The 115,343-nt window shown below is 39.0% G+C and carries 68 protein-coding genes, 1 tRNA gene, 6 pseudogenes and 2 riboswitches (1 of these 77 cut by a window edge); of the genes and pseudogenes, 45 read left to right on the top strand and 30 right to left on the bottom strand.

Translation table 11 applies throughout. From position 1 onward, the window contains the following. Nucleotides 1-237: 237 nt before the first annotated feature. The 5 genes from D1093_RS08815 (at nucleotide 238) to D1093_RS08790 (ending at nucleotide 4,583) form a co-directional block, all read left to right on the top strand. Entirely contained in the window at nucleotides 238-528 is a 291-nt protein-coding gene (locus D1093_RS08815; protein WP_120102088.1) for an EexN family lipoprotein, read from the top strand. Nucleotides 529-714: 186 nt separating this feature from the next. After that, a complete protein-coding gene (locus D1093_RS08810) occupies nucleotides 715-927 on the top strand; it encodes an EexN family lipoprotein (protein WP_120102086.1) in 213 nt (70 codons plus the stop codon). Between the two features lie 32 nt (nucleotides 928-959). Continuing rightward, nucleotides 960-1,178 (top strand): EexN family lipoprotein, encoded by a 219-nt coding sequence (locus tag D1093_RS08805; RefSeq protein ID WP_120102084.1) that lies wholly within the window; start codon nucleotides 960-962, stop codon nucleotides 1,176-1,178. 1,126 nt (nucleotides 1,179-2,304) lie between these two features. Then, nucleotides 2,305-2,487, top strand: a complete 183-nt coding sequence (locus D1093_RS08800; protein WP_120102082.1) for a hypothetical protein — start codon at nucleotides 2,305-2,307, stop codon at nucleotides 2,485-2,487. A 1,691-nt stretch (nucleotides 2,488-4,178) separates the two neighbouring features. Next, nucleotides 4,179-4,583, top strand: coding sequence for a flagellar protein FlgN (locus D1093_RS08790; RefSeq protein WP_120102080.1), 405 nt, complete (start codon nucleotides 4,179-4,181; stop codon nucleotides 4,581-4,583). Nucleotides 4,584-6,647: 2,064 nt separating this feature from the next. Here the strand turns inward: D1093_RS08790 and D1093_RS08785 are convergent. The 7 genes and pseudogenes from D1093_RS08785 to D1093_RS08760 form a co-directional block, all read right to left on the bottom strand. Then, nucleotides 6,648-7,008 (bottom strand): annotated as a pseudogene (locus tag D1093_RS08785) (helix-turn-helix domain-containing protein). An 808-nt stretch (nucleotides 7,009-7,816) separates the two neighbouring features. Next, on the bottom strand, nucleotides 7,817-7,960 hold the full coding sequence (locus D1093_RS09955; RefSeq protein ID WP_167309094.1) for a hypothetical protein: 144 nt from the start codon (nucleotides 7,958-7,960) through the stop codon (nucleotides 7,817-7,819). A gap of 542 nt (nucleotides 7,961-8,502) precedes the next feature. Next, nucleotides 8,503-11,535, bottom strand: a complete 3,033-nt coding sequence (locus D1093_RS08780; RefSeq protein WP_120102076.1) for an autotransporter outer membrane beta-barrel domain-containing protein — start codon at nucleotides 11,533-11,535, stop codon at nucleotides 8,503-8,505. Nucleotides 11,536-11,665: 130 nt separating this feature from the next. Beyond that, a complete protein-coding gene (locus D1093_RS08775) occupies nucleotides 11,666-13,324 on the bottom strand; it encodes an autotransporter outer membrane beta-barrel domain-containing protein (RefSeq protein WP_120102074.1) in 1,659 nt (552 codons plus the stop codon). Nucleotides 13,325-13,473: 149 nt separating this feature from the next. Next, complete coding sequence (locus D1093_RS08770) at nucleotides 13,474-15,897, bottom strand: autotransporter outer membrane beta-barrel domain-containing protein (RefSeq protein WP_120102072.1); 2,424 nt, start codon at nucleotides 15,895-15,897, stop codon at nucleotides 13,474-13,476. A 672-nt stretch (nucleotides 15,898-16,569) separates the two neighbouring features. Then, on the bottom strand, nucleotides 16,570-19,047 hold the full coding sequence (locus tag D1093_RS08765; RefSeq protein ID WP_150222313.1) for an autotransporter outer membrane beta-barrel domain-containing protein: 2,478 nt from the start codon (nucleotides 19,045-19,047) through the stop codon (nucleotides 16,570-16,572). A gap of 2,184 nt (nucleotides 19,048-21,231) precedes the next feature. Further along, on the bottom strand, nucleotides 21,232-26,064 hold the full coding sequence (locus D1093_RS08760; RefSeq protein WP_244613992.1) for an autotransporter outer membrane beta-barrel domain-containing protein: 4,833 nt from the start codon (nucleotides 26,062-26,064) through the stop codon (nucleotides 21,232-21,234). A 698-nt stretch (nucleotides 26,065-26,762) separates the two neighbouring features. On the opposite strand from D1093_RS08760, the gene D1093_RS08755 reads away from it, so the two are divergent. Continuing rightward, nucleotides 26,763-27,893, top strand: coding sequence for a metallophosphoesterase (locus tag D1093_RS08755; RefSeq protein WP_120102066.1), 1,131 nt, complete (start codon nucleotides 26,763-26,765; stop codon nucleotides 27,891-27,893). 834 nt (nucleotides 27,894-28,727) lie between these two features. Continuing rightward, nucleotides 28,728-28,892 carry a hypothetical protein gene (locus D1093_RS09950; protein WP_167309093.1) on the top strand — a complete coding sequence of 55 codons (165 nt, stop codon included), beginning with the start codon at nucleotides 28,728-28,730 and terminating at the stop codon, nucleotides 28,890-28,892. A gap of 78 nt (nucleotides 28,893-28,970) precedes the next feature. On the opposite strand, the gene D1093_RS08750 is transcribed toward D1093_RS09950, so the two are convergent. After that, nucleotides 28,971-29,498, bottom strand: a complete 528-nt coding sequence (locus tag D1093_RS08750) for a helix-turn-helix domain-containing protein (RefSeq protein ID WP_120102064.1) — start codon at nucleotides 29,496-29,498, stop codon at nucleotides 28,971-28,973. Nucleotides 29,499-29,644: 146 nt separating this feature from the next. On the opposite strand from D1093_RS08750, the gene D1093_RS08745 reads away from it, so the two are divergent. The 17 genes and pseudogenes from D1093_RS08745 to D1093_RS10340 all read left to right on the top strand — a co-directional run bounded on the left by D1093_RS08745 (nucleotide 29,645) and on the right by D1093_RS10340 (nucleotide 42,805). Continuing rightward, the gene (locus tag D1093_RS08745; RefSeq protein ID WP_120102409.1) at nucleotides 29,645-29,950 is read left to right on the top strand and encodes a helix-turn-helix domain-containing protein; all 306 of its coding nucleotides are present in this window, start codon (nucleotides 29,645-29,647) and stop codon (nucleotides 29,948-29,950) included. A gap of 76 nt (nucleotides 29,951-30,026) precedes the next feature. Further along, on the top strand, nucleotides 30,027-30,164 hold the full coding sequence (locus tag D1093_RS09945; RefSeq protein WP_007346581.1) for a hypothetical protein: 138 nt from the start codon (nucleotides 30,027-30,029) through the stop codon (nucleotides 30,162-30,164). Next, nucleotides 30,148-30,546, top strand: coding sequence for a hypothetical protein (locus tag D1093_RS08740; protein ID WP_120102063.1), 399 nt, complete (start codon nucleotides 30,148-30,150; stop codon nucleotides 30,544-30,546). Before D1093_RS09945 ends, D1093_RS08740 begins: the two co-directional genes overlap by 17 nt. Next, the gene (locus D1093_RS08735) at nucleotides 30,546-31,505 is read left to right on the top strand and encodes a ParB/RepB/Spo0J family partition protein (protein WP_120102061.1); all 960 of its coding nucleotides are present in this window, start codon (nucleotides 30,546-30,548) and stop codon (nucleotides 31,503-31,505) included. The genes D1093_RS08740 and D1093_RS08735 overlap by 1 nt, the downstream gene beginning before the upstream one ends. Further along, entirely contained in the window at nucleotides 31,502-31,960 is a 459-nt protein-coding gene (locus tag D1093_RS08730; RefSeq protein WP_120102059.1) for a hypothetical protein, read from the top strand. Before D1093_RS08735 ends, D1093_RS08730 begins: the two co-directional genes overlap by 4 nt. Then, entirely contained in the window at nucleotides 31,957-33,939 is a 1,983-nt protein-coding gene (locus D1093_RS08725; RefSeq protein WP_120102057.1) for a transposase domain-containing protein, read from the top strand. The genes D1093_RS08730 and D1093_RS08725 overlap by 4 nt, the downstream gene beginning before the upstream one ends. Before the next feature lie 358 nt (nucleotides 33,940-34,297). Next, the gene (locus D1093_RS08720; RefSeq protein ID WP_244613991.1) at nucleotides 34,298-34,489 is read left to right on the top strand and encodes a hypothetical protein; all 192 of its coding nucleotides are present in this window, start codon (nucleotides 34,298-34,300) and stop codon (nucleotides 34,487-34,489) included. Between the two features lie 40 nt (nucleotides 34,490-34,529). After that, nucleotides 34,530-35,891, top strand: a complete 1,362-nt coding sequence (locus D1093_RS08715) for a Bgr_08870 family protein (protein WP_120102407.1) — start codon at nucleotides 34,530-34,532, stop codon at nucleotides 35,889-35,891. 172 nt (nucleotides 35,892-36,063) lie between these two features. Further along, nucleotides 36,064-37,353 (top strand): phage tail sheath C-terminal domain-containing protein, encoded by a 1,290-nt coding sequence (locus D1093_RS08710; RefSeq protein WP_150222361.1) that lies wholly within the window; start codon nucleotides 36,064-36,066, stop codon nucleotides 37,351-37,353. Next, entirely contained in the window at nucleotides 37,350-37,868 is a 519-nt protein-coding gene (locus D1093_RS08705) for a phage major tail tube protein (RefSeq protein WP_120102055.1), read from the top strand. Before D1093_RS08710 ends, D1093_RS08705 begins: the two co-directional genes overlap by 4 nt. 9 nt (nucleotides 37,869-37,877) lie before the next feature. Continuing rightward, on the top strand, nucleotides 37,878-38,291 hold the full coding sequence (locus D1093_RS08700) for a hypothetical protein (RefSeq protein WP_120102053.1): 414 nt from the start codon (nucleotides 37,878-37,880) through the stop codon (nucleotides 38,289-38,291). Nucleotides 38,292-38,422: 131 nt separating this feature from the next. After that, nucleotides 38,423-40,757, top strand: a pseudogene (locus tag D1093_RS08695) (phage tail tape measure protein). Beyond that, nucleotides 40,741-40,920, top strand: coding sequence for a hypothetical protein (locus D1093_RS08690; protein ID WP_150222287.1), 180 nt, complete (start codon nucleotides 40,741-40,743; stop codon nucleotides 40,918-40,920). Before D1093_RS08695 ends, D1093_RS08690 begins: the two are co-directional and overlap by 17 nt. 11 nt (nucleotides 40,921-40,931) lie before the next feature. Beyond that, a complete protein-coding gene (locus D1093_RS08685) occupies nucleotides 40,932-41,378 on the top strand; it encodes a phage tail protein (protein WP_120102364.1) in 447 nt (148 codons plus the stop codon). Beyond that, nucleotides 41,375-41,629, top strand: a complete 255-nt coding sequence (locus D1093_RS08680; RefSeq protein WP_120101381.1) for a tail protein X — start codon at nucleotides 41,375-41,377, stop codon at nucleotides 41,627-41,629. Before D1093_RS08685 ends, D1093_RS08680 begins: the two co-directional genes overlap by 4 nt. Beyond that, nucleotides 41,620-42,630 (top strand): phage late control D family protein, encoded by a 1,011-nt coding sequence (locus tag D1093_RS08675; protein WP_150222289.1) that lies wholly within the window; start codon nucleotides 41,620-41,622, stop codon nucleotides 42,628-42,630. Before D1093_RS08680 ends, D1093_RS08675 begins: the two co-directional genes overlap by 10 nt. A gap of 28 nt (nucleotides 42,631-42,658) precedes the next feature. Next, nucleotides 42,659-42,805, top strand: a complete 147-nt coding sequence (locus D1093_RS10340; protein WP_244613969.1) for a hypothetical protein — start codon at nucleotides 42,659-42,661, stop codon at nucleotides 42,803-42,805. Between the two features lie 652 nt (nucleotides 42,806-43,457). Here the strand turns inward: D1093_RS10340 and D1093_RS08665 are convergent. The 5 genes from D1093_RS08665 to D1093_RS08645 all read right to left on the bottom strand — a co-directional run bounded on the left by D1093_RS08665 (nucleotide 43,458) and on the right by D1093_RS08645 (nucleotide 47,323). Then, nucleotides 43,458-43,531, bottom strand: a tRNA-Gln gene (locus tag D1093_RS08665). Between the two features lie 87 nt (nucleotides 43,532-43,618). Continuing rightward, nucleotides 43,619-44,377: an iron ABC transporter ATP-binding protein gene (locus tag D1093_RS08660; protein WP_120102049.1), complete on the bottom strand. Its 759-nt coding sequence runs from the start codon at nucleotides 44,375-44,377 to the stop codon at nucleotides 43,619-43,621. Continuing rightward, complete coding sequence (locus D1093_RS08655) at nucleotides 44,374-45,324, bottom strand: iron chelate uptake ABC transporter family permease subunit (protein ID WP_120102048.1); 951 nt, start codon at nucleotides 45,322-45,324, stop codon at nucleotides 44,374-44,376. Before D1093_RS08655 ends, D1093_RS08660 begins: the two co-directional genes overlap by 4 nt. After that, nucleotides 45,317-46,273 (bottom strand): ABC transporter permease, encoded by a 957-nt coding sequence (locus D1093_RS08650; protein ID WP_120102046.1) that lies wholly within the window; start codon nucleotides 46,271-46,273, stop codon nucleotides 45,317-45,319. The genes D1093_RS08655 and D1093_RS08650 overlap by 8 nt, the downstream gene beginning before the upstream one ends. Before the next feature lie 99 nt (nucleotides 46,274-46,372). Then, nucleotides 46,373-47,323: a siderophore ABC transporter substrate-binding protein gene (locus D1093_RS08645; protein ID WP_120102044.1), complete on the bottom strand. Its 951-nt coding sequence runs from the start codon at nucleotides 47,321-47,323 to the stop codon at nucleotides 46,373-46,375. Between the two features lie 199 nt (nucleotides 47,324-47,522). Here D1093_RS08645 and D1093_RS08640 point away from each other — a divergent pair, with 199 nt between their 5' ends. The 8 genes from D1093_RS08640 (at nucleotide 47,523) to D1093_RS08610 (ending at nucleotide 77,395) form a co-directional block, all read left to right on the top strand. Further along, on the top strand, nucleotides 47,523-53,324 hold the full coding sequence (locus tag D1093_RS08640; RefSeq protein WP_150222311.1) for an autotransporter outer membrane beta-barrel domain-containing protein: 5,802 nt from the start codon (nucleotides 47,523-47,525) through the stop codon (nucleotides 53,322-53,324). 666 nt (nucleotides 53,325-53,990) lie between these two features. Then, nucleotides 53,991-57,242, top strand: a complete 3,252-nt coding sequence (locus D1093_RS08635; RefSeq protein ID WP_120102039.1) for an autotransporter family protein — start codon at nucleotides 53,991-53,993, stop codon at nucleotides 57,240-57,242. 809 nt (nucleotides 57,243-58,051) lie between these two features. Next, nucleotides 58,052-60,868, top strand: coding sequence for an autotransporter outer membrane beta-barrel domain-containing protein (locus D1093_RS08630; protein ID WP_120102404.1), 2,817 nt, complete (start codon nucleotides 58,052-58,054; stop codon nucleotides 60,866-60,868). 917 nt (nucleotides 60,869-61,785) lie between these two features. Beyond that, the gene (locus D1093_RS08625) at nucleotides 61,786-65,421 is read left to right on the top strand and encodes an autotransporter outer membrane beta-barrel domain-containing protein (RefSeq protein ID WP_244613988.1); all 3,636 of its coding nucleotides are present in this window, start codon (nucleotides 61,786-61,788) and stop codon (nucleotides 65,419-65,421) included. Between the two features lie 455 nt (nucleotides 65,422-65,876). Beyond that, nucleotides 65,877-66,038, top strand: coding sequence for a hypothetical protein (locus tag D1093_RS09940; protein WP_167309092.1), 162 nt, complete (start codon nucleotides 65,877-65,879; stop codon nucleotides 66,036-66,038). Between the two features lie 331 nt (nucleotides 66,039-66,369). Further along, nucleotides 66,370-69,720: an autotransporter outer membrane beta-barrel domain-containing protein gene (locus D1093_RS08620; protein ID WP_150222309.1), complete on the top strand. Its 3,351-nt coding sequence runs from the start codon at nucleotides 66,370-66,372 to the stop codon at nucleotides 69,718-69,720. A 167-nt stretch (nucleotides 69,721-69,887) separates the two neighbouring features. Beyond that, nucleotides 69,888-73,919 carry an autotransporter outer membrane beta-barrel domain-containing protein gene (locus D1093_RS08615; RefSeq protein ID WP_120102033.1) on the top strand — a complete coding sequence of 1,344 codons (4,032 nt, stop codon included), beginning with the start codon at nucleotides 69,888-69,890 and terminating at the stop codon, nucleotides 73,917-73,919. A gap of 167 nt (nucleotides 73,920-74,086) precedes the next feature. Beyond that, nucleotides 74,087-77,395, top strand: a complete 3,309-nt coding sequence (locus tag D1093_RS08610; RefSeq protein WP_120102031.1) for an autotransporter outer membrane beta-barrel domain-containing protein — start codon at nucleotides 74,087-74,089, stop codon at nucleotides 77,393-77,395. A 1,338-nt stretch (nucleotides 77,396-78,733) separates the two neighbouring features. Here D1093_RS08610 and D1093_RS08605 read toward each other — a convergent pair. The 3 genes from D1093_RS08605 to D1093_RS08595 are packed head-to-tail and all read right to left on the bottom strand — an operon-like array spanning nucleotide 78,734 to nucleotide 81,514. Continuing rightward, nucleotides 78,734-79,705 (bottom strand): WD40 repeat domain-containing protein, encoded by a 972-nt coding sequence (locus tag D1093_RS08605; protein ID WP_120102029.1) that lies wholly within the window; start codon nucleotides 79,703-79,705, stop codon nucleotides 78,734-78,736. A gap of 11 nt (nucleotides 79,706-79,716) precedes the next feature. Beyond that, entirely contained in the window at nucleotides 79,717-80,748 is a 1,032-nt protein-coding gene (locus D1093_RS08600; RefSeq protein ID WP_120102027.1) for a CobW family GTP-binding protein, read from the bottom strand. A 22-nt stretch (nucleotides 80,749-80,770) separates the two neighbouring features. Further along, nucleotides 80,771-81,514, bottom strand: coding sequence for a creatininase family protein (locus D1093_RS08595; RefSeq protein WP_120102025.1), 744 nt, complete (start codon nucleotides 81,512-81,514; stop codon nucleotides 80,771-80,773). A 716-nt stretch (nucleotides 81,515-82,230) separates the two neighbouring features. On the opposite strand from D1093_RS08595, the gene D1093_RS09935 reads away from it, so the two are divergent. Beyond that, complete coding sequence (locus tag D1093_RS09935) at nucleotides 82,231-82,395, top strand: hypothetical protein (RefSeq protein WP_167309091.1); 165 nt, start codon at nucleotides 82,231-82,233, stop codon at nucleotides 82,393-82,395. A gap of 1,895 nt (nucleotides 82,396-84,290) precedes the next feature. After that, nucleotides 84,291-84,647 carry a hypothetical protein gene (locus D1093_RS08585; RefSeq protein WP_120102021.1) on the top strand — a complete coding sequence of 119 codons (357 nt, stop codon included), beginning with the start codon at nucleotides 84,291-84,293 and terminating at the stop codon, nucleotides 84,645-84,647. Between the two features lie 1,028 nt (nucleotides 84,648-85,675). Here D1093_RS08585 and D1093_RS10610 read toward each other — a convergent pair. Next, nucleotides 85,676-85,863, bottom strand: a pseudogene (locus tag D1093_RS10610) (integrase); the annotation flags it as partial. Between the two features lie 222 nt (nucleotides 85,864-86,085). After that, the gene (locus tag D1093_RS08580; protein WP_120102019.1) at nucleotides 86,086-87,414 is read right to left on the bottom strand and encodes an NAD(P)H-dependent oxidoreductase; all 1,329 of its coding nucleotides are present in this window, start codon (nucleotides 87,412-87,414) and stop codon (nucleotides 86,086-86,088) included. A 167-nt stretch (nucleotides 87,415-87,581) separates the two neighbouring features. Here D1093_RS08580 and D1093_RS08575 point away from each other — a divergent pair, with 167 nt between their 5' ends. Next, on the top strand, nucleotides 87,582-88,061 hold the full coding sequence (locus tag D1093_RS08575) for a MaoC family dehydratase (protein ID WP_120102017.1): 480 nt from the start codon (nucleotides 87,582-87,584) through the stop codon (nucleotides 88,059-88,061). 996 nt (nucleotides 88,062-89,057) lie between these two features. Here the strand turns inward: D1093_RS08575 and D1093_RS10605 are convergent. From D1093_RS10605 to D1093_RS08555, 4 genes and pseudogenes are all read right to left on the bottom strand, one after another. Then, nucleotides 89,058-89,333 (bottom strand): annotated as a pseudogene (locus tag D1093_RS10605) (integrase arm-type DNA-binding domain-containing protein); the annotation flags it as partial. Nucleotides 89,334-89,799: 466 nt separating this feature from the next. Further along, nucleotides 89,800-90,459, bottom strand: coding sequence for a methionine ABC transporter permease (locus D1093_RS08565; protein ID WP_120102015.1), 660 nt, complete (start codon nucleotides 90,457-90,459; stop codon nucleotides 89,800-89,802). Next, a complete protein-coding gene (locus tag D1093_RS08560; protein ID WP_120102013.1) occupies nucleotides 90,452-91,486 on the bottom strand; it encodes a methionine ABC transporter ATP-binding protein in 1,035 nt (344 codons plus the stop codon). Before D1093_RS08560 ends, D1093_RS08565 begins: the two co-directional genes overlap by 8 nt. Nucleotides 91,487-91,513: 27 nt before the next feature. Further along, nucleotides 91,514-92,332: a MetQ/NlpA family ABC transporter substrate-binding protein gene (locus D1093_RS08555; protein ID WP_120102011.1), complete on the bottom strand. Its 819-nt coding sequence runs from the start codon at nucleotides 92,330-92,332 to the stop codon at nucleotides 91,514-91,516. Between the two features lie 460 nt (nucleotides 92,333-92,792). On the opposite strand from D1093_RS08555, the gene D1093_RS08550 reads away from it, so the two are divergent. After that, nucleotides 92,793-93,455 (top strand): SH3 domain-containing protein, encoded by a 663-nt coding sequence (locus D1093_RS08550; RefSeq protein WP_120102009.1) that lies wholly within the window; start codon nucleotides 92,793-92,795, stop codon nucleotides 93,453-93,455. A gap of 549 nt (nucleotides 93,456-94,004) precedes the next feature. On the opposite strand, the gene D1093_RS08545 is transcribed toward D1093_RS08550, so the two are convergent. From D1093_RS08545 to D1093_RS08530, 4 genes are all read right to left on the bottom strand, one after another. Beyond that, nucleotides 94,005-95,036, bottom strand: coding sequence for an aspartate-semialdehyde dehydrogenase (locus tag D1093_RS08545; RefSeq protein WP_120102007.1), 1,032 nt, complete (start codon nucleotides 95,034-95,036; stop codon nucleotides 94,005-94,007). A 496-nt stretch (nucleotides 95,037-95,532) separates the two neighbouring features. Then, complete coding sequence (locus tag D1093_RS08540) at nucleotides 95,533-95,913, bottom strand: helix-turn-helix domain-containing protein (RefSeq protein WP_120102402.1); 381 nt, start codon at nucleotides 95,911-95,913, stop codon at nucleotides 95,533-95,535. Nucleotides 95,914-96,881: 968 nt separating this feature from the next. After that, nucleotides 96,882-97,082, bottom strand: coding sequence for a Trm112 family protein (locus D1093_RS08535; RefSeq protein WP_120102001.1), 201 nt, complete (start codon nucleotides 97,080-97,082; stop codon nucleotides 96,882-96,884). Nucleotides 97,083-97,095: 13 nt separating this feature from the next. Continuing rightward, nucleotides 97,096-97,761 (bottom strand): LON peptidase substrate-binding domain-containing protein, encoded by a 666-nt coding sequence (locus D1093_RS08530; protein ID WP_120101999.1) that lies wholly within the window; start codon nucleotides 97,759-97,761, stop codon nucleotides 97,096-97,098. A gap of 425 nt (nucleotides 97,762-98,186) precedes the next feature. Next, nucleotides 98,187-98,284: riboswitch (glycine riboswitch) on the top strand. A gap of 1 nt (nucleotide 98,285) precedes the next feature. Next, a riboswitch (glycine riboswitch) is annotated at nucleotides 98,286-98,377 on the top strand. Between the two features lie 44 nt (nucleotides 98,378-98,421). On the opposite strand from D1093_RS08530, the gene gcvT reads away from it, so the two are divergent. The 4 genes from gcvT (at nucleotide 98,422) to D1093_RS08505 (ending at nucleotide 103,933) form a co-directional block, all read left to right on the top strand. Continuing rightward, on the top strand, nucleotides 98,422-99,534 hold the full coding sequence (gene gcvT / locus D1093_RS08525; RefSeq protein ID WP_120101997.1) for a glycine cleavage system aminomethyltransferase GcvT: 1,113 nt from the start codon (nucleotides 98,422-98,424) through the stop codon (nucleotides 99,532-99,534). A gap of 6 nt (nucleotides 99,535-99,540) precedes the next feature. Then, the gene (gcvH, locus tag D1093_RS08520; protein WP_120101995.1) at nucleotides 99,541-99,909 is read left to right on the top strand and encodes a glycine cleavage system protein GcvH; all 369 of its coding nucleotides are present in this window, start codon (nucleotides 99,541-99,543) and stop codon (nucleotides 99,907-99,909) included. A gap of 5 nt (nucleotides 99,910-99,914) precedes the next feature. After that, complete coding sequence (gcvP, locus tag D1093_RS08515) at nucleotides 99,915-102,710, top strand: aminomethyl-transferring glycine dehydrogenase (RefSeq protein ID WP_120102401.1); 2,796 nt, start codon at nucleotides 99,915-99,917, stop codon at nucleotides 102,708-102,710. A 1,022-nt stretch (nucleotides 102,711-103,732) separates the two neighbouring features. Then, entirely contained in the window at nucleotides 103,733-103,933 is a 201-nt protein-coding gene (locus D1093_RS08505) for a hypothetical protein (RefSeq protein ID WP_120101993.1), read from the top strand. A gap of 458 nt (nucleotides 103,934-104,391) precedes the next feature. Here the strand turns inward: D1093_RS08505 and alr are convergent, their stop codons facing one another. After that, nucleotides 104,392-105,507, bottom strand: coding sequence for an alanine racemase (gene alr, locus D1093_RS08500; protein WP_120101989.1), 1,116 nt, complete (start codon nucleotides 105,505-105,507; stop codon nucleotides 104,392-104,394). Nucleotides 105,508-106,133: 626 nt separating this feature from the next. Here alr and D1093_RS08495 point away from each other — a divergent pair. Next, nucleotides 106,134-106,964 (top strand): ferredoxin--NADP reductase, encoded by an 831-nt coding sequence (locus D1093_RS08495; protein ID WP_120101986.1) that lies wholly within the window; start codon nucleotides 106,134-106,136, stop codon nucleotides 106,962-106,964. Nucleotides 106,965-106,969: 5 nt separating this feature from the next. Continuing rightward, nucleotides 106,970-107,389 (top strand): annotated as a pseudogene (locus D1093_RS08490) (ferredoxin reductase domain-containing protein); the annotation flags it as partial. Here the strand turns inward: D1093_RS08490 and eda are convergent. Then, on the bottom strand, nucleotides 107,359-108,024 hold the full coding sequence (gene eda, locus D1093_RS08485) for a bifunctional 4-hydroxy-2-oxoglutarate aldolase/2-dehydro-3-deoxy-phosphogluconate aldolase (RefSeq protein WP_120101982.1): 666 nt from the start codon (nucleotides 108,022-108,024) through the stop codon (nucleotides 107,359-107,361). The pseudogene D1093_RS08490 and the gene eda sit on opposite strands and share 31 nt — an antisense overlap. A 112-nt stretch (nucleotides 108,025-108,136) precedes the next feature. On the opposite strand from eda, the gene trhO reads away from it, so the two are divergent. From trhO to D1093_RS08470, 3 genes are all read left to right on the top strand, one after another. Beyond that, on the top strand, nucleotides 108,137-109,054 hold the full coding sequence (gene trhO, locus D1093_RS08480) for an oxygen-dependent tRNA uridine(34) hydroxylase TrhO (RefSeq protein ID WP_120102399.1): 918 nt from the start codon (nucleotides 108,137-108,139) through the stop codon (nucleotides 109,052-109,054). A 1,605-nt stretch (nucleotides 109,055-110,659) separates the two neighbouring features. After that, complete coding sequence (locus D1093_RS08475) at nucleotides 110,660-111,793, top strand: type III PLP-dependent enzyme (protein WP_120101976.1); 1,134 nt, start codon at nucleotides 110,660-110,662, stop codon at nucleotides 111,791-111,793. 77 nt (nucleotides 111,794-111,870) lie between these two features. Further along, nucleotides 111,871-112,455, top strand: a complete 585-nt coding sequence (locus D1093_RS08470) for a GNAT family N-acetyltransferase (protein WP_120101974.1) — start codon at nucleotides 111,871-111,873, stop codon at nucleotides 112,453-112,455. A gap of 789 nt (nucleotides 112,456-113,244) precedes the next feature. Here D1093_RS08470 and D1093_RS08465 read toward each other — a convergent pair. Together D1093_RS08465 and D1093_RS08460 are read right to left on the bottom strand one after the other, a co-directional pair. After that, nucleotides 113,245-114,817, bottom strand: a pseudogene (locus D1093_RS08465) (DHA2 family efflux MFS transporter permease subunit). A gap of 24 nt (nucleotides 114,818-114,841) precedes the next feature. Next, a protein-coding gene (locus tag D1093_RS08460; protein ID WP_120101972.1) for an HlyD family secretion protein crosses the window boundary here: on the bottom strand, nucleotides 114,842-115,343 show its 3' end. It continues 593 nt past the right edge of the window; only the last 502 of its 1,095 coding nucleotides appear in the window; its start codon lies beyond the right edge, outside the window; the stop codon is at nucleotides 114,842-114,844.

Genomic DNA, 115,343 nt, shown 5'->3' with positions numbered 1-115,343 from the left:
AATTGTTGCTGAAGTCTAAACAGTTCAAATCTAAAGAGCCACTGCGTAGATAACATTCCAAATGCAAGCCCAATAAAACAACTCTCATGATTCAACATATTGGCGTTGAAGTTGTTCGTATTTGTCAAAGGAAAGGTATACGTAAGAGTACGATACAGGATTTTGTGAATCCAACAATGTCGTTCTCAAAGTATAAAACAAGTTCTTAAAGTATAAAATAAAGAGAGGGGTAAATTCATGAACAAGATCATTCTAACAGCACTGTTGCTTTGCACAGGGATTATCGCTGTTGGTTGTGAAAAAAACTACAGTGTTGAGGAATTTAAAAAAGATGAAAAATTACGCAAAGAGTGGAAAGAGAAATGCAATAAGTTAGAGCCACCTGCTTTTATGAAATCCCAAAATTGTGTAAATTTTGCACAAGCCGGTATGGAACTTTTTCAAGAGCATTATAGAGATCTTGCAAAGAAACTTCGTGAAAATAGCCAAAGTGGGAATGAAACTGAAAAACAGCAGGACAATAATTAAATCATAAACCACTATCGTTAGGAGGATGCTTTTTTCGTATTCTATTGATTTAAGGATTGTAAAGAAAATCGCGTACAGAAGTTGGATTTAAAATTTTTGAAAATGCACAATGGATCAAATGTGCAATTTTCACGGGGCATTCAATTGTGTCCAAATTTTATCATCTAAAAGAAGGGGAATTTATTGATGAATAAAGTCATTATCACAGCATTGCTGCTTTGTACTGGACTTGCTATTGCTGGTTGCGAAAAAACCTATAGTGTAAAAGAATTTAAAACAAATGAAAAATTATACGAGGAATGGGCAAAGAAATGTGAGAAGGATGATTCACCGTTCAAATCTTCTCAAAATTGTAAAAACCTTCGACAAGCATATGTAGAACTTTTTTTGAGACCCTAAATTTATCCGTTAAAAAGAAGGGGAATTTATTGATGAATAAAGTCATTATCACAGCATTGCTGCTTTGTACTGGAGTTGTTGTGGCTGGTTGCGAAAAGACTTATAGCGTAGAAGATTTTAAGAAAGATGAAAAATTGATGCAAGAATGGGGAATGAAATGTGAAAAAATGGAGGAATCTGTCAGAGAGAAATCTAAAAATTGTCGAAACGTTAAACAAGCATATATGGAATTTCTTTTTGGCTTTCATTAAAAAATAAAATTCAGTAAATTATTATTTCAATAAGGGATTGGACCGTTATTGATTTTATTCCGTTTTTTGGATTTTTGCCTCTAACTTTTGGGGCGCTTTTGACTTCAAGAGCTAATCTTTTACGGTTTGTACTCTTTGTGGAACAGATGACATATTGTCATCTGTTCAGCTAAAAAGTGCTTTTAATTGTGGTACCTGTTGCACCGGAATGAGACGCTGCGTGTTGCGGCTCATTTTTTCAAATTATACGCTAATTTTTTAATGCCTTGGTTGCATGCATGATGAAATATGAGATTCAATCTATGTTGGGGTGTTTAATACACATAAATATTTTATCACACGAAGAATGGCTTTAAGCTTTTACGGTTAATTTTGAAAAATTGGGTGGGAAATATCTGTTTGGAATTTATTTTTTCTGTTTTTAAGAAGGGGAAAAATCATTCTGAAGGGATTTATTATCGTTTTATAGTCAAATATTTTCTTAAACTATTTTTAAAAAAACGCTTTTTATTTGGAGAATATTATCACATCAATTAGAGTGTGAGCCAGTGTTGCCAGGATGGCTTTGCCGGATGCCGTAAGAGGGTGACCGCCTCCCTGTCTTTTTGTTTTTTTTCAAGTGTGTACGCCTTTTTCTTGGTGTTTGTTATTATAATTTTGCCGTAGTATTATCGTTTTGAGTGGTGGTGGAGCCCATGTAAAATTTTATACATGTGTTCTTTTTTATTCTTGAGTGTTTGGTAAATATTATTTGCACAATGCTTTGATTGTATAAAGAGTGTTTATTGTTTTCATGTTGAATGAGAGCCCTGGATACTCGTAGAATTCTCTCATTTCAAATCTGTTCTCGGTTGAGCAACACAACCCGATGTTTTTTGCACGTCAAAAATGAATGTGTTCTCTTGCGAATAAAAAACGATTGAGAAATGCAGACAAATGTCTCTTATAAATTTGTCTCAAGAGCCAAGGGGTATCGTACCATGAGGGGCTTTGAGTGTATGATGGTGTGGCTTACTTTCTCATAGAGGTCAAGATGGTGGTGCTTTTTAATCGTAAGCTTCAATATTATCCTTTAGGGGCGTGATATGCCTTGAGGGAGGAAATTAAGTGAAATCGGCTCGGTAAGATGCTTGATAAGAAGATAAATTGTTTACAGCTTGGATCTGATCGAAAACTCTGTCCTTTAGGCGCGGATGACGTTGGGATTCAAGGGAGCGTGAAAAGACAAAAACTAATGGTTGAAAATGCAGATAAAAAGGAGAGGTTAACACCAAAAGAGTTGCAAGCGATGTTTGAAACTGGGAGGTGATTGATCTAGAGAGCTAAGATTTTACTTTGATCTTGTGGAAAATCAAGATGCTTATTTGCACAGATTACGAAAAGCTAAGAGATTATGCTTAATATACCTCTATGATGAGCGCTAAAAACACAACAAAAGCATTGAGGGTAATGATCAAGGTTGAATAAAGCATCGCGGCTTTTACGAGATCAGCCATAAGAACCTCTTTCTGTTCTTTTGGAAGTGATTTTATGAGTAACAATATGTTACAGCCTGTAATATATGCGGATACAACATATTCGGCAAGCTTAAAATCTTTTCTTTATTTAAAGGGGTGATGGTAAAAAGAGAGATGTCGTCGAAATTGTGCCTTTATTATAAACGATGTTTTTAGGCTAGGGTGCCTGTAAAGCTGCGATATTAAGAGTGGATTGTATGCTGTCCGTGAAATAATCGACAGGAAGATGAGAAAAAAAATTTTGCAAAGAGTCATGGGGGGAGAGCTAAGCGTTCTTCATTGATAGTATTTTTATTTATAAGAATAATCTCGTGTTCTTCAACGTGAATGAGAGTCTTGAATATTGAAAGATTCTGTCATTTTAAATCTTTTTATATTTAATCAACCAAAGCCATGTTTCTTGAACATTACAAGCAAAGAGAGCCGTATGCCGTGAAACTGTACAAGAAAGGCATACTTCTTATGAAAGCGTCTTCAAGTGCTAAGGGAGCGAATATTGGGGGCTGAGTGTGTGGTGGTGGCGGTTTGCTCTTTTATAAAGCATACAGAGGTGGCGCCTCAACGGATTGGAGATTTATCATTATACCATTCATGGGTGCCAGTGCGACATGGATTTGTGCAAAATAGGCTTGGGAGGTGACTTAAGAAATTGTTTCTTTCAAACAAGCGCGTTGAATATGCGATTGAAGGCGTGTCGAACGGATGGGTTAAGAAACACTTGAAAAGGTTAAAAAAATTTTATATAGTCGCTCTTTGCAAAGAAAAGCGAAATGATAATTGAAAAAGGGAGATGGATGGCTATTTAGCTATTTTAAGATGTCTTTTTTAAGAGTGCTATATGGCTTGATCTGTTCAAAAGGGCATTTCTCTTTGTGTGTTGTGCAGAATACTGCATGTATGCAGAAAGAGGCGGGGGTGGGTGTGTGTCTTTTTGAATGGAAGCAAACTAATCTTGTAAGGTGCTAATGGGCACCAGAGAGTATGCAGGTTTAGGTGCAGGAAAAGCCGTAAAGTTATGGAGGGTAAAATGCTGCTATCGGTGAAATGCTGAAGTTCTTAATGGGCTTAAGTCTCTATATGCTGCGGATTTTTGCTGGCAGGTGTTTTTTATTGCCAAGGTTATTGTCAGAGCATTGTCGTTTCCTGTTGAAGGCTTGGTGGTGATGAAATAGGCAAAGATAATAGGCAAAGCGAAATAGACAGAGAACATTTGGAAGTTTCGATAGTGCCTACGCAGAGGTTTAAGTTTATAGCGTTTTGGTGAATGCGTATAGTAGCAAGAATGATTTTGGAGCAAAGCAAGAAAATATTTCAGAGAATACGTTAAGAGTTAAGGTGGTATACGCTTTTAAGGATTGTTGTGCTGTTGTCTGAGCAATGTTCGCATCACGAGCGTGGTTGAGTATATCAGCATGGAAGAGAAACTGTTTAATCTCCCTCATTTGAAAGCAAGATTGAACAATTGGTTGAAGGGGAAATAAAAATGTCTGTAGTGCAATATGGTGATGATAGTTTTGCAGCAAAAGCAAAAGTTCTTGACAATAATCTTATTGATCGTGATTGGGCGATGACAAAATTTGTCGCTGCTGTTAAAGGGTTAACCCAAGTGGTTGATTATGAAAGCAATATGCTAGAAAGCAGTGGTATTCCAGATTACGAAGAAATAAATTTATGTAAAATACGTGGTTTGCGTGATCTTAATAAATCGATGAGCGATGTGAGACGTTACATGAATCAAGATATTGAGCATGAAGTTGAAAGTTTGCTGTCTGATTTACAAAAAAAATTACAGCGTAATAGTGAACTACTTCAAACACATTTAAATGCAGTCAATGATCTTTCGCAAGCTATGCAACTTTCTGGATTTGCAAAGGAATTAGAAGAATAATCTAAACTTCATTCATATCGGCTGTTCTACGCGATTATAATGATGAGGTAGGGCAGTGATTTGAATAAAAAGCGTGTTTGTTGAGTTTCCATGTTTTAAGCGCGTGTGGGTATTGAAATTATCATTTTGCTGTTCTGTAAAACAGAGTCTCCAGTTTCTTTTAAGGTGATGTGATGCGCACACCTGTGGGGTGGCGAGCCAAGTGAAGCGGTTTTAAGAGAAGGTGGATTGCTTATAGCAGATTGTTTATAGAACATTGTTTACAGAGTGGGTTGGTAGGCACTTCATTCTTTCGTTTGGGAAGGGAGGCAAGAGAATATTAAGACCACCCCGTGATGCTTTATGCAACAGTCTCTTTTAAAGTGTTGTGATGTAAAAAGTATGGTGATGTAAAGTTTTCCTCATTAAGTACTTTTTAGAGTCTTGAGTGAATATTGCTTGTAAATTTTATGAAGCTCTGCTGTTTGAAGTGTGGTGATGTGACGCGCACACCTGTGTGGCGGTGAGCCAAGTTGAAGCGGCTTTAAGAGAATACAGATTGTTTATAGCAAATTGTTTATAGAATATTGTTTACAGAGTGGGTTGGTAGGCACTTCATTTTTTCGTTTGGGGAAGGGGACAAGAGGAATATTAAAACCGTCCCGTGTGCCTTATGCAACAGTCTCCTTTAAAGTGTTGTGATGTAAAGTTTTCCTCATTAAGTACTTTTTAGAGTCTTTGAGTGAATATTGCTTGTAAATTTTATGAAGCTCTGCTGTTTGAAGTGTGGTGATGTGACCCGCACACCTGTGTGGCGGTGAGCCAAGTGAAGCGGCTTTAAGAGAATACAGATTGTTTATAGCGAATTGTTTATAGAATATTGTTTACAGAGTGGGTTGGTAGGCACTTCATTTTTTCGTTTAGGGAAGGGGATAAGAGGAATATTAAGACCGCCCCCTGATGCTTTATGCAATCGTTTCCTTTAAAGTATGGTGATATGAAGCGGTTAGTCACTGCAAGCTCTATGTTTGAGATAAAGAGGCGGTTTAGTATTTTCTCTTCTGTTGTCGTTTTTGTATGCCAGATTGCAGTACACGTCTCTCTGTTGGGATTCGTATTTGAAAAGGAGAGGGAGCTTCATTGGGGGAGAATTATAAAGCTGTAAAGATGATATTTTTACCATCATCTTTTTGCTTTACAGCTTTTAAAGGGATTTAAAGCACTGTCTTTTAAAGAGTGAAGATCATACATTTTTTCATGTTTTTATATTTATTTGCGTTTTTAATGGGATCACGCTTCTCATGCAAAACAGAACGCTTCCAAAAGAATAAATTTATTGTTTCCAATGTACGCGCTTATTGTAAAGAAATATTTCTCAAGGCTTGCACATCCATTTTGTAAGAGGGCCTATTTTGTGATGTCGGTCTGTGACGAGATGGTATCCATGAAGGTATAAAGCTTTCATGGAAATAATATAAAATCTACAGAACACTCTCATCCCTATAAAGAAGCAAGTTGGCATTGCCATATTTTTCAGCAACGTCACTTTGCCATTTTCCAATGTTGCGACAGATTTTGACACTTGAGATTCTTGGAGTATTTTTCATCTTGTTTTATTTATATACCACCTTTGCTTGTGATGGGAAAACAAGTGATTTTGATTGATTTATCCATAGGAGAAGGGCGGTGATGAGAGAACCCTTACACTATTTGGTCTTAAAGTTGGAAAAGATGATTTATGACGATAAATCAATGTGTTATTTTAATAGAATGATGGGTAGAAGATGGATTGATAGGACTGATCAACAGTGAGACCCCATCTTGATGAGAAATTGGATTGATGACAGATCTGAGGAGGAAGTGAAGGACAAACAAGAGTGCTCTCGCCATGGTGCGTTTTAAGATATTTTCAGAAGTATTTATGAAGCGGTATGAAGGCTTATGAAAAGAAAATATCGTGTTTCATATCGTGGAAGTCAATTAAGCGGAACTTGCTAAATTAAGAAGCCAAGTTGTTTTATAAATTGCAGGGCTTTGTTCTTATAATAGAAAGCAGATTAGAGGATAAAGGTCATTTAAAACGTTTTAATTTTGATCAGAAATTAATTTTAAAATGGCTTTTTGTTTGACAGAGGTCAGAACTCTAAAACTTTTTAAAGGCAAAAATTCCTCTTTGCTTGATGCAATTTCTTCATGAGGGTATGGGGTGTTTTCTTTTGTGATAATATCCGCATAAAAAAAAGGAAACCGGAACTTTTAGGATATCGGAAATTTCCTTTAAACGTCCTGCGCTTACACGATTTAAGCCTTTTTCATACTTTTGAATTTGTTGAAAACTTACTCCTAAAGCATCTCCTAATGTTTTTTGAGACATTCCCAACATTTTTCGCTTCAAGCGAATTTTTTTGCCGACAAAAAGATCAATATTAAGGTTCTGAGTTTGCATTTGCCCCCGCCTAGTGCGAGCGCCCTCGCATTGGTATTCCGGGAGTTAAAAGCACTGAACTCAAATCAGCATTTTGCTTTTAGTGCGTCGAGCACTTGGACAGTGCAAAATCTCCCGGAATTCCGGGATATCCGCAAAGCGGGATAAATTCATGTTTGAGTCTTCAGGCTTTTAATCCCTATTGGTCGTCACGTATACGACCAAAACACCTTTTAATTGATAAAGTAATTTTAGGGAATTTACAATAAAAAATAGCTTTTTTAACCAAAGGCGGTGTTTTCTCATGTAATTAAAGAAGGCATCGCTCTTTTGTTCCTATGATCTTTCCATATCCGGAGGATAATATTTTACAAGCGGATAGCTTATTTTGTGCATTGAATAGTGTTCAGAAAATGATGCAGGGCATTTTTCTTTGCCAATGAGCTTTTTGCCAATGAATAATGTCGTTATGGAGACCCTTCGGTTTGTGTTTTTACACCGCCGGTTGCGAGCGCCTCCTTATGCGTATTCCGGGAGTCTAAAAGTACTGAGCTTAATCAGCATTTTGCTTTTAGTGCGTCGAGCACTTGGACAGTGCAAAATCTCTCGGAATTCCGGGATACCCGCAAAGCGGGATAAATTCATGTTTGAGTCTTCAGGCTTTTAATCCCTATTGATCGTTGCGTATGTGACCAAAACACCTTTTAATGTGTAAAGTAATTTTAGGAGCTTGGCAATACAAATAGTTTTTCTAGCATGAAGAGATTTCTTGAATAAGAGACTGTTTGCCGTTCAATTTTTTTAAGATGCGTTCACTCAACTCATGTTCTCAGACTTGCTTTTCACAAAGGAAAAATTTGGCTGTTAAGTTTAAAGCATCTCCTACGGTGCTATTCTTAATCAATAACCAAAATGACTTGTTTTGTCCTTTTGCTGCGGTTGAGATATCATAACGATAGGGTAGAGCTTTCATGAGCGGATACGCTTCATACAAAATAACATACCCAAAATAGAATAGATTTGTTATTGCCCGTTCATATGCTTGTTTTAAAGAGATTTTTTTCAATACGCATACTTATTTCATAATAGTGCTTATGAAGAGGTCTAGGGTGCTTTTTGAAGTGTATAAAGCCTCTCATGAGTGGTACAAAAGCTGCTATTTTTGTGCATAGCAAAAGAGTAAGCGGGTCGTATGATTCACTTTGCTAATTTCCTGTGTTGCTTTTTGTTGTGGTTCATAAAGAGGTATGCTTTTTTTTGTACCGTTTTACTGCATCGAAGTTCTCTCGGCTTATGATGCACAAGCAAAGCGTTTTGATTGCTTAAAAATGAGCAGTTTGGACATGAGAGAATGCTAAGCTTTTTAGTTTTTTGTTTGATTGGTAAAAAATATTATAAATCAATATGTTTTTTGATAAAATAACGGCTTTTGAGAATTTTTAAAAATAGACGTTTAAATAAAAAGCAGCACACTGTGCTGCTTTTTATTTTATTGAAGTTAAAAGTGCTTTTGCTTTAAAAATGATACCGTATTCCACCAGAAACATTGATCCCCGATACACCGGTTTTTTGCAGTTTTTGCCGATAGCTAATGTCGGCATTTAGCACGATCTTTTGAGAAAGATAGGCATTCACACCCATGCCTCCCTCAATTGAAGAACCCGTAGGATCAAGATCAAAGGTATCCGCAATTTTTATTGTTTTTCCATCACCAAAAGTTCTGATCACATTCATTTTACCATAGAAGGAAACAGCTTTGTTTTCTTCAACAGCTGTTATCGTTTTTGTTAAACGTCCACCAAAACGGATCAACCATTGACGCGGATTGCCCATGTCTACTTTTAAGCCATTGGCATCTGAGAAAATATCAAACATGAGATTTTGATAAATCAATTGCGCTTGTGGTTCAAAGACTAGCCCTTTTATGCTGGTTGCTAATTTCTGACCAATGGTTGCAGAGAGATTAAGGATTTCAGTTCCATCCAATTTTGCAGCATTCCCAACAAGAGCTGTGGTAACATTTCCTTTTAACCTTCCGTAAGAAAGAAGTGTATTGAGATATAAACCATTGCTATGCTCGATGGTGCTATAAGCGGCGAGAGACCATTTATCAAGAGTTGTCTTTTCAGAATCTTGCATCTCTTTTGGTGTAAAGGCAAGTTTTCCGTATGCTCCTAAAAGACCAAAATGTGCGCTTATATCTTTGCTGTCTGAGGTGGCTAATATAATCCCCAATTGCAAAGCTTTATAGTTCACATCAGCATCATAACCATAGCGCAGGGGGCCACGGTTGGAGGATAAGGTGACTTTCTCGCCATAGGAGGAGAAAAAGAGATTATGCTGCTTATGATCTGCTGCATCAAAGACTGCTGTTCGCATCGCATCTAACAACCTGTTTTGGTTGTTTACATCAGCAAATCCAGAAGAAAATAAAGTATTAGGTAGGGTTAAATAGTTTGCTACCTGTGGTAAAAGTGCTCGGACTTTTTTATCCTTATCAATGTAGGCATTTTGTAAACGGAAATCCCAGAAATTACTACTCTTGCCCAAAAGACTTTGACTTTCATGAGATGTTCCAGGTTTATAGCCTTTGAGCACATATTTATAAGGTTGTCCACCGATTGTCATATAGTTACCGGCGAGCGTAAAGGAATTTTCGTTTGCTTGTCCGGAAACTTGAATGATTGAAACCCCATGTGTCCCTAAAGGAAGAGGAGCCATCTGCTCTCCCCAAACAACAGAACTATCGGTTATCGTTTTATCTGTTTCTTGGAGATTGATGTGAACAATGGTATTCCCTGATACATCACCATTAATCACGATGCGATCGGTTTGTTGTTCCGTGACAGGAGAATGTTTGTTCCATTGCGTGTTGACATAAATCTCTGCAACACCTGTTGCACTATAAACTGCTGCTGTATGCGCTATTCCATCTTCTTTGCGAAGTTGAGGACCTATAAATAAAGTTTGGTAATGTCCTTCCATAGGCTTGTCAAACATAATGACACTGTCGGTAAGGCGCAATACAGAAAGATTAGAGAATGATTTTTCATCAAGACCAAACTGTCTATAGTCATACGAAATAGTATCGTCCTCTGAGATACGATCATTATTTGCAGTGTTCTTATTGGGCTTTAAGAGCCATTTCGTCCCTTCTTTTAGATCAAAACTTGTTTTATTATTCTCAGAAGTTCTGACGCGACCTTCTAAAGAAGAGTGGTCCGCAACCAGAGTAAAGGTGTTTGTGGATCCGCTTTCGTTTTTTATATTTTTTGATAAAACATCGGCATGAATTTCTGAGTTTTTAAGGCTGATAACACCGTTTGTGTTTGTTCCATAAAGGCTGATACCTGTACCATTTTCAACGAAAAGCTTTGTATTCTCTAGATTGACTTTACCGGTAATATCTTGTTCTTGAATGGTGTTGGCATTTCGTTCTGCATTGCGTGGATGTCGCCTTTGAGGAGCACGATAGAGATTATTGCGGAAAATAATACCATTCGCTTCAGATTTCCCTGTGACATGGATGCTTGAATCTGTAAGATTGATTATCCCTTCTATGTTAACCAAAGCAGCTGTTTCTGCTGTTACCGTAATATCTGTGGCCTCAATTTCTCCACCATTTGATACACTGAGTGCAATAAAACCAGCATCAACACTTCCCCCATTCATTTCGATTTTTGAATTTTTCCCCTCTGCATCTAAAGCACTCCATTTGTCTTGAATCTTTTTGTTATGCAAAGTTATAGTTTTACCGTTTTGAATCTCAACTCCAGCACTTATATTTTCGATTTGTGCAAGCTTTTCAAACTGTTTTATGGGGGATATTGGTTGCACCGGTGCTGGTTTTAAAGATTCTGATGTTTCCTGTGATGTTAGTTTTCCAGCTGCTGGTCTGACAGATATTGCTGAGAGCTCTGATGCATTAGACGTTAGTGATTGCTCTACTGTTGGTCTTGTAAGTATCGGTCCTGTAGATTCAGAGTTTGCAGATGTTGACTGTAAATTTGGTGAAGATTGTGTTGCTTCTGATTGTGAAGAGATAGCAGAATTCGAAGGTGTTTTTTCACTAGAAGAGCTGGAAACACCTGAACGTCTTCTGGATTTGGCTACGTCTGTTGTTGAATCTGTTCCTGTTGTTGAAGCCATTTCTGTTGGTGAAGATTGTGTAATAGGCGTGTTTTGTGTGGTTGTAGTATGAGATTGTACATCTTCTATCTCTTCTCGAGTGTGTTTGGGATTTTGACTCGGGGAAGAAGTTGTATTTCCAGTCGTTAATCTTGAGGAACTAGGTGCTGTAGAGGGACTGGAGACATTAGCTTCTGAAGATGAATGAGGGGGGTGAGATGGATAACGTTTTCCCATTCCATCGCATGGATCTTTATATGGGTCAAAAACTCCAGATGTATTTGTGGGACACTCAGCATGAACAGGGCGTGAAGAAGAATCTATTGTTGGTGGCGTCACGCTACGAAGAGCATAAGACAAGTTAGTGGAAGAATAAAACAGAAGTCCAGAAACGGTGTATAGTAAGAAGCTTTTTTTCATATAGATGTATTCCTAAATATTTCCCCCTCTCATAAAATATAAAATTCTGACCTCATTATGTCTCTTTTGTAAGAGACAAAACGAAAAATAATGAGAGTACTTTATATTTCAAGATGGAATACAAGTATTTTTAAAAGTGATAGCGCATACCAGCAGAAATATTTATTCCAGAGATGCCAACTTTTTTGAATTTATGTTGATAACTCAGGTCACTATGAAGCTCGATATTTGGCGATAAGTGCGCGTGAATACCAAAACCACCTTCAACTAAAGATCCCATCGCAGCGAGCTGAAAATTTTTACTAAAAGTTTTGATCATGTTTAGTTTGCCATAGAAGGAAAGGGCATGGCCTTTATTTTGTGTCAAACGCCCGCCAATACGCAGCAACCATTGATCAGGTTTGCTTATGTTTATTTTAGAGTTATCGTCATCTGAAGAAGAGCTGTCAGTTGAGGAAGAGATGCTATCTGAGGGAGAACCAAGTATGAGACGCTGATAAACAAGTTGTGCTTGCGGTTCTAAGATGACACCTTCAAAACTGGTTAATAGCTTTTGACCAACAGTTGCAGCAGCCCCTAATATTTTACTATTATTCATTTTTGGGGTATCTTTGATGAAATCTTTGCTCATATTTTCCTTTAAAATTCCATAAGAGAGAAAGCCACTTGCATAGATGCCACTGTCATGCTGAATGTTTCCATATGCGGTGAGTGACCATTTATCAAACATATTCTTATGAGAGCTTTCTGTATTTTTAGGAGCAAAAGACAATTTCCCATAGGTGCCGAAAAAACCAAAATTGGTGCTGATATTCTGGTGCTCTAACGCTACTAATATTGCCCCTGCTTGTAATGCAGCATAGCGAATATCGGCATGAACGCTCTCCTGTTTTGTTTGAACATCTTCTTGTTTTTCTTGATTTTCATCTCGTTCTGCTTGAACTTCAACTTGTTCTATTTGAACACTATCTTGTTTTGTTTGAGCGCTATCTTGTTCTGTTTGAATGCGGGAGAAAAACGTATTCTTATTGCCATAAGTCGATAAGAAAATGCTTTTCTCTGGATAATTTTTGGGTTCAAACATTGTTATTTGCATATTGTCTAACAAGATATTTTGATTGTTGGCATCAGAAATCCCAACAGCAAACATCGCGATAGGCATGATTAAAGAGTTTTCTATTTGTGGTGTCAGTGTTTTGCTGTCTACTGCTTCATCGAGAAAAGAAGAAGCTTCTGATGCTTTACCATCTGTAAGTTTATACGTGCTCTCGGCATTAGCGGTGGGGATGCTATCAATCTTTGTGGGCAATTTCACATGAGTTTCTGTGGACGTGTTAAGAGCCGTTTTCAATGTTGAGGAAGCAGTGTTCGTCTTGGGCTCCATATCAGATTGCGCATTTTTGTTTATTTCAGGTTGTGTAATTTCATAACCTGTTCTTAAGGATGAATTGTCCTTGTGTTGTGAAACAACATTAGCGGATGGTAATAGATTACTACTACGTTTTTGTCTTGTGCTGGAATCAATAACAGGGTGTTTATCCTCTTTATGAGTAAGAGAGGATCCTTTTCTCTCTACGTTGGTTATTCCATTGGTGTTTGAAGTATTTTGGTGGCGTATGTTAAGAGAGGATGCATTGGTATAGCGATATTGTTGAGGTAATTTGATAATTTCTTCAAGAGCATGGCGTGTTTCAGGGGTTAGGCCAGAGGCGGTACTGATCGATGTGAAGGTAAAAGAAGAAAAAAACAAAGCACAAGCGGCTGTACATAACAAAAGATTCTTATGCATAGAGATGTTCCTTAAGATATTTTCATTTGTTTTGATAAAAAATGAACCACTCTTTGACGCATCACAATTTTTTTGGGGAATGTGTCAAAATAAGCAGCACTGCTTACACTTCAGCGCTGCTTATGTGTCAAAAGTGAAAGCTAAGATTTCTAAAAGCGATAATGCACCCCACCGGAAAAATTCATTCCAGAGATCCCAGCTTTTTGGAGTTTATGTTGATAATTAACATCAGCATGAAGGGCAATATTTTTGGAAAGTTGCGCATTAATGCCAAGTCCTCCTTCAAGGGAAGAGCCCATAGAATCAAGATGGAAGGGTTTAACAATATCGATCGTCTTTTTCTCTCCAACAGCTTTGATGACGTTTAATTTACCGTAAAAAGAAAGAACACGATCGTTTTCAATAGGAAGTACCGTTTTTGTTAAACGCCCTCCAATACGCACCAACCATTGATGAGGAGTCTGGATATTAACTTGGAAGCCATCGATATCCGAAAGCGTGCCAAATGCAACATGTTGATAAATAAGCTGTGCCTGCGGTTCAAAGGCCAATCCTTCAACACCGGTTGCTAGTTTTTGCCCAACGGTTGCCGATATATTTAATGTATCCGTATTTTTTAACTCTGTGGTGTTGCCGATAAGAGCTGTTGTAATATATCCGTTTAAAATGCCGTATGAGAAAAGTGCATTAACATAAAAACCATTATCATGGTGGAGATTCCCATAGGCTGTCAAGGACCATTTATCCAGTGTGCTTTTATCAGAACCGTCCATATCCTTTGGCGTAAAAGAAAGCTTTCCATAGGTGCCTAAAAGACCGAAATTTGCGGTTAAGTTTTGATTTTCTAGCGTTGCTAATGTCATGCCTGCTTGTAAAGCAGCATAACGAACATCCGCACCATAACCATATTCCAATGGACTACGATGGGAAGATAACGTCACCTTGTTGCCATAAGTTGATAAGAAAATCCCTTTCTTTTTATGAGCTTCTAATCCAAAAACTGTTGAGTGCATATTATCTAACAGTGTATTTTGATTGCTTACATCAGAAAGTCCAGAAGAGAATAGAGCGTGAGACATGACCAAATAGCTTGCCATTTGGGGAACAAGAGCTTCGATTTTTCCTTCTTCATCGAGAGTTGCACTTTGCAAGCGGAAATCCCAGAAATTCTCATTTTCTTCCAAGGGAGCTTGCCTGTTGTTTTCTTTTCCAGGGGATGATGCATTGGTATTTTGCACATCTTTCTGTTGTGATTCTTGTGATATTCCGCTTAAATGACTTTGTGCCCTATCGGCTTTTCCACGGCTGGATGTTGGTCCATAGCCATTGAGTATATATTTATAAGGTAAGCCCCCCAATGTGGTGTAGCCATGGGAAAGTTTGAAGGAATTCTCATTGGCTTGTCCAGAAACTTGAATGAGTGAGAGCCCACGCACATTCAAAGGAATAGATTTTTTTTCTTCTGATTCCTCATTAGAGGATACACGCTTTGAAAGATTGTTAAAGTAGATCGTTGTTATACCTGAGACGTCACCATGAACGAGAACACGGTCAGTTTTTTGTTGTTCTTTTTTAAGACCATCACTCCATTCTGTATTAAAGTAAATCCTTGCGTTGCCTGTTGCATTGTAAACTGCTGTTGCATTGGAGCTTCTGTTTTGTTCTTCTTTTTGTGGGTATTTTCCTACATGCAAGGTTTGATAATGACCGTGTACTAGTTCATGTGGTGCATCAAATAGGATAGAGCTATTGTTAAGGTTTAGGACTGAAACAACGGATTGTGCTCGTTGCTTAAGATCAAGAAGCTTGTAATCAAATATACTAAAACTATTTTCCAATTCAAATAGACTAATTTTTAAATGCCACTTGCTGTTATTGTTTAGGGTGAAGACCGTTGTATTTTGAGGAAGCGTTTTAGCTCTTCCTTCCATAATTGAATTGTCAGCGTCTAATGTAAAAGTAGTTGGTCCAATTGTGGTGAACGGTGAGCCTTCGTTTTTTAATAACATATCAGAACGAATTTCTGAGTTTTTAAGGGATACCGCATTAGCAACAGCTTTGGAATAATAAGGGCCGAAAATACCTACACCATTTTCTACAAGAAGTTTGGTATTATTAAGAATGGCTTTGTTTACAACTTCTTGTCCTTCTTTTATTGTAGAGCTTAGAATATAACCAAAATTGATACCGTAGACTTTGCTGTGGCCTACAATATTTAAGGCTGAATCTTCAACATGGATTATGCCGTTTGTGAGAGACAAGCCACGCTCGTTTGCTCTCCCCACAATTCCTTTAGCATTAATTCGACCACCTGATGTTGCGGAAAGCAAAGTAAATCCTGAGTGCATTATTGAATTTTCAATGGTAACCTGACCTTCCTTAGCAACTACAGCATCATACTTCCCACGAACAAAAACGTTATTAAGGTTTTTCTCTTCTCCATTAACTACTTGGACTGTAGAAACCTCAGGAGGTTGTATATTTGCATAAGTTGGAGCAAAATAAGAAAAAATGAAAGTTCCAGCAATTGTACATAACAAAAAATTTTTTTTATAAATATATTTCTTACACATAGATATGCCTTTAGTATTTGGTATGCTTTGATGCTTACTTCATTCCCCTGATGGCGCAAGTACCCGATCGTCTTTTATATCATTATGTATTTATTGTAAATAACAAAACGAAATATTGTGTTTTGTTATTTATCTTTTAAAAAATTGGTCTTGGAAGAGATTCTGAAATAGAAAATGCAATCCAGCGATGATGAATTTCAAAAAATCTAGCTTGATAAGTATTTTTGTTTTAAGCGCTAACAATCAAAACATTTTGCAAGGATGCTTATTGCTTAAGAGCTGTTATCATAAAAACTCTACAAAGTTTTTGGAGAAGATTTGTCATGCGTTTGCAGAAAGCTTAGTTGGTTTTCTTGCATATAGAATTATTCACGATGAATTTTTTGATGTAAAAAAGCCAAAATATTTTGTATTTTTTATTGATATACAACAATTTTTATTGAATCCATGCGATTTTTATACCTCAAAAAGGCTGCTCTTTTGAAAACTCAACAATCGTTAAGAGATAAAGGGTTTTGTGGCATTTGGTTTGGATGAAATTAATCCTTTCAAGAAGGGAGGATAGAAAGGACCATTATTGATGGCTTTTGCCGAAAGATTGCAAAAAAAAGCAGTACATTCGTACTGCTTTTTGTTAAAATAAATAGACTATAAGTTGTTTTTTTCTTTTTCTTAAAACTGATAACGTATTCCGCCTGAAAAGCTTGTTCCAGATATACCCGTTTTTTGAAGTTTCTGTTGATAATGAACATCAGCATGAAGGGCGATATTTTGTGATAATTGTGCATTCACACCAAGCCCACCTTCAAGGGAAGCTCCCATAGCATCAAGATGGAACGATTCACCAATCTGTATGGTGGCATTATTAGAAAAAGCTTTAACAATATTCAATTTACCATAGAAAGAAAGAATACTGCTGTTTTCAGTCGGAACTGTTGTTTGCATTAAGCGTCCACCAATACGCACCAACCATTGATGAGGATTGCCCATATTCACATCAAAACCATCAACATCTGAGAACGTGTCAATCATAAGACGTTGATAAATAACTTGTGCTTGTGGTTCAAAGACCAATCCTTTCGTGCTGGTTTCGAACTTTTGTCCAATGGTTGCCGATGCACTGAATGTATCAGCGCTTGTCAATTCTGCAGTCTTTCCTATGAGAGCTGTGGTGATATTCCCCTTGAGCATTCCATAGGAGAAGAGTGCATGGACATATGTCCCATTATTATGACGCAGGCCACTATATGCAGTCAGTGACCATTTATCGAGTGTACTCTTGTCAGCACCTTCCATACCTTTTGGAGTGAAAGCTAATTTCCCATATGTCCCTAAAAGACCAAAATTGGTGGTCATGTTTTGATCTTCTAGAGCTGCTAATGTAATGCCTGCTTGTAAAGCAGCATAGTGAATATCGGCACCATAGCCATATTGTAATGGCGTACGGTGAGAGGATAATGTCACCTTATTGCCATAAGCCGAGAAAAGGATTCCTTTGTTTTTATGATTTTTTGTCTCAAAGCTTGTTTCTTGCATCGTGTTCAGTAAAGTGTTTTGATTGTTTACATCAGCCAATCCAGCTGAGAATAGAGCGGTAGGCATGACTAAATAGCTTGCCACTTGAGGAACAAGAGCTCTGATCCTTCCTTCATCATCGAGCGTTGCACTTTGCAAGCGGAAATCCCAGAAATTCTGATTTTCTCTCAAATGGCTTTGTATGCTTTCTGCTTGCTCAGAACTTGATGTTGATTCACTTTTTATATTATTCTCAATTCCTAAAACCATTCCTCCTAATACAACGGGGGTTGTATCGGTTTTTGAATCCTTTTCTTTTGATTGTTGAGATACTTCTCCTAAATGGCTTTGCGCACGCTCTGCTTTCCCAAGACTCGATGTTGGTCCATAGGCATTTAAGACATATTTATAAGGCAAAGCACCCATTGTGACGTAGCCATTTGCTAGTTTGAAGGAATTTTTATCTGCTTTTCCAGATACTTGAATGAGTGACAGACCACGCATATTCGCGGGAATAGAAGCGTCTGCTTCTGATGGCTCACCTTTTGAAAGACCATTGAAATTAATTGTTGTGGTACCTGATACATCTCCGTGGACAAGAAGGCGATCTGTTTTTTGTTGTCCTTTTTCTAAGCCATCACTCCATTCTGTATTAAAATAAATCCTTGCATTGCCTGTTGCATTGTAAACGGTTTCTCTAGTGGAGTCCCTGTTTGCTTGTGAATTAGGAACCTCAATGGTTCGTCCTACGCTCAAGGTTTGATATTGACCTTTTGCCAGCACATGAGGTGCATTAAATACAATAGAGCTATTACGAAGATTCAGTACTGAGACAGTAGATAGCGCTCGTTGCTTAATGTCATAGAGTTCATAACTAAGTGGACCAGAATCACGATTTATGTCGTATCGACTTACATTTAAATACCATTTGCTATTATTGTTTAAATTAAAAACAGTTGTATTTACTTCTAAGGTTCTTGCTCTTCCTTCCATAATTGAATTATCGGCAGTCAATACAAAACTAACAGGATGAGGATCTAAATCTGTTTTCTTTTTTACACTATTTTTTAATAACACATCAGAACGAATCTCTGAATTTCTAAGTTGAACTTCGGCAACAGACTTCGAAGATGATGGTCCCCAAATACCAACACCATCTCTCACAAGGAGTTTTGTATTGGTAAGAATGGCCTTATTTACAACTTCTTCACCCTCTTTCAGAAAAGCATCTAAAATAGTATGAAAAATAATACCAGATTGTCTTTTGGTTTCTATGACTGAATCCTCAATATTAATGACACCGTTTGAAATTGATAGACCAGTATGTAATGCATTGACTTTCATGCCTTTAGCATTAACACGTCCACCTTTTGATACAGCAAATGCAAATGAACCTGAATGTATCGTCGAGTTCGTAATTGTAGCAATTGCTTTTTCAGAGGCGTACACTGCGCTCAATCCATTGCGAATGAAAACATTATTAAGAGTCTTTTCCTCTCCTTTCTCAAGTTTAAACTCATTAATAATTTCAGGAGGTTGTGTATTTGCACAAGTCGGAGCAAAATGAGAAAAAATGAAAGTTCCAGCAATTGTACATAACAAAAGATTCTTCTTATAAATAGATTTCTTACACATAGATATGCCTTTAGTCTTGATATGTCTTTGATGCTTACTTCATTCCCCTGATGGCGCAAGTACTTTTGTGATATTTATATCATTATGTTTTTTATGTAAAGATCAAAACGAAATATTATGTGATGCTCTATAATTTGAATTTTTGCTTCAGAAAAACTTTTTTCATGATCATAAAATACAATGAAACAATGGATCCCCCAAATCTAGCTTGATAAGCTTATACTAAAACCAGGATGAAGCTATTTTAAAACACACTATTTAAAAATTGGCACTTCAATATAATCGCTATAAAAGATCTATAGCGTTGAAATGGATTTTTTTGTATTCAGAAAAAATCTCTGTCAATTTTCTCTGTTCTAGGAGAAGATCTGCTATAAGAAGAAGAGATGAGGGGTTCAAAGAGATCTTTTTTAAGGCCCTCAAGCTCATTTTCTGAAGGCTGTACAGTGCTTATGAATGATATGATGATAAAATTTTTGTGAACTCCATCATCTTTATGCTTGTGAAGGAGAAAGCCGACTTCTTTACGCTTGATAAAACAGCAAGTCCATCACACACTTTGCCAGCTTTCAATGTCGTGACAGCTTTTGGCACTTGAGATGGTTCATAAAAAGGTTGTTTTTATGGTTTCTTCACATGGTTTACCTGCTTGTAAGGTGCAAGAGACGGGGGGGGTGATTGAGGAAACATGGGGCAGAGGTGAAATGACAGAATCTCGTATGATATTTGGGATGCTCATTTAACAGGAAAAATAGTCAGAAATCTTTATAAGTTATTGAATTTATTTATATTTATAATAATTATGTTATTCAGTCATTCGATTATGCTGTTTGTTCTTTCAATTTTTACAGCCGTAGAAGCATTTTTCGGGACAGCAATTTTTATATTTATTCTCTCGTTATTGTTAAATATTTGTTGATGATTTTTGTATCACCTTTTGCGTGAAGTATTTCATAAGTTCCGTTGGATATATTTTTGCACTAAAAATTTCCAGGGATTTATTTTCTGCATGATAGGTGGAAAATCGTAAAGTTTTTACAGCTGCTGTGCACGATAGAATATTTTCTAACTACAAAAAAATAATAAGCATTAATTTTATTTATATAAGAATAGTATAATTTTATTATAGATTAAATATATATAAAAATTACTTAAATATATTTCAATTTTATAAGTTTTAATGGTCTTGCGAATTAATTAAATACTATAAAAATAGCGTTTTTATTAAAAAATAGAATAAATAGGTTCTGCGTTCACAGGATTATCTTAAGATTGATAGCAGCATTTTGCTCTTAAAAATTCATTTCCATTATGCTGCTTTTAATATTTTCTCATCGTTTTATTTTCTTTCAGGGAGATGAAATTGGTATGAGAGGATGAACTTTCTCAATTTGGTTACCTAAAATGGTATAAGGAAGTGTCAATGAAGCTTTATAGATGGTGTAATAAGCGCGTTAATTGAAAGAATAGAGGGGTATCAATAGGTCAAGGGTGCAAAGAAAGGAGCTTTTTATTATTATCTTTTTAGATATCGTTATCTGTCTATTGTCTAAAAATGCACTTTTCTTAACTTTATGGATAAATTCACGAATGGACATGCTGCGGAACTCGTGTGAAGAGGAGGAAAAGCCTATTTTAAGTGGAAAAGGGTAATTCATAAAGAGCTTCATGTTGAAGGCTTTGAAATGAATGATGTTTGGGTTTCTAAAAGTACACTTTTATGAGAAAGGGTGCTTTTATTAAAATGTCTTGTATTAAAAGGTCTCGGTTTTCATTATTTTGGGCTGTTGACACATTCTCGATAAAAATACCTGACATTTTTTGTTGAAAAAAGGGAAGGGGATTTTATGAAGCAAGCGAGATTATATCGATAACATTTGGGCTGAGCATAGTTATCTCTAGGTGTTTTTTCTGAGCGTTTTTTTTCACTTGAAGATGAAGCGCTTTGTGACATTTTGTTTGAGAGAAATGAACGCATTTAATCTGATAGACTTCAAAGGATAATATCCACCTTGTAAATCAATAAATCTTGATGGAGATGATGTTAAGGGGATAAATAACAAAGCCCATTCAAGTGAGCTTTTAATGAAAGAGTATTAAGAATAAAAAAGGCAGTATATTGTACTGCCTTTTTTGTTTGATGAAGTGTATAGAATAAAATACACTTGTTGTTAAAGTTTTGCTTCAAAACTGATAGCGTATTCCGCCTGAAAAACTTGCTCCAGAGATCCCCGTTTTTTGCAGCTTTTGTTGATAACTCACATCACCATGAAGGGAGAGGTTCGTGGACAATTGTGCATTAATACCAAGCCCACCTTCAAGTGCAGATCCCATAGCATCAAGTTTATAATCCTTATCAATATGGAGTGCCTGATCATCCCCAAAGGTTTTGATCAAGTTGACTTTTCCATAGAAAGACATAGGGCGGTTGTTTTCAGCGGTAATGCTTTTGGTCAAACGTCCACCAACACGGATCATCCATTGATGAGGATTGTTCATGTCAATGGTAAAGTGATCAGCATCTAAAATGGTATCAAACGTCAAATGTTGATAAGCAAGTTGTGCCTGTGGTTCGAATGTTACACCCTGAATTCCTGTTGCAAATTGTTTGCCAACAGTTGTGGAGATCGTCAACATTTTAGCATTTTTTAATTTTGCGGTTGTTCCAATGAGGGCATTGGTGATGTCTCCCTTTAGGATGCCATAGGATAACAGCGTATCAAGATAAAAGCCATTGTCATGCTGTATGGTTCCATAGGCTGTGAGGGACCATTTATCAACGGTGTTTTTTCCAGCATCTTGCATATCTTTTGGCGTAAAGGAAAGCTGTCCATAGGTCCCTATAAGACCGAAACGTGTTGTGGTATTATGTCCTTCCAGTGTTGCGAAGTTCACTCCTCCTTGTAGAGCGGCATAGCGAAGATCAGCACCGCTATAACCATATTGGCGTGGTGCACTTTCAGAGGAGAAAGTTCCTGTGCTTCCATAGGTGTGTAAGAAAAAGCCATTCTGTTTTTCTTGTCCTTTATCTACGACCGATGTTCTGATATTTGCCAACAATGCGTTTTGTTCAGCCATATCAGTCAATCCGCTATAGAAGAGAGCATTTGGCATGACCAAATAGCTTGCCATTTGTGCTACAGGTGCTTCTGCTTTTGAATCAGGAAGAAGTTCTTTATGTAAACGGAAATCCCAGAAATTCTCATTCTTTTCATCAAAGAGATTTTGTTCAATATTCGCTTGGCCATAGCTTGATTCTGGTCCGTAACCTGTTAGCGTATATTTATAAGGTGAACCACCTCTTGTGATATAACCATGGGCTAATTTGAAAGAATTTTCATCAGCCTTTCCGGAAACTTGGATCAGTGAAAGTCCGCCTATGTTAGAAGGATCGGAAGCATTTATGACGCTCTCTTTATCTCCTAAATCGCTTTGAATGTAAACTGTTGTGGAGCCTGAAACATCGCCGTGAATGAGAAGATGATCGGTTTCTTGCTCTGTGATTGGTGTGCCATCAGTCCATTTTGTATTGAAATAAATTTTTGCATCACCTGTTGCATTATAGACGGCTTTAGTCTCTGGTTTTCCCAAACCTATATGCAATGTGTGGTAATGACCTTCTATTGGTTCTGCAAAAACAAGAGAGCTGTCATTAAGACCCAGAACAGAAATGTCAGAACGTGATCTTTGAGCGATATCAAGGAGTTTTCCATCAGCATCTTTTTCTTGTGTGCTGGTTTTCAAGATCCATTTTGCTTGATTTTTCAGATCAAAACTGATTGTTCTGTCGTTTGTAATGTTTGCCTTTCCTTCTAAAATAGAATGATCTGCATTTAAGGTAAAGGTACCGGTAGATATCTCCTTCATGTTTTCATCATTCCAGAAATTTGTATCGATCCAAGAATTTTTGTCCCAAAAAAGTCCATTGTCTAATAACACATCCGCATGGATTTCTGAGTTGTTAAGATTAACTTTTCCGATTGATGGAGCAATATTATTGTCAATGCTTTTTTCAACAAATGCTCCAACGAGAATTCCAGTGCCATTGTCAACGTGAATATTGCTATTGGTCAGATTGATTTCGTTGTCTCCATATATTTGTAGATCATCTTCATCTGTATTGGTTTTCGATAAAGCCACTAGTTGCATACCTACGCTTTCTGCTTTTACATCAGTATTTGCTAGGTCAATCTTTCCCCTATCTGCTGCGAATAGTGCAATTTTTTTGACGTCTATTTCATTTTTAGTGCCATTCTTCATGATAATTGAGGCATCACCAGCTGCAGCAAGACCAACATCAAAATTTTTAATGGTTGTTTTACCATTTAATTCAATTTTGCTCTCAAGCTCGTAAGAGCCTACAGCAATGGTTACTTTTTCGCTCTCACCACCGCTCATTACTAGATCACCACTAGTGATCTTGCTTCCACCGTCTGCATAAAGACCTTCATCAACATTTTGAATGATTGTTTTGCCTGTTAAGTTAATTTCACTGCCAGCGCCTTCTGTCGTTAGACCAGAGCGTTCTGTGTCGGGATCTGTGATAGCTTTTCCTCCGGTGATATTTAAATTTTCACCGGTAATTTTACCACCATCAACTGCTCTAAGACCGTCTAAAGTATTGTTGATTGTTGTATTGCCATGCAATTGAATTGTGCTCTCACCAAGCGCAAGTGCGCCGGTCCCTATGCCATTTGTTGTGAGCGTAACATCTGTGGCATCGATCTGTCCTTCGTTTTCTGTCAATAATGCTGCACTGCCTCTTTTTGCAGTTGCGCTTCCTCCTATCATTATAATTTTTGAATCTGAACCGTCTGCATAGATACTAGGTCCATAAGATGATGTTACCGTAGCGTTGTTTAAAGAAATAGAACTTCCTTGTATCGCATATATTCCATTACCTTTGCTTTCAAATGATCCTCCTGAGATTGTTATTGTCGAGTGGTCATCTGCAATTATGGCAGTTTCTGCTTTTGTCACGGTGACATTTGTTAAAGCAACTGTACTATCATTTGCTACTATTCCATATTGTAATAGCGCATCATCTTCATCTTTAACGCTTGATATGGTTACATTTTCTAGTTTGTTTTCTTCTCTCTTACTATTCTCGAAAGTAGCTCCATTATAGAAAGCTTTAATGGATCCCCCCGTCATGCTGATCGCACCACCTTCTTTTGCAAGGAGACTGGTGTTTTCAGATGATGTAATTTGGGCATCGTCGGTTAAAATAATCGTACCATTATTGAGCGCAACTATTGTTGCATTTTTTGCTTCAAATGATCCTCCAGAGATTGTTATTTTGGATTCATTATCGGCAACTACGGCGCTTTTTGCTTGTGTCACAGTTACATTTTTTAAAGCGACTGTACTTTTATCTGCAGATACTCCTATGTTCAGGAGTGCACCGTCTTTATTACTTAATATTGTTACATTTTCTAGTTTGTTTTCTTCTCTCTTACTATTCTCGAAGCCAGCACCAAACTCTGAAGCTTTAATGGATCCCCCCGTCATGCTGATCGCACCACCTTCTTTTGCAAGGAGACTGGTGTTTTCAGATGATGTAATTTGGGCATCGTCGGTTAAAATAATCGTACCATTATTGAGCGCAACTATTGTTGCATTTTTTGCTTCAAATGATCCTCCAGAGATTGTTATTTTGGATTCATTATCGGCAACTACGGCGCTTTTTGCTTGTGTCACAGTTACATTTTTTAAAGCGACTGTACTTTCATTTGCATATACTCCTGAAGTTAGTAGTGCATCATCTTTATTGCTTGATGCATCTTTTTTACTACTTGAGATGGTCACATTTTCCAGTTTGTTTTTTTCGCCTTTACTGCCTATAAAGCCAGCACCAATATTTGCAGCTTTAATGGTTCCTCCGGTCATTTGAATTGCCCCACCGTTTTCTGCAGAAAGTCCTATGAGGGAATTCTCAATTGTTGTTTTTCCGTTTAACTCAATTAAGCTGTTAGAGCCTTTGGAACTTACAGCTAATCCTTTATCATCTGTTACTGATAAAGTAACGTCTGTGGCTGTAATATGCCCACCTTTGAATACAAACAATGCTACTCCTTCTGAGGTTATCGTTCCACCAGCCACACTGATTGCGCCATGATTCTGTGCAAAAAGCCCGATTTTACTATCACTGATATTTGTATTGCCATGCAATTCAATTACGCTGCCTACACCATCAGAAAATGCACCGTATCCATCCCCCTTTGCTTTGAGGGCAACATCTGTGCCCTTAATATGCCCACCGTTTGCAGTAGACAATGCGCTATCTTTGCCTGTGATTTCTCCTCCAGTTATTGTGACTATGGAGTTTAAACCGTTTGCATAGAGTCCAGTGTTCTCAGAGGTAATTTGAACGTTGGTGTCTAAAGTAATGGTACTGCCATTATGAGCGCCTATACTTATTCCTTTCGTCTCAAATGATCCTCCAGAGATCGTTATTGTAGAGTTATTATTTGCAACTACGGCACTGGTTGCTTGTGTCACTTTTGCATTTTCTAAAGTGACGGTACTGTTTTCGGTTCTTATTCCAGCGAGTAGAGGTGTATCGTCTTTACCACTTGATATCGTTATATTTTCCAGTTTGTTTTCGGTGCTGTTAGTGTTTAAGAAGTGAACGCCAGTGTCAGAAACCGTAATAGTGCCCCCAGTCATTTGAAGTATCGCGTCATCTTTTACTTCAAGACCCAAACGGATATCAGAATCCGTTCCTTTAACGGTCGTTTTATCTCCCGTTAATTTAATTGCACTGCCTTTACCTTCAGTGCTTATAACGTAAACGTTTGTGTTTGAGCTTGAGTTTGTGTCTTTATTTCCAGTTACCTTCAAATCAGTTCCGATGATTTGACCGCCTTTTAGAGCATGAAGAGTCTCATAAGTGGCATCTTTGACCTCTTTTTTCTCTCCAGAAACTTTAAGAGATTCAGCTTGTACATTGAATTGAATATTAAACAGCACAATAGCTGCTGTCACCATAGATGACAGAAGGGATTTTTTATACACGAATACTCTCCTTTTAAAGCCCCCAATATCACTCCCCGCACTCTTCAAAAGAAGAATAGAAATAGATATTGCTTTTCGTTAATTATTCATAGCTTTGATAATTTATTTTGCTTTTTCTGTCAAAATGAATCTTTAGCTTATCAAAATTATATTTTATTTTATATTAAATATATTATGTGTTTATAATTTAACAATCGTTATACATTATGATAATATTGGCGGTAATATTTATACTCTTTTAAAACATTGCTCGAGGATTGTGATTTCGCATGCCTTTTTATTGTGCATTGCTTCTTGAATTATTTGTGAAAAGTTTCTTGTTGAGTGTGTTTGGTTTTAATGGAAAAGCACTTATACAATGCCACTCGTTTCTTATGCGGTTCTTTATGGGGACATTTGATACCATATCAATACTTCGAAGTTTTTGATAGAACTAGTAAGGGCAGGGGGTATCAAAAGCGTTGTGTTCAGGCATAGCAAGAAAAATATATTACATGCAATCAATCATCAATAAATGAAGGGCCTAAAACTGAAGGCTTGGCGTGAATGCTGCTGTTCGTTTCATTGAAATTATCCATGTAATGAGAAATCATTATTTTGCGCTTTTGACATATTCTTGACAAAAAAACAAAAGACTACCTTTAAAAAATTTATTGATAATATAATAAATTACATAATGTTTTTATGGCGGTATATGTATGAGATATAAAGTTGAATATATAGCAATCACCATGATTGCTTTCGCTCTTGTTGGTTGTTTAAATATTAGTTCTGAAAAAACAAAAAGAGATGAAAAGCTTCATCATGCGTTAATGGATTGGTCCATGAAGGAAAAGTCTCTTACCAAAAATTATACTGCCATTATCATGGCGGATCCTCAACCTTGGCGCTTGAATTCCGGTGATGCCAATGGACTGTCTAACAGGGAGCCATGGTTTAAAATAAACGAGCAGGTTGCCAATGTCATAAAAGCACACAAAGCTGCTTTTCATATTGTGAATGGTGATTTGACGGAGTTTGGTCAACAAAAAAACTATGACGATTATAAAAATCTCTATAAAAATCTCGGCTCTCCTGTCTATGAGGGATTAGGCAACCATGATTATGCCAATAATGTTGGAAACTGTACCATACCTGAAGTCTTCAATTTTTATAAGGATGCTTGTGCTATAAGTGCAGTTTTAAGAATGGTGGCGGAAATCAAAAAATATCAAAATCAATTATCTCATTTCAATGCAGATGTTGTTGAAAGTTTGCTTCCTGTTGCGCGTGGAAATATTCATAAAATCAAAGGGAGCTTAAGTTATTCTTGGGATTATGGAGATGTTCATTATGTGCAGCTTCATAATTATCCAAGTTATACGGTGCATCTAAAGGGACAGTCTGTGGAAGTGCAAATCAATAAATCTTTAGATTGGCTTAAACAAGATTTAGCTGCTGCTGATGCTAGAGGTAAAGTGACAATTATTAATTTTCACGATGCTCGTGCTGCTTCTGTGGATGGCGAATCCTTTTTTATTCGTAAACAAAATGCTAAAGATTTGTCGGTGTTTAAATCCATTATTACTTCTCATAATGTTAAAGCAATATTCGTTGGACATACGCATTATCAGTCCTATTGCCGTGCAAAAAATGATAAGGTTTTTGGCAATATTCCTGTCTATACAGCTGGTGCACTTTTTAATGGAGATTATTATCTTATAGATGTGAAGGGAAAAAACATCCACGTTAAGGCCTATAATGGAGAAGTAGGAAAACCCCTTTTAATTAAAGATCTCGGCATCATCGGAAAAGATACAGAATTTTCCGCAAGTTGCAGCAAGTTATAAGAAGATGTTTTTCTGACTTTACGATATAAAGAGCAAAGTGTGCTCGAGGCGTAAATTTGAAAAGTCAATAGTGCAAGATTGTGTAGCAGTGTATTAAAAAAATCAATTTATTGTTATTTCTTCTTTTGTTTCATGAATTAATATATAGAGGCTGAGATGCTTGGGGAGCCTTTTTATATTGGTTATGTTCATGGTTTACATTAACGGAATTTTGTACGGCATGTGTTGAGCGTTTGCTGCTTGCCTTGGAGAGAGTATAAAATGGCATTTTAAAAAGTCTTTAAAATACGCATTTCAGAAAAGCTTTATATGATGAAAAAGTTTTATTTTCTCCGTAAATAGATCTTTGGAATAAGCTTTAATGCTTCTTTTTTGTCATTATGTAGGTGTTGTGAAAAAATAAGCAGTTGGCTTGAGAAAATATAGAAAACATATAATGCATATGCTAAGGCTTTACAAATAAAAACAACTTTTAATTGAAAAATGGCAGAAATAACATTTTTTATGATGTGATGTGTTGATTATAAAAAATACACCGTAAAATCGCCTAAAAAGTTTCAAAATCTTCATGAGTTGTAAAAAATAAATAAGAGAGATTGAAATTTTCAAACTCCTTTGTAGTTTGACACTAGGTTTTGGATTAAGTGGGAAGAGGTGGGATTAGTTAGGAATAGGTGATAATTTGTTGTTTTTATGCATAAAATTTAGCATTAAATGCGCGTTTTGTCAAAATAGATTTTGACACCTAAAATGATCAAAAAATGCGAAAAATGGTAAAAAGCGCGTTTTCATTGTAAAAATGAGAAAAGCCTTTGAAAGGTCTTTGAAAATCCTTTGAAAATTTTTAAAAAATCTGTGAAAGCCCAGAAAACCGCCTTTGAAGACCCTTTGAAAAAAATCAATCCAAAAGTTCAATCGACTCCAAAATCAACCAAAAATGACCAAAAAAACAAAAAAGATATGCGCCATATGGCGCGTTTCTATTTTTATGGGATATAATTATTAAAAAAACAATGCATTATTATAATTTTTTAATGTAAAGAGAAACGCGCCTGTATTTTTCATTTTAGAGGAGCATTAAGCCGAATTTTGTGTAGCTTTGGAGTGTTCTTTTTCAGCTTCGATTTGGCGCTTTAAATGCAATTTTAGAAGAGGCAAGGTAAGCTCTATTTCTTCCATATCATTAATGTTTTGAACAAGCTCTTGCAGTTTTTTATAAAGTTCCGCCGCGAGTTCCGCTATATCTTCGGGGGGGAGTTTTATTTTTGCATCGCGATAGGTTGTATAAGCTATGCGACCAAGTTTTTTCATCAGTCCAGCAGGAATGGTAGGCGGAGAGATATTGAAAGACCGAGCCATCATCATGTCTATAAACATTGCATCTTCACCGGTCAAAAGCCAATTCAGGTTCACTCCAAATTTTTCTTTATATGCTGATAAAACCGTTGCATCTGGAGTTCTATCACCGCGTTCGTAATTTCCAAGCCCTTGAATACTGATACCAATTTTAAGAGAAAATATATCACGAGATAAGCCCACAAGCTTTCTAACTTCTGTGAGTCGTTTTGCTAATGCAGTTTTGGGCTCATTTTTTTGTCGTTTCATATCACAAATGTTTACAAATGGGGTTAACTAATATCCCATTTGTAGATATACCTTTAATTACCGCCCGATATAGAGGGCGTTTATTGTACATTTAACCCCACAAAAAACGGATGTTGCAGCATCCGTTTGAAGCAGGAGCGAAAGTTATGACAACCACACAAACATGCATTCAAGTATGGGATCGCCATAGTATTTTAGCTGAGCTACGCCGCCGGAATATGACCTTGGCGGAGCTCGCGAAAGCGTATCAACTCTCCTCATCCAGCGTTCAACACATCTGGACACGGTCTAACGAGAAAGCAGAACGTGCTATTGCCGATTTTATCGGCTTGCCCGTCGAGCAGGTTTTCTCCGACCGCTACCCTAAAAGTCGTCGTCGCATTTTTAAAGCAGCACGACATGCCAACACGGATTCGCGTACACAGTCCGCATTGCGCGGTAATGCTGCTTGAACTTCGTTACACGGCTTTGCGTGTGTCATACGCATTTGCCATGAGTTTAATTACCATAAGATGAAAAGGTTTATCAATGTCTAAAGATCAATACGAAATAGGCAAGATAAATTGCATAGCGTTGCATCATGGAGCAGCCGATTGGATGGGTTGTTTTTTAAGATTAGCTGGTCAAGTTTTCTTTATCGGGGGTGGTTATGGTTGCTGCTTATAATTTATGGACGCCCGAGGCAAAAAGAGAAATTTTTAATCCGTATTCGGAAGCTGAACGGCTACAAATGATGCTTTCCTGTTCTTTAAAAGCCGTGAGTGGTAGCTTTCGGCATGTACCGATCCGATATATTATTGACCCTCCGCATGGCTTATTTGATGCGATATTAGCACGACAAATTGCCATTCATATTTTGCATTATCAGTTTGAGGTACCGCGGCGGCGTATTGTTGCCATGCAAGTACGGCAGCAGACTGCTATCTTTCTTGCTTTGCAAGTGATTAATCGGCGTTTGGAAGAACCAGTTTTTGCGAAAGCCTATCGAAGATGGGCTGGGCGTGCGATGGATTTGTTCTTACGAGAAATGGAAAAGGCGGGGGCGTGATGGCACAGTTTCAAGAGGTTGCTTTAGATTTGATTGTTGTACCGGAGCGTATACGCCCTGTAGATGATGAGCATGCCAAGGCACTTGCACAATCAATGGCGCGGGAGGGATTGATGAATCCGATTACTGTGCGCCATACCCCCAATGCTAAGGAAGGCAATTACACGCTGATTGCTGGTGCGCACCGGTTACGGGCTGCGGAGCTTTTAGGCTATAGCGAAATCGATGCGGTTGTGGTGCAGGCAGATAAAGAAAATGCTGCGCTTTTAGAAGTGGCAGAAAACTTGTTTCGCAATGAATTGTCAGTGATTGACCGCGCTTTGTTTGTGCAGACTTACCGCGAATTGTGGGAAAAGAAGTATGGGGAGATTAAGGTTGGTGGCGACAGAAAATCAAAGGGTAAACTTTACCCTTTGATCGGTGGTGAGCAATTCGGTCAAGTTGACCGAATTGCTCAAACGAACGAAGATGCCTCTTCAAATGACAATAAAATCGGGTGTGAAGGGGATAAAGTGGCAAAGGGTCAAGTTGACCCTTTGCCAAATGATGGTGACTTAAATGGCAAAATGCAAAGTTTGCACTTTGCCACACATGTTGCCGATAGGATTGGTTTATCGAAGGAGTCGGTGAAACTCCTCAACCGTATTGCTCAGCATCTACAGCCGGAGTTGCGGGCGGTTTTACGTGGCACGGCATTGGCAGATAATCAAGCGCAGTTGTTAAAGCTTGCCAAGATGGAGCCGGTTTCGCAACGGCGGGTGGCGATTGCTTTGCAACAGGTTGAGGGGGATTTGCGGCGGGCTGTTGATTTGGTCAATGGGGTTAATACGCCGCCGCAAGTTAATGAACAAGAACGGATTTTTGCCCAATTGTTAGGGGGGTGGCAAAGGGCAGATGCGCAGACACGGGCGCGGTTTTATGATTATTTGAACAAGCAATCGGGGGAGGAGCAGGCATGAAGACGCGTGGTTCCCATCAACTTGATTTTTTTCAACGTCCGGTTTTCCCTTGTCGCGAACCTGTTGCACAGATTGATTTGGGGCGGTTTCGCTCTCGTATTAAGCGGGCGATGGCGCGGGCTTTGCGTGAATGCCGCTATGAGCGCAGTGAAGTTGCAGAGCGTATGGCGCATTATTTAGGCATTGGGTGTTTGAGTAAGGCAAGCTTGGATGCTTATGTAGCGGAAAGTAAGCAGGTGGATATTTCCCTGCCGCGCTTTAAAGCTTTTGTGCGGGCGACGGGCGCCTTTTGGCTTTGGGATGAGGTGGTGAGTGAAGATGGTTTGCTGTTGTTGCAAGGGGATGAAGCGCGTTTGGCAGAAATTGCAAGATTGCAGCAGGAACAGCGTGAGATTGCGGCGCGGTTGAAAGCCATGCGTGCAACGCCAGTGCGCATTAAAAGGGGGCAGCCATGAAGGAATGGTTTTGTATTGCTGAATTAGCCAAGGCGGCTTTGCCAGGGTTGCCATCTACCTATAAAAGCCTTGAAAACCACGGACGGGCACATTGGAGAAAAAATTCTGCACTCTCACGGAAGGTGGAAAGCAAGACCAAGCCGGTTTGGGAGTATCATATCTCTTTATTGCCGGAAGGGGCGCGGGCAGCGTTGTTGTTGCGGGCGGGTGGTGTTGACGTTTTGCAAAAGGCAGAGCTGACGAGACAAAAAGAAGTGCTTTGGGCGCGTTATGAAGGGCTTTCAAAGGTGCATAAAAGGCGCTGTGAAGAGCGTTTGAAGGCGCTTTGTTCTATGGAGGATTTACTTCATGCCGGTATGGGGGTGCATGATGCGGCAAGTTTGTGCGCGGTTCAGTTTGGGGTGAGCCGGATGTCGCTTTTTAATTGGCGCCAGATGGTGGAAGGGTATGAGCGCCCTGATTGGTTGGCGGCTTTAGCGCCTTGTTATGGTGAGGAGACTGTTTCGCAATGGGCTGAGTGTCATGAGGAGGCATGGGAGGTTTTGTGTTCGGATTATTTGCGTTCGTCCCGTCCTGCTTTTTCGGCTTGTTATCGGCGCATGGTTTTGGTGGCGCGGGAGAAAGGTTGGACGCCTATTCCCTCAGAGCGGGCGTTACGGCGTCGTTTTAAGGCGCAAGTTTCCAAAGCGGTTGTAGCGTTAGCGCGTGAGGGAGAGGAGAAAGCCAAGAAGCTTTATCCGTCACAACGGCGTGATCGCTCGAGTTTGCATGCAATGCAAGCGGTGAATATGGACGGGCATAAGTTGGATGTTTTTGTGAGTGTTCCTTGGTCAGAAAAGCCTGTACGGCTTTATTTGATTGCCATTCAAGATCTTTATTCAGGCAAGATTTTATCATGGCGCCTATCGGATGCGGAGACTTGGGAAATCGTGCGTTTGGTGATTGGGGATATGGTGGAGGCTTATGGAATACCGGAGCGTATGACCTTGGATAATGGGCGTGCTTTTACCAGCAAGTGGATTTCTGGGGGTGTGCAAAACCGCTTTCGTTTTAAGATTAAGGCGGATGAACCGCAGGGTCTTTTGACCAGTTTGGGCATTCAATTGCAATGGACGACCCCTTATAGCGGGCAGTCGAAACCGATTGAGCGGGCATGGCGTGATTTGGCAGAGGCGATTTCGAAGCATCCTTTTTGTGCGGGAGCTTATACGGGTAATAAACCGGATGCCAAGCCTGAAGATTATGGCAAGCGCGCGATAGGATTTGAAGCGTTTAAAGCCCATGTTGGGGCGCAGATTGTGGCGCATAATGCACAAGCAGGGCGCAAGGCGCTGACATGTGCGGGGCGCAGTTTTGATGAGACTTTTGCAGAAAGTTTGACAGCAGAGGGGACGATTATCCGGCAAGCAACAGCGGCGCAAAGGGCTTTATGGCTTTTGACCTCAGAAGCATTGCGTACACAAAAGGGGACGGGGGAGATTCATTTTTATGGCAATCGTTATTGGGCGCGGGCATTGAATGAGTATGCGGGGAAGAAGGTGATTGTACGCTTTGATCCGGATTATTTGCACCAAGATTTGCGGGTTTATGATTTGAATAATCGGTTGCTTTGCATGGCAGAATGTCTTGCGGATGTGGGCTTTTATGACCAGCAGGCAGCGCGTTTGAATGGGCGTTTGCGTAAAGAATATGTGAGAGCTGTTAAAGCAGAAAAACAGTTGGCAGCAAAGCTTGCGCCTGATCACTTGGCTGATGTTTATGGGCGCCTTGAGAAAAAGGATGATGGTTTAAAATCCAAGCTTGTTGTCAAGCCAAAGGTAAGCCGCTTGATGCCAAACCATGGGGGGAACTTAGCTGTGAAAGTGCAGGATGATGAGGCTTTGGATGCGCAAGAATTTAGTCAACATTTGCACAAAGCTTTAAGACGGCTTTCCGCCTCTGATGAGGGGCGTGAAGTGATCAAGTTTCCTAAACGATAGGATAAGGCAAGGGGGGGATTTGCAAGAATTCTCACAAGGAAAGGGGGGAAGGAAGGAAAGAGGGGACAAGAAAGCCGATTTTGTATGGCGTACGGCTTGAAGTGTTCATTAAAGAAAGGGGGGAGGAGAAGTCTTAATCCATTTCAATATTTTAAATCAATATAATTAAGTTTTTAGGTTCTTTTGCCTTGATTTGAGCGCGGAGCCTTGAAGTTAGCAAATTCCCCGATGTGTGAGAAAGAGAGGGGGATTTGTCAGGTTAGCCGTTTTAGTATCGCGTACGGCTTTAGAGTAACAAAAATGGGTAGGTGGGAGCCTACCCATTCGATATCTAAATCAATACGAAAGGGGAATATACATGAAGTACGCGATAAATGCAACCGTTGATAAAAATCCTTGGGAGCGACCAAAAAAACAGCCCGATGGGACAGCACAAAACCGCAATAGTGATGATATTGCTTTATGGGATGCGCTTGTGGATTCAGTGATCGCTCTGGCACAGACGAATGACTGGACTAAAGCGGAAGTGGCGCGGCGCATTCCATGGTGAGTGATTTTGGTGCTGGCATATTGTAATGGGAGAACAAAAAATGAGCAAAACTAAAAAACTCGACATGGAATTGCCTCAAGAGGGGCGTTTTATCAGTTCTGAATTCCCAATCTTGCGCGAAAACCTCAATAAACTTGATCAAGCGCTTGTGGCTGTTGAGGAAAAAATAGACGAAAAGGCGCCCTTACAACACACGCATATCATAAGCGAAATCACAGATCTAGAAAGTGCTCTTCATGGCAAGATGGCAGCGGATAAAACCTTCACTTTTGCTGATTTAAGCGATATCGAGGGGGCAAAAGATGCCGCCAACAATTATGTGCTCTACAAATCAAGCAACAATAATTTTACTTTTGGTAGTGCTGTCTCACTGTTAGGTGCGCACAAACATAAAACAGAAGATATCGTGGGGCTTGATGACTTTAGAGCCAAGATCAATCAAGATCTGACCAGCTATGGGCGCCTCACAAGCCCAAATGAATGGAAAAATTACAATAAGTTTACCAGCAAAGTCACCATGAGTGGTGGCTTAGAACTGTTGGGAAACGCATCATTGAACCTCACCCATAATGGTGAAGTGGTCACTAACTTAAGTACGAGCGGAAGCTCGCTTAAAGGACCTTTGAGAATCGATGGTGATGTTGTTTATACGAAGGCGCAAGTTGATGCCGCCATCTTGGCAGGGATAAAGAGTCTTAAAAAAGATTTGATCGATAAAATCACCAATTGGACTGCCCTTGCTGATGCTGAATTGCTCTATACACAAGATGGCAAAATTGAATGGCCCGATTGGGTCACGGATAAAACCAAAGTTGAGATCCAAGCATGGGGGGGCGGCGGTAGTGGTGGTGGAGCTTTTGTTTCAAGATTAGGAGGAGGTGGTGGCGGTGGCGGTTGTTCCGTATGGTATGGCTATAAAGCCAGTTTAAAAGGGCATGAGAATATCACCATTGGTAAAGGAGGAGCTTCTGTTGCAAAGAATTTTGTAAGCGGTAATTCTGGAGAAACAACAGTTGTTGGCAAAAATTTTATGACGGCTACAGGAGGAAAGGGTGGTGGTGGTGCTTATTATTACAATTCATCTAATTACTCTTCAGGCTCTGGTGGTGCTGGAGGAATGGGAGGAAATTTTGGTTTAGCAACAGACGAACATCCAGGACTTGCCAAAGGCGGCAATGGTTGTGCTGGAACGGATGGAATTACTGGCAAGATAAGTGGTAATGGCGGTGATGCTGGAGGCGATACATCAAGGGGAGGGGGTGGAGGAACGGGACAAGGTTCCTATAGTTCAGGAAAAGCAGGGCGTGGTTTTGGTGGTGGCGGTGCGGGCTCTCATGGAACTGATTCTCCAAGTGGTGCTGGAGCTGATGGTGCTGTCCTTATAAGGTTATGGAAAGAATAAATACAAAACCAAAGAGAGCGCAAGTCAAATGGATAGCTGTTCTATAAGCAGGCTTATATGTTTTTAAAGTCTCTTTCAAAGCCCTTTTAAAGGGCTTTTTTTGACTGACACTGTCAGGCTTATGGAGCATGGTGATGCTTGTTATAGTCTCTTCATTGATTTGGAGAGCAAAATGGCAACAGAATTTAATCATGGTATTCGCCTCATTGAGGATGGTCAAGCTTCTCGCCCTTTAGAGATGTTTAGCCAAACCGCCATTGGGGCGGTTGTGACAGCCCCTGATGCGGATGCACAGACCTATCCCCTTAACGAGCCCGTGTTGGTCTTTACCCATGAGACAGAGAAAATCCAAAAGCTTGGGACAAGAGGAACGGCCCTTGATGTTATCAATGCCGTTCGTGCGCAAGGAATTGAGGCACAAGTGATCCTTGTGCGGGTGGAGGAAAAGTCTACCATTGCTGAGACACAAACAGAAATGGTGGGGTCAAGTGTTTCTTTAACCGGTGTTCATGCGCTAAAACATGCTAGAGGGCATTTAGGTGTGGAACCTGGAATTCTCTTAGCGCCAGCTTATAGTGCAGGGCGCCTTGATAATGCTAAAAATCCACTAGCAGATGCTCTAGAACAGGTTGCCGAAAAGCTACAAGCCATTGCCGTGTTCGATACGGGGGGCAAAAATACGGAAGAAAGCCTTGCCTTTCGCGCGGATTTCTCCTCACGCTTTTGTTATCTGATTGACCCCTTTGTGCGGGTAGCAAATAGTGAGGGGGGCTTTAGTATTAAACCAGCAAGCCCCTTTGTGGCGGCGATGTTTATCAAACGTGACAAACAAAAGGGGGGTGTTTTTTGGTCTCCCTCTAACCAAGATGTGCATGGTATTTTAGGCACAGCACGCCCCATTAGCTATTTTGATGGGGAAATTGATCATGAGGCTAATCGTCTCAATCAAGCCGATATTGCCACCTTTATTCCCGCCCGCCTTAGCCAAAATGCCCAAGGTCAATTGGCTGCCAATGGGCGCATTTTATGGGGCAATCACACCACCTCGAGTGATCCACTCTGGCGTTTTGTCAATGTGGTACGCACCCGCGCAGCCTTGGAAAAAACCATCATTAACAATTTACGCCCTTGGGCGAATGACGAGAATCTGACCGGTCAACATGTCATTGCTATTACCCGCAGCCTTACACAGTTTCTTGATGATATGATTGCGCGCGGTGCGCTTTTAGGGGGGCGGGTTTGGTTTGACCGTGATTTGAATTCAAACAGCAATTTGCAATTGGGAAAATTGCGGGTGGAATTTGATGCAGAAGAAGTGCCCCCTCTCGAAGATTTAAGCTTCGGCAGCCGGCGCAATGGTGCTTACTTTAATCGGCTGGCGCAAGATATCCAAAATAAAATGACCTATGCTTTTGGCGATACGCTTGAGGGTTATCGCAAGGCAGCAAGGAGTGATGTATGACTTTAAGAATTGTTCGCGGTTTTACCCTGATTGTTGATGATGATGTCAATCTTCATCTTGATCTTGAAACACTCAAACTTCCCACGTTGGAAGAAATCACCGAAACCTATCAACCAGGGGGCTCTGATATGCAAATTGATGTGAGTGGTCTTGGTGTGAAAGCTTTGAGCTTGCAAATGAAAATCCGCAGCCACACGCCAGAAATCATCGGTATCTTTGGCGGTCCTCCTGGTCTTCGTCATAAATTTACCGGCAAAAAACATGTGGTGTCTGAAGAAGATGGACGCGAGCATGAACATTCCATTGATGTCACGGGGCGTTTGGTCAAAGTCGATAGCGAAAGCTTAACAGCTGGAAAAGCCACAGGCTATGATTGCGAGATCAAGAATGTTTGGGACTATACAGAATTTTGGGATGGTTCTGTTTTACATCGTTTCTCATTTAAACGGGGCGGCTGGCTTGTGCGCAATGGACAAGATATCGGCTCTCGCCGTCGCTCTATTCTCAATTTATAGGAATTGATCATGACAAGTTTACAAACAAGTGTTGAGGTGGAATTACAGGTTCCCCTTGTTTATCAAGACAAGGAGGGCAAAGAATCAATACGGCAGAAATTGATCTTTTATCGCCCAAATTTCAAGCAAGCACGCCAATTAGCTGTGTTGATTGGACCACAGCTGGCAAAGTTACTTTTGCCCGCTGTAGAAGAAGATAAAATACCTTTGAGCAATGATATTCTCATTGCCAAGCTTTGTGAGGCTTTATTTACCCATGAAGCCATGGAAGGAATAGCCGTGCTTTTAGCCGATATGTCTCATGAATCTGTTGAATTGATTAATCATCTTGATGTTATCGATATTATGGCAGTGTTTAAGGCTTTTTTTGCTTTTTTTCCCACACGCCAATCCTCTCTGCCAGACAATTTGGAGCAGAACTAGCCCTTTATTATCACTGGGCGCCTTCAGAGATTAACCAGATGGATTGGCTGGAAGTGATTGCTTATCGAGAAGAACTCGCGCGCCTTAAACAACAAGAATATGAAAGCCAAATGTTAGGATAAGATGCAATCATGGATGTTTCTCTTGTTGTGCGTTTTGTCAATCATCTGCAAGAGGGGATCGCCTCTGCCAAGCGAGACTTAAGAGCCTTTAGTTTAGATGTTGCGCATTTCCAAAGCCAGACACGAAAGCATTTTAAAGGGTGGTTTGACCCTGAGTACTTGAAGGAATCTACAGCCAATGCAGAAAATGCTTTTCACCATGCGCGTGGGCGCATGGTGGGGGCGATTGCTCAAACCGCAACCTTGATTGCCCCTCTTTATAAAGCCATGCAATTTGATCAATCAATGAAGGGCTTGGAAAAGGTTCTCGATGCCCCCCTTGATCGTTTAAAAGAATTGCGCCGTTTTGCTTTGGAAACCTCTACAAAAATCCCTTTGGCTGCCCGTGAAGTCTTAGAATTGATGACCAGTGCCAGCCAAGCAGGCATTGGTGAACAAGATCTCGAGGCTTTTAGTATTTATGCTGCCAAGGCAGCGGTCGCCTTTGATATGACGGGGGATCAAATTGGGGAACGCTTTGCCAAATTGCGCAATGTCTTTAAGCTTAATCAAGCAGGTATTGAAGATCTAGGGGATGCCATCAACCATCTCTCTAACCACATGGCAGCCAAGGCAAGTGAAGTCTCTGATTTTACCAATCGTGCCACCGGTGCGGCAACCATGTTTAAACTGACAGCCCGCGAAACAGCAGCCTTTGGGACGGCGATGATTTCTGCTGGTATTGTCCCAGAGAGTGCAGCACGTGGTTTTAATGCTATGAGTGCGCGTATTCAAGCAGGGGGTAAACATATTGAAGATGCTTTTACCAATATTGGTCTCTCTCGCCAAAAATTTATGGAAGATTTGGAGAAAGATGCCACCGGTACCTTGGTGCGTTTTTTTGATGTGTTGGGCAAATCCGAACAGGGAATGCGTTCTCTGATTGCTATTGCGGGGCGCGATTTTACCGGTGATTTTGCCAAATTGGTGGGCAACCCCCAATTGTTAGGGCAAGCTTTAGATTATGTGAAAGATCCAAAAGTCTTTAAAGGTTCTGTAGAGCAAGAGGCTGACAAACAAGCAACCGGTGCCATGCGGCAATTTGAATTGTTGCAAAACCGTATTGTGGCTTTAGGGGTTACCATTGGTGAGGTTTTGTTGCCCCATGTGAACAGTTTAATGGAAACTGTTGGTGGTTTTTTAAACGTTCTGATGGCATGGGCTAATGAACACCCTGTTTTGACCGGTGTGATCATCAAAACCATTGCCGCCCTGATGGCTTTTAACATCGCTTTACGGGTTGTACGTTTTACCATGGCGGGAACCCGCCTTGGGATCCTGCAATTGATTGCCTCTTTTATCAAGCTTGGATCTATTAGCCGCATGCTGAAGGCAAGTTGGCGCGGGCTCTTGGCTTCAGGGCGCTCACTGGGCTTGCTCACCGCAGGGTTTGGGGCACGTTTCCTCAAACTTTTGCGCCCCATGACCTTGTTGGTGGGTGCTTTGCGGGGGATTGCCGTCTCAGGGGCGGCTTTTGCGAGGAGCTTTGGTTTGATAGGAACCGTGATCGAAGTGGTTGGGGCAAGCCTGTCCTCTGTTGTGGGGGGGCTTTTTACTCCGGTAGGGGCTGTGATTGCTGCTGTTGTGGCTATCATATTGGCTGCTGGTTTTGCTTTGTGGAAATATTGGGACCCGTGTTTCTTCTTTTATAAAGGGCTTTGCACGGGGGATAACACGGGCTTTTGGCCAAGCCTTTGAAGCCGTCATGCGTTTTTTTGGGGCTGATACCAGCACCATCACCCGTTGGAAGAATATCATTGCTGCTGCTTTTGATTTCTCTCAAAATTGGCAAAAGTTTAAACAAGGTCTTGCCTCTGTTGCTCAAATTTGTGAAAGCTTGTGGGAGGGGATTAAACAAAGCCTTTCCAATTTTTGGCAATGGTTGAAGCGTTTTTTTTCTCAAGAAAAGCTCACGGATAGTGCCAAGGCTGGTATGGAACAAGCCGGGGAAGATTTAGCGAATTGGATTGTTAATGGTTTTATGTCGTCCATCTCACAATTGACAGATTTTTGTAAATCTTTACCTCACCGCATAAAGGGGTGGATTGGGTCGATTGATGTAAGAGATTATTTGCCAAGTTTTTTAGGAGGCAAAACGCCTCAGCCCCTTGTACAATTTGCGGTGGCTGGTCGTGCCAATGTGCCTCTCACAGAAGCAAAAGACAAAGAACGCGTCCCCATCACGCACCATCAAAATGTCACGGTGCATGTCAATGGCGCGCGTGATCCCATTGCCACTGGTCGTGCGGTTAGTCACGCCATTCAACGCGCACGCGCCAATGCGCTGCATGGAGGGACCGAATAATGGCAGGAAGGCAATGAGGGGAGGGACACACAAACTTATGCATCGCACTCAAAATGTCACGGTGCATGTCAATGGCGCTCGTGATCCTGTTGCTAATGGTCGAACGGTTACTCACACCATTCAACGGGCACGCGCTAATGCATTGCATGAGGGAATAGAATAATGGGAGGGAGCATGCAAGATCCTTTGATGATGTTAGGTCCACATCAATTTTATGTGGACTGGCTTAATTTCCAATCTTTTGAAGAGGAATTCTCTGCCTCATGGGTTTGCTTAGAGCGTTTTGGCAAGTCGCCTAGTTTGCAATTTACTGGCTATGGCAATGATCCCAAAACCATTCATGGCGTTTGGTTTCCAGAAGAATTTGGTGATCGTGTAGCCATTGATGCCATCACCACAACGATCAAGAGAGCAAAGCCGGTCCAGATGCTTCGTTGGATCAATGATACCACCTATAGTGTCCTTCTCCATGGACCCGTGGTGATCACCAGTATCACGAAAGACCACGACTTTATCAGTCGCTCCGGTCAATCCCAGCGTATCCGCTATTCCATCAGTCTCTTACCCTTTTTTAATGGCGGAAAACCGCAAGGACAATATCAGGTGGGGCAAACTTTATGAAGATACCAGAAAAGCGTGTTGTTGTAGAGCTGGAGGATATGAGTCTCGATCTCCTCTGCTTTCAACATGCCATGGCTGTGTTAGGGGACCGTTCTCAAGTTGGATTATTAAATGGCTATTGTGAAGCCACATTGGAAGCCAATCCAGAGATTGCCAAATATGGTCCAATTTTACCGCGAGGCTTAACGGTCATTCTGCCTGAATTTATCCCCCAAGAAAAGAACCGCGTGGTGAAACGGTTATGGGATTAATGCGCACACACCCTTTTATTGTGGTTAAGGTGGGAGAAAAACCTGTTCATGAAGTTTTTTACCAACGTCTTTTAACGGCAACCATCACAGACAATGCGGGTAATGAAGCCGATACATTCGAGGCGGAATTTGATGATAGCGGCAATGATTTAGAGATTCCCTCCAGTAACAGTGCGCTCCATGTCACCTTTGGCTATCAGGACAGCATTCGTGCCTTTATGGGGCGTTTTGTTGTGGAGACGGTGATCAGTTGTGGGGGCAGTGATGGAGAGATTTTGCGCCTTTGTGGCAAAAGTGCCTCGATGTGTGCGGAGATCAAAGAACAGGCGAGTGAACATTTTGACCACAAAACCATTGCTGAGATTGTTGAGACCCTTGCCAAACGCCATGGTTATCAAGCAAAGGTCAGTCCACAATTGACCAAACAAACCTTGCCTTATGTGGTGCGCACCGATCAATCGGCGATTGATTTTTTAACTAGGCTTGCGGATCGCATGCGGGCGCGTTTTTTAATCAAAGACCATAAGTTTTTATTTTTAAGCGGGGACAATCTCCCCCTCCAGACCATTCATCAACATGAGTGTTCCCATTGGGAATTCACCCTAGAGCCGCGTACGCAATACGGCATCATTGAAGCTTCTTATTTTGATCGCGCAAAAGGGCAACAATGCCAAGTCAAGCATCAAACAGGGTTTACTGGCCCCATTCGCCGTCTGCGCAGTTGTTATCCAAGTCAAGAAGAAGCACAAGCGGCGGCTGCTTCCGAGTCGGATCGCTTATGCCGTGCTGTAGGCAGTGGCTCCTTAACTCTTGCGGGATACCCTGAAATCATGGCGGGTCAACCGCTTCTCCTGCAAGGGTTTCGAGGCGAAATCAATGGTCCATGGAAGGCTGCTACCGTGACCCATCGCTATGAAAAGCAAAGCGGCTACATCACAGAAATAACCTTTGAGGCACCAGATAAGGGAAACAAAACAGGAGAAAAGAAAACCTCTGAGTGACAGAAAATCAAAGGGTAATGTTTACCCTGTGATCGGTGATGATGAACATTTAGAGCAATTGGTGCAATTTGCACCAATTGCTAAAAGGAGCAATAGTGCAAACATTGCACAATTGCATGATGAAGAAAAATTGGGTCAAGTTGATCCTATTTTTGAAATATTCAGATCACAATGAAATTTTATGTGAAGGAAATGGAAGATCAAAAGTGCAACCTGCTCCTTTGATCGGTTGTAATGCTTTCTGAGATCAACGTGCAATGTTTGCACTTTGGGTGGGAGAGAGCAATGGGGACAACTTGTCCCTATTCCTTAAAGGTACAATAGGATCAAGTTGATCCAATTGCATGAGTTCAGCAATAGGGTAATGTTTACCCAATTCCTCAAACAAGTAATGGTGCAAAAATTGCGCAATTGCATATCGAAGTGTAATTCGATCAAGTTGACCGAATTCCTCAAAGCTTCTTTTGTTTTAATAATGCCTTAGAAAACTGAAAAGCTATCACTCACTTTATGTTAAAAGAAGAGATACCTTTTTATGCATGCTGCTTCTCAAATAATGCGATTCCTGTAATACGATTCTGGCAAAAGAACTGATCATTAAAAATCATAATTTTTAGGAGAAGAAAAAGAAATTCATTAAAGAGGCTCTAAATGACCTTTGAAAGGTCTTTGAAGACCCTTTGAAAACACCTTAAAAACCCTTAAAAGAAAATAAATTGGTACAAAACCTGGTGGCAAAATATACAAAACCTACTGGCAAGCTACAAAAACCTAGTGGCAAAATATACAAAACCTGCTGGCAAGCTACAAGCTACATACAGCTACATTGGCTGGGGAACTTGGATTCGAACCAAGATTGACGGAGTCAGAGTCCGCTGTTCTACCATTAAACTATTCCCCAATAAGCCAATATTGCCACTTTTATCAGATTTTAGAGTGCAAGCAAGGACAAAAGAAAAACTTTCCGATTATTGATGATGAGAAGAATTTATCGATAATAAAGAGCAATAGGGATGTCGTTGATTGTTTTTATTTGAATATCGACATCATAAATGTCTTTAAGAATTTCTGGCTGCATAATTTCTTTGGGGGTTCCCAGATAGGCTGCTTTCCCATTTTTCAATGTAACAATCATATCTGAATAAGATGAGGCAAAATTAATATCATGCATAACAATAAGAATGGTTTTTTTCAGTTCATCAGCTGTGCGGCGTAGCTGCTTCATCATAGAAACGGCATGTTTCATGTCCAGATTGTTTAATGGTTCATCTAAGAGAAGATAATCGGTATCTTGACAGATGACCATGGCAATAAAAGCGCGTTGGCGCTGCCCTCCAGAAAGCTCATCTAAAAAACGGTCTTTTAAATCTTGTAAGCCCAGATAGCGTAGTGCACTGTCAATAAATTGTTTATCTTCATGTGTATACCAGCCTTTCGAATAAGGATAGCGTCCGAAACTCACTAAATCATATACAGTTAACCGGAAGGATAAAGAATTATCTTGACGTAAAATTGAGAGCTTTTGAGCCAAAATATCATGGGGTACTTTATCAATATTAAAGCCATCGATATGAATTGTTCCTTGGTGGTGTGGTAAAAGACGTCTTATTAGCATTAAAAGAGTTGATTTTCCCGAACCATTGGGCCCAATAAGAGAAATAATCCCCCCTTTGGGCAGATGAAGGCATAAATTATCGATAATCAATCGTGCTCCGTAAGCCTTGGAAAGATGATCGATCTCAATCATTTTACTTTTCCCTTCATCAGTAACATTAAGAAAACAAACCCTCCACAAAACTCAATGATAAAACTTAAACGTCCTGCCATGTGAAAAATTTGCTCTAAAATAAATTGTCCTCCCACCAAACAAATAATCGCTAATAATATTGCAATTGGCACAACAACACCGTGTTTTGCTTGAGGAGAGAGTTCATAGGAAAGGTTGGCAACTAACAGTCCAAAAAAGGTGACGGGGCCTACTAAAGCAGTGGAAATAGAGACGAGAATAGAAACAAAAATAAGAATAGCTGTCGCACTTTTGTGGTAATTAACGCCAAGATTAAGAGCATTTTCACGTCCCAAAGCCAAAATATCAAGAAAATGACGTGAACGCCATCCAATCAGACTCATAACGAAAATAATGATTGTGGCAAAGCTTATGAGCGACGTATTAAATTTATTAAAATTTGCAAACATAATATCGGTTAAACTCATCATTTGGTCTGGATTGAGTTGCAATTGCATAAACATCCGTAAACTGAAAAAAAAGCCACCTAAAACAACACCCATTAAAAGCGTCAAGTGAAGTCCTTTTAAGCTTCCTGAAAAGAGCCAGCGAAAAAGACTTATTGAAAAAAGAATGAGAATGAGCGCTTCGAGAATAAGCTGTCCTTGTTCATTCAAAAAAGGCAAAGAAAGAGAGCCTAAAAAATATATCAGAACAGTCTTTATTAAAATATAGAGCTGATCAAATCCCATAATTGAAGGGGTCAGAAGGCGGTTATTCGTGATTGTTTGAAATAAAACCGTAGAAACGCTTATTGCATAGGCAACAAGAAATAGAGAGGAAAGCTTTGTAAGACGAAATGTCCATGTATAAACATTGATATTCCACGTCATGTAAAGACTCATGACAGTACATGCCATGATGATAAGCGTTGTTAGTATACATATTGTTTTTTTTCTTTTATCCAAGACGCTTTCTCCAACGTAAAAGCAGTATCATAAAAATAAAACTACCGATTACCCCCATTATAGTGCTGATGGGAACTTCAAAAGAAGGATGAATGATTCGTCCTAAAAGATCACAAATCAAAACCAATCCTGCGCCGCTAATGGCTACCCAAGGAGCGGTATAGCGCATATTATCTCCCATGAAACTTGAAACAATATTTGGAATAATCAATCCAACAAAAGGAATACGGCCGACGGTACAGACAACAACAGCAGTGATTGAAGCGACAATAAAAAGACCAAAAAACATAACAATACGATAATTCAATCCAAGGTTATTGGTTAAATCTTCTCCTAAGCTTGCAACCGTAAAGCGATCAGCCGTACAATAGGCCAGAATACAAAGGGGGAGAGATAGCCATAAAAGTTCATATTTTCCCTCAATAATCATGGAAAAACTACCAAATAAGTAAGCTTGAAGGGAAGGAAGGAGCATTTCATAATCTGCAATGGCATTGGTTAAAGAGCCAATAATATAGCTCAGCATAATCCCTGTAAGGGGGATAATAAGAGAAGATTTTAGATGAATACGGCGTAATAAAAACATAAAAAGTAAAGTGCCTGTCATGGCAAAAAGTGTCGCAACGACCATTTTTCCTAAAACAGGAATATCGGGCAAAAAAATCATAATAAAAAGAATGCCAAGGGAAGCCGATTCGACGGTCCCAGCGGTTGATGGCTCGACAAAGCGATTACGTGTCAACAGTTGCATAATCATGCCTGAAAGTGCAAGCGCTGCGCCTACTAAAAGAATCGAAATGGTACGAGGAAGACGCGTTTGCCAAAAAATAAACCATGCATAGGGATCAGCTGCGAAGAGGCTAGACGGTGTGACATCAGAATAACCAACAAAAACGCTGAAGATGGATAAGAAAATTAGAAGTGTTATGGTTATCCAATAATTCTTCACGTCATTTTCTCACAAAACTCAACAAAAAACAAAGGTTGTTTCATAAACAACCTCTGCTTTTAAATTTTATTCATAGAGCAATCAAGCTCTTTCGTGCGCTTATTTGCTCTTTGTAAAGGCTTCATTAATCTGCTGCGCAGTTTCAAAGAGTCCTGTTAGACCCCCACTTGCACGATACCAGCTCCAAGAGTCCAAATAAATAATTTGGTTTTTTTTGCTTGCTGTTGTGCGGTGCACAAGCTCATTGTTGAGCAGTTGTGCTGCAGATTGTCCTTCTCGTCCAATAGCTGCATCGCGATCAATCACCAACAACCAATCAGGATTTGTTTCAAGAATAAACTCAGGAGAAATAAGTTGTCCATGTTTTTGTACGGTGAGTTTATCGGTTGCAGGGGCGATTCCAAAAGCGGAATGGAAAATATCAAAACGTGATTTTGGTCCTAAAGCACTGATTTTTCCACCAGAGGTCATTAGGATGAGCCCAGTGCCTTTTCCTTGTGTATTTTTATGGACTTCAGCTAAAGTTTCATTGAGTTTTGCAATTTCCTTTTCTGCTTCCTGTTCTTTACCAAAAATTTTTCCAAGGATAGACACATTTCGTTTAATATCTTCAAGAGAATTGTCGTTTCCTACTGTGAGATCAATTGTTGGAGCGATTTTGGATAAATCATTATATTTTGCTTGGGTTCTGGAGGAAATAATAATCAAATCGGGTTGAAGAGTAGCAATTTTTTCATAATCCGGTTCAAAAAGAGTACCAATTTTTTCATATTTTGCATCATCAAATTGTTGCAGATAGGAAGGTTTTTTACCTTCAGGAACGCCGACAACCGCTTTGATACCAAGACGCTTCATATTATCAAGCGCGGCAAGATCAAATACAATAACCTTTTGTGGAGAAGCGGGAACAGAAGTCGTGCCTGAAACGTGATCAATTGTTATATTTGTTTTGGGATTCGTATTTGCAATACTCGTATGAGTCCATAAAACTGTTGCAAAGCTGATTGCAACCAGTAAAACAGAAGTCACCCATTTCATATATTTTATCATCGTGATTTTATCCTTTTATCTGATGTTACAAGGGGTTGTGCATTTAAAAACCTTAATTTGGGTATTTTTATGCACAAAATGAAGTGTTAATAAATAACACTATGTTGTAAAGTTGACTAACATATGTTACAAATCGTTCACTTACCTCATTTTCACTTAATTCTAGTGTTTTTGCAACATTATTTAGAAAGTTTGACATATGATCAATGTATTTAAAAAGCGTACACGTTTGTACGCACTGACGACAAGTGCTCTCTTCTTTTTACAAGGTGTAGATACTTCTGTGGCGGTGAGTGGTGTTAGGGGCGCTATTGAGCCTTCTCTAACTCCAGTGGGATCCCTTCAATCTGGTTGTGATCCTAGTTATGGTAGAAGTGCTAATGCAGGAAATTCTGGCGCACAAGATTCCTCTATTGAACGTTCCCCTATTCATTGTGATAATAAAACATTTACGGTGAAAGGAGGTCAGATTACTGTAACAGAATTTGGTGATAATGGTGTGTATGCAACAGGGAGTAAAGCGCATGTTAAAATCCATAATGCATCTATACAGGGTGTAGAAGGTGAACAGGAGGATGATGAGGAGGAGGAAGAAGGCGCTGGAAGTGCTGTATATGCAGTAAATGGTGCGAGTGTTGAGTTGGTTGACTCTAGTATTCACACTTTTGAAACTGGGCTTGAGGCAACAGAGGGGGCAGTGGTTAATATGAAAAGTGGAGACATTGTTGAATCTAATATAGGTGTTTTGGCTAGTAATAACTCATCTGTTTTTTTGGGTAATACGGGTGTTGATGTAAATGCAACAGCTCTATACGGTATGGTTGGGGCTGGGATAACAATGAAATCTGGAACGCTTACTTTCCCAAGAGGCAATACAGGGATTTGGTCCGAGAGTACAGCATCTGTTAAGCTAAATGGGGTTGGGGTCAAAATTAAAGAGGCAGGAATAGCTGAAGACGAAGAAGAGTATGTTACTGTTGTTTTTACGTCACATGATGGTTTTGTTGCTTTTGATAATGGAAGGCTTAATGTTTCTGATGTTATCGCCTTTTGGATTGGTGATGATCCTGATGCAGAAGTTCCTGACAATTTAGGTAATGGTCGAAAGATTTCTAATGAATATCTTCTTCAAAATGTTTTGAATGTCCCTACCGAGAGTAGTGGGTATGACTTTTACACCATTGAAGAGATTGCTGAAGCACGGAATGCACGTAGTGAAATTTATGGAGCTCATGATGCTCATGGTGAAGTTACAGATAAATTTACAGTCACTGCGAGGAATATTATAGGTTATGAGAAGTTGGGTCCTTTTAGGATAAGTGCCGGTATTAAATCTTCAACTATTGAAGTTAAAGGTAGTAATGGGGTTGGAATAAATTTTGAAAAAAGTGCTGATGAGAGAGCTGCTGTTCAAAACAATGATGATAAGCATGGGGGACATGTGGTTGTTTTGAATAATGCTTCTTTCAAAGTTCCAGAGGGTGTGGCTATTAATGATCGTGATTTGAAAGGTTCTGTTTTTTTAACAGGGAAGTCAGAACTTTCTGGTGATCTGTTGTTAAAAGCTACATCTTCTGCTCACCTTTCGGTTTTTGCACATGACTCGGTAATTATAGGTGACGTTTCCATTAAGGATAATGCTAGTGCAAAGTTCTTTTTGTCTGATCAATCCGAGTGGCGTTTAACAAAAAGTGAAAGAAGAGAAAAAAAGAATGGTTGTGTAGATTTATGTATTGCATCTCTGAATCTTAAAAATAGTACTCTTAAGTTCATCTCTCCGGAAAATAATAATGTAAATTATCGGACTCTTCGTATTGGGGATGGGAGAGGTGTAGTTTACAATGCCGATAACGCTTGGATTCACTTTAATGTGCGTCTGGGGGAAAAATACGGTAGCGGGGTGCAGGTATCTGATAGACTTTTAATTCATGGTGATGTTTCTGGAAGGACTATATTGCATGTCAACGCCATTTCAGAAAATGTTGTTTCTGGAGGAGTTAGAGATGGAGGCGCGCCCTCCAGCGTTTCACTCATTCAGGTTCATGGAAAGGCACAAGAGGATTCTTTTCAGTTAAATGGTGAATATGTTACGTTAAATGGTTACCCTTACCAATATACTCTTCATGTTTATGGTCCGTTTGAGTCTCCGACGGTAAAACATTTTGATGATCAATTAAAGGGAGGAAAGAAAGAGTTTTGGGATTTCCGTTTAGAAAATGCAGAGTTTGTTGCGTCTTATCTTTATGGTTATCCGTATAGGTCTACTGTTACGTATAGTTTACCTCCTCAACGTGAAGAAACTCGTGTGGTCGCGGTCAATGATGGTGAGGATGATGCTGCGTTTAATTCTGCCATTGAGGTTGTAGCTGAGGAGTCTGAGGAATCTGAAAGTGTAAATGCTGCTTTACCCGTTGGACGTATTTTGCTGGCTACGCCCGAGCCTTCTGTTGGGACTTTGTCTTCTGTTAAATCTACCGTTGGGTCTAGTAATTCTGTGTCGAAGTCGGTACTACTTTCCATATTGGGGTTGGGAGGGGCGAATCCAGGAAAAGTTAAATTGCATACATTCAGTGATCCTAATATAGGGAGAATGTATACTGCAGGAGGTAGCTGGTCTGGAGTTCTGATTTCAAAAGAACATATAAAAAGAAATCTTAAAAAATTGGGTTTACTGGAAGAGTCAGATAATTTAGAAGAGAAGCTTAGACAATTTGGTGTAGCTGTTGCTGTGGATGGTAGTCTATCTATAATAGATTCTTCCAAAGAAGCGGATCGTGTTTTGTCTTCTAGTACTCCCGCTTCATCTGAAGAGGGTGCGTCCGTAGTAGTTAATCCACCTATTTCACTTGGAGAATCTCAAACATCTAGGGCTGCAGAGTCTTCTTCTGTATCATCTGAGTCTCATATTTCTTCTACAGATGTAGATTCTGATAGTTCTCCTATAACTATTATTCCAGTCCGCAATTCTATTGCAAAGACATCTAGTGTGTATGGTGTGGACACTATAAATCCCTTGACTGTTACATCTTTTGTTCCTGTATCTAGAGAGCCTGCACCTATAAATTCATTTGCATCTACCGTACATTCTAATGCTTCTTCAGAGCTTCCTGCTTCTTCTATAGATAGTGCTATTACCACAAAGCCTGATATTTCTAGGAAATCTAGTGAATACATCGTTGGGCATGTTGAGGTAGGGGCACCTGTTACAAGTACTACTGTAAAAAAGACAGATTATTTCCAGTGTAATCATACGGAGCAAAATGGTGTGGAGAGATCGCAAGTTATTTATTTGTGTAGTGATGGTAAAACACACACAATGAAAAACCTTACACTAAAGGCAAGTGGTAAAACTCAGCATCCTATGCATGTAAAAAGTGAAAATACGATTGTCAAGCTAGAGGGGGCTACCATTAGTGGTGCGTATTCTTCAAATAATCAAAATAATATTGATCTTACTCAATTGCAGGCTGTGAGTGCTGTGCTTGCGGAAGAGGGGGCAGAGGTTGTTTTGGAACAAAAAACAACAGTGCAATCTTCTCTGATTGGGCTTGAAGCACAAAGAGGTGGAAAGGTTAAAATGAATGATGGAACGGTCAATGTTTATTATGTAGGTGCTTTGGCGGGTTCAGGGTCATCTGTTGATTTAAGTGATACAAAAATTAATGTTACGGGAAATTTTGCTGTAGCTGGTCTAGCTAGCAATGGTGGTAGGATAACTATGAGCTCTGGAAATATTGCTCTTACAGGGGGGGTGGCAGTTAGGTCGGAGTCGGGAGCGAATATTACATTAAATAAAGTGGAGATTATTGCGAAAAAACAAAACAAGGAATCAGACATTACAGAGAAGTTTGGGCGTGCGGCTTTCCTGTTGAGTAATAATGGTTCTGTTGATTTTTCTGGGGGGAAGGTTTCTGCTGATGCTAATGTTCTGTGGATTAGAGGAGCTAATGGCGACCTTGAAACGGGCTCTTCTAGGCAAAGAAGATCTTCTGACGTTCGTCCTTCGATGAATCGCGCTAATATCGAATCTTCTACTGTTAGAGTGGAAGGTGATAGATCCTATGGTATATATTTCGATGGTACGGCACAAAGATTAGAAAATGGACAGAATCAGATTGCAAATGGGAATTCTGTCAGGAAAGCGAGGAGTGTTGAGCAGAGCGCTGTATCCAAGCAGGAGAGAGCACCTATAGGTATAACTGGGACAGTTTCGTTGAAAAAAACTGATTTTGAAGTTGCCAAGGGTATAGCGATCTATGGTAATAATTCTGGTGGCCATGTTTCATTAGAAAATAAAACAACTCTCGCTGGTGACTTGTTATTGAAGGCAGAGAATGATTCTCATATATTGGTTTCAGTTAATAATTCTATTGTTACAGGTGGTGTTCGTGTTGATAAAAGTTCTTATGCAAAATTAGACTTGGCCAATGGTTCAGAGTGGATTCTCAAAAGAAGTGTGCAGAAGGATTTGGGTGCATCAGTTTTAGGATGTGTGGATTCATGCGTTTCTTCTGTAAGACTTATTAATAGTGCTATTAATTTTGCATCTTCGGAATCTGCAGGGAAATATCAGACTCTCCATATTGGAAATGGAAATGGCACAGTTTATGAGGCGCAGGGGGATGCTGTAATTCATCTCAATGCACGTTTAAATCCTCATGATTCGAGTGGTCAACAAGTAACGGATCGACTTATCATTCATGGCGATGTTTCTGGAAAAACAAAAATACATGTACGAGGAGATGCGGGCAATGGTGGAAATGGTCAAGCGAATGCCAAGATTGCTCACAGTGTTTCGGTTATTCAGGTCTATGGTCAAGCGAAGAAAGATTCTTTCCAGCTCGATGGCAATTATGTTGCATTGATCAACTCACCTTACAAATACACTCTTCGTGCTTATGGTCCAGAAGTGACTTCGAAACAGGGGCATGTTCAGCAGAAATTTGTTAAGGATGGTGGAGAGTTTTGGAACTTCCGTTTAGAAAATCAGTATGTTAAGTCTGCTGGATCTGTTGCTCTTCCTCAACAATTTATAAGATCTGTTGTTCCACAAGTGCCAACGTATCTCGTGTTGCCTAATAGCGTATTCCATGCCGGTTTGATGGATATTAACAATCAAAGCAAACAGTTGGAGACTTTGCGGATGACTTCTACGGGAATGGTAGAGGTTCGTGAGAATCCTGCTTTGTATTTACGCGGCTATGGTGGAAGTTACCGTTATGCTTCAGATTTATCTGCGCTTGAATATGGTTATGGCGGTGATCTTGACTATCGTGGTGTAGAGGCTGGTGTGCTACTACAAACTATTGAAAATACTGATAGTGCTCTATCCTTTGGGGTTATGGGAACGTATGGAAATCTTTCTCTGCAGCCTTTGAATGTTGAGCAAAGTCAGAAGAGTGCATTTGATAAGTGGACGGCTACAGTTTATGGTAGCATGCAGCATAATATCGGCTTCTATGTCGATGGTCTTTTATCCTATGGTCTATTCAATGGTGATGTTCTGACGACGGCACGCGGTAAGACAACAACATTAAAAGGTAATCCTTTGAGTGTTTCTTTATCCGGTGGTCAGACGATTGCGACAGGATATAAGGGCTTTGTCTTTGATCCGCAGGTTCAAGTTGTCTATCAACATCTCCAGTTTAATAAGGCCCGCGATATCGACAATTTTGATATTGAAATGGGTAACCTTGATCAATGGGTGGCACGTGTTGGTGGACGCTTAACCAAGATTCCTACAGGCTCTGAAGGTGTGGATGCTGTTGCTTTCTATGGGAAGCTTTATCTTGCGCATGGTTTTGGAGAAAAACAGACTGTGCATTTCAGTGATTCTTTCAAGTTAGGGGCGTTTGGCTCTGCTCTCGAGGCGGGATTAGGATTTAATGCCAAATTGTTGCCTCAGTTCTCTCTGCATGCTGATATTCTCTATCAACATAAACTTAATAAGGCAGGTTTTTCTGGAGCAAGTTTCTCCGGAGGCGTGCGTTATCAGTTCTAATATAAGGTACAGGGTGTACTTTTTTAAAAAGGCAGGACAGTGTCCTGCCTTTTTTCTTTATAACAACTTGTGTTGTTCTTTCGTTTCCTTGATATGAATAGAAAAGACACGTTTATTGCGTGCACGAGCGCGTTTTTCTATGCTAAAGCAAATTTTCTTAAAGTTTTTGCTGCTGATAATGGGATAGAGTGACTCACTGGTATAGGCTTTTAAAGCGTGCTGGAGTCCAGGGTGTGTTATGTTATCTTTTTTGATACCGTATTGATATTAACTAATATCATATTTGATGTTTTCTAAAGCTCGTTTTTGAGCAGTTGTTTTCACCGATTTAAATCATTTTTTTCATTCATCTCTTTGTGGATTAATTTGTAAAGTTCACAAGGTCTGATTGTTTTTTTAATTAATTACACGCACTGGTTTTATTTTTTCTTTACACGGAATACAGAATGCATTATACACTTATAAATTGTGCTCTGTTGTTATTCTCTTATAGATGGTTTTACGCGTAGAGCTTTTGCCAAATTTATAGGGATGATTCATTGCACGGTTCAAATGAGCATGAGGCATGTCTTTTGTTACACCTTTTGTATTTTGAGGTGGTGCAGTTGGATGTTTTGTGAGTGCTTTTATTTTTAATGAGAGGGGAAGGAAAGTTTCGAGGGAACTATGATTAAAGTGTTTAGAAATCATGTATGTTTATGTGTTTGTACAACAGCTATCCTTTCTTTGCTCCAAAATGGAATATTGATTGCTGCGAGTGCTGAGAATAGTAACTATAACAACACCATCCCAATTGTCTCTATTCCTTCAGATGTGGATTATATTCTCACTAACGTTGAAGGGTATCCTATTGGAACACCTCCTACGAGTGGTATTGAGGGGTATCTTATCAATACTCTTCCTAATAGTAGTGTTATTAGTGGGAATTCAGTCGATGGTAATCATCTTAGTGGTAACAACCTGAATAAGCCTCTTAGGGGAGAGAGTGGGCAGAATAATCGCTATATTCCTAATATGATTGATGTTGGCGATAACGATGAGGGTATTCGTGGGGGGAGTAACTATCGTGAGTTGAGTGGAGAGGTTGGAGAGAACGGACGACAGGAAAATGTCGATAATTCTGTTAAAGATAGGGATTTTGATGAAAGAGGTATGAATCTTGGGTTTTATTACTATAGTGGATTGTATTATGTATGCGATAATTGTGGGGAAGCTAGAATTGATCATAAATCTTATAAGATTACGAATGAAAATGCTTCCAATTATCCTGCTGATCCGACGGCTATAACGGTAAAGCAGAGAGGGACTAGAGTTGAGGGAGAAAACGTGACGGTTAAAAGTGACGTTCTTGGTCGGTCTTTTTTGCGTGGTGTGGCTGTGTCAGATGATGGAAAGATTGTTTTGAAAAAACCTGTGCTTCAAAATACAAAGTTAGCTCTTTTTGCTAACGATGGTCTCATTGAGGTCAAGCAGGGGACTATAGAGGAGAGTGATAAGGCTGTTGAAGCTATAGGACATTCATTGGTTATTTTAGAGGATACAAACATTAACACAAGCGGTGGGCCAACAAGCCTTTTAAGTTATAGTGGGGCAGAGATCGGGGTGGAAGGTGGAAAGATTAACTTTGAGAACAGTCACGGTATTTCTGCAATATTAGGGGGGAAGGTCTTTCTTGATGGGGTTAGTGTTACTGGAAAGGGGAAAAAAGGCGAAAACCATGCAGTTTTTTTAATGGATGAAGGGGGAGAGGTTGAGTTTAAAGGCGGAACTGTTGATGTTGAGGATGCGCATGGTATATTGTTAAAAAATTCGCTCAAGCCCTTATATTCTGGACCAGAGCGATCTGAAGAAGAATCTGAAACCGAAGATGAAGCAGAAGATTTATCGAATAACTTTTATGTGACGGAGGCTAATTTAAAATCTTCTACTTTTACCGTAAAGGGTAAAGGATCTTATGGTATCTATTTTCAGGGAGAAAAACCATGGAGCGAAGGTGGGGATAAAAGGGAAGAGATTTCATTAGGGGAAGAAAAAGCGCCCCTACGATTAGAAGTTGTTAATTTGGATACAACAAAGTTTTCTGTTGTAGATGATGCGGCGATTTATGGTGAAAATGGTATTTCTGGTGCGGTGAGTTTGATGAAAAGCACTCTTCGTTCAGAGAATTTTTTATTAAAAGCTGAGAAAGGGGCCTCTATAACGGTTTTAGCTGATGGCTCTACACTTGAAGGTCGCACACATGTTGATAAAAACTCTAATGCCGAACTTTATTTGGGAGACTCTATGTGGATTCTATCACAAAAGTTGCCAAGAGATCAACAGGGGGATGCAAATAGCTCTTCTATTTCACTCGTCAGTCTTATGGGTGAGAGCTCTATTAGCTTTAAGAGACATGAAACTTCTTCTGTTGATAATTATCAAACCCTTCGTATTGGAAAGGGAAAGGGTGAAGTTTATAAAGCACGGGACAATGCCTCTATTGCTGTGAATACCTATCTGAATAAGGGGGGAAATCTTGATCAGCAAAAGACGGATCGTATTTTAATTCATGGCGATGTTTCGGGAAAAACAATGCTCCGTGTGCATGCTGTTGCAGGAAGTCCAGGAGGATATACAGGAAGGGGAGGGAATGAGGAAGGTATTTCAATCATTCAGGTTTCTGGAGAAGCAGAGCACGATTCTTTTCAGTTGGAAGGTGGTTATGTCGCGTTAGACGAATTACCTTATCAATATAAGCTTTATGGCTATGGTCCAGGGTCTCTTTTAGGAAAAGCAAGTGCAAATCAAAGATTAGTTGAAGGGAGCGGAGAGTTTTGGGATTTCCGTCTTGAAAGTCAATCGATCGATTCTGATGTTAAACCTCAACCAGATCCTCATCCGACACCTCCTCCTGGTCCAACGCCTCCTCCAGGACCGGCTCCAGAGCCTCATCCTCGTCCGAAGCCGGGCGTTAAGGCTGTTGTTCCGCAGGTTCCAACTTATTTGCTTTTGCCTAATGCCTTACGTCATCTTGGTTTGATGAATGTTAGCAATCAAAATCAGCGGTTAGAAGCTTTGCGAATTGCTTCTGGCGGCTTATTAGAAAGTCGCGAAAATCCTTTCTTTTTTGTGCGCGGTTATGGCGGTAATCATCGTTATACTTCAAATCTTTCTGCGCTTGAATATGGTTATAATGGTGAGCTTGGTTATAATGCCATAGAGGCAGGTATTTTGCTAAAAGCAATTGAAAATATGTATGGAACCACTTCTTTTGGAATTATCGGGTCTTACGAGAAATTTTCTTTGCAACCTTTAAATGTTGAACAGAGTCAAAAAAGCACATTTGATAAATGGTCAGTTGCAGCATATGGCGGTATGCAGCATGATACAGGTTTTTACGTTGATGGCCTCCTGTCTTATGGTTTGTTTAAGGGGGATGTTCTCACAACAGCACGAGGCAAAACGGCAACATTAAAGGGAAATCCTTTAAGTGCTTCATTGATGGCTGGTAAAACATTTATGGTGGGAGAGGACGGTTTTGTTTTTGATCCACAAGTTCAGGTTGTTTATCAATATCTTCAATTTAATAAAGTGCGTGATGTGGACGGCTTTGATATTGATTTAGGAAAGCTTCATCAATGGGTAGGGCGTGTTGGAGGGCGTTTAACAAAGATGCTGGTTGCCGCTGATGAGTCTCAAGTTATTTCTTTTTATGGCAAGCTTCATCTTGCTCATGGTTTTGAAGGAAAACAATTTGTGCACTTTAAAGATGCTTTTCAGCTAGGTGCTTTTGGTTCTTCATTAGAAACTGGATTAGGTTTTAATGCTCAATTATCTCAAAACTTTGCGCTTCATGGTGATTTGGTTTATCAGCACAAGCTCATGAAAGCTGGTTTTTCTGGAACTAGTTTCTCTGGTGGATTGCGTTATCGTTTCTAGTGTTGTTGCTGTTTTTGTTTAATCTTTGAAAAAACCACAAGTTATGCTTGTGGTTTTTTTGTTATCTATTTATTGTGTTATTATAGTCTTTTTACGAAAGTGTGATTTTGCATCTCTTTAATATGCTTTTTGGTTGGATTTCTTTTATTTTTCTGGAAAAATTGAATGAATTTGTACGTTATCGTTTCAAAATGCGTATTTCAGAGTGATTATTATATTGTTTATAATATGCTGATTGCTAAAGATATCTTTCAATTAAAAATGCTAAAAATATTTTCAATGCTCTTGAATGTTGTAAAATTGAATTAAAAGGAAACGGTAAGAATAGGAATTAATTTTATTTTTTATATATTCCTATTCTTTATTAGGCTTTCTTGCCTTGAAGATTCCTTAGAAATAGATATATATGCTCCCCCTTATTTCCCAATTTGGATATATGTTTTTTTCTGCTTACAGATGCTTATCGTTTCAATAATCGTAAAGATGTTGACTATATCTCTTTGGTTTTGATTAGGCAGCATTTAAAAGGAAGCATTTTAATGCATGTAAACCGATTAAAGCTGTTTTTAAACAATAACTTTAGAGATGATTTTTCTTTTTTTTTCGGCTCAATCTTTATAATTTTTTTTGTAAAAATGATAGATTTAGATTGTATTTTTTAGTCATTTTCTAATTCCATATTTACATAAAACACAAAAAATACTAATAAACTTAATATGTAAAGCCAAAACGTATTAAATTTTCTCTTGGTTGAGTTTTTTTTGATACGTTGTGTGCTTATCTTTGGGGGGCAGGATTATGGTGGAATTATGGTCAATCTATTTAAAAATCGTTTCTCCTTATATACTTTTACAACAGCACTTCTTTTTTTTGTACAAAATGTTGACGCTAAGGTTCAAGCTAGTGCTGCTATTAATACAGGAGTGCAAACTCATTCTGATGTTAATGGTAAAATACGAAATAATTCGAACCAATTTTCATGTAATAGTTCTGAAGCATTTTATCGGTGTCGTGATGGTAAAAAACACAACATTGAAAAGAAAAATTATCAAAAAACTGATAAAAGTACGGATGAAATTATTGCTATACAAGCGTCTGGGCACGGAACGTTGCTCTCAGGGGAGGATATAACTGTTAAGGATGCTTCAAGTACCGTTAATTCAAAAGAAAGTTTTTGGAAGTATGGGGTTGTAGCGAGTGAATATGGAGGAGTGACTATAGAAAGAGGAGAGATTAACTTTACAAATGGTATCGGAGTTGAAGTAAGAAACTCGGGAAAGGTCACTTTAAAGAGTTTTTCCATTACCGAAAAAGGTGGTCAGGTGGTGAGTATAGATGACCATAGTGAAAACTCAGCTTTTAATGTGTCTGGTTCTGGGATTATCTATCTTAAAGAAGGTAAAGTTAATTTAGCCAATACTCATGGTTTTTCAATGCATGGAAATGGTATTCGTGAGGATGCTATGATTATAACTATCGCAGATTCTACGGTTTTAGTAGAGGGTAATGCGTCTTATGGCTTGCGTTTTTTGGAGAAACGCGGGGACAGAAAGGGGAAAATAAACGATCAGAAGGATTCCTATGATGAGTATATTTTTGCGGGTGAGAAAGAGATGTTTGGAGGTTTCCCAAAAACAAACTTACCTGTATCTGTACCAGGGGTTGTCGACTTCATAAAAACCTCTTTTACAGTTCCAAATAGTGCAGCTATTTATAGCAAAGAATCTGGCGCACTTATTAGACTCTTAGAAAAATCCGAAATTTCTGGAGATTTATTGTTGAAGGCTGAAGGGGGGGCTTTTGTGAAAGTTTCAGTTGATGCTGCTACCCTTGTAGGGGGGACACGTGTTGATGTAGATTCTTCTGTTGATTTTCGGTTAACAAATGGTTCAAAATGGACTTTATTACGACCCAAAAATGAAAGTTTGTTAGGTTCTGACTCTATAGGTGTTTCATCGATTTCATTGATACATCTTATTGATAGTTCTATTATTTTTGAAAAACCAAAAACTAACATAGTTGATGGCTATCAAACGCTTCGTGTTGGGAGAGGAAAAGGTGAGGTTTATAAGGCGCAGGGTAATGCGCGTCTTTATTTCAATACTTATTTAAATAAGGGGGGAGCTCTTACCAATCAAAAAACGGATCGGCTTTTAATTCATGGTGATGTTGAGGGAAAAACGATCGTACATGTGCAAAGTGTTTCAGGAAGTCCAGGGGGAGGTACTGGGTTTGAAGGAAGCAACAAGGGGATTTCCATCATTCAGGTGTCTGGAAGAGCAGAAGAGGATTCTTTTAAGTTAGATAGTGATTATATTACGTTGGATGGTTTACCTTATCAGTATAGGCTTCGCGCTTATGGTCCGAGGAGTAATTTAAAGAAGGCAAATCCTTCTCAAAGACTAGTTGAAGGAGGGGGAGAATTTTGGGATTTTCGTCTCGAGAATGGATATATTGATTCTGATAATCCATTTAGTGTCGCTCAGGGGGCTGAGCTTAGAGTGGATTCTTACCGTAAAATTAGCTTAAATCGTGCGCATCGTCCTAGCCAGGAAGGTAAAGCTGATACTACATATAGTGTAACTCAGGGGGGGGAGCTTGTGCCGGCTTCTCGTCCTGAATTGGGTTTATATGGTAAAAATCATTTTAGCCAAGGCGTTAAGGCTGTTGTTCCGCAGGTACCAACTTATCTCCTCTTGCCGAATAGTTTGTTTCATGCTGGTTTGATGGATATCAGCAATCAAAATAAGCAGTTAGAGATACAGCGTGCTCATCCTCGTGAAATGTTGGAAATTCGTGAAAATCCTGCTTCATTTTTGCGTGGTTATGGGGGCAGTTCCCGTTATACTTCAGATTTGTCTGCGCTTGAATATGGTTATGGTGGCGATCTAGGGTATTATGCTCTAGAGGCAGGTGTTTTGCTACAAAAAATTGAAAACGTTGACAGTGCTCTATCCTTTGGGGTTATGGGATCGTACGGAAAGCTTTCTCTGCAACCTTTGAATGTTGAACACAGTCAAAAAAGCACATTTGATAAATGGACTGCTACAGTCTATGGTAGTCTGCAGCATGATACAGGATTTTATGTCGATGGTCTTTTATCCTATGGTTTTTTTAAGGGTGATGTCCTGACAACTGTACGAGGGAAGACAACAACATTGAAGGGTAACCCTTTAAGTGTTTCCTTGATGAGTGGTCGAAAAGTTGCCACAGGATATGAGGGTGTTGTTTTTGATCCACAAGCGCAGGTTGTTTATCAATATCTTCAGTTTAATGAAGCTCGTGATATTGATCATTTTAATATAGAGATGGATAAGCTTGATCAATGGGTGGTGCGTGTTGGTGGACGTTTAATGAAGACACTTGCTGCGCCTGAAAAGGATCGTGATGTTTCTTTCTATGGTAAAATTCATTTTGCTCATGATTTTGGCAAAGAAAGATCTGTGCGCTTTAAAGATTCTTTCCAGTTGGGAGCTTTTGGTTCTTCTCTAGAGGCTGGATTCGGACTTAATGCCCGTTTGTCTCAAAATCTCGCGTTTCATGGGGATTTGGTTTATCAGCATAAGTTGAGCAAAGGTGGTTTTTCTGGAATCAGTTTTTCTGGTGGATTGCGCTATCGTTTTTAGGATGAGTACCTTTGGGGTTAATTTAAAAAAACCACAAGTGATACTTGTGGTTTTTTATTATTATTTTGTTTGAAACTTTGAAGATAAGCTTTTTTTAAAGAATGTTTTTGGCATGAGAAATTTTTTTTCTTTTTAGAAACGAGATAAGGCTTTCTGGGGCACCGTTTTTACTGTTTTTTCCTCTATGAAAGATATTTTTTATAATAATGCATTGTTTTTTATATTGAATAAAAAATATGAATATCGTCGGGCTTTCTCATTTTAGATCTGGGCTACGTTGACTCAATCAAAATCATTTGTTTACACGTTACAAGGGAGAGGTCGTGTGAATAAAATGAGGATAAGAAAGGAGCCAAAAGTCTTTTCATGAATCGCCTCAAAGGTCCAAGGGCTGTCCCAACATTTTAGGGTTGGTAACGTGGGGGATATATCCGCTTACTTATTCATCAGTGTAAAGATGGAATGCTCAATGAATTGACCATTATATCCTTCCAAGGGGCGCTATCGCGAAATGAGCTTCGATGCGTTGAGAGATGTGTCTTTCAAACAAGCATGTGTATTGGCAAAATATCTATATTCTGTTTGGGGCGTTTGGTTCTTCGTGATGGTTGTGACTCTCTTAGAGAACGCGAGAAACATAAAGTTGTGAGGCAATACATCATCTCTTTTTGTGTCAATTTACAAATTCTCTTGAGATCACTGCTTTGGGGGCTATAATTTTCTCTATTTTTACGCGTTATTTTATAAATAACACAATTTTAAATTGTTATGTTTGTAGATTATGGCTTTACACAAAGTGTGGAGTAGTTATATAAAACACAAAACGTATTTTAAATTATCACGTGTAGCCAAAGTTATTCAATAGAACGCGTGTTTTTTTTATTTTTAGAGAAGGGGAAGAAAGTTTGTAGAAAATTATGCTCAAAAATCATCTCTCTTTATGTCGTTTTACAACAGTTATTTTTTTCTTTGTATACAATGCTGATGCCGATGATGTTTCTTCTCAGAAGAAGCAATATTTATGTAACGAAAGTGCTTCATTTTATCACTGTAACGATGGGAAAACGCATGAAATTTCTGGGAAAACTTATCAACTCACGGGTGAAAGTTATGATGCAGCTTTAGAGGCTGCCGGGGAAAATACGCTCATTGAGGGAAAGGCTATAATCATTAACGGTGTTTCGAATGCTAATGGTCCTTCCGGAAAAGGCGTTTGGACAACCGGTGTAAAAGCTTCAAAAGGAGGAGGCGTTGCTCTGTTCGACTCCATGTTAAATGATGTGTCGATAGGGGCTGATATTGACGAGGGTGGCGCTTTTGATATGAAAAACGGGGTGATTAAAGCAACCAGAATGGGGATCAGTGTTTCGAGTGAGCAGTCGTTGGTTTCTTTGACCAAGACAGAAATTAAGACACCTTCTGGTGCGATAGCTCTTTTGAGTCATAATGGGGCAAAAATCTATATGAAAGGAGGGAAAATTGACTTTGTTGATGGTATTGCTGTTCAAACAGGAGGAGAGGGAGAAATTAATTTAGAGGGTGTTTCTATTAGGGGAAACGGGAAACAGCCAACAAATACAGATAATCTTCGTGAAGGTTCTGCTTTTAGTATGCTTCAAGGGAAAGGCATGATTCATTTTCAGAAGGGAAACGTTAATGTTAATAATGTTCATGGCCTTGTATTGAAAGGAAATAATAATGCTGTTGCTGATATTAAACATTCCAATATTTTTGTGAGAGGGAATGCATTTCATGGTATGCACTTTTTTTGGCAAGCTGTCTTGAATGATAAAAAAACAATCATACCTGGTAAGGGAGCGGTCCAGTTGACCCAGACAACTTTTATAGCTCCAGAAAGTACAGCTCTTTATAGCCGAGAATTCGAAAGTTCTGTTAAACTCTTACAAAATTCAAAAGTTTCTGGCGATTTACTTCTAAAAGCTGTTGAAAATTCCAATATCAAAATTGAAGCTGATGCTTCTACCTTACAGGGAAGCGCATATGTTGATGAAAGCTCTACAGCCAAGATAGTGTTAAAAAAGGGATCAAGGTGGATTTTATCGCGACCAAAAGTTGGACAATTGCAAAACTCTGTTGTTTCTGGTGCTAAGTTAGGGGATTATTCTTTCATTTCATCGGTTGAACTGACGGATAGTTCTCTTATTTTTGAAGAACAAAAATCCAAAACAACAGATGGCTATCAGACACTTCTCATCGGAAAAGGATCAGGGACGGTTTATAAAGCCCACGGTGATGCATATCTTTATCTTAATGCATATTTGGATAAAGGGGGAAGGCTTGAAGAGCAGAAAACGGATCGGCTTTTAATCAATGGTAATCTTGAAGGAAAAACGATAGTCCATGTGTATAAGGTGCCTGGAAGCCCAGGGGCATTGACAGGAGAGGGCGGTAATGATCAGGGGATTTCTATTATTCAGGTTTATGGACAAGCCGCTGAAGATTCTTTTCAGTTAAAGGGAGGGTATGTCGCACTCGAAGATTCCCCTTATCAGTATCATCTTAAGAGTTATGGTCCAAGCTCTACTTTAGGAGAAGCAGATTCCAATCAAAGAGTGCTTAAAAACGCTGGAACATTTTGGGATTTTCGCCTTGAAAGTAAAATGGTTGATTCTTCCTCTCTTGATCCCACTGAAATTTTTCCTGTTCTTGATGCTGTTGTTCCTCCTGTTTCTGATGAGGTTCCTGCTTTTCCTAAAACTCGTCCTCATATGACTGGAGGTGAAGAGGAGGTTATCGATCCTAATTCTCAGCAGAAACCTCAAGAGCCAAGTCTTTCTTCTCCTGATAGGGATCCCCATCTTAAGACCTTATCTGATGCTTCCGATGTTTTTATGTTGGTTGTTCCAAATCCTTCTCCTGTTTCTCCTCCTCCCTCTCTTGCACCTGTTAGACCCAGTACTCCTAAATCTCATCCAGTTGTACCGACATCTGTTTCCCCCACTTCTTCTGTTGCTGTGTCGTCTGCGTCTGATCCTTCTGTTCCGCCTCCTGTTTCACGCCCTCCTTCTGTTGCTGTGTCGTCTGCGTCTGATCCTTCTGTTCCGCCTCCTGTTTCACGCCCTCCTTCTGTTGCTGTGTCGTCTGCGTCTGATCCTTCTGTTCCGCCTCCTGTTTTACGCCCTTCTTCTGTTGCTGTGTCGTCTGCGTCTGATCCTTCTGTTCCGCCTCCTGTTTTACGCCCTCCTTCTGTTGCTGTGTCGTCTGCGTCTGATCCTTCTGTTCCGCCTCCTGTTTTACGCCCTTCTTCTGTTGCTGTGTCGTCTGCGTCTGATCCTTCTGTTTCGCCTCCTGTTTTACGCCCTCCTTCTGTTGCTGTGTCGTCTGCGTTTGATCCTTCTGTTTCGCCTCCTGTTTTACGCCCTTCTTCTGTTGCTGTGTCGTCTGCGTCTGATCCTTCTGTTTCGCCTCCTGTTTTACGCCCTCCTTCTGTTGCTGTGTCGTCTGCGTCTGATCCTTCTGTTTCGTCTCCTGTTTCACGCCCTTCTTCTGTTGTTGTGCCCTCAGCGTCTGGTCCTTCTGCTACATCCCCTATTTTTAAGCCGTCTTCTCATTTTGAACCAAATGTGAGAACCATTGTTCCACAGGTTTTGACTTATATTCTTGTGCCAAATACCTTATTTCATGCTGGATTGGTGGATATTAGTCATCAAAATAAGCAGTTGCAGACACTGCGAACTTTTTCTCGCCGTTTGTTGAAAACTAATGAAAGTCCAGCTTTATTTTTGCGTGGTTACGGGGGACATCATCGTTATACTTCCAATTTGTCTGCACTGGAATATGGATATGGAGGCGACCTTGATTATAATGCACTAGAGGCAGGTATTTTACTTAAGAAAATCGAAAGTGCATACAGTACAACATCCTTGGGGATTATGGGCAATTATGGCAAGCTTTCTTTGCTGCCTCGAGAGGTGAAACAACGTCAAGAAAGTATATTTGATAAATGGACAATCACAGCATATGGGAGTATGCAGCATGATACGGGTTTTTATATGGATGGTCTCTTCTCTTATGGTTTGTTTAATGGCAATGTTCTTACACGGGAGCGAGGTAAAACGGCCGCATTGAGAGGAAAGCCCTTAAGTTTTTCCTTAACGGCTGGTAAAACATTTAGGATAGGTTGTCGATGTTTTATTTTTGAACCACAGGTTCAATTTGTTTATCAAAATCTTCAGTTTCATAACACGCGTGATATTGATAATCTTAATATTGATATGCGAAGACCAGATCATTGGGGGATGCGTATTGGGGGGAATTTAACTAAAACACTGACATTAACGAAAGATGCACAGGTTCTTTCATTCTATGGTACGCTTCATTTCGTTCGTAATTTTGATGATAAACAATTTGTGTATTTTAAAGATGCTTTTCAGCTTGGTTCTTTTGGTTCTTCTTTAGAAGCTGGATTGGGTGTTTATTCGCAGTTATCCCCAAAAATTACTTTTCATAGTGATCTGATTTATAAGCATAAATTTACCAAAGCTGGCTTTTCTGGAACGCATTTTTCTGGTGGATTAAGCTATCATTTTTAGTTGCATTTTTTCCTTTATAATTCACCCTTTGTGAAAATTATAAGTACAAAAAATGATTTTATTGTGTTTTTTTCTGTTTTTAGCTTTACATATAATCCAAAACAAATTATTTGAATAGCACATAATAGGAACAATCTATCGATGAGGTGGGGGGCGATTTTTAATGAAGATGAAGTAAGGGAAGTTTAGAGTGAATAATGATGGAAGTATTAAAACTTCATGTATCTTTATGTGCTCTTACGATGTCTATTTTATTCTTTATGCATAATATAGATGGGAATGTGCAAGAGGAGCTTTTGTGTCGTTTTCTTTTAAAGTCCTATTCATGTGATGTTTTTGAGGAGTGTGGGTTGCGCACGTGATACTTGTTCAGATACTGCTGATAGCAGTTTCTCTGGTGTTTCGAAGGCAAGAAAGTTTGGTCAGGTAAGCATTAAGGTGAGGAAAGAGAAAATTTGCAGATTGATGGGGCTTTGCCGTTAAAAAACACTGATAAAATTTCATCAGGGGTACTTGCACAAGAAAAAATGAAGAGTGTTTTAGATAAGGTTTCTGTTACTGGAAGTGTTAAGAACCCGGTCAATGATATTCAATGGAAAGTTTCATATTGCCATTAGTTTTAGATGAAAACAATGTGTGCAGTTTGGAGATCAATGCCAATTGGGGGCTTTGGGTTCTTTTCTCGAAACTGGAGTAGGGTTGAATGCGCAGTTGTCTTCAAACTTTGTATCGTATCGGGAGGATTTTTTTTAGGCGGGTTACGCTATCGTTTTGAGGGATCTATAAAATATAATCTGAATTTTACATAAGCTACAGAATCTTGTGTGCAGTATAAAATAAATATCTAAGTTTTATACTTCTCACTATTCGTTTGTTTAAGTGAGCGTTATTGCGCGTATTTTTTATTTTTAAGTCAAGGGGGCAGAAGAAAAAATTGGGAATAGAATTATGATTAATGTATTAAGAAATTATAGATTTTTATTTATCACAACGGCTATTGTTTCTTTTTTGCCAATCGTGAGTGTTAATGCAAGTTCTCATAATTTAGGAAATCTCTGTGATCCAAACGCTCAATTTTATAAATGCAATGATGGTAAAAAACATACGATTAAAAATAAAACTTATCATTTAGAGTATTCTCAACAATCTATTTCTGATTCTACTCCTATTTCAGCTCTATATGTAGAAAAAGCAGGTACAGTTGTTGATGCTTCGCAGATAACTGTTACGGGTGATAGTGCAGATGAATTATACGGCTATGGTGCATTAGCAAAAGAGGGAGCTCATCTTAATCTAAAAGATTCAAATTTTAAGAATATACCTGCTCTTCATGCTGAAAGTGCGGTTATTCGCATGACAGATGGCACTATTACGGGGGTTTCTCACGCTATTTCTGCACTGGGTAAAGGAACAGATATTGTTTTAGTGCGTGTCAAGATTGAAACAACACCAAAAGAAACAACACCAAAAGAATTGAATGGTGTAGGAGAGACTGCTCTGATTAGCAGTTTGGGTTCAAAGATTAGGCTGTCAGGGAGTACCGTTATTTTTAATGGGAAAGGCCCGTTTTCATCAATTTTGGGGGGAGAGTATAGTTTCGATAGTTCTGTCATTAAGGGAAAAGGAAAACAAAAAACTGTTATCGTTGGTGAGAAAAGTGTCAATAAATTACCAGAAGCTTTTGATATCTCTCAAGGTGGTTTTGTTCAATTGAATAATAGTTCTATGGAACTTAGTGATATGCATGGTTTTTTGGTTAAAAGTTCTTCAGGGAATGTGAATAATGAAGCTAGGTTGTTGAGGCAAGGATTTAATTTAGCTGATGTGTTTAAGAAGACGAATATTAAGATTGAAAAGTCCAATATTTCTGTTCAGGGGAAGAAAGCCTATGGTCTTTATTTTTATGGATTAGATGCCAATGATATATGGGGCAATATGAGAAATCTGGGAACGCAAGGCGTTGCTTTGGAAAAGACAACTGTTCAGTTATCAAAGACAAATTTTTTAGTTCCAGAAGGGATTGCCATTTATGGTACTGGAGATGCTGGTTATGGGGCTGAAGCTACCCTTGAATTATCGGAAAGTACAAAAGTCTCTGGTGATTTATTGTTAAAAGCTGAAAATAATTCTTCTCTTAGTGTTCAAGCCTATTCTTCGACTCTTACAGGGGGAGCACGCATTGAGGATAGGTCTCGTATTGATTTGCAGTTAAGAAATGGTTCAACATGGTATCTTACTAAGAGTAAATATCAAGGTTCACAAGAAGCGGACTTTACGGTTTCATCGCTTTCTACTTTGAGCCTTTTGGATAGTACCGTTTTTTTTGAGAAATATGTCTCTCAAGATTATCAAACATTGTATATTGGAAACAAAATAAACAATGGAGACGATATTCATGCATTAGACAATAGCAATAAAACAGCTGGTGTGGATGACGTGTCCAATAAAGTATACAGTGCGGAGGGAAATGTTCAGATTAAGATGAGCACATTTATGCATAATGATGGTTCCTTTGATCCTCAACAAACAGATCGCATTTTGATCTATGGGGATATTGGGGGAACAACCCTCATTGGAATGGAAAAATTTCAAAAAACTTCAGATAAAGAAATAGGAAGGAAGGGCGATCAAAGTATTTCACTTATTCAAGTTGCAGGGAGGGCAGAGGAAAGTTCTTTTAAGTTACTCAATAGTTATACGACGGTAAATGGTTTTCCTTATCAATATAAACTTCGTGGCTATGGTCCAAGTTCTTCTGCTGGAAATGCAGATCCCAAAAATAGATTGGTTGCAGGAACAAGAGATTTTTGGGACTTTCGTCTCGAAAGTGTTTATATTGGTTCTGAGTTAGATTCTTCTGAATCTGCTTCTAAACCGACGCCTACGGTTATTCCTCCTCAATCTGAAGAAGATAAGATCCCTTCTGAACGACCAACAGAGACTATTTCGCCTGAACAAACGCCTACTGTTGAGCCTCCGCTGATACCATCTACACCTTCTTTGCCTGAAGAAACTGAACCGTCTGAAACATTTATCCCTACGGATTCTACGCCTACTCCTTCTAAACCTATTCCGCCTGAGCTGCCTTCTGTACCGACTGTTCCAGAGGAAGCTTCTACTGAGCAACTTATGCCACTTGTTCCAGTTGAGACTTCTACGGATGAGGTTATGCCATCTAAGCCATCTGTTCCGGTTGTTCCTTCAGCTACGGATTCTGATCCTGTTGCTTCCCCTTCTGATCCTATTGAACCAAAGCCTTCTACGTCCTCTGATGCTTTGAAACCTTCCTCTAATCTTCCTATGCCGCTTGATGTTCAGCCTGAGCTAGGTATTAGAGCTGTTGTTCCGCAATTGCCTACTTATCTTCTTTTGCCAAATGCTTTATTCCATGCGGGTTTGATGGATATGACTACGCAAAATAAAAAGTTGGAGACAATGCGGGGTGTTTTTCACTCTTCTTGGAAAGAAGATGAAAACACAGCCTTTTTTCTGCGTGCTTATGGGGGGAGCCATCATTATGCTTCCAATTTATCTGCTTTTGAATATGGCTATGGCGCTGAGCTTGATTATAATGCATTTCAAGCAGGTGTTTTGTTAAATGAGATTGAGAGTTTATATACGCGTACATTCTTTGGGGCTTTGGGGAACTATGGAAACCTTTCTCTACATCCTCAGAATGTTGAACAAAGCAAAAAAAGCGCATTTCATAAATGGTCTGTTGGGGCTTATGGAAGTTTGCAGCATGATACCGGTTTTTATATGGATGGGGTGTTATCGTATGGCCTTTTTAAGGGTGATGTTTTGACCCTTGCACGAGGCAAAGTTGTTGCATTAAAGGGGAAACAGTTTAGTGGTTCTTTAACGAGTGGTAGAACGTTTGCAATAGGCGATAAAGGCGTTGTTTTTGATCCGCAGGTTCAGATTGTTTATCAGCATCTTCAATTTCATCAAGCGCTTGATGTTGATAATCTTGATGTTGATTTAGGAAAATTTCATCAATGGATGGGGCGTGTTAGTGGGCGTTTAAGCAAGACGCTAGGTGTTTCTGAAAAGGGACGTGAGGTTTCTTTTTATAGTAAGCTTTCTTATTTGCATAGTTTTGAAGATAAGCAATTTGTTTCTTTTAAAAACGATTTCCAGTTAGGTTCTTTTGGCTCTTCTTTGGAGGCAGGGCTTGGGTTTGATGCACGTCTTTCTTCAAAACTTTCTCTTCATGGAGATGTTACTTATCAACATAGGTTGAAGAAAGTTGGTTTTTCCGGCACGCATTTCTCTGCCGGATTGCGTTATCTTTTTTAGCTATACATAAACTATATAGTAACTTATATATAAGTATATAGTGTTATATTAAGTATTAAAGTAACTATCTTGTTTTATATTTGTTGTATTTTCAGAATTTTGTAGCTTAAATATAAATTATTATTCTTCAATGAATAAAAGTAGGGGAATAGGAGCCAAGAAGAGTTGTGGTTTATGTATTTCACAAACATGTATTTTTATGTAACTTTACAACAGCTATTCTTTATTTTTTGCCAATCGTGAGTGTTAATGCGAATCCTCATAATGTAGGAATTCCCTGTAATGTAGCAAAGAGTTTACTTACATATAACGATAGTAAAAAGCATACGATAAGTAATGAAAATTATACCCCTTCTGTCTCTTCTCTAGATAATTTTGTTGCGGTCTTCTCTATAGAAAAAGAGAGAACTGTTTTAGATTTATCACAGACGAATATTATGGCGGATAAACCAAAGCCATCATTTCTATATAGTGCTCATGTAAAAGATAAGGGCAAGCTTGTTCTAACCAATTCAAATATTAAAGATATGTCCGGTTTTCGTGTTCAGAATGGGCAAGTGATGATGGATGGAGGGAAGATTGAAGGCAGTTCGCAAGCTGTATGTGCAGAAGGAGAAAAAACCGATATTCATTTAATGAACTTAGATGTTGATATTGTATCAGATAATTTTAATGCAAAAGGGATTGGATTCGTCAGTAGTTTTGGCGCATCCGTTAGGATAGTGTCCAGTAACGTCGCTTTTAATGAGATTAGTGGGTTTTCAACACAATTGGGGGGGAAATATTTTATTGTTGCCACGGATGTTCAGGGCAAAGGTAAGAAAGACACGATTGTAGTTGATGATGAGAGTATTGATAGATTTCCAAGAGCTTTTGACATATCACGAGGTGGTCATATTCATTTCCGTTTTGGTTCTATTCAGCTGACTGATATGCATGGCTTCTTGATTACGAATTTTGCAGGTTATGCAGATGGTAACGGTAAATTGTCTCAAGAATACGCTTTATCAAATGAGTTTACAAAGACAAATATTGTGATTGAAAGATCAAAAATTTCTGTTCAGGGTGAGGGCGTATATGGTCTGTATTTTTATGGATTAAATCCAGATGTACGGGTTGATTTGGTAAGTGATTATATGTCGTCTTCAGCGCTTTCGGGCGTGCAAAGAATTACTATGGGAGAAGCATTTGTTCATTTGTCAGAGACGACTTTTTCGGTTCCAGATGGTATCGCCATTTATAGTTCTGGTTATAGTTCCGGAAATGATGTCTATGGAGCTCAAGTTAAAATTAGCTTAAAAAAGACAAGCATTTCCGGCGATTTATTGTTAAAAGCTGAAAATAATTCTTATCTTCTCGTTGAAGCAAATTCCTCTACGCTTACAGGAGCTTCTCGTATCAAAGATACCTCTGATATTTATTTGCATTTAAAGAATGGTTCTCACTGGTATCTTACCAAAAGTAAATATCAAGATTTGCAGAATCCAGATGCTACGAGTTCATCACTTTCAGGTGTGGACCTTGAGGATAGTACAATTGTTTTTGATCATTATCAATACTCTGGTTATCACACGCTGCACATTGGGAAAAAAAGGGGGGTAAACCAAGTAATATTAGATGATGAGGAGGAGTACGTATATGGTGCAGCAGGTAATACTCGGATTAAGATGAGAATATTTGTGAATAATGATGGTTCATTTGATCCGCAAAAAACGGATCGTATTTTCATCTACGGGAATGTTTTGGGAACCACGCTTATTGAAATGGAAGAATTTCAAAAAACTTCAGATAAAAAGGTGATTGACGAAAGCAATAAAAGTGTTTCGATTATTCAGGTTGTTGGAGAAGCAGAGGAAGATTCCTTTAAACTTTTCAGTGATTATACTGCAATAAATGGATTTCCTTATCAATATAAGCTTCGTGCTTATGGTCCAAGTTCTTCTTCTGGAGAAGCGAATCCAAAGAATAGATTGGTTGCAGAGGAAGGAGATTTTTGGGATTTTCGTATTGAAAGTGTTTACATTGGTCCTAAATTGAATTCTTCTGAATCTGCTTCTAAGCCCACATCTATAGTTTTACCCCCTCAATCTGAAGCAGAAACAATCCCTTCTGAAAGACCAACAGAGACTATTTTACCTGAGCAGCCTCCTTCTGTTGAGCCTCCGCTTATGCCATCTACACCTTCTTTGCCTGAAGAAACTGAACCGTCTGAAACATTTATCCCTACGGATTCTACTCTCACTCCTTCTGCACCAGTTCCGTCTGAGCTTCCCTCTGTACCAACTTTTCCAGAGAATCCTTCTACTGAGCAACCTACGCCGGAATCGTTTGTTCCAGTTGAGACTTCTACGGATGAGGTTATGCCATCTAAGCCATCTGTTCCGGTTGTTCCTTCATCTACGGATTCTGTTCCACCTCCTTCTGAACCAGTTGAACCAAAGCCTTCTGAGCCTTCTTCTGTATCAATCGTTCCAGAGAATTCTTCTACTGAGCAACTTATGTCACTTGTTCCAGTTGAGACTCCTACAGATGAGATGTTGCCATCTAAGCCATCTGTTCCGGTTGTTCCTTCATCTACGAATTCTGTTCCACCTCCTTCTGAACCAGTTGAACCAAAGTCTTCTGAGCCTTCTTCTGTATCAATCATTCCAGAGAATTCTTCTACTGAGCAACTTATGCCACTTGTTCCAGTTGAAACTTCTACTGATGAGGCTTTGCCATCTAAGCCACATGTTCCGGTTGTTCCTTCATCTACGGATTCTGTTCCACCTCCTTCTGAACCAGTTGAACCAAAGTCTTCTGAGCCTCCCTCTGTACCAATAGTCCCAGAGAATTCTTCTACTGAGCAACTTATGCCACTTGTTCCAGTTGAAACTTCTACTGATGATGCTTTGCCATCTGAGCCATCTGTTCCGGAATCTCCTTCATCTACGGATTCTGATCCACCTCCTTCTGAACCAATTGAACCAAAGCCTTCTGAGCCTCCCTCTGTACCGACTGTTCCAGAGGAAGCTTCTACTGAGCAACTTATGCCACTTGTTCCAGTTGAGACTTCTACGGATGAGGTTATGCCATCTAAGCCATCTGTTCCGGTTGTTCCTTCAGCTACGGATTCTGATCCTGTTTCTCCTCCTTCTGATGCTGTTGAACCAAAGCCTTCTACGTCCTCTGATGCTTTGAAACCTTCCTCTAATCTCCCTATGCCGCTTGATGTTCAGCCTGAGCTAGGTATTAGAGCCGTTGTTCCGCAATTGCCTACTTATCTTCTTTTGCCAAATGCTTTATTCCATGCGGGTTTGATGGATATGACTACGCAAAATAAAAAGTTGGAGACAATGCGGGGTGTTTTTCACTCTTCTTGGAAAGAAGATGAAAACACAGCCTTTTTTCTGCGTGCTTATGGGGGGAGCCATCATTATGCTTCCAATTTATCTGCTTTTGAATATGGCTATGGCGCTGAGCTTGATTATAATGCATTTCAAGCAGGTGTTTTGTTAAATGAGATTGAGGGTTTATATACGCGTACATTCTTTGGGGCTTTGGGGAACTATGGAAACCTTTCTCTACACCCTCAGAATGTTGAACAAAGCAAAAAAAGCGCATTTCATAAATGGTCTGTTGGGGCTTATGGAAGTTTGCAGCATGATACCGGTTTTTATATGGATGGGGTGTTATCGTATGGCCTTTTTAAGGGAGATGTTTTGACCCTTTCACGAGGCAAAGTTGTTGCATTAAAGGGGAAACAGTTTAGTGGTTTTTTAACCAGTGGTAGAACGTTTGCAATAGGCGATAAAGGTGTTGTTTTTGATCCGCAGGTTCAGATTGTTTATCAGCATCTTCAATTTCATCAAGCGCTTGATGTTGATAATCTTGATGTTGATTTAGGAAAATTTCATCAATGGATGGGGCGTGTTGGTGGGCGTTTAAGCAAGACGCTAGGTATTTCTGAAAAGGGACGTGAGGTTTCTTTTTATAGTAAGCTTTCTTATTTGCATAGTTTTGAAGATAAGCAATTTGTTTCTTTTAAAAACGATTTCCAGTTAGGTTCTTTTGGCTCTTCTTTGGAGGCAGGGCTTGGGTTTAATGCACGTCTTTCTTCAAAACTTTCTCTTCATGGAGATGTTACTTATCAACATAGGTTGAAGAAAGTTGGTTTTTCCGGAGCGCATTTCTCTGCCGGATTGCGTCATCTTTTTTAGCTATACATAAACTATATAGTAACTTATATATAAGTATATAGTGTTATATTAAGTATTAAAGTAACTATCTTGTTTTATATTTGTTGTATTTTCAGAATTTTGTAGCTTAAATATAAATTATTATTCTTCAATGAATAAAAGTAGGGGAATAGGAGTCAAGAAGAGTTATGATTTATGTATTTCACAAACATGTATTTTTATGTCACTTTACAACAGCTATTCTTTATTTTTTACAGGTTACTTATGTTAGTTCTACGGACCTTTCAATTGATAGAAGAGGGGTGTTTTATAATTGTGATGATAAAAGAATACACTTCCTTGCAAATAAAGTTTATTACTTAAAAAGTTCTCAGGAGGCGTCTGCTAGTACTGCACCTATTGCAGCTATATATGTAGAAAAGGCAGGCACTATTGTTAATGCATCTCAGGTAACAGTTTATGGTGATAATCCAGACAAAACATCTGCTTATGGGGCGTATGTAAGAAATGGTGGAAGACTTAATCTAGCAATTTCAAATTTTAAGGACATACCTGCTCTTTGTGCTCAAGATGCAGTTATTAGCATGATATTAGGGGAAATTAAGGGAACTTCACATGCTATTTATGCATGGGGGAGAGGAGCAAATATTTCTTTAGAGAGTGTAAATATCGATATTGAGTCCGATAATTCGAATGTAAAAAGTATCGGTATTATGAGTGGTTTTGGTGCAATGGTTAGAATGTCAGACGGTACTGTTAATTTTAACCAGATTGGCTCATTTTCAACTCTGTTTGAGGGGCGCTATTTTCTTGATAATATAGGTATTATGGGACAAGGAGGGAGGGAAGAGTCGGGAACGGGTGGTGATAGTGCTATGGGGGGATTGCCAGAAGCTTTTGAGGTTTTTCAAGGGGGGGATGTTTATTTAAAAAATGGCTTCTTTCAGCTTAACTCTATGCATGCATTCTTGATTAAAAACTTTTCAGGTTATGTCAATGATAATAGTAGGTTAATTCAAAGGCATATCTTACCAAATGGCTTTAAAAATACAAATATTAAGATAGAAAAAAACAATATTTCTGTGAAAGGAGAGAGAGCACATGGTTTGTATTTTAATGTTTTAGCTCCAGAAGAGTTTGCTAAAATGTTGAGGCAACAAGATGATGAAAAAAATTTAGAAACCAAAAAAGTTATCACGGGGAGGGCATTTGTTCATTTATCAGAGACAAATATGACAGTTCCAGACGGGATTGCGATTTATGCGAAGGGGAATAAAGACTATGAAGTAAAAGGCACTCTTGAATTATCGGATGAAACAAAAATCTCTGGTGATTTGTTGCTAAAAGCTGAAAATAATGCTTCTCTATTGGTGAAAGCAAATTCTTCTTTTCTTAAAGGAGGGACGCGTGTTGAGGATAGATCGGTTATTGATTTAGAGTTAGTTCATTATTCAAAATGGTATCTTACCAAAAGTAAATACAATGGTTTACAGGAGTCTGTTTCATCACTTTCTTCTCTACACCTTTCCAATAGCACATTGATCTTTGATGAAGATAGTGGTTATCAAACTCTGCGCATTGGAAAAAAAACAAATATAGATGCAAGAGATAACATTTCAGATTCAATAGATAAAAAAGTCTACAGTGCTGAGGGAAATGCTCAGATTAGATTGAATGCATTTTTGAATGATGAGGGGTTATTTGATTCCCAAAAGACGGATCGCATATTGATCTATGGTGATGTTTCTGGAATGACATTCATTCGTGTGCAAAATTTTCCAAAATATGCAAGTAAAGAAGTCTACGAGGGAAGAGATCAAAGCATTTCACTCATTCAAGTTGCTGGAACAGCACAGGCAGGTTCTTTTCGACTCGCCAATGGTTATGATGATTATACTACGGTGAAGGGTTTTCCTTATCAATATCGTATTCGTGGTTATGGTCCAGGTTCGCCCTTTGGAGAAGCGGATGCTAGGCAAAGATTAGTGGAAGGTGAGGGGGATTTTTGGGATTTTCGTCTTGAAGGTATCTATCTTCATTCTGGATTGGGTTCTTATCATGGTCCATTTGGTAAACCTTCTCCGTTTTCATTATCTTATCCTGTAGACTCTCCACCTCCCGGTCCCCTTCCTACGTTGTTGATGTCTGACTCGCCTTCTTCTTCTACGCCCTCTGATCCTGTTGATCCTCCACCTCCCGATCCGCTTTCTACGTCGTTTATGTCTGACTCACCTTCTTCTGCATCCTCTGATCCTGTTGATCCTCCACCTCCCGATCCGCTTTCTACGTCGTTTATGTCTGACTCACCTTCTTCTGCATCCTCTGATCCTGTTGATCCTCTACCTCCCGATCCACTTTCTACATCGTTGCCATCTGAGCCACCTGTTCCGGTTGTTCCTTCATCTACGGATTCTGATGCTGTTTCTCCTCCTTCTGATCCTATTGAACCAAAGCCTTCTCAACCTTCTGCTCCTGTTGAGCCTTCGTCTCATCTTTCTGTCCCGTTTGATGGGAAGCCTGAGCTAGGTATTAGAGCTGTTGTTCCTCAATTGCCAACGTATCTCCTTTTGCCAAATGCTTTATTCCATGCGGGGTTGATGGAGATGACCACGCAAAATAAGATGTTAGAGACAATGCGGGGTGCTTTTTATTCTTTTGGGAGAGATAATAAAGACACGGCCTTTTTTCTGCATGCTTATGGGGCAAGCCATCATTATGCTTCCAATTTATCTGATTTTGAATATGGCTATGGCGCTGAGCTGGATTATAATGCATTTCAAGCAGGTGTTTTGTTAAATGAGATTGAGGGTTTATATACGCGTACATTCTTTGGGGCTTTGGGGAACTATGGAAACCTTTCTCTACACCCTCAGAATGTTGAACAAAGCAAAAAAAGCGCATTTCATAAATGGTCTGTTGGGGCTTATGGAAGTTTGCAGCATGATACCGGTTTTTATATGGATGGGGTGTTATCGTATGGCCTTTTTAAGGGTGATGTTTTGACCCTTGCACGAGGCAAAGTTGTTGCATTAAAGGGGAAACAGTTTAGTGGTTCTTTAACGAGTGGTAGAACGTTTGCAATAGGCGATAAAGGCGTTGTTTTTGATCCGCAGGTTCAGATTGTTTATCAGCATCTTCAATTTCATCAAGCGCTTGATGTTGATAATCTTGATGTTGATTTAGGAAAATTTCATCAATGGATGGGGCGTGTTAGTGGGCGTTTAAGCAAGACGCTAGGTGTTTCTGAAAAGGGACGTGAGGTTTCTTTTTATAGTAAGCTTTCTTATTTGCATAGTTTTGAAGATAAGCAATTTGTTTCTTTTAAAAACGATTTCCAGTTAGGTTCTTTTGGCTCTTCTTTGGAGGCAGGGCTTGGGTTTGATGCGCGTCTTTCTTCAAAACTTTCTCTTCATGGAGATGTTACTTATCAACATAGGTTGAAGAAAGTTGGTTTTTCCGGAGCGCATTTCTCTGCCGGATTGCACCACCGTTTTTAAAAGAGATCCATTGTACACTTTTATATGAAAGGCAGAAAAATCTTCTGCCTTTTAAATCTCTTAACTTATATCCCTTCATCAATATATGGTTATTTTTTTAAGTATAAAAAGCTACTGTAAACGATTTCTTTGATTGATGATTGAAGTTATTCAAGATGCTTTCTTCTATGTAATGAGAAACTTTTCTACAAATTTTAATGTTGTGATATGAGGATAGATTTCATTATGAATGTGATGACAATCTTTTATACTGAATGCTTTGTTGTGTAAGCTTTCAAAAAAGGCGGTATTGATGGTTGTTTTTTTAATATTAGAGTAGGCTAAAATGGCTTTAGGCGTTTTTCTTAAGAGTTTTTGGGATTATTTTTGTCCGTTTTTTTATTTATTTTTTTAAGATGTTTTCTTGAGAATTTTAGAGAGATACTTGTTTTTTTTAGAAAAGACAGAGAGCATTTGAGGTCAGATTATCATAAAAAGTAAAGAAGGCTTTATCGTGTTTTTAGGAGTGTTTTTTTTACAAATGATAGATGCCAAGAGTAATTTTATATAGATTATTTTTATTGCTGTAATAAGTGGGTATCATCATTCTATTTTCCAGCTTTCAATATTGCGGTGACTTTAGCTCTCAAAAGTGTTCATAAGAAGTATTTTTAGTCATTTTTTCAATGTTTTGTATTGATACGGTTTCCCTGTTTGCAATGTGCAAGCAAAAGGTTTTTGTTCATTCAATATAAACAGATTTGAAATAAGAGAACTTTACAATTTGAAGGGCTTTCATTCGATATGTAAAACAATGAATATTCTTTATAAATCAACTGGATATGTTGAGACAAGAATTCGAATTGTAAATCAGAATTAGTTGAGAATTCCGTCCTTTGAGGTGTGGGGTGGAGGTCAAAAATTTTTATTTAAAAAAATAATGTTGAGTTCCCTTCTTCTGATCGTAGGAATAAATAAGTCTTATTCGATAATAATGTAAGCTATATTTTGCTCAAATTCTAAGAAAAGTGCTTTTATGGGAGTGTGCAACTCATAGCATAGATTATTATAGAGGGAGGGGGCTTTATAGGCAATGGGGTGGTGCGGTCTTATAGGTATAGTATTTTTGTACGGAGGAATGATACCAAGAGGTTAAAACATGTTTAAGGTCTTTTCTTGCCTAAAGCGGGGAGATTAGGAAGATGGAAGACTTCATGATTATAAAAATTTTAGAGACTTTTTGAGAGATTTTTGGGGAAGGTGTTTAGGATTTCTGCAAGCTCTAGAGATGTGCGGGGCTGAGATTTCTAGAAGATTGTGTGTGTTTATCGGTGATGGTTGTACTTGTTGGTACTTGGTTTAATCAGTGATATTGATCACACCACATTCACCATTTTCGCTGCCGAAGGTGAGGTTTTGCCCTGTTTGATCCCAGCTGAGTGCTGAGATAGCGCTTTTCCCATAACCTTTTAGAATGACTTCTTTTCCGTCACGAAAATGTGCCGCTAAAATCATTCCATCATTGAAGCCTATGGCTACAATTTCTTTGCTTGGATGGCATGAAACGGTGCTAACAAGTGCATTTGCTCGTGTTCCAAGTTCTAAGGGTGTTTTTCCCATGGGACCGTCTTTTGTATGAAAGGGCCAAACAATTGCTGCAGAAGCACCTGATGTTGCGAGCCATTTTCCTTTTGCACTCCAAGACCAACTTTTGACTTTGCTTGGGTAACCACTCATGCGTAAATGTTGATGATCGGTAAGACGCCAGCCGTGCAAGGCGTTTTCTTGCAGCGTGGAAATGACATAGCGGTTGTCTGGTGAAAAGGTGACGCCACAATGAGCGCCTTTCCATACCAATGTGGTGGGAGATGTTTGCGTTGAGAGCCAATGAAGCGTAACGCCATTGTAATGGGCAACCGCAAGTCGTAAACCTTTTGGGGCAAAAGCCAATCCTTCTATACTGCGCTCATACGTAAACTCTTGTCGTTCTTTTCCAACATGTACAAATGTGAGACGTGAGGCGGAAAAGGCAAAAGCTTTTTGGGGACCAAAAACAACGTTATTTATCCATTTGCGTTCTTTTTGACTGAGAAGTTCTGTGTGACCATCAGCTCTTGTTTGACAGACTTTTCCATCTTCTCCTCCTGTGATGATCGCGGTATTGTCATGAGAAAAATGACTTGAAATTATTCCTTTGTGAACGTCAAAGGTTTGTGGGGTTGGGGTTAAAAAAACAATCAAACCTTCTACGGAAACAAAGGCTGGTTTGTTGCCTATAAAACCACAGGAAAGGCAGTAACTTTGGAGATCATAATGGGTAATGTTTGGCATTGTCACTCATTTTATGCGCAATTTTCAAAATCAGTTTTTAACTTTTCAGCATCAAGACAGCGTCCGATAAAAACAAGGCGGCTTTCTCGTTTTTCATCTTCACGCCATGGGCGTTGGTGTTGTCCCTCAAGAAACATATGAATGCCCTGAATGACATAGCGATCATCATCTCCTTGAAAGGCGATAATGCCTTTGAGACGCAAGATATCTGGTCCTTGTTGCTGCGTAACCTGTTGGATCCAAGGGAAAAACTTTTCTGGTTGCAGGGCTCCTGTTTTTAAACTTATAGAAGTGACGGTAATATCATGAATGCTCGATGTGTGATGATGATGGTCATGATGGCAATCGGGACCACACACATGATCTCCATGTTGATCTGTATGCTCGTGATCAAGAAAATGAGGCTCATGGTCTAAAGCGCGTTGGAGATCAAAGAAACCACAATTGAGGAGTTTATCAAGAGGAATATTGGTGCGCTGTGTTGTATAGAGTATGGCACGAGGATTAATGGCAAAAATAAGAGATTCAGCATGGGCACGTTCTTGTGTTGTGACGAGATCAATCTTATTTAAAAGAACGATGTCTGCGAAGGCAATTTGCTCTTCAACTTCACGACTTTTTTTCAGTTGAGAGGGAAAATACTTTGCATCAACGACAACTATGACACTGTCGAGAGCTGTTTTTTCATGGACAGTATCATCCATGAAAAAGGTTTGTGCAACAGGAATGGGATCAGCAAGCCCTGTTGTTTCTATAATAATCGCATCAAATCGATGGGAGCGTTGCATCAGACTTTCCAGAATGCGAATGAGATCACCGCGCACGGTGCAGCAAACACAGCCGTTATTCATTTCATAAATTTCTTCATCAGATTCAATGATCAGGTCATTATCAATCCCAATTTCACCAAATTCATTGACAATGACGGCATAGCGTTTGCCATGATTTTCACTGAGAATGCGGTTGAGAAGGGTGGTTTTTCCTGCACCAAGATAGCCCGTGAGAACTGTAACAGGAAGTTTTTTTTGGGGTATCTTTTCCATGAGGGGACCTTTATTTTGTTCTTTATCGCCATGTGTTTATGTTAAATCGCTTGATATCATCAAGTAAATCACGAAGCTGAGACAGAACATGAGAAAAGATTGCTTCACCGGCTTGGGGGGTTGCTTTGCTTGCATTTCCTGCTGCACCGTGCGTGTTGAGATCTCGCATTGTCCAGCCAAAGGCATGGGGACCATAAGCGCGTAAATAGCGATAATTGGCAATCATATCTGCTTGTTTATTACGAAAATTTTTAGCCCTTTCCATATGGACTTTTTCTGGCGCTAAATAGAGCATGAGAGAGGTTTCAATAAAACCACCATGGATATCAAGAGGCTGTTGAGCGGGCTCTATCAGACCTTGCGGCAAGCCAAAACGGCTCCAGCTTGTTGCGACAGCAAGCATGGAAAAGCGCCTTCTCAATTCGGTGATAACAATGCTCATTAAAGGTGAATTGCCTCCGTGAGCATTGAGAAGAAGAAGACGTTTGATCCCTTTGTGATAGCAGTTTTCACCAATCTTTATCCAGCGCTTAATCGCATCAGAAAAGGTAAGAGTTTGTGTGCCTGTGATATCCATATGTTCTACAGAATAGCCAATTTTTTCAACCGGTAAAAGGGCGATATGAAATTGTTCTTTTGTTTCTAACGTGAGGGCTTTTGCAAAAGCTTCAGCAATAATCCAGTCGGTTTCAAAGGGAAGGTGCTCTCCGTGATATTCATGTGCGCCCAAAGGTAAAAGAGCGAGAAAAGGCGTGTTAGATACCATAAATTATTGCCCAAAAGAGGAGTTCATACAGATAAAGTGATCAAAGGTGCTATCTCTATTTAATCTATCTATAAGAGAAACGCAAATAGGTGTTTTTGGGGATGTTCTAAAAATGAAAGCTTTATGAAAAATAGTGAAGGTTTTATTAAGGGAAGCTAACACAGTTTTTGATGTAATATGCGGTGCCCTTCTAAAGATAGGTCTCTTTTGTAAGCGTTTTTGATGCGTCTTTTTATTTTTGAGAAGCCAATATTTAGGAAGTTTAAATACTTACACATCATGGAATGAAAAATATTTTTTTCATTGTGTCTTAAAAAGGTAAGTTTAGATGAAGTTTAATATTCTTCTTTCTGTTATGGAGCGAAGATAACCAAAGCATTTGTGTTATAGAAAAGGCTACGAGGACACAGACTTTGGTTTCAATCAGGATTCTTACGTTTGTAATTCAAGTTTACATAAACATCTATAAAAGAATAGAAATGTTTGTTCACTCATTTTACTTTGAACAGGGGTTTAACACATTTTAGTATTCATGAGAAACATGAATATAATGAGAAGAATTTATGTGAGGTAAAATCGCATAATGACACTATATTGATTTGTAAAGAGTGTTTTGAATGAGAGTCTCAAATATCATAAAATTTTCTTATCTCAAGTCTGTTCCATGTTGAGTCAATAAAAACTTGCCTCTTGCACAGCACAAATGGATTAGTTATGTGGGCGGATTAGCTGTATGGCGTGAAACTATGCAAGAAAGGTATGCCTCTTATGACCCTTATCAAGTACTACGGGTTGGTTTGCAACATTGGGTAATGGCAAAGTGTGTGATGGTGCTGCCTGCTTGCTCTTTTATTAAGCGTAAAGATGGTGGTGCTCAATGAATTTACCGTTTATGCCCTTTGATGTGCAGCGTCGCGAAATTATAGAGAGCTTGATGAGCTTATAAGATGATAAAAAAGAGAAACCGTTGAAACCATGATAAACAGAACCCCATTTTGTGTTGGACATCGCTTGTTTTAAAGAAACATCAGGTATCCAAGCCTATTTTGTAACATTGCACATCGAAGAGTATAATAGTCAATCCCTATAATAGAAAAACGATTGTATACCATCATCTTTATACTTGTTGAAGTAAAAAGGGGGTGCCAGCATATACTTTGTCATCTTCCGATTTTTGCAGCAGCCTTTGGTGCTTAAAATACCTCATAAGTGATATTTTTTCTTTAAAGTTTTCTCCCTACACATCACTTTCATTTGTGATTTGCAAGCAAATAAATTGGATTGATTTAATATAAACAGCATTAAACTTAAGAGGAATTTATAATTGTCAGGTGCTCTTGCATTCAATATGCAAAACAATGGATTATGATTATAAATCAGTTCCTCGCTTTTAAGATGAGCCGTTGATAAATTGATTGATCAATATCGGTTTTAATGGCTCTTTTTTCAATCTGTTTATCTTGAAGCAGGTCCTGCAAAAACGCGATTTTCTCATAGGTTGCCCTATCACTTTTCCTTCAAATATTTGCATAATTTTTTTATTCATATTTTAATGACGTTTATATTAAGTATAGTATGTGTATTATTGTATGTATAAAAATAAATTGTTAGAAAATAGATTTTATTTTTAAATAATTTATTTTTATTTTACTCTTTTATTTAAAAAAATAATACTGTAACATAAATTTATGTTTAAAGTATTTAAAAATAAGTTTTATTGCTCTATTTTTATAGCATTCATTCTTTTTTTTGTACAAGGTGCAGAGAGTCATATAAATCTTGATAAAGATTTATTTCAAAGAGAATTATTTTTTACTCATCAAGAGAAAAATAGAGTGACTCGAAATATAGATAGGGCTGTGATCTATCTTATTGAAGAAAAAAATCAGCTAACTTTTATGAAGGTTAGGCAAGAGAGTTGTTTTTCAGCATTTTGGGGAATTATCTCATTTTTCATGACTATCTTAGTATTTGGTTTTAGATAGTTTTCTCGCACTTTTGTGTTGCTTATAATGTTTTTGTAAATCTGATAAGTTGATTTATTTTATAAGTGCGTTTTGTTAATTTTGAAGATAGAGATCTTGAAAAATCTTTTACGCTTTATAACCATTTTGTTAAAGATGGGTAGACTTTTAAGGTTTACTGATGAAAATATATTCATTTTAGATCGCTATTTTTATTTGCTCGCGATTTTATTTCTCGACATTATTGAGAGTAAACCTGTACCATATATCGATGAGGGATATAATAAGAGATCCTTGAAGCGCTATACCATCTTTCTCTGATCTCGATAATAGACAAGTATTATTATATTATATAATTGTTTAAATTAAGTTATTTTTTATAATTTATTTTAATACAAAATTTGATAAATTATTATTATGGAAAAAATAATTAATCTATTTTTTATGTTCACGAATTTTTTAAACTTTAAATAGTTATAATGGAATGTAGAGACTATTGATATATTATCACTTTAATAAAATTATTATTCATAATATGAGACGATACGCAATTGTTTGTGCTAAGATTTATAGTTATTTTTAAATAACTTTTCTCAAGTATGATATTAAAAAAAACTTCTATTATTATTTTGAATTCATTAGTGTTTATTTTTTTAATTTAAATTATATTTTTTTACTTTACATGTAATACATAATGTATTATATATGTCTTATAATTAAATATAATATATCATGTTGTATTATTTATTTTTATATATATGAATATTATTTAACTTTTTCTTCTGCAAAGAAAAAGAGGAGCAAAGAAAGCTATGTTTAAAATATTTAAAAATCGTGTATGTTCATTTACTTTTACACTACTTATTCTTTTTTTTGTACAGATTATAGAGGGGAATGCAAGTTTTGTAAAAAATCAATTTCAAGAGAGTACGGCAGTTATTGTTTCTACAGCAGAAAACAATGCAGTTATTAAAGTGGTGGATAGCGCTATCATTTATGGTGTTGAGGAACAAAATAGCGTTGCTTTTGGAAGGGCTGAAAAAGTTTCTGCATATTCAGGTTCAGCTTTTTGGGGTGGGATAGGTATTGTATCACTTCTTGCTTCTTTATGTTGTGGCGATATAGTTGGTGCTGTTGTCTCTATTTTAGGAATGCTATGTACACTCTAGGAGAAAACTGATCTTAGTAGAGGATTCATTGAATTTGTCGATGTGTTTTTCGTTCACTTCATTATTTTGAAAAAATCACTATTTGAAGTTATTTATACTGTATTGAATGAAAAAAATCACTATTATTAATACTAAATGTATCTTTTGTTGATGTTATTAAAGTTCAACACCTTGCAATTGATGTTTTTCATTTTCAAAATGGGGTAACCTGACTTTTTACAGTTTATGGTCATTTTCTTGTTGTAAGGCTAGTATTTTCATCATCTTTATCAGCCTTTTCATATTGTTTTGCTACTTTTATATAAAGGTTATTCATCAAAGGTATATGTATCCTTTTTAAAATATTTCTTATATTGTAAAATAAAAAACAAGAAGAGATAAAACAAAAGTTCTGTATTTTCTCTTCTAACAAGTAGTTTATGATAAATTATCATTATAAATCAATATATTAAATTAAAAATGAATTTATTGCTTTATAAATATTTATCATTGCAAGTCTGTTCATGTTGAATCCATCAAAAGAATTTTTTGCCTATCACAAGGTGCATTCGTGTATGGGTAACAACTCTTTAAGAAAAAAGTAAAAATTCTCTCATGAATTATTTCTAAGGCTCAAGGGCTATCGTATATTGGGAATGGGAAAATAAAACGATGATGCCGGTTTTTATCTTTATGGCGTAAAGATAGAGATATATAATAAATCTTAATATTATTTCATGGAGAGGTTTTATAGTATTTACAGGCTTTCTTGTGAGAGAGAGGTGCTGATGCGCGGCGTTGGAAAATATTTTTATTAAAACAGACACTTGAATTTGCAATACAAATACATTCTGGGTTGTTCTGTTGCCTAAGGAAAGGATGCTGTTAAGTAAGGTGATAAGGAGGGGATAGATGAGGGAGAGGGCAAGTATAAGGTCTTGTTTGATATAAAGATTTGCAATTCACGGAATCTTCACGAAGGAAGTATTCTTAATCCAGAATGCGTTTATTTTTTATGCGTTACTTTCATATAGAAAAGGAATATTGTTCCTTAAAGAAACATCTCTTAAGGCAGCCAATTTCATTGCATGGTGGTGATCATGAATAGGTATAACGGTCAATCCATTGAGCACCTCCATCTTTACGCTTATGAAATAACAAGCTGGCACCATCACACACTTTGCCAGCCTCTAATGTGTGACAGTCTTTAGCACTTAAGGCGGTTCATAAGAGCCATTTTTAGTCTTTTCTTATACGATTTTTATCCACACACCAGCTCCGCTTGTAACGTGCAGGTGAATGGTTTTGATTGATTCAAGATAAAAAGATTTTAAATGAGAGAATCTTACGTTATTTGGGATTCTCATTCAATATGAATAATGATAGATTATCATTATAAATCAATGCGTTGTTTTGTAAAGCAATGAATTTTTTAGGATAAGAAGAGGATATTTATAGATCAGCCGAGAGAAGGGCAATGAAGTAAAAGGTCTTGTTTGGCACGAAGACGCGCAATCCATTGATCTTCACGAATAGCCGTATTATGCACTGTAATGAGTTCATTTTTTTTAATTGCAGCTGTTACCGTTGCTTTTTCTAAAAGACCACAAGGAATGGCTTGGTGAGCGCGTGCTTCTGCAATATTCATGATCCAAGCGCGATAACTATAAAGACCGATGAAATCTAATTGGTCACCTGGGTGTAAATCTTTTTTAGCAACAGCACAGACTTCTACTACGGGATGGCTAAGGGGAACCATATCTTTTTTGCCATACAGCATAACGCGTGCGCAGGTGAGGGGAACTTCCATAGCTGTTAAATGATAGGGGCGGTGAAAGGTGAAATAAGGTCCCTGACCAATTTTTAAATCTTCCATACGCTCGCGTAAACGTGGGTGTGCTATTTCTGCAATGACAAAGACCCCTGGGGAAACACCTTGACCTATTGAATAATCCACCACACCATATTGTTGCAAGATGCCTCCATCTTGTTTTGGAATAAGGACTTTGTTTAAATCTTGCAGTGCTGCTTGAGGGCCGTGCATTCCTGGGCAATCGGGGAGAAGTCCAGTAGCATTGGCAATTGCTGCCATTTCAACCATTGTTTTGGAACCATCAATAAATTCAACCAACATGCGCACATTCATATTACGGCGGAGTGCTTCTTCTTCATAAGCATCGGGTGTGGCATCAAAGAGGAGAGGATTATTTTTTCCCTTCCCCGCTGCAACAATTTTATGCCCAAGAGCTGAAACAAATTCGATAAGTTCCATGCAGGAAGTCGGTTCATCACCAGCACCAAGGGTATAAATAAGGCCTCGTTTTTCTGCTTCATGTTTCAGATACGCGCCAATCGTAACATCAGCTTCAACATTCATCATGACAAGATGTTTGTTGTTTTCAAGCGCTTTAAAGCCAATTTCTGCTCCTGCTTCAGGATAACCAGTTGCATCAACGATAATATCAATTTGTTCATGGCGCAAAACAAGGTCAATATCGTCTGTTGCTGCAATCAAACCTTTTTCAATGCTTTGTGTGAGGGCATGCGCATTTTCAACTTCACAGACATGTCCTTCTTCGCCATAGGCAAGTGTCGCAGCATCAAAAATACGTGACGGTGTCCTCGTGGCGACGGCGGCGACTGTTATCCCCTCCATATGCGCAATACTTGATAATAAATCTGTGCCCATTTCACCACAACCAATCAGTCCAATACGAATGGGGGGATGGTTTTCTGCACGTTGCTTCAAATCATGCGCTAAACCTGTTAGGTTCACATTGCTTGCCATTCTTTTTTCCCATTTGAAAACTATTCTGTTAAAAAAGGTTTCTTATTCATACGGTGTATTTGTTTTTAAGACAATTAATTAATCTTTTATTCTTGATGCTCTAATCAATGGGTTTTATAAAAGCAAGAGGGGTGGTTGTTTTTATCAAATAAAATGGGAATAGCGTTATGCAGCAAAAAATCGCAGTACAAGATGTTGCTACTTTTATTGGAAAAGAAATAGGATTATCGCAGTGGCGTCTTGTTACACAGGATATGATTAATCAATTTGCAGGCGCTACAGATGATCATCAATGGATACACGTTGATGAGGAAAAAGCCAAAAAGACACCTTTTGGGGGAACGATTGCTCATGGCTTTTTAACATTATCGCTTTTGTCTACACTTGCTTATGAGGCTCTTCCAGAGTTAGAAGGAGCTGCAATGGGGATTAATTATGGTTTCGATAAAGTACGGTTTATGAGTCCTGTGAAAACAGGAGCTCGGGTGCGTGCGCGTTTTTTGTTAGATGATGCCGAAATTCGCCCTTCTGGTCGCGTGGTTTTCCATTATGGGGTGACAGTGGAGGTAGAAAAATTAAAAAAACCAGCCCTTACGGCTCAATGGCTTATTGTTGCTGTGCTGGGCGAAAAATTCTCCAACCTTTAAAATTATTTGAGTGCTTTGTTTTATAAGGATTTTCCTACAATTTTATTAGAATTTTCTTTGATGACAGCATTGAGAATGTAGTGTTTTATCGTGTCATTCATCCGGAATGCGAGGCTAGAATATCGTAAGATGCTTTCATTCTAAATTTATTTTCATGTCGAAATAATCAAAACCACTCATTTGCATGTTTAAAAGCGGTCAAGTCTGTATGGAGTGAACTGTACAAGAAAGGTATGCCGAACTGTCTCGAGTGTTAAGGGGTGGTTTACAACACTGGGATTTGGCAAAGTGTATGATGTGCCGGTTTACGCTTTTATGAAGTGTAAAGATGGCGTCTCAATGAATTGAATATTATACCATTCACGGATACTATCGCGAAATGAGCTTGAGGGCTTTGATGCCTCTTTAAAATAAGCGCATGAATATGCGACGCGAGGTCTATTTCGTTTGGGACATTCTGTTTTTACAAGCAGGGGGTGATCCATTTAAAGAACGTGATAAACAAAAAGTGTAAGGCAATGCGTAATCTCCATTATTTAAAGAATATCGCTTTAGACGCTTTTGAAAACCTTCATGCCGAACTAAAGAATGATGGTAAAGATGAAAATTGGTTTGCACCTTTACGCCTTTAATATTTTTCCAAAATTAGGCAGTTTTCCCATTTTAGAAATTATGCTTGATAGATATGCAATAAGTTCTCTTGCACTTTGGCATATAAAAGAAGGAACAGTGTTTAAAGCTTTTATCCAACTCAATATGTCTCTAAAATAGGCTGTTGTATTTGGTTTAGATTTTGATTTATAAGTAGAAAGTTAAAGAACAAACTTTGTTTAAAAAATAAAACAACGTCATAAAACCATTAATAGACCAGCAATGGATTGGCAAGAGATTGCTATTTTTGATCAAACACTTTGGGAGACAACAATCATACATTAAGAGTGATCAATCATAATTATGGTGGAGGTGTTATAGCCTTGATAGCGATAGCAGATTGTTTTGTCTGTTCGATTGTTTTGATGGGGTGTTGCTAATGGAGTCACGCCTCTCATGCAAAACAGAACGCTATTGGGTTGCTCGTTCACTGGCTTTTGTAAAAGAAACATTTCTCAAGGCATCCAAGCCCATTTCGTGACGGTGCCCGTGAATGGTATAACGATAAAGCCATTGAGCCCCCCATCTTTACGCTTATGAAGTAACAAGTCGGTACCATCGTTATATTTGCCAGCCCCCCCATTGCGACAGACTTTTCTTAAGACGGTTCATAAGAGCCATTTTTAGTCCTTTCTTAATAGTTTTTTATCCACACGCTAATCCCATTTGTAATGTGCAGGCGATTTTGATTGATTCAACATGGAGAGCTTTGAAATGAAAGATCTTACGATATTCGGTGTTCTCATTCAATATGAATAACGCTATATTATCACTATAAATCAATATCTTGTCTAAGTTGCGATCAGATCATGATCAAGAGAGTGATTTAACATGATAATTTATCGTTTTATGGAGAGAGAGTTTTCAATGCTGTAAGATCTCTCATTTCATCTCGTTTTTACAGTGAAGTCATTAAAACTATTTGCTTGGTTACAGACGGATGGAGAAAGATAAAAACTGTTTAAGAAAAAAGCTCCTAATCTCTTATGAGCGTTTTCGATTACCAAGGGGTGTTTCACTTGCGAGGTGTTGCACTTTGGAAGTGGCAAAGAGGATGATAATGCAAGCCCGTGAAATTCTAAGTCTTTTAGTGCTTCGTTTTATCAAGTTTTTGTACGATTTTATCGGAAATCCATTGGGTTGTAATATTGAGCACAATCAAAAGGATAATGACGACGGTCATGATGAAGGTATTATAGCGTTGATAGCCATAGCGGATTGCCATGTCTCCTAAACCGCCTCCACCGAGATACCCAGCAAGTGAGGTGGCACCGATGAGAGAAATGACCATGACTGTAAAACCTGTAATCAGGCTAGGGAGCGCTTCAGGAATAAGAACATGTCTGATAATTTGAAGACGGCTTGCACCCATGGAGCGGACAGCTTCAATGAGGCCGTTTTCAACGGTTTTAAAAGCGAGTTCGGCCATGCGTGCATAAAAAGGAGTCGCTGAAATGGTCAGTATAAAAATGACAGCAGGCATTCCTATTCCTTTTCCTACAACGATACGGGTAACGGGAAGAAGATAAAATGCAAGAATAATAAAGGGAATGGCACGAATACTGTCAATGATCATGCTTAAAGGGCGATTGATGAGAGATGAGGCAAAAATCCCTCCACGTGCTGTTGTATGAAGAAGAAGACCAAGGGGAAGCCCTATAATAAATGCCATAAAAGAAGCACTCAATGTCATCAATATTGTATCAATAACAGCTTGAGGAAGTTCATGAGACAAAACATTAAACATAACCTAATACCTCACAATATCGTCCTTTTTTCGTTAACCATTGAACAGCTTTTTCTAAAGCTTCTTTATCTTCTCCAGGAAGAGCCAAGAAGAGTCGCCCAATGGTTTCATCTTGAACGGTATCAATACCACCATGCAAAATACGTGCTTTTAAACCACTCTCATTTTCTAGCAGATGAAGAAAAGGTTGCTGGGCAATTTCACCAGCAATATTGATTTCAATGACAGCTTCTCGCCCGATTGGTTTGAGATTTTTTGCAAATTTTTCAGGAAGTTGTGGCGTGACAAGCTTGAGCATGGCGATAGTTGTATCATCTTGCGGTGATGTAAAAATGTCTTTCACACGTCCTTCTTCTACAATCTGTCCTTGATTAAGAACAACGACGCGATGCGCTATGGTGCGTACAACTTCCATTTCATGGGTAATGAGCACAATCGTGAGATTGAGGTGTTTGTTAATATTCGCAAGGAGCTCTAGAATAGATTGTGTTGTTTCAGGATCAAGAGCAGAAGTTGCTTCATCGGATAACAATATTTTAGGATTAGCGGCTAGAGCACGGGCAATGCCAACCCGTTGTTTTTGCCCTCCGGATAATTGTGCCGGATAGCAATATTCTTTCCCATATAACCCAACCAATTCAATCAGTTCGAGGGCACGTTTGTGGCGTTGTTTTTTACTGACACCACTTAATTTAAGTGGCAATGCAATGTTATCAAGAATATTTTGTGATGAGAGAAGATTAAAATGTTGAAAAATCATCCCAATCCGTTGACGGTAAGGCGCCCATTCTGTCTCTGATAGATTTGAAATATCAACATCTTCAAAAAAAATGCACCCTGCATCAATCTTCTCTAACCCATTTAAACAGCGGATAAGTGTCGATTTTCCTGCTCCACTGCGCCCGATAATGCCAAGGATTTCACCAGCATGGATATTTAAAGAGAGATTATTAATCACCGGAACACCAGCCGTCTTGTTAAAACAACGGCTGATGTTTTTTAAGGAGATAAGAGTAGGTTTTTCCATTCACGATTACCGGGATGTTTGGCATAATTACCAAGATGTTTGGGCTGTTGTACCAAAAACCTCTTTGATTTTTGCACGGATAAGTTCATTGTTGTAAGCGGCAACTAATTTTTTTACCCATGGTTCATCTTTTTCGCTCGTGCGTACAACGATGATATTATCATAAGGATTATTTTTTGCGCTCTCCCATGCAACTACATCTTTTTCGAAGTTTAATCCAGAAACAATAGCCCAGTTTGTGTTTACAATTGCAATATCAAAATCGTCAATTGCACGCCCTAACATACCGGCATCGAGTTCACGAATTTGCAGGTTTTTAGGATTTTCAATAATATCAAGGGGAGATGCGAGAATATTATGAGGATCTTTTAATTTAATGAGACCTAAAGAATTGAGAAGAAGTAAGGCTCTCCCACCATTTGATGGGTCATTAGGAATACCAACATGTGCACCATCATGCAGATCTTTTAAGTCTTTGATTTTATGTGAATAAATACCTATTGGAGCAATAAATGTATAGCCGACAATTGAAAGTTTATAGCCACGTTGTTTCATTTGTTCATTAAGATAAGGGGCGTGCTGAAAAGCATTGGCATCGATCTCTCCTGCGTTAACTGCGTCGTTGGGCAAAGCGTAATCAGAAAAATAAACAAGTTCAATATCTAAACCATTTTTTTTAGCTTGTTCAGCAGCAACTTTCCAGATAATCGCATCCCGTCCCTCCATAATACCGAGTTTGATTTTTGTTTTGTCTGCAGCCATGGAAAAAGCAGTAGACAAAAAAAGTGCCAAGAGAGAGAGAAATAATCCTCTAAGACGACTACGAGAAAAAAAATTTAATGTCATGTGCTCTTAACTTTCTTTTATAAGAGATTTTTTGAGGGAATCTTCAATATACTCTGTATTTTTTTAAGAAAATCTGAGCCTATACAAGCTTTAGAGAATATTCAATCACTTTTATTTAAAAAAAGAGTATTCTTTTTCTCTCCATTTTCGGCAGTTTTGGAGAAATATCATCCTTTGTTGAGGGAACCAATGACACTTTAAAAACTTCTTTAAGAGGCGATTGATTGAAGAGTCAAGCAATCGGATAATGTTTTCGCTGTCAATTCATAAGGAATAGACTGCGCAATCAAGATCAAAAGACCGTGTTCGTGTAGAGGGGTGGAGGGAACAAAGAGAGATTTTGTTGCAATGGGATTAGGGGCTTTGGGGGAAAAGAAAGATCGGTGAGTATTAGATTTAAACGCGGCAAATTTTGCAAAGGCGAATATTTTGCCCTTCACATGTTAGAGAGGAAAAAATAATGTTAAGAAAGAGATTTTTATCAACAATGATGACTTTATGGGCTTTAGGAGCGTCAGGGGTGGCAATGACTGCTTTTCATGCACAAGCTGGAACCATTGCTGGAACAGTTGCCCGTGTTGCATCAGGTCAGGTGTCTTTACGCACAGGCCCTGCGACAGCTTATAAAGTGATCGCAATGGTTCCAATGGGAGCAAAAGTACAAATTTATGGCTGTCTATCCAATAAAACTTGGTGTTCGCTTGGTTATAGTGGAAAAATTGGCTGGGCATCTGCACGTTATGTCAATGTCAACAATGTTCCCACCGTTGCTTTTAAAAAGATGCCCGTAAATTCTTTGAAGAAGATGTCTGCAAAATCAAACGCCATTATAAAATCGCCAAAAGAAAAAGTAAAACAGGCTGTTTCTGACTTTAAAGCGCTTCCGGCGATGCAAAAAACACGCAAAAACATGCAAAAACTGTACAGAACCGATGTGATTATCGATGCCACAGGTGTCAAAAAAAGGGATGAACGGACAATTTTAAATCCATCTCCAAAAGCACAAGGCGTTTCTGTAAAGCACGTCAATGCTTATAATCCCTTCTTTCCGGATAAGGTTAATGACAAAAATTTTGAACGCAATGAAACGCGTTACCGCGTTGTGACCTATCCTGCTCGATAAGGATAAAGTCAATCTCACGAGAGGGATGACAAAAAAGAGAGATGACAAAAAAATGGCAGCATAAAGAAGAAAATGCTTTATGCTGCTGATCCTATTATCCCGTAAAATGGTATCAAGGCGGCGAGGGTTAACTTAAGGTGGCGAGAGTTAAGAATATTCAGGGTCAAATCCAGTTTATCAACGCCTCGAGATACTGTCTTTAGGATAATGTTTGATGGAATTTGCTTAAGAAAAGCGGTATTTTTTATAGACTGGCTAGGGCTTTTTTTCCTTGTTACTGTTGTGTCGTAAGGCGGCATCAAGGCGGTGATTGGTGCAAACGCGTTAACAAAGTGCGATTGTGTACAAGAGCAGTGTAGATAGAGATCTGCGTTCTTTAAGGTGGCGAGGTATTCAAGGATATTTAACGAGTAGAATTTATCAATGTCCTGAATCTGTCCTTTAGGATGACGATATGAACCCTTAGTGGGGGAAGATCCTGCTGAAGAGAAGCCGGACTTTTTGACAGACCGGCTCTTTAGCTTTTCATTCTTTCGGATAGAGAAATGGTTAATTTGCCGATTTAGGCTTTATCAAATTACGAGAAATGAGCAATTCAGCAATTTGAACGGCATTTAATGCGGCTCCTTTTCTTAAATTATCAGCGACAACCCAGAAAGCTAAACCATTTTCAACGGTGATATCTTCACGAATGCGGCTAATAAAGGTGTCATCTTCTCCCGTACATTCATAAGGTGTGGTATAGCCACCATCTTCGTGTTTATCGATAAGCTGACAACCGGGGGCATCGCGGAGAAGCTCTTGTGCTTCAGGTACGCTGAGTGGTTTTTCAAATTCAACATGGACGGCTTCTGCATGACCGATAAAGACAGGAACCCGAACAGCAGTGGCTGTTAATTTAATTTTGGGATCAAGAATTTTTTTCGTTTCAGCCGTCATTTTCCATTCTTCTTTTGTATAACCATCTTCCATGAAAACATCGATATGGGGAATGACATTAAAGGCAATGCGTTTGGTGAATTTTTTTGATGTAATTGGATCTGCAACAAACACTGCGCGTGATTGTTCGAAAAGTTCGTCCATTCCTTCTTTACCAGCTCCAGAAACCGATTGATATGTAGAGACAACAACCCGTTTAATGGTGGCAGCATCATGGAGAGGTTTTAAAGCTAAGACCAGTTGAATGGTTGAACAATTGGGATTGGCTATAATATTACGTTTAGAAAAGGCACTTACAGCTTGTGCATTCACTTCAGGGACAATCAACGGAACATTGGCATCATAGCGCCACGTGGAGGAATTGTCGATAACGATACAGCCGGCAGCAGCGATTTTAGGGGCATATTCTTTGGAAATGCTTCCCCCCGCAGACATAAGACACAAATCTGTGTCAGAGAAATCATAAGTATCCAGTGCTTTTACTTTTAAAGTTTTGTCCCCATAAGAGACTTCTTGCCCTAATGAGCGTCGTGAAGCCAGAGGGACGATTTCGTGTGCAGGAAAACCACGCTCTTCTAAAATTGTAAGCATTTCACGACCGACATTTCCTGTTGCGCCGACAATTGCAACTTTAAAACTCATTTTCTATACTCCTTCGTGTCTCTCCACGTTTATTCCCCGCGCTATACTCAGGAGAGAGTGAGTTGGTCAAGGAACATCATTAAATTATATCTTCAACAATCCCATTTTGTGCACATCAATCATAATCGTTAGCACAATAAATTAGTTTTATTTCAAATAATTCGGTTTTTTTTAATCTTTCAGAATTGAAAAAATTGAATATTTTATGCGAAGTCTTCATCTCTTTGAGAGTGCACTTAAGTGAATTTTTTATCTTCTGTCAATTGTTTCTCTTCACGTTCTTTAATTTTTAAAAGATGGTATGATGCATCGCATTGGAAGATTTTTTATCTTTTATTTGTTCAGTGTTCAATTATTTGATCTCTTCCCTCCCTCTCTAAAGACAAAGATTTCTACTCAGGCTGTTTTCAGATCAGATAGAAATTTTTGTCCTTTAGGGGAGACAGTTGAAATTCTTGTTAAAGTTATTCAACATATTGATTTCTTTTCCGTAAATTCATGAAAATAAGGGGGTATTTTTTTCATCAGAAATCAATTGCAAGATTGCCTTTTGTTTTTTACGAGTAAGGATTCTGAAGTTTTTCAAAAGTAAATACTCTTCTTTGCTCGATATTTGGTCATCATAATAACAGAGGCTATCTTCTTTTTGTGCGCTATCGGCATAAAAGAAGGAAATGGGAACATCGAGTCTATCAGCAATTTCCTGCAAACATCTTGCACTTACGCGATTTAAACCTTTTTCATATTTTTGTATTTGTTGGAATGTTACCCCCAAATGATTGCCCAATTGTTTTTGAGAAATCCCCATGATTTTTCTTTTGAAGCGAATTTTCTTGCCCAAAGAAATATCGTAAAAATGTGGATTTTTAGTTTGCACTTTTTGCACTTAAAGCCCCCTCCGGTTGCGAGCGCCCTCGCATTAGTATCCGGGGTCTGGAAGTGCTGAAACCGAGTCAGCCTCTTGCTTTTAGTGCTGAAAGCACTTGGACATAACAAGAGCCCCCGGAAACTCCGGGATATCCGCAAAAGCGGGCTAATCTTTATGCTCGGTTTCGGGCTTCCAGGCCCTATTTGATCGTCGCGTACACGACCAAAAACACAAGTTCTATTCATAAGAGAATTATTTTCAATCGTCAATCGAAATTCAAATTGCTTATTCCAAGCAAATAAAGCGCATTTTTAAACCTATGGAAATGTCATGAAAATATGGATGTTCAGTTTGTACTTATGTTTCCACTGGTCGCGAGCGCCTTCGCATTGGTATCCGGGGTCTGGAAGTGCTGACTCAAAACAGCCTCTTGCTTTTAGTGCTGAGAGCACTTGGACATAACAAGAATCCCCGGAACTCAGAGATGTCCACAAAGCGGGTTCATTTTATACATGATTTTAGGGCTTCCAAGCCCTATTAATCGTCGCGTATATGACCAAAAACACAAACTTTATTCATAAGGCACTTGCTTTTAATCGTCAACCAGAGCTACAGAAGTTATTTTGGTTGCTTTTTGCAAAATTTACATGCAACTGTTGCAATGCCTCTTTTTATTTTGATGGGATTTTGGATAATTTCTTGGTGATTATTATGGGGGATATTTTAAATTGTAACTCTATGACTTTTATCCATTATCCATCTCTTTTGTATAGAAACGGAAGCTTGTTTTCGGCTTGCAAAAGCAAAAAGACTTTTTAGCGTAACGATAATATTGGGTGTTGGTAAAGAGAGAATGTTGGTCCTGGCGTGGCATGGATCAGTTTTTTTAAAGATTGCATGAGCACAAGAGAATTTTTCATAAAGCAGTGATTGCTAATAGCTTGTTCCAGAAAAAATGAACAAAGATTTCTTATTTTTTATTGCGTTATTTTTTCATCGTTTTGCAAAGGGCGTGCTTCTGAAGCAAGCATAATGGGAATGCCATTACGAATAGGATAGGCAAGATTGGCTTTGAGAGAAATAAGCTCTTGTGTTTTGCGGTTGAAAGAGAGCGTGCCTTTTGTCATTGGGCAGACAAGCAATTCGAGCATTTTGGGATCTGTCGTCATTTTTTTCATGTTTTTACGTTCATTAGTTTAAACGGTAATCTGTTCCTGTTTGTTTCATCAGTGAGCGTTCTGTTAATGCAAGAAGAGTTTGGGCTCGGCTTTTGATATCTGGAGCTTCAAGGAGAGCTTGTTTTTCTGCTGGGGTAAAGGGGATAAGAGCTGAAAAAGCATTCACCAATATAGGTGTAGGGGCTTCTATGATACTGCTCCAATTATATTCCATTTCATGGATGGTCAGATATTTCTCAACAACATCAAGTAAGCTTTCTCGATGAATATTTTCTTCAATATCGAGTTCTTGTAAGTCTTTTATGTTTGATTGGATGAGAGCTGTTCGATAGGATTTTGTGTTTGTCAATTCTTGTTCTAAGGTGAAACGGCAAACACCTTGTAATATAATGAACAATTGTCCATTGCCTGTTTCACTGTAGTTTGTAATGCGCCCTATACAGCCTGTTTTATAAAGTTGTTTAGAAAAGCGGCCTGTTTCCGATGAAAAAAGGGGTTGAATAATACCCAAGAGACGGTCCGATACCATAACATTTTCAACCATTTCAAGCGATTCTGGTTCAAAAATGTTGAGGGATAAAAAACCACCGGGCAGCAAAAGTGCACCTTCTAAAGGAAAAAGAGCAATTTGTTTTGGAAGATCATTTTCGCAATTATAGGAGATATTACCAGCTTTCATGAGTATGTTGTAACCTTTATTCGGTAATTTTAGTCTGTCAATCATTGCATTTTATGACACTATTAACAAAGCAGAAAATCTACTTCTTGTGCATTAAAATTATACCTATAAAATACTTGAACTCCTTATTCTTAAAAAAATATGAAACCCTACTCTTAAGACTGAATTGCACAAGAAAGAATCTTGTTTTGCGATCTTTTTAGTGTGTGACGTTTTGCATGATTTTCAAGGGGCATTTTTGTCTTAAATTTCCTAAAACGTGTTCCTTACAATTTTTGTAAGCTTCAAAAGGATACTATTATAAATCTTTTGAAGCAGCTTATGCAAGTTTTAAAATGAGAGCCTGTTTATCACTTTACTAATGACAGTACGATAAAGATAGGTTATAGATTAAATCATGCTGGAAAGAGCGTTATCGTTTCTTTCATTCTTTTGCGGGAGAGTGCAGATTGCGAATTTTCGCAGTGCCGCCGAAGGGGAAATAGCCCATAATCTCTCAGGCTTTAAGGACCGTAAAAGGAAGAAGGCAGATCTGGAAAGTCGGGAGAGCCCGCGCCGAAGGTGTAAGCGAAAGGTCTTTTCGCGAGTCTCTCAGGTTGATGACAGAGGGGTGCAGAGACGTCCATATTGTGTGGGTGTTAGCGCAGCTTTGGAGTTATTATGGGCACAGAACAAGAAACATCTTTTTTAAAAACACTTCCTTTATATGATCTGCATGAAAAAGCAGGAGCGAAATTTGGTGCTTTTGCGGGGTGGAATATGCCTTTAACTTATCCTCTTGGCGTTTTGAAAGAGCATCTTCATACGCGTGCACATGCAGGACTTTTTGATATTTCTCATATGAAATTGATTGCCGTTGAAGGAGCACAAGCCGTGGAATTTTTATCCTATGCTTTTCCTATTGATGCAGCAGCTTTAAAGATTGGGCACTCACGGTATAATTATTTGCTTAATGAGCAGGCGGGTATTCTTGATGACCTTATCATTACACGTTTGGAAGAACACCGTTTTATGTTGGTTGCCAATGCGGGGAATGCTCAGGCTGATTTTGTAGAATTGGAAAAGCGTGCTGTTGATTTTGAATGTCAAGTGATTGCTCTTGAAAGGGTATTGCTTGCTCTTCAAGGTCCTGAAGCGGCAGCTGTTCTTGCTGATGCGGATTTACCAGGAAATGAATTGTTCTTTATGCAGGGATTCGAACCACAACAAGATTGGTTTATAACGCGTTCTGGGTATACGGGAGAGGATGGTTTTGAAATTGCTGTCCCCATAGGGCATGCGCATGCGTTGGCTGAAAAATTACTGAGTGATTCTCGTGTTGAGTGGATTGGACTTGCCGCACGCGATAGCTTACGGTTGGAAGCAGGGTTGTGTTTGCATGGAAATGATATTACCCCTGATACAACGCCTATTGATGCGGCTCTAATATGGGCTGTTCCTAAAAGTGTTCGAGAAAAAGCACAATTTTACGGTGCAAAGGCTTTTCTTGAAGCCCTGCAAAAAGGGCCTGCGCGTTGTCGTGTTGGATTAAAACCGCAAACGCGCCAACCTATTCGTGCCGGTGCGGTGCTTCTCGATGATCAGGGTAAGGAGATTGGCATGGTAACATCAGGCGGTTTTGGTCCTTCTTTTGATGGTCCTGTTGCGATGGGGTACGTCCCTATCGCGTATAAAGTTGAAGGAACAGAAGTTTTTACAGAACTGCGAGGAAAAAAGATTGCACTTTCAGTGCATTCTCTTCCCTTTGTTGAACAACGTTATTTTAAAGGATGATTTTTTATGTCGAAAACTTATTTTACACAAGACCACGAATGGCTTAGCGTTGACGGACAAATGGTGACTGTTGGGGTTACACATTATGCGCAAGAGCAATTAGGCGATTTAGTTTTTGTTGATTTACCACAAAGTGGGACAAAACTTTCCAAAGGGGAGGCGGCGGCTGTTGTGGAATCCGTTAAAGCAGCTTCAGATGTTTATTCTCCTCTTGATGGTGAAGTGGTCGAAATCAATGAGGCACTCGCTGATAATCCTGAACTGGTAAACCAAAAAGCCGAAACAGAAGGCTGGTTATGGAAAATGACAGTGCAGGATGAAACACAACTGGAAGAGTTGTTGGATGAAGATGCTTATAAGGCTTTGATTGGATGAGTGTGATGATCGAGCGTTCTTTTTCTTCTCGACATATTGGGCCTCGTCCTGATGAAACACAAAAAATGCTTGATGTTTTAGAGCTCGATAGTGTTGATACACTCATTTCTCAAGCGGTTCCCAATTCTATCCATTTGGGACGTTCATTAAACCTTCCCAAGGCTGCAAGTGAGAACCAAGCCTTAGAAGAACTCTCCAAAATGATGGAGCGTAATTGTGTGCATAAAAGCTTTATTGGGCAAGGATATCATGGAACTTATGTGCCTCCGGTTATTTTACGAAATCTATTTGAAAATCCAGCTTGGTATACCGCTTATACACCGTATCAAGCAGAAATTAGCCAAGGTCGTTTAGAACTCCTGTTTTATTTTCAGACATTGATTAGTGAACTGACAGGTTTGCCTGTTGCTGCTGCTTCCCTTCTTGATGAAGCAACTGCTTTAGCGGAAGCCAATGCTCTTGCTTTTCGTTTTTTCCGTGAGAAAAAAACAAAAATTTCTCTTCAGAGTCTTTTGCATCCTCAGACTTTGAGTGTTGTGCAAACGCGTGCTGAAACACAAGGCATTCGGATCAGCTTTGAGAAAGAAATTTGTCCTGATACAGCGGCAATTGTTCTCTCTTGGCCCGATACAAAAGGTTCTTTTCATGATTATAGTGAGGTCATAAAAGAGGCAAAGGAAAAAGGTGCGCTGGTTATTGTTGTGGCTGATCCTTTAGCGCTTACGCTTATGGAAGCACCGGCAAAATGGGGGGCAGATATCGTTGTTGGTTCTATGCAGCGTTATGGCGTTCCAATGGGGTTTGGTGGTCCCCATGCTGGTTACCTTGCGGTGAGTAATGCGCTCACACGCCTTATTCCAGGGCGTATAGTGGGGCAATCCGTCGATACAGAAGGGCGCGTTGGTTTTCGTTTAGCTTTGCAAACACGTGAACAACATATTCGGCGCGATAAAGCGACGTCAAATATTTGTACAGCGCAGGCTTTGTTGGCTAATATGGCAACCGCTTATGCGGTTTGGCATGGGCCAAAAGGCTTACAAGAAATTGCGCAGCGGATCCATCATTTAACATGTCGTTTCGTTGCTGGTTTAGAGGCTGCTGGTGTTTCTTGTGAAGCAGAGTCTTTTTTTGATTGTGTTAGCATTGTTGTGAAGGGAAAAGCGCCAGAGATTGCGTATCAAGCCAAGATGGATGGACGCCTTGTTCGTGTTTTTGATGATGACACCATTGCAATCAATTTTGATGAATTGTCGACAGAAGAAGATGCCTGTGCTTTAGCAAAGCTTTTGGGGGCACAACTGGTTGATCAGGCGTCTCCACGACTCTTTGGCAAAGAACGGGATGCTGCTTTTCTTTCTCAACCCTTTTTTCATGCGGTTCATTCAGAGACAGATATGATGCGCTTTTTGCGTCGTTTAGCGGATAAGGATTTGGCACTGGATCGGGCGATGATCCCTCTTGGTTCTTGTACAATGAAGCTTAATGCGGCGGCTGAATTGATGCCTGTGAGTTGGGCGAGCATGGCCAATATACACCCGTTTGTTTCACAAGAGGATGCGGCGGGTTATTTGGAGATGATCAATCAATTAAATGCGTGGTTGTGTGAAATTACAGGATTTGCGCAAGTCTCTTTTCAACCAAATTCTGGTGCTCAAGGTGAATATGCGGGGCTTTTGGCTATCCGACGCTATTACCACTCACGGGGTGAACATCAACGGACAGTTTGTCTTATTCCAGCGTCTGCACACGGTACCAATCCAGCTTCGGCGCATATGGCAGGCATGGAAGTTGTTGTGGTAAAATGTTTAAGCGATGGCGATGTTGATGTTGATGATCTCAAAATGAAAGCGCAATTGCATAAGGATAAATTGGCTGCTCTCATGATTACTTATCCTTCAACCCATGGTGTTTATGAGGAAAGCATTAAGGAGATTTGTTCTATTATTCATGAAAATGGCGGACAAGTTTATTTTGATGGTGCTAATCTCAATGCCCTTGTAGGGCTTGCGCGTCCCGCCGATATTGGGGCTGATGTGTGTCATATGAATCTTCATAAAACATTTGCTATTCCTCATGGAGGGGGTGGTCCTGGGATGGGACCCATTGGGGTCGCAGCACATCTCAAACCATTTTTACCAGGGCATGAACAAGATGGTACAACCCATGCAATTTCAGCAGCGCCTTATGGAAGTGCGTCTATTCTTGCCATTACGTGGATGTATATTCGAATGATGGGTGCTGATGGCTTAAAATATGCAACACAAATAGCCATTTTAAATGCTAATTATATTGCTGCACGTCTTTCATCGGCTTATTCTATTCTTTATCGAGGCAAACATGGACGTGTTGCTCATGAATGTATTGTGGATACACGCCTGTTAAAAGATCAGTATGGGGTGAGTGTTGATGATATTGCAAAACGTCTCATTGATTATGGATTCCATGCGCCTACGATGTCGTTTCCTGTTCCGGGAACTTTGATGATTGAGCCAACGGAATCAGAACCAAAAGCAGAAATTGACCGTTTTTGTGATGCATTACTCTCTATTGCTGAAGAAGCCAAAAAAGTTGGGAATGGGGTTTGGCCAAAAGACAATAATCCATTGGTGAATGCCCCTCATACAGTCGCAGATACTTTAGATGATGCTTGGGCGCGACCCTATTCGAGACAAGAAGCTGCTTTTCCCAATAGCTCCCTTGATCCAGCCAACAAATATTGGCCTCCTGTATCGCGGATTGATAATGTTGCGGGAGACAGAATGCTTATTTGTTCGTGTCCACCCTTGGGAAATACTTATTAAATAAAAAATATGTATTTAATTTGTTTATTTGTATAAAGAAAAAAAGCCCACACTCTCTGTGTGGGGTTTGTGCTTATTGAGAGCCATGCTCCTATGGCGTTATTTGTCTATTTTCTAGAATTTTTCTTTGTTTTTACAACATGAGCAAAATCGAAAAAGTTGACAAAAAAGCTGTACTTTGTAGGCGATAGGTATGCTCTCCTTTTTTCTATCGTATGACATGGTTTGAGTTGACTAGGCGTATCGGTTATTTCTAAGCCAATGTCCACATAAACGAGAGCTAAACCTATGGGGATAGGGTTCACAGTCTTGTTACATAGGTTGTGACATGCTACTCTTACCAAGGAGCCTATGACCCATTGCAGAAAGAATAAATTCACTTTTAGTGCTTTTGATAATAAAGGCAGGCGAAATTCTGTTGTCGCATCTCGTCAGTCTTTCAGATTTTCGAGCCAAGAATTGTCTCAATATTTCTCTTCTATTGGCTCTTTATGAAGATGACGCAAAAAATATGGATGAACACCTGTCAGAATAAGTAAACATAAAGCCAAATGGTGTTATGGTTGTTTTTTACAGAGTCTCTTGTAAAACAACGGGATATCTTTCCAGTTCATTGCAGGTTAGTTTTTGACTTTATGGCATTATTTTCTTGAGAGTGCGTATGCTTTAGCTGTTGCCTATCAATCTACATCCAAATCTAACACAGCATCATATTGGGGACAGAGATTGAAGAGAAAAAGAGCTTTATGAGTAAGTTCCAGCTTTTTTATGCCAGATGAGGGCGAGGGGATTGCGTATCTGTGGTGGGGTTATCTTTAAAATTGAAAGACAATCTCATTTTGGAAAAATGTAAAAGCTGTAAAGGTGAAAATCAATCCTCAGTTTGTCATCTCCTTTTAATTTAGCTTTACAGATTTCAAAAGCATCTAAAACAATGTTTTTTAAGAGTGGAGCTTCCACATTGCCTCATGCTTTTGTTTATTGTGTTCTTTAATGGGGTCACAACTCTCATGTAAAATAGAATGCCCCAAACAGAATATACTTGGGTTATTGATTCACGTGTTTCTTTTAAAGAGACCTTTCGCTTCCAATCTTATTTTGCGACGGCGGCTCGTGAAGGGTATATCGTACAAATCTATTGGGTATCCTATCTTTACGCTTGTGAAGGCATAATCCGGCATCATCATGCACTTTGCTTTCATACACTTCGTGAGAGTGCCTAATGGTATAACCTTTGGCACTTGAGATGGTTCATAAGGGTCTTATTCCCTATCCTAAATCATTTTTATCTATACGCAATCCAGCTTGTGGTATGCAAAAGAATAAATTTGTTGCTCACGATGAACGAGGGAAAAAGGCTAAAAACGAGAGAAACTTACGAGATTGGCTGTTTTGTTCCGTATGTAGAGAATGAATATTTTGACCAAATTGGGCATTCATTTTAAAAACTTGGCAATGAATTCTTTTCCGTTAATTTATGTGAAAAAGAGGTTCAATTTTTGTGTTTTGGGTGAAGTCCACTTTTATAAAACAGCCTATCAACTTGTTTATTGGGGGAACTTTGTGAATATGCGGTGTCTCATGATCATTTTATGCGATTAATTGTTGTAAAAACTTTCGGTAAAGCTCTCTGATTTTCTAAGCTGATGATTTGTAGCGGTTTATTTGTTTAAAAAGTCTTTCATGTGTAAATGTATCTATAGCGTGATCCAAGGGATGTTAAAATTTCATTGGGAAGGGTGTTGGCATCTGTAGCCACCTTTTCAAGTGTTTGATGGGGACCAATGAGTTCTACCCAGTCACCTGTTTGAGGTTTTTGATCAAGATCGGTTGTATCTACAATAATGGAATCCATAGAAACGCGTCCAACCATGGGAAGTTTATATCCATTGAAATAAACAGCTCCTTTATTTGAAAGAGCACGAAGCCAACCATCTGCATAGCCAATAGAAATGGTTGCAAGAGTGCTTGGTCTGCTGGTGATAAAAGCTTCTCCATAACCAACAGGTGTGCCTATATCAACAACACGGTTTTGAAGAACTTGGGCTTCAAGTTTTAAAACAGGTTTGAGAAGGGATGCGTGTTTTCCTGAAGGGTCGCTTCCGTACAGTGCAATACCGGGGCGAACAAGATCAAAATAAAAATCCATACCTAAAAAAATACCTCCAGAATTGGCAAAGGAAGCTCTACAAGGCGGCAGTTGCGCAAGGATTGTTTTGAAAGAGGTTAATTGGGCATCATTTGATGGGTGGGTATCATCTTCTCCGTTAGCAAGGTGACTGAGAATATATTTTATGTCTGCGGTTTCAAAAATTGTAGGGCGTTTGATGAGTTTTTGTAATTCTTTTTGATCAAGTCCTAATCGGTTCATATGGGTATCGATTTGAACAATTGCTGGAAATTTTTTATCCTTTTTTTGACAAATCTTTTGCCAAATTTCAATGGCATTCCAAGAGTTTAGGACAGGCACAATACCAGACTGTGCGACAAATTCTTCTGCTAAGTGTGGAAGTCCATTTAGAAGAGCAATCGTGACATCTGATGGTAAAATGCTTTTTAAGTGCAATGCTTCTCTAATTTGAGCAACAAAAAAAGTACGACAACCCGCTTGATAAAGGGCAGGAGCAATTTTGTGAGCGCCTAGCCCATAGGCATTTGCTTTGACAACGGCTGAACATTGTGTTGGCGCTACACGTTTGGCTAAAGTGATATAATTGGCAACAATGGCACTGACATTAATGGTTGCGACAGCGGTATAGAGTGATGTGTTTATTTCATCATTAGCGGATTTGTTCATTTTAAAATCTTATCTGTGTTTGTGCGTACGGCTTTTTCTTTAGTTATGTTACAGAGGTTCCTTAGGATACAAGGAAAAGATACTATTTGCGACGGTCAAAATCATAAATCTCCCATACTGAATTATGTACCATGAAAGCCATTTTTTATCTAAAATGATACTCTGGATATAAGAGATATTTTAGTTTTATTTGTGTTGTTAGCAACACGGTGTTTTCTGATAACTTGTGGAACATAGACTTTTGATTTTTACTTATTTTCTCTTGTTGAGGCATATTAAAAAAAATAAAGCATAATTTATTGTATTGTATCATTTTGAAGAGTGCAATGTTAGGCTGTTGGTTGCGGATGAGGTTGTTTTGATGAACCTGCATGGCTCTCTTAACAATGGAAAATATGCGTTGTGTGTTAAAAGCGAAGAAAGTGTAGTGATTGTTTAAGGCTCAAGATTTTTATTTTTCTTTGAATATAATTTGTATTGGCATTTTCTTCATGCGATTGATTTGGACATAAAAGTGTTAATCTTAAGACTTTTGTTTTAAGAAAATTGTTGGCAGATGGTGATGCACGTACTATATCACGTCAGGGATTCGAAATTTAACGTTCAATAAAGATATGGGGAAGTGTATGAATACGTCTGCTACCAATGTTCCGTCAAACAGCAGCAGCGTTGCTTCAAATTTTCCGATTCCTGAGAATGTATACGCTCTTACGGTTCAAGAAGTTTATCATTATACAGATCGTTTGTTTAAATTTCGCCTGAATCGTCCGGAAAGTTTTCGTTTTCGTTCGGGTGAATTTGTTATGATCGGTTTGCCAAATGCAAAAAAGCCGATTTATCGTGCTTATTCGATTGCAAGTCCCTTTTGGGATGAACAGCTTGAGTTTTTTTCGATAAAAGTTCCAGGAGGGCCATTAACTGAGCATCTGCAAAAAATTAAAATCGGTGATACAGTCCTTATGCGTAAAAAATCTACAGGAACTTTGGTTCTGGATGCTCTTATTCCTGGAAAACGCCTTTATCTCCTTTCAACAGGAACGGGGGTTGCTCCTTTTGCAAGCCTTATTCGTGATCCGGATACTTATGAAAAATTTTCAGAAGTTATTCTTATTCAAACAACGCGTGAAAAGAATGAGTTAACTTATGCAAAAGACCTTGTTTGCTCTTTGCAACAAGATCCACTGATTGGGGAATATGCACAACAGTTGAAATTTTATCCTATGACTACGCGTGAATCTTCTGAGCATATGGGGCGCATTACGACTGTTATGGAGAGCGGTGCTTTTTTTGAAACAACCGGTCTGCCCAAAATTCATCCTGATGAAGATCGGGTGATGATTTGTGGTTCCATGGCAATGTTAAAAGATTGTGCAAGGATGTGTGAAAGCTTTGGTCTTGTTGAAGGGGCGAATAATGTTCCTGCGACTTATGTTGTAGAGCGCGCTTTTGTAGAGTGATGGTAGGGGCTGGTGCTCCTTTTGCAAACCTTATTCGTGATCCTGAACTTTGTAAAAAATTTTCAGAAGTTGTTCTTTTCAAACATCGCATGAAAAGAATGCGTTGGCTTATGCAAAAAACCTTGTTTGCTCTTTGCAACAAGATCCATTGATTGGGGAATATGCACAACAGTTGAAATTTTACCCTATGACCACGCGTGAATCTTCTGTGCATATGGGACGTATTACGGCTGTTATGGAGAGCGGTGTTTTTTTTGAAACAACAGGCTTGCCCAAAATTCATCCTGATGAAGATCGGGTGATGATTTGTGGTTCCATGGCAATGTTAAAAGATTGTGCAAGGATGTGTGAAAGCTTTGGTCTCGTTGAAGGAACAAATAATGCGTCCGCACCTTCATGTTGTAGAGTGCGTTTTTGTAAAGTGAGAGAAGAGTTGTGACGCAGTATGCGCTAAGGCACTCATCGAATCCCAATCCTTTATAGCAATCAGCTGTTGGGGTGCTATCCAAGAACCGCCAACGCAGAAGACGTTAGGAAGTTGGAGCCATTGTGTTGCACTTTTTTGTGTTAGACCGCCTGTAGGGCAAAAGAAAATTTCAGAGAAAGGAGAGGCTAACGCTTGGATGAAGGCAAGACCTCCAGCGGTTTTGGCAGGGAAAAATTTAAGATATGAATAGCCTTTGTCTAAAGCTTGCATGAGTTCACTTGGGGTCATTGCACCAGGAAGAAGCGGAATTTCACTATTTTTTGCACAATTGATTAATTCATTTGATAATCCAGGGCTTACGATGAATTTTGCTCCAGCTTGTTCGGCTTGTTCGTAGTGTGTTGTGTTGAGAATTGTTCCAGCCCCAACAATAGCTTCAGGGACTTCTTGTGTCATTATCTGAATGGCTTTGAGAGCATGTGGTGTTCGCAAGGTGATCTCAATTGTTTTTAATCCGCCTTTGACAAGAGCTCGTGCTAAAGGTACAGCATCTTGTAAATTGTTGATGGTCAAAATAGGTATAACAGTTTGTCCTTGGAGGTATGATAAAAGGGTTTCTCTTTTTTGGCACATAATGTTCTTTCTTCGAGAGGATATTATTTATATCGTTTGATTAAGCACAATATGTTAAAGAGTAAATGAATAGATCTTGAAATTAGATGAAACGCGCGTTATGGCAAAAGACATGGAAAAGAATTTTAAAGTTGCTGCACTTTATTGCTTTGCAGATTTGAAGCATTATCGTCAATTACAAAAGCCTTTGCAGGATTTATGTCGGGCAAAGGATATCAAAGGAACCCTCCTTTTAGCACAAGAGGGAATTAATGGAACTGTTGCTGGTTCTTGTGAAGCGATTGAGGCGTTGATCGATTTTATTACGGCTGTGCCAGCGTTTCAAACGCCGGAAATTAAATATTCATGGGCATCAAAAATGCCTTTTCATCGCATGAAAGTGCGGTTAAAAAAGGAAATTGTAACAATGGGCGTTGAAGGGGTTGATCCGCTAAAAGTTGTTGGGACTTATGTGGAGCCTGAAGATTGGAATGCTCTTATTCAAGATGAAGAGACAATTTTGATCGATACCCGGAATGATTATGAATATGCAATTGGGAGTTTTCAAGGAGCGATTGATCCACAGATTAAAACATTTCGCGAATTTCCTGAATGGGTGCGTCAACATGAAGCTGATTTGAAGAAAAAAAAGAAAATTGCTATGTTTTGTACAGGTGGTATTCGGTGTGAAAAATCAACAGCGTATGTTCGTGAACTTGGGTATGACCAAGTGTACCATTTAAAAGGAGGAATTCTGAAATATTTGGAAACAATTCCAAAAGAGAGAAGTTTATGGTGGGGAGAATGCTTTGTTTTTGATGAGCGGGTTTCTGTGCAGCATGGTCTTGAGGAATGTGGACGCGAACTCTGTCGCGCGTGTCGTTCTCCTCTGAATGCTGAAAGCAAATTATCGCCTCATTATGAGGAAGGTGTTTCTTGTGAGGCTTGTTATAACACGCGTAGTGAAGCGGATAGAGAGCGTTTTCGTGAGCGCCATAGACAATTCCAATTATTGAAGTTGCGTGCAATTGATGCGCATCAAGGAACGTAAGAATATCCTTGTGTAGGGATTTAAGGTTTAGCATTTTTCTTTTAAATTCAAGAGAGAATCGCCTTTATCTTGGTAGAAAAATATTTCATAAGACCGGATGTTTTTCGGTCTTTTTCTTTACATTAATTTATTGATTGATAAATAATCATTATAGATTTTCCACTCTGCTTTATTTGATAGGAGATTGTATCTTTTAAATACTTTTCATTTTAAAATAGAAAAGCCGTTGACGAACAGTCTAGAACATTGATTTATAATAATTTACTGTTTCCATCTTGAATAAGAGATCTGAATATTGTGAGGTTTTTTTCATTCCAAGTCTGTTTCTATATTGAATCAATTAAAATCCATGTCTTTTGCACATTACAAGCGAGGAAAGTCCTGTAGAGTAAAATGATACAAGAAAGATATGCCTCTTATGAATCCTCTTAAATGTCAAGAGCTGTTGCACATTGGTTTAGTGCGTGATGATGATCGGCTCGCTCTTTTATGAAGCTTCAAGATGGTGAAACGCAGTTGAGTTATACCATATCGGCTCTATTATACAGTGATTTTACATGATCTCTTGCTTTAAGGATAGGGTGAAATGGATGTTGAAAGTACGGATGTTTTTTTAGGATATTAGTGAGCAAGATAAGGGGTGATGGGGGGAAGGATATCGTTATCTTTAAAGATGCTGCTGCTTCAGTCCAGATATCCCCAGATTTCAATGTTGGAATTCCTCACGTTAAAAGGATTTATAAGAGATATTTTACTCTTTTTTTCAACTTTTTTGTAGCCACACGCTGGTTTACACTTGTGATGTGAAAAGACATGATTGTGATTGATGCATTTGTAAGAGAGGGGAAAATGAAAGTATTTTAAGATTGGATTCTTGATCTAAGATTAGAATAATGAAAGTATCAATTATAAATGAATGTGTTGAGTGTGATATGTTGCGTTTTTTTTATAAAGAATGTTGGAAAAATAGAATGGGAAAGCTAAACAAGAGGCGCTTTTAAAGCAAGATTGTGATTTCTGTTGTACGGATTGTGTAGGGGAGTGATCTCATAAAAGTGGGCGGATGGCTTTATCTGGTGGCGGAGAGTGTTGCTTTTTAGCATCATGTTCTCTTGAAAGATTAAAAAATGTTTAAAAATAAAAAAATGATTGAAATGAGAGAGGATTCGTTTTATAGGACTCCTTGCCCAAAGTCGCACGTGCCTGTGGGTGTCCGCTGGTTCTCAAATGGTGAGGTCAACCGGTACGGTACCTGGAACTAACCGCTCCAGTCATTCTTGCAGCCAATTGCAAAAATGAGGACATCTTGAAGCAACGACGGTGCGGGCCTTTCTGGTGTCTTCCAGCTTTTAAATGCTGGGATTACTATAGAGGCACACCTCATTGCCTTCAGTGCGGAAGTGGTTTTCTCAACTCCAATCAAAAAGGCAGATAAAGTAGAATAACGCGGCTTTCGCGCTGTTCTTTCGCTGCATGCAATGCTAATTTCTGGTTTTTGGTGATCAGAATGGGGATGGTTGTTGTGTGTTTTTTGTCCTTTGGCTTTTGGCAGTTTTGGCTGTCCAAGCATAGAGTGGGGGAGCATTCCCTCAAGGAGAATTGCAGATGGCAACGCAACGTATTCGCGATTTTCTTGCAACGCATCGTTCTGAAGGTCCATGCTTAATTGTTGATCTTGATGTTGTTCGTGACAACTATTTAAATTTTGAAAAAGCTCTGCCGCAGTCTCGTATTTTTTACGCAATAAAGGCCAATCCAGCTCCTGAAATCTTGCGTTTGCTAAGTTCTTTAGGATCTTCTTTTGATGCGGCTTCTGTTGCAGAAATTGAAATGGCTTTAAAAGCAGGGGCAACGCCAGAGCGTATTTCTTTTGGGAATACGATTAAAAAAGAACGTGATATCGCACAAGCCTATGCATTGGGCGTTTCACTTTATGCGGTTGATTGTATTGAAGAAGTCGAAAAAATTGCACGTGCTGCTCCAGGAGCGCGGGTTTTTTGCCGCGTTCTTACCGATGGAAAAGGTGCAGAGTGGCCATTGTCACGAAAGTTTGGTTGTGTCCCTTCTATGGCGGTTGATGTGCTAAAACGCGCACACCAATTAGGTTTGCAAGCCCATGGTGTTTCTTTTCATGTTGGATCTCAGCAAGTTGATCTAAGTGCGTGGGATCGTGCTTTATCGGATGTCGCTGCGGTTTTTAAAAATTTAGAACAAGAAGGTATTTCACTGAAGTTGGTGAATATGGGGGGTGGTTTTCCAACGCGTTATTTAAAAGATGTTCCTACAGAACAAGTTTATGGTACGGCAGTTTTTGATTCATTAAAAAAGCATTTTGGCAATCGTATTCCTGAGACAATTATTGAGCCAGGGCGTGCTATGGTTGGCAATGCGGGTGTTATTCGCACAGAAGTTGTTCTGATCTCTAAAAAAGCTGATAATGATAATGTCCGATGGGTTTATCTTGATATTGGAAAATTTAATGGTCTTGCTGAAACGATGGATGAAGCCATTCGTTATCCTATTGAGACCCCTCATGATGATAAGGTTATGGAGCCTTGTATTTTAGCTGGACCAACATGCGATTCGGCAGATGTTCTCTATGAAAAAACACCTTATCCGCTTCCTTTATCCCTAACGATCGGAGATAAGATATTGATTCATGGAACGGGTGCTTACACAGCAACTTACGCATCTGTTGCCTTTAATGGTTTTGAACCTTTACGATCGTATGTGATCTGAAATTTCCTTGTAACGATAGGTGTTTTTAGATTTTTTGCTGTGCTCGTCATTGCACTATAAGAGGGTGGGTCATCGAGATGAACATGATTAATTTTCAAACAAAAAATGGGGCATGTTTTACACTTTTATTGGAGCAAGAAGCAGACAAGCCTTATCGAGAAATTTTGCTTGATGCAACGATGGGGCGTGGACGTAAACGTAAGTCATCAGAGGCTTTACGTCGTGGTCGGTTAGCGGCTCAAGGGCTTTCTTTTGTGGTTAAAAATGTATTTGGTGAGCTTGTGGGCAGTGTACGTCTTTGGCATGTGTCTTTTTTAAAAGAAAAAAATGAAACACAACATGCTTTACTTTTGGGACCTTTGGCTGTTGCTACTGAATGTTCTGGTATGGGAATAGGATCAATTTTAGTCCGCCATGCAATTGAAACAGCCAAAAAATTAGGATATGGCGCTATTTTATTGGTAGGAGATTTTGAATTTTATCAACGTTTTGGTTTTTCAAATCGCTTAACAGAAAATTTAGCTATGCCTGGTCCTTACGAAAAGCATCGTTTTCAAGGCTTAGAACTGATACCACACTATCTTTCTGGTTGTTATGGCACTTTGGTTGCGAGCGGAGAACGAGCCGTTTCTAGGCGTTTTCAGCATCATAAAGTGGCTTGAAGATTGTATTTATTTTGTTTTTCGATACTGCGGGCAGTAAAAAAGAGAGCCTATTGGCAGGCAACAAAGAGTTTGTACAGAGCATAAAAAATAAAATTACATGTTTGAAAACTTCTTAAAAAAACATATTCTTACCTTTTTACTCTAAAGAGAATAGCTTCTAAAGACAATGTTTTTCAAGTGGTATGAGCGTGTCGAATACAGGATTCTCATTTCAAATTTTATATGCAGAATCAAAAAATCATTGCTCTATATAGAGTAGCAGCTTCTGATCGTAAGGAAATGGGGACGTAAATAAAACTCAAAAGAATCATCAATCTTTTATGAAATACTTCAAAGAAAGAGGACACCATGGAGAATAGGAAAAGAAAAAGGTGATCCATTCTCGTAAGCTTAAAAAGAGTGAAGCGCACAGAATCTTACAGGATCGTTTTTATGAGGACAGTAGCGTAAAATAGATTGTCCGAAAGATGAGAAATCTCATGAGAGGGAAAATATTTTTTTTAATAGTTTTTTTGCCCTATGGTGAGAAATCAAAAATATTACAGAAAGAGCTGCTTTATTTTCTATGGTGTAGAGCCCTTATGATCAAGTCTTTATTTTACTATCCTCTCATCTAAAATAAGTTTTCATGTGAGATGTTATTTTTTTATGTCTAAAGAGTTATGCATTGAAAAGAATTTTTATCAGAAAAAGTTGTTTAGGATCATATGCTGACTTATCTTCTTCCTTAAGGGACGATAAAGTTATCGAGAATAGTAATAAGGTATTTCTCACTTTAAATTCAACTCAGTGACTTGGTGGAGAATCAGTGAGGGGCGGTATTTTTTTTGAGAAAAATGGTCATAAATGCCAAAAGTCCAAAAGTAATGGTTATGATAAAGAAAATATCACTAAAAGCCATAATCATTGCTTGTATGCGTGCCATACCAGACAATTGAGAAAGAGCAAGCGTATATGAATCAAAGGTCTCTGTCTTGAAAAATAAAGTAAACTTTGAAAGCATTTCAGTTGCTTGTCTGTTTGCGTAGTTCAGCGTTTCGGCTATTCGTTCGTAATGGAAGTCTGTGCGTTTTGTCATGAGAGTACTGATAATGGCAAGCCCTACAGCTCCACCCAGATTCCGTGTGAGATTAAAAAGTCCAGAAGCATTTTGCATGCGTTCTGGCGGCAGTGTTCCTAAGGCAATGTTATTAACAGGAACCATACATAACATTACAGAAGCACCACGGAAAACTTGCGGCCAAAAGAGTTGCCAAAAATCCCAGTTGTCCGTGATAGAACTCGCCATCCAAGTTCCTATTGCAAAGCCAAAAAGTCCTATCGCCATCATCAAACGTGCATCCATTCGTGCGGAAAGATATCCGGCAAGAGGTGCCGTTAATAACATGACAAACCCTGAAAGAAACAATGTTTCTCCAATCATGAGGGCATCATAATGGCGGATTTGGCTCAAATAAACGGGATAAAGATATGTGAGTCCATAAAGACCTATCCCTAAAGAAAAGGAAAAAATGGATGCAGCAGAAAAATTAAAATTAGAAAAAGTCGTAAGATCAACAATAGGCTCTTTTGCCGTAAATGCGCGCCAGAAGAAGAGGGCGGCAGACAAGATCATGATAATGAATAAGTCCCGAATCAGCCGATCATTTAGCCAATCATGACGTGCGCCTTCTTCTAGGACATACTCTAAAGTTCCCAGAAAAACAGCCATAGAAATGAGCCCCAACCAGTCAAATTTAGCCATGAGAGATGGATTTGCTTTATCAAAATCAATCAATTTCCAAGCGAGAATCGAAATAATAATCCCAAAAGGCACATTGATGAGAAAAAGCCAGTGCCATGATAAGAGATGACAGAGATAACCACCGACCGTTGGACCAATCGTGGGGGCGAGTGTTGCCACGAGTCCAACAACAGGGGTAACAACTGGGCGTTTGGAAGGAGGAAAAAGAACATAAGAGGCGACAAAAACGCTTGGGATAATTCCACCACCGATAAAACCTTGCAATGCACGATAGATAATCATCTCTCCAATAGATGTTGCTGTTGCACAAAGAACAGAAGTAATCGTAAACCCGACTGCTGATATGGTGAAGAAAACGCGTGTTGAAAGCAATCTTCCTAAGAACCCAGAAAGGGGTAACATGATGACTTCAGCAATGAGATAGGAAGTTTGAACCCATGAAATCTCTTCAGAGCTTGCAGCAAGACCAGCTTGAACTTCAGCTAAAGAGGAAGCAACGATTTGTATATCCAAAATCGCCATGAACATGCCAAAGGCCATAACGATGAAAATCACAATGTTACGGATTTCTATGCGCTCTTGAGACTGTATGGGCTTTGGTATCGAAGATGTCATAATAATGAGGTCATTTACTTGTTATTATAAGAGGCTTTTATCTTGTGGTTTTGTCCGTGTATCAACTTCTACTGAAACACTCATTCCTGCCCGGATATGTCCGGTCTTTAAGATTTCCTCTGGAATAGAAATACGTACCGGAATACGTTGGACAATCTTTGTAAAGTTACCCGTCGCGTTTTGTGGAGGAAGAAGAGAAAAAACAGCACCCGTTGCGGGTGAAATAGAAAGCACTGTTCCTGTAAAGACCTCCTTTTCGAAGGCATCAACAGAAATATAAGCCTTTTGTCCCGCATGAATATTTTGCAACTGTGTTTCTTTATAGTTTGCTTCGATATAAAGTGCATGGATAGGGACTAATGCTGCAAGGCGTTGGCCATTTACAACAAAATCTCCCGTTTTTGCTGTTAAATTTCCTATAATTCCATCAAATGGTGCACGTATAATGGTTGAATCAAGATCACGTTGTGCTTTTTCACGAGAAAGTTCTAAACTCTTTGTTTGGCTTTCTGTTTCACTTCGTTGT

It is taken from the genome of Bartonella kosoyi (genome assembly GCF_003606325.2).
Lineage (GTDB): Bacteria > Pseudomonadota > Alphaproteobacteria > Rhizobiales > Rhizobiaceae > Bartonella > Bartonella kosoyi.
The sequence above is the reverse complement of the archived record's forward strand: the minus strand, read 5'-3'. Positions and strand labels throughout refer to the sequence as shown.

Excerpts from the sequence above, each read along its gene's own strand:
- D1093_RS08815 (WP_120102088.1), top strand. The coding sequence starts at position 238 with ATGAACAAGATCATTCTAACAGCACTGTTGCTTTGCACAGGGATTATC.
- D1093_RS08810 (WP_120102086.1), top strand. The coding sequence starts at position 715 with ATGAATAAAGTCATTATCACAGCATTGCTGCTTTGTACTGGACTTGCT.
- D1093_RS08805 (WP_120102084.1), top strand. The coding sequence starts at position 960 with ATGAATAAAGTCATTATCACAGCATTGCTGCTTTGTACTGGAGTTGTT.
- D1093_RS08800 (WP_120102082.1), top strand. The coding sequence starts at position 2,305 with ATGCTTGATAAGAAGATAAATTGTTTACAGCTTGGATCTGATCGAAAA.
- D1093_RS08790 (WP_120102080.1), top strand. The coding sequence starts at position 4,179 with ATGTCTGTAGTGCAATATGGTGATGATAGTTTTGCAGCAAAAGCAAAA.
- D1093_RS09955 (WP_167309094.1), bottom strand. The coding sequence starts at position 7,960 with ATGAAAGCTCTACCCTATCGTTATGATATCTCAACCGCAGCAAAAGGA.
- D1093_RS08780 (WP_120102076.1), bottom strand. The coding sequence starts at position 11,535 with ATGAAAAAAAGCTTCTTACTATACACCGTTTCTGGACTTCTGTTTTAT.
- D1093_RS08775 (WP_120102074.1), bottom strand. The coding sequence starts at position 13,324 with ATGCATAAGAATCTTTTGTTATGTACAGCCGCTTGTGCTTTGTTTTTT.
- D1093_RS08770 (WP_120102072.1), bottom strand. The coding sequence starts at position 15,897 with ATGTGTAAGAAATATATTTATAAAAAAAATTTTTTGTTATGTACAATT.
- D1093_RS08765 (WP_150222313.1), bottom strand. The coding sequence starts at position 19,047 with ATGTGTAAGAAATCTATTTATAAGAAGAATCTTTTGTTATGTACAATT.
- D1093_RS08755 (WP_120102066.1), top strand. The coding sequence starts at position 26,763 with ATGAGATATAAAGTTGAATATATAGCAATCACCATGATTGCTTTCGCT.
- D1093_RS08750 (WP_120102064.1), bottom strand. The coding sequence starts at position 29,498 with ATGAAACGACAAAAAAATGAGCCCAAAACTGCATTAGCAAAACGACTC.
- D1093_RS08745 (WP_120102409.1), top strand. The coding sequence starts at position 29,645 with ATGACAACCACACAAACATGCATTCAAGTATGGGATCGCCATAGTATT.
- D1093_RS09945 (WP_007346581.1), top strand. The coding sequence starts at position 30,027 with ATGTCTAAAGATCAATACGAAATAGGCAAGATAAATTGCATAGCGTTG.
- D1093_RS08740 (WP_120102063.1), top strand. The coding sequence starts at position 30,148 with ATGGTTGCTGCTTATAATTTATGGACGCCCGAGGCAAAAAGAGAAATT.
- D1093_RS08735 (WP_120102061.1), top strand. The coding sequence starts at position 30,546 with ATGGCACAGTTTCAAGAGGTTGCTTTAGATTTGATTGTTGTACCGGAG.
- D1093_RS08730 (WP_120102059.1), top strand. The coding sequence starts at position 31,502 with ATGAAGACGCGTGGTTCCCATCAACTTGATTTTTTTCAACGTCCGGTT.
- D1093_RS08725 (WP_120102057.1), top strand. The coding sequence starts at position 31,957 with ATGAAGGAATGGTTTTGTATTGCTGAATTAGCCAAGGCGGCTTTGCCA.
- D1093_RS08720 (WP_244613991.1), top strand. The coding sequence starts at position 34,298 with ATGAAGTACGCGATAAATGCAACCGTTGATAAAAATCCTTGGGAGCGA.
- D1093_RS08715 (WP_120102407.1), top strand. The coding sequence starts at position 34,530 with ATGAGCAAAACTAAAAAACTCGACATGGAATTGCCTCAAGAGGGGCGT.
- D1093_RS08710 (WP_150222361.1), top strand. The coding sequence starts at position 36,064 with ATGGCAACAGAATTTAATCATGGTATTCGCCTCATTGAGGATGGTCAA.
- D1093_RS08705 (WP_120102055.1), top strand. The coding sequence starts at position 37,350 with ATGACTTTAAGAATTGTTCGCGGTTTTACCCTGATTGTTGATGATGAT.
- D1093_RS08700 (WP_120102053.1), top strand. The coding sequence starts at position 37,878 with ATGACAAGTTTACAAACAAGTGTTGAGGTGGAATTACAGGTTCCCCTT.
- D1093_RS08690 (WP_150222287.1), top strand. The coding sequence starts at position 40,741 with ATGGAGGGACCGAATAATGGCAGGAAGGCAATGAGGGGAGGGACACAC.
- D1093_RS08685 (WP_120102364.1), top strand. The coding sequence starts at position 40,932 with ATGCAAGATCCTTTGATGATGTTAGGTCCACATCAATTTTATGTGGAC.
- D1093_RS08680 (WP_120101381.1), top strand. The coding sequence starts at position 41,375 with ATGAAGATACCAGAAAAGCGTGTTGTTGTAGAGCTGGAGGATATGAGT.
- D1093_RS08675 (WP_150222289.1), top strand. The coding sequence starts at position 41,620 with ATGGGATTAATGCGCACACACCCTTTTATTGTGGTTAAGGTGGGAGAA.
- D1093_RS08660 (WP_120102049.1), bottom strand. The coding sequence starts at position 44,377 with ATGATTGAGATCGATCATCTTTCCAAGGCTTACGGAGCACGATTGATT.
- D1093_RS08645 (WP_120102044.1), bottom strand. The coding sequence starts at position 47,323 with ATGATAAAATATATGAAATGGGTGACTTCTGTTTTACTGGTTGCAATC.
- D1093_RS08640 (WP_150222311.1), top strand. The coding sequence starts at position 47,523 with ATGATCAATGTATTTAAAAAGCGTACACGTTTGTACGCACTGACGACA.
- D1093_RS08635 (WP_120102039.1), top strand. The coding sequence starts at position 53,991 with ATGATTAAAGTGTTTAGAAATCATGTATGTTTATGTGTTTGTACAACA.
- D1093_RS08630 (WP_120102404.1), top strand. The coding sequence starts at position 58,052 with ATGGTCAATCTATTTAAAAATCGTTTCTCCTTATATACTTTTACAACA.
- D1093_RS08625 (WP_244613988.1), top strand. The coding sequence starts at position 61,786 with ATGCTCAAAAATCATCTCTCTTTATGTCGTTTTACAACAGTTATTTTT.
- D1093_RS08620 (WP_150222309.1), top strand. The coding sequence starts at position 66,370 with ATGATTAATGTATTAAGAAATTATAGATTTTTATTTATCACAACGGCT.
- D1093_RS08610 (WP_120102031.1), top strand. The coding sequence starts at position 74,087 with ATGATTTATGTATTTCACAAACATGTATTTTTATGTCACTTTACAACA.
- D1093_RS08605 (WP_120102029.1), bottom strand. The coding sequence starts at position 79,705 with ATGCCAAACATTACCCATTATGATCTCCAAAGTTACTGCCTTTCCTGT.
- D1093_RS08600 (WP_120102027.1), bottom strand. The coding sequence starts at position 80,748 with ATGGAAAAGATACCCCAAAAAAAACTTCCTGTTACAGTTCTCACGGGC.
- D1093_RS08595 (WP_120102025.1), bottom strand. The coding sequence starts at position 81,514 with ATGGTATCTAACACGCCTTTTCTCGCTCTTTTACCTTTGGGCGCACAT.
- D1093_RS08585 (WP_120102021.1), top strand. The coding sequence starts at position 84,291 with ATGTTTAAAATATTTAAAAATCGTGTATGTTCATTTACTTTTACACTA.
- D1093_RS08580 (WP_120102019.1), bottom strand. The coding sequence starts at position 87,414 with ATGGCAAGCAATGTGAACCTAACAGGTTTAGCGCATGATTTGAAGCAA.
- D1093_RS08575 (WP_120102017.1), top strand. The coding sequence starts at position 87,582 with ATGCAGCAAAAAATCGCAGTACAAGATGTTGCTACTTTTATTGGAAAA.
- D1093_RS08565 (WP_120102015.1), bottom strand. The coding sequence starts at position 90,459 with ATGTTTAATGTTTTGTCTCATGAACTTCCTCAAGCTGTTATTGATACA.
- D1093_RS08560 (WP_120102013.1), bottom strand. The coding sequence starts at position 91,486 with ATGGAAAAACCTACTCTTATCTCCTTAAAAAACATCAGCCGTTGTTTT.
- D1093_RS08555 (WP_120102011.1), bottom strand. The coding sequence starts at position 92,332 with ATGACATTAAATTTTTTTTCTCGTAGTCGTCTTAGAGGATTATTTCTC.
- D1093_RS08550 (WP_120102009.1), top strand. The coding sequence starts at position 92,793 with ATGTTAAGAAAGAGATTTTTATCAACAATGATGACTTTATGGGCTTTA.
- D1093_RS08545 (WP_120102007.1), bottom strand. The coding sequence starts at position 95,036 with ATGAGTTTTAAAGTTGCAATTGTCGGCGCAACAGGAAATGTCGGTCGT.
- D1093_RS08535 (WP_120102001.1), bottom strand. The coding sequence starts at position 97,082 with ATGAAAAAAATGACGACAGATCCCAAAATGCTCGAATTGCTTGTCTGC.
- D1093_RS08530 (WP_120101999.1), bottom strand. The coding sequence starts at position 97,761 with ATGAAAGCTGGTAATATCTCCTATAATTGCGAAAATGATCTTCCAAAA.
- gcvT (WP_120101997.1), top strand. The coding sequence starts at position 98,422 with ATGGGCACAGAACAAGAAACATCTTTTTTAAAAACACTTCCTTTATAT.
- gcvH (WP_120101995.1), top strand. The coding sequence starts at position 99,541 with ATGTCGAAAACTTATTTTACACAAGACCACGAATGGCTTAGCGTTGAC.
- gcvP (WP_120102401.1), top strand. The coding sequence starts at position 99,915 with ATGATCGAGCGTTCTTTTTCTTCTCGACATATTGGGCCTCGTCCTGAT.
- D1093_RS08505 (WP_120101993.1), top strand. The coding sequence starts at position 103,733 with ATGCCCCAAACAGAATATACTTGGGTTATTGATTCACGTGTTTCTTTT.
- alr (WP_120101989.1), bottom strand. The coding sequence starts at position 105,507 with ATGAACAAATCCGCTAATGATGAAATAAACACATCACTCTATACCGCT.
- D1093_RS08495 (WP_120101986.1), top strand. The coding sequence starts at position 106,134 with ATGAATACGTCTGCTACCAATGTTCCGTCAAACAGCAGCAGCGTTGCT.
- eda (WP_120101982.1), bottom strand. The coding sequence starts at position 108,024 with ATGTGCCAAAAAAGAGAAACCCTTTTATCATACCTCCAAGGACAAACT.
- trhO (WP_120102399.1), top strand. The coding sequence starts at position 108,137 with ATGGAAAAGAATTTTAAAGTTGCTGCACTTTATTGCTTTGCAGATTTG.
- D1093_RS08475 (WP_120101976.1), top strand. The coding sequence starts at position 110,660 with ATGGCAACGCAACGTATTCGCGATTTTCTTGCAACGCATCGTTCTGAA.
- D1093_RS08470 (WP_120101974.1), top strand. The coding sequence starts at position 111,871 with ATGAACATGATTAATTTTCAAACAAAAAATGGGGCATGTTTTACACTT.